This is a genomic window from Melghirimyces thermohalophilus (assembly GCF_900102685.1).
Classification (GTDB): domain Bacteria; phylum Bacillota; class Bacilli; order Thermoactinomycetales; family DSM-45169; genus Melghirimyces; species Melghirimyces thermohalophilus.
On sequence record NZ_FMZA01000002.1, the window covers coordinates 1 to 114,305 of the forward strand.

The 114,305-nt window shown below is 53.4% G+C and carries 113 protein-coding genes, 4 tRNA genes, 1 rRNA gene, 1 other RNA gene, 1 pseudogene and 1 riboswitch; of the genes and pseudogenes, 90 read left to right on the forward strand and 30 right to left on the reverse strand.

From position 1 onward, the window contains the following. Positions 1-279: transposase (locus BLP91_RS01290; protein ID WP_143003427.1), on the reverse strand; the 279-nt coding region annotated here is incomplete at its 3' end. 94 nt (positions 280-373) lie between these two features. Continuing rightward, the gene (locus BLP91_RS01295) at positions 374-1,156 is read right to left on the reverse strand and encodes an FGGY-family carbohydrate kinase (RefSeq protein ID WP_143003428.1); all 783 of its coding nucleotides are present in this window, start codon (positions 1,154-1,156) and stop codon (positions 374-376) included. Positions 1,157-1,314: 158 nt separating this feature from the next. Here BLP91_RS01295 and BLP91_RS01300 point away from each other — a divergent pair, with 158 nt between their 5' ends. The 11 genes from BLP91_RS01300 to BLP91_RS01350 all read left to right on the forward strand — a co-directional run bounded on the left by BLP91_RS01300 (position 1,315) and on the right by BLP91_RS01350 (position 13,023). Further along, complete coding sequence (locus BLP91_RS01300) at positions 1,315-1,662, forward strand: phage holin family protein (protein ID WP_091565823.1); 348 nt, start codon at positions 1,315-1,317, stop codon at positions 1,660-1,662. 142 nt (positions 1,663-1,804) lie between these two features. Next, complete coding sequence (locus BLP91_RS01305) at positions 1,805-2,779, forward strand: PucR family transcriptional regulator (RefSeq protein ID WP_091565826.1); 975 nt, start codon at positions 1,805-1,807, stop codon at positions 2,777-2,779. Positions 2,780-3,256: 477 nt separating this feature from the next. Then, positions 3,257-4,366 (forward strand): ABC transporter ATP-binding protein, encoded by a 1,110-nt coding sequence (locus BLP91_RS01310; protein ID WP_091565829.1) that lies wholly within the window; start codon positions 3,257-3,259, stop codon positions 4,364-4,366. A gap of 58 nt (positions 4,367-4,424) precedes the next feature. After that, positions 4,425-5,360, forward strand: coding sequence for an HPr(Ser) kinase/phosphatase (gene hprK, locus BLP91_RS01315; RefSeq protein ID WP_091565831.1), 936 nt, complete (start codon positions 4,425-4,427; stop codon positions 5,358-5,360). 175 nt (positions 5,361-5,535) lie between these two features. Continuing rightward, positions 5,536-6,441: a prolipoprotein diacylglyceryl transferase gene (lgt, locus tag BLP91_RS01320; RefSeq protein ID WP_091565834.1), complete on the forward strand. Its 906-nt coding sequence runs from the start codon at positions 5,536-5,538 to the stop codon at positions 6,439-6,441. Continuing rightward, a complete protein-coding gene (locus BLP91_RS01325; RefSeq protein ID WP_091565837.1) occupies positions 6,438-7,388 on the forward strand; it encodes a nucleoside recognition domain-containing protein in 951 nt (316 codons plus the stop codon). The genes lgt and BLP91_RS01325 overlap by 4 nt, the downstream gene beginning before the upstream one ends. Before the next feature lie 2 nt (positions 7,389-7,390). Beyond that, the gene (gene ppaX, locus BLP91_RS01330; protein WP_176757748.1) at positions 7,391-8,059 is read left to right on the forward strand and encodes a pyrophosphatase PpaX; all 669 of its coding nucleotides are present in this window, start codon (positions 7,391-7,393) and stop codon (positions 8,057-8,059) included. Continuing rightward, positions 8,056-8,550, forward strand: coding sequence for an acyltransferase (locus tag BLP91_RS01335; protein ID WP_091565842.1), 495 nt, complete (start codon positions 8,056-8,058; stop codon positions 8,548-8,550). Before ppaX ends, BLP91_RS01335 begins: the two co-directional genes overlap by 4 nt. Before the next feature lie 108 nt (positions 8,551-8,658). Further along, complete coding sequence (locus BLP91_RS01340) at positions 8,659-9,114, forward strand: CBO0543 family protein (protein WP_091565844.1); 456 nt, start codon at positions 8,659-8,661, stop codon at positions 9,112-9,114. A 157-nt stretch (positions 9,115-9,271) separates the two neighbouring features. Next, on the forward strand, positions 9,272-9,877 hold the full coding sequence (locus tag BLP91_RS01345; protein WP_091565847.1) for a TetR/AcrR family transcriptional regulator: 606 nt from the start codon (positions 9,272-9,274) through the stop codon (positions 9,875-9,877). A 77-nt stretch (positions 9,878-9,954) separates the two neighbouring features. After that, on the forward strand, positions 9,955-13,023 hold the full coding sequence (locus BLP91_RS01350; RefSeq protein WP_091565848.1) for an efflux RND transporter permease subunit: 3,069 nt from the start codon (positions 9,955-9,957) through the stop codon (positions 13,021-13,023). A 157-nt stretch (positions 13,024-13,180) separates the two neighbouring features. On the opposite strand, the gene BLP91_RS01355 is transcribed toward BLP91_RS01350, so the two are convergent. Next, positions 13,181-14,326: a metallophosphoesterase gene (locus tag BLP91_RS01355; protein ID WP_091565851.1), complete on the reverse strand. Its 1,146-nt coding sequence runs from the start codon at positions 14,324-14,326 to the stop codon at positions 13,181-13,183. Between the two features lie 116 nt (positions 14,327-14,442). On the opposite strand from BLP91_RS01355, the gene BLP91_RS01360 reads away from it, so the two are divergent. Beyond that, a complete protein-coding gene (locus BLP91_RS01360) occupies positions 14,443-16,128 on the forward strand; it encodes a CocE/NonD family hydrolase (RefSeq protein ID WP_091565853.1) in 1,686 nt (561 codons plus the stop codon). Positions 16,129-16,387: 259 nt separating this feature from the next. On the opposite strand, the gene BLP91_RS01365 is transcribed toward BLP91_RS01360, so the two are convergent. Both BLP91_RS01365 and BLP91_RS16525 read right to left on the reverse strand, forming a co-directional pair. Next, positions 16,388-17,494: a quinone-dependent dihydroorotate dehydrogenase gene (locus BLP91_RS01365; protein WP_342670258.1), complete on the reverse strand. Its 1,107-nt coding sequence runs from the start codon at positions 17,492-17,494 to the stop codon at positions 16,388-16,390. A 61-nt stretch (positions 17,495-17,555) separates the two neighbouring features. After that, on the reverse strand, positions 17,556-17,699 hold the full coding sequence (locus tag BLP91_RS16525; RefSeq protein ID WP_176757749.1) for a hypothetical protein: 144 nt from the start codon (positions 17,697-17,699) through the stop codon (positions 17,556-17,558). A gap of 141 nt (positions 17,700-17,840) precedes the next feature. On the opposite strand from BLP91_RS16525, the gene BLP91_RS01370 reads away from it, so the two are divergent. From BLP91_RS01370 to BLP91_RS01465, 19 genes are all read left to right on the forward strand, one after another. Next, positions 17,841-18,419, forward strand: a complete 579-nt coding sequence (locus BLP91_RS01370; protein WP_091565859.1) for a non-canonical purine NTP pyrophosphatase — start codon at positions 17,841-17,843, stop codon at positions 18,417-18,419. A gap of 163 nt (positions 18,420-18,582) precedes the next feature. Continuing rightward, positions 18,583-19,770 carry an ATP phosphoribosyltransferase regulatory subunit gene (gene hisZ / locus BLP91_RS01375; RefSeq protein WP_091565862.1) on the forward strand — a complete coding sequence of 396 codons (1,188 nt, stop codon included), beginning with the start codon at positions 18,583-18,585 and terminating at the stop codon, positions 19,768-19,770. Continuing rightward, positions 19,730-20,383 carry an ATP phosphoribosyltransferase gene (gene hisG / locus BLP91_RS01380; protein ID WP_091565865.1) on the forward strand — a complete coding sequence of 218 codons (654 nt, stop codon included), beginning with the start codon at positions 19,730-19,732 and terminating at the stop codon, positions 20,381-20,383. Before hisZ ends, hisG begins: the two co-directional genes overlap by 41 nt. Beyond that, entirely contained in the window at positions 20,380-21,660 is a 1,281-nt protein-coding gene (hisD, locus tag BLP91_RS01385; RefSeq protein ID WP_176757750.1) for a histidinol dehydrogenase, read from the forward strand. Before hisG ends, hisD begins: the two co-directional genes overlap by 4 nt. Continuing rightward, positions 21,657-22,247 (forward strand): imidazoleglycerol-phosphate dehydratase HisB, encoded by a 591-nt coding sequence (gene hisB / locus BLP91_RS01390; RefSeq protein WP_091565868.1) that lies wholly within the window; start codon positions 21,657-21,659, stop codon positions 22,245-22,247. Before hisD ends, hisB begins: the two co-directional genes overlap by 4 nt. A 1-nt stretch (position 22,248) precedes the next feature. Next, positions 22,249-22,872 carry an imidazole glycerol phosphate synthase subunit HisH gene (gene hisH / locus BLP91_RS01395; RefSeq protein WP_091565870.1) on the forward strand — a complete coding sequence of 208 codons (624 nt, stop codon included), beginning with the start codon at positions 22,249-22,251 and terminating at the stop codon, positions 22,870-22,872. Then, positions 22,869-23,612 carry a 1-(5-phosphoribosyl)-5-[(5-phosphoribosylamino)methylideneamino]imidazole-4-carboxamide isomerase gene (gene hisA / locus BLP91_RS01400; RefSeq protein WP_091565873.1) on the forward strand — a complete coding sequence of 248 codons (744 nt, stop codon included), beginning with the start codon at positions 22,869-22,871 and terminating at the stop codon, positions 23,610-23,612. Before hisH ends, hisA begins: the two co-directional genes overlap by 4 nt. Further along, on the forward strand, positions 23,609-24,367 hold the full coding sequence (gene hisF, locus BLP91_RS01405; RefSeq protein WP_091565877.1) for an imidazole glycerol phosphate synthase subunit HisF: 759 nt from the start codon (positions 23,609-23,611) through the stop codon (positions 24,365-24,367). Before hisA ends, hisF begins: the two co-directional genes overlap by 4 nt. Before the next feature lie 2 nt (positions 24,368-24,369). After that, the gene (gene hisIE / locus BLP91_RS01410) at positions 24,370-24,999 is read left to right on the forward strand and encodes a bifunctional phosphoribosyl-AMP cyclohydrolase/phosphoribosyl-ATP diphosphatase HisIE (protein ID WP_091566325.1); all 630 of its coding nucleotides are present in this window, start codon (positions 24,370-24,372) and stop codon (positions 24,997-24,999) included. A 432-nt stretch (positions 25,000-25,431) separates the two neighbouring features. Continuing rightward, positions 25,432-25,569: a hypothetical protein gene (locus BLP91_RS16530; protein WP_176757751.1), complete on the forward strand. Its 138-nt coding sequence runs from the start codon at positions 25,432-25,434 to the stop codon at positions 25,567-25,569. Between the two features lie 675 nt (positions 25,570-26,244). After that, positions 26,245-27,990, forward strand: a complete 1,746-nt coding sequence (locus BLP91_RS01425) for a tetratricopeptide repeat protein (RefSeq protein ID WP_176757752.1) — start codon at positions 26,245-26,247, stop codon at positions 27,988-27,990. Positions 27,991-28,003: 13 nt separating this feature from the next. Further along, complete coding sequence (locus tag BLP91_RS01430) at positions 28,004-28,333, forward strand: thioredoxin family protein (protein WP_176757753.1); 330 nt, start codon at positions 28,004-28,006, stop codon at positions 28,331-28,333. A gap of 186 nt (positions 28,334-28,519) precedes the next feature. Beyond that, entirely contained in the window at positions 28,520-28,999 is a 480-nt protein-coding gene (locus tag BLP91_RS01435; RefSeq protein WP_091565890.1) for a CBS domain-containing protein, read from the forward strand. A gap of 255 nt (positions 29,000-29,254) precedes the next feature. Further along, positions 29,255-30,217 carry an ROK family glucokinase gene (locus BLP91_RS01440; RefSeq protein WP_091565892.1) on the forward strand — a complete coding sequence of 321 codons (963 nt, stop codon included), beginning with the start codon at positions 29,255-29,257 and terminating at the stop codon, positions 30,215-30,217. Positions 30,218-30,259: 42 nt separating this feature from the next. Next, positions 30,260-31,141 carry an RNase adapter RapZ gene (gene rapZ / locus BLP91_RS01445; protein WP_091565895.1) on the forward strand — a complete coding sequence of 294 codons (882 nt, stop codon included), beginning with the start codon at positions 30,260-30,262 and terminating at the stop codon, positions 31,139-31,141. 19 nt (positions 31,142-31,160) lie between these two features. Next, positions 31,161-32,129: a gluconeogenesis factor YvcK family protein gene (locus BLP91_RS01450; protein WP_425412157.1), complete on the forward strand. Its 969-nt coding sequence runs from the start codon at positions 31,161-31,163 to the stop codon at positions 32,127-32,129. Between the two features lie 45 nt (positions 32,130-32,174). Further along, a complete protein-coding gene (gene whiA, locus BLP91_RS01455; RefSeq protein ID WP_091566329.1) occupies positions 32,175-33,113 on the forward strand; it encodes a DNA-binding protein WhiA in 939 nt (312 codons plus the stop codon). Between the two features lie 96 nt (positions 33,114-33,209). Continuing rightward, a complete protein-coding gene (locus BLP91_RS01460) occupies positions 33,210-33,470 on the forward strand; it encodes an HPr family phosphocarrier protein (RefSeq protein WP_091565898.1) in 261 nt (86 codons plus the stop codon). A 133-nt stretch (positions 33,471-33,603) separates the two neighbouring features. Beyond that, on the forward strand, positions 33,604-35,433 hold the full coding sequence (locus BLP91_RS01465; protein WP_091565900.1) for a monovalent cation:proton antiporter family protein: 1,830 nt from the start codon (positions 33,604-33,606) through the stop codon (positions 35,431-35,433). Between the two features lie 606 nt (positions 35,434-36,039). Here BLP91_RS01465 and BLP91_RS01470 read toward each other — a convergent pair. The 3 genes from BLP91_RS01470 to BLP91_RS01480 all read right to left on the reverse strand — a co-directional run bounded on the left by BLP91_RS01470 (position 36,040) and on the right by BLP91_RS01480 (position 37,732). Next, positions 36,040-36,729 carry a hypothetical protein gene (locus tag BLP91_RS01470; protein ID WP_091565903.1) on the reverse strand — a complete coding sequence of 230 codons (690 nt, stop codon included), beginning with the start codon at positions 36,727-36,729 and terminating at the stop codon, positions 36,040-36,042. Between the two features lie 203 nt (positions 36,730-36,932). Continuing rightward, positions 36,933-37,523 carry an ATP-dependent Clp endopeptidase proteolytic subunit ClpP gene (gene clpP / locus BLP91_RS01475; RefSeq protein ID WP_091565905.1) on the reverse strand — a complete coding sequence of 197 codons (591 nt, stop codon included), beginning with the start codon at positions 37,521-37,523 and terminating at the stop codon, positions 36,933-36,935. 134 nt (positions 37,524-37,657) lie between these two features. Next, positions 37,658-37,732: transfer RNA gene (locus BLP91_RS01480), tRNA-Arg, on the reverse strand. 321 nt (positions 37,733-38,053) lie between these two features. Between BLP91_RS01480 and rpoN the strand changes: the two genes are divergently transcribed. The 21 genes and pseudogenes from rpoN to BLP91_RS01585 all read left to right on the forward strand — a co-directional run bounded on the left by rpoN (position 38,054) and on the right by BLP91_RS01585 (position 58,523). After that, positions 38,054-39,448 carry an RNA polymerase factor sigma-54 gene (gene rpoN, locus BLP91_RS01485; protein ID WP_091565908.1) on the forward strand — a complete coding sequence of 465 codons (1,395 nt, stop codon included), beginning with the start codon at positions 38,054-38,056 and terminating at the stop codon, positions 39,446-39,448. 174 nt (positions 39,449-39,622) lie between these two features. Then, the gene (locus tag BLP91_RS01490) at positions 39,623-40,648 is read left to right on the forward strand and encodes a sugar-binding transcriptional regulator (protein WP_091565911.1); all 1,026 of its coding nucleotides are present in this window, start codon (positions 39,623-39,625) and stop codon (positions 40,646-40,648) included. Positions 40,649-40,692: 44 nt separating this feature from the next. Continuing rightward, on the forward strand, positions 40,693-41,700 hold the full coding sequence (gap, locus tag BLP91_RS01495; RefSeq protein ID WP_091565914.1) for a type I glyceraldehyde-3-phosphate dehydrogenase: 1,008 nt from the start codon (positions 40,693-40,695) through the stop codon (positions 41,698-41,700). Positions 41,701-41,777: 77 nt separating this feature from the next. Continuing rightward, entirely contained in the window at positions 41,778-42,965 is a 1,188-nt protein-coding gene (locus BLP91_RS01500) for a phosphoglycerate kinase (protein ID WP_091565918.1), read from the forward strand. Positions 42,966-42,977: 12 nt separating this feature from the next. Continuing rightward, positions 42,978-43,748 (forward strand): triose-phosphate isomerase, encoded by a 771-nt coding sequence (gene tpiA / locus BLP91_RS01505; RefSeq protein WP_091565921.1) that lies wholly within the window; start codon positions 42,978-42,980, stop codon positions 43,746-43,748. Further along, positions 43,745-45,283: a 2,3-bisphosphoglycerate-independent phosphoglycerate mutase gene (gpmI, locus tag BLP91_RS01510; protein WP_091565924.1), complete on the forward strand. Its 1,539-nt coding sequence runs from the start codon at positions 43,745-43,747 to the stop codon at positions 45,281-45,283. Before tpiA ends, gpmI begins: the two co-directional genes overlap by 4 nt. A gap of 53 nt (positions 45,284-45,336) precedes the next feature. After that, complete coding sequence (eno, locus tag BLP91_RS01515; RefSeq protein WP_091565926.1) at positions 45,337-46,623, forward strand: phosphopyruvate hydratase; 1,287 nt, start codon at positions 45,337-45,339, stop codon at positions 46,621-46,623. Positions 46,624-46,747: 124 nt separating this feature from the next. Beyond that, positions 46,748-46,981 carry a preprotein translocase subunit SecG gene (gene secG, locus BLP91_RS01520; RefSeq protein WP_091565929.1) on the forward strand — a complete coding sequence of 78 codons (234 nt, stop codon included), beginning with the start codon at positions 46,748-46,750 and terminating at the stop codon, positions 46,979-46,981. A 94-nt stretch (positions 46,982-47,075) separates the two neighbouring features. Then, the gene (locus BLP91_RS01525; protein WP_176757754.1) at positions 47,076-47,780 is read left to right on the forward strand and encodes an alpha/beta hydrolase; all 705 of its coding nucleotides are present in this window, start codon (positions 47,076-47,078) and stop codon (positions 47,778-47,780) included. 81 nt (positions 47,781-47,861) lie between these two features. Then, positions 47,862-47,978: ribosomal RNA gene (gene rrf / locus BLP91_RS01530) — 5S ribosomal RNA — on the forward strand. 239 nt (positions 47,979-48,217) lie between these two features. Beyond that, positions 48,218-49,012 (forward strand): alpha/beta hydrolase, encoded by a 795-nt coding sequence (locus BLP91_RS01535; protein WP_091565934.1) that lies wholly within the window; start codon positions 48,218-48,220, stop codon positions 49,010-49,012. After that, entirely contained in the window at positions 49,006-51,276 is a 2,271-nt protein-coding gene (gene rnr, locus BLP91_RS01540) for a ribonuclease R (RefSeq protein ID WP_176757755.1), read from the forward strand. Before BLP91_RS01535 ends, rnr begins: the two co-directional genes overlap by 7 nt. Before the next feature lie 86 nt (positions 51,277-51,362). Beyond that, the gene (smpB, locus tag BLP91_RS01545) at positions 51,363-51,833 is read left to right on the forward strand and encodes an SsrA-binding protein SmpB (RefSeq protein WP_091565938.1); all 471 of its coding nucleotides are present in this window, start codon (positions 51,363-51,365) and stop codon (positions 51,831-51,833) included. A 69-nt stretch (positions 51,834-51,902) separates the two neighbouring features. Beyond that, positions 51,903-52,271: a transfer-messenger RNA gene (gene ssrA, locus BLP91_RS01550) on the forward strand. A 21-nt stretch (positions 52,272-52,292) separates the two neighbouring features. Beyond that, positions 52,293-52,368, forward strand: a tRNA-Thr gene (locus tag BLP91_RS01555). A 205-nt stretch (positions 52,369-52,573) separates the two neighbouring features. Continuing rightward, positions 52,574-54,028, forward strand: coding sequence for an MDR family MFS transporter (locus tag BLP91_RS01560; RefSeq protein WP_091565940.1), 1,455 nt, complete (start codon positions 52,574-52,576; stop codon positions 54,026-54,028). 193 nt (positions 54,029-54,221) lie between these two features. Then, positions 54,222-54,653 (forward strand): DUF441 domain-containing protein, encoded by a 432-nt coding sequence (locus tag BLP91_RS01565; RefSeq protein WP_245661982.1) that lies wholly within the window; start codon positions 54,222-54,224, stop codon positions 54,651-54,653. A gap of 193 nt (positions 54,654-54,846) precedes the next feature. Further along, positions 54,847-56,313: an MFS transporter gene (locus BLP91_RS01570; protein ID WP_245661983.1), complete on the forward strand. Its 1,467-nt coding sequence runs from the start codon at positions 54,847-54,849 to the stop codon at positions 56,311-56,313. Positions 56,314-56,897: 584 nt separating this feature from the next. Beyond that, positions 56,898-57,470, forward strand: coding sequence for a hypothetical protein (locus BLP91_RS01575; protein ID WP_091565945.1), 573 nt, complete (start codon positions 56,898-56,900; stop codon positions 57,468-57,470). Positions 57,471-57,653: 183 nt separating this feature from the next. After that, a complete protein-coding gene (locus BLP91_RS01580) occupies positions 57,654-57,992 on the forward strand; it encodes an ArsR/SmtB family transcription factor (RefSeq protein WP_091565948.1) in 339 nt (112 codons plus the stop codon). Positions 57,993-58,017: 25 nt separating this feature from the next. Next, positions 58,018-58,523, forward strand: a pseudogene (locus BLP91_RS01585) (SRPBCC domain-containing protein). Between the two features lie 277 nt (positions 58,524-58,800). Here BLP91_RS01585 and BLP91_RS01590 read toward each other — a convergent pair. Further along, entirely contained in the window at positions 58,801-60,870 is a 2,070-nt protein-coding gene (locus tag BLP91_RS01590; protein WP_091565950.1) for a penicillin-binding transpeptidase domain-containing protein, read from the reverse strand. A gap of 206 nt (positions 60,871-61,076) precedes the next feature. Between BLP91_RS01590 and BLP91_RS01595 the strand changes: the two genes are divergently transcribed. Genes BLP91_RS01595 through BLP91_RS01610 form a run of 4 tightly spaced genes read left to right on the forward strand, consistent with a single transcriptional unit; the run spans position 61,077 to position 64,598 of the window. After that, the gene (locus BLP91_RS01595; protein WP_091565953.1) at positions 61,077-61,505 is read left to right on the forward strand and encodes an SCP2 sterol-binding domain-containing protein; all 429 of its coding nucleotides are present in this window, start codon (positions 61,077-61,079) and stop codon (positions 61,503-61,505) included. A 55-nt stretch (positions 61,506-61,560) separates the two neighbouring features. Beyond that, positions 61,561-62,451, forward strand: coding sequence for a R2-like ligand-binding oxidase (locus BLP91_RS01600; RefSeq protein WP_091565955.1), 891 nt, complete (start codon positions 61,561-61,563; stop codon positions 62,449-62,451). 40 nt (positions 62,452-62,491) lie between these two features. Next, positions 62,492-64,240, forward strand: coding sequence for an ABC1 kinase family protein (locus tag BLP91_RS01605; RefSeq protein WP_091565958.1), 1,749 nt, complete (start codon positions 62,492-62,494; stop codon positions 64,238-64,240). A 25-nt stretch (positions 64,241-64,265) separates the two neighbouring features. Then, positions 64,266-64,598 (forward strand): hypothetical protein, encoded by a 333-nt coding sequence (locus tag BLP91_RS01610; RefSeq protein ID WP_091565961.1) that lies wholly within the window; start codon positions 64,266-64,268, stop codon positions 64,596-64,598. Positions 64,599-64,888: 290 nt separating this feature from the next. On the opposite strand, the gene BLP91_RS01615 is transcribed toward BLP91_RS01610, so the two are convergent. Continuing rightward, positions 64,889-65,113 carry a hypothetical protein gene (locus BLP91_RS01615; RefSeq protein ID WP_091565963.1) on the reverse strand — a complete coding sequence of 75 codons (225 nt, stop codon included), beginning with the start codon at positions 65,111-65,113 and terminating at the stop codon, positions 64,889-64,891. 109 nt (positions 65,114-65,222) lie between these two features. Between BLP91_RS01615 and BLP91_RS01620 the strand changes: the two genes are divergently transcribed. Beyond that, entirely contained in the window at positions 65,223-65,417 is a 195-nt protein-coding gene (locus BLP91_RS01620) for a hypothetical protein (protein ID WP_091565966.1), read from the forward strand. A 37-nt stretch (positions 65,418-65,454) separates the two neighbouring features. On the opposite strand, the gene BLP91_RS01625 is transcribed toward BLP91_RS01620, so the two are convergent. After that, entirely contained in the window at positions 65,455-65,985 is a 531-nt protein-coding gene (locus BLP91_RS01625) for a hypothetical protein (RefSeq protein ID WP_091565969.1), read from the reverse strand. Positions 65,986-66,403: 418 nt separating this feature from the next. Between BLP91_RS01625 and BLP91_RS01630 the strand changes: the two genes are divergently transcribed. From BLP91_RS01630 to BLP91_RS01650, 5 genes are all read left to right on the forward strand, one after another. Continuing rightward, on the forward strand, positions 66,404-67,300 hold the full coding sequence (locus tag BLP91_RS01630) for an LCP family glycopolymer transferase (RefSeq protein ID WP_091565971.1): 897 nt from the start codon (positions 66,404-66,406) through the stop codon (positions 67,298-67,300). Between the two features lie 75 nt (positions 67,301-67,375). Beyond that, positions 67,376-67,957, forward strand: a complete 582-nt coding sequence (locus tag BLP91_RS01635; RefSeq protein ID WP_091565975.1) for a hypothetical protein — start codon at positions 67,376-67,378, stop codon at positions 67,955-67,957. A 163-nt stretch (positions 67,958-68,120) separates the two neighbouring features. Next, positions 68,121-68,960 (forward strand): hypothetical protein, encoded by an 840-nt coding sequence (locus tag BLP91_RS01640; RefSeq protein WP_091565978.1) that lies wholly within the window; start codon positions 68,121-68,123, stop codon positions 68,958-68,960. Between the two features lie 301 nt (positions 68,961-69,261). After that, positions 69,262-69,337: transfer RNA gene (locus tag BLP91_RS01645), tRNA-Met, on the forward strand. Between the two features lie 26 nt (positions 69,338-69,363). Continuing rightward, positions 69,364-69,439: transfer RNA gene (locus BLP91_RS01650), tRNA-Ala, on the forward strand. A 54-nt stretch (positions 69,440-69,493) separates the two neighbouring features. Here BLP91_RS01650 and BLP91_RS01655 read toward each other — a convergent pair. Together BLP91_RS01655 and BLP91_RS16535 are read right to left on the reverse strand one after the other, a co-directional pair. Beyond that, complete coding sequence (locus BLP91_RS01655; protein WP_091566335.1) at positions 69,494-70,291, reverse strand: EcsC family protein; 798 nt, start codon at positions 70,289-70,291, stop codon at positions 69,494-69,496. 236 nt (positions 70,292-70,527) lie between these two features. Then, the gene (locus BLP91_RS16535; RefSeq protein WP_176757756.1) at positions 70,528-70,674 is read right to left on the reverse strand and encodes a hypothetical protein; all 147 of its coding nucleotides are present in this window, start codon (positions 70,672-70,674) and stop codon (positions 70,528-70,530) included. 490 nt (positions 70,675-71,164) lie between these two features. Between BLP91_RS16535 and BLP91_RS01660 the strand changes: the two genes are divergently transcribed. Next, positions 71,165-71,656 (forward strand): PTS sugar transporter subunit IIA, encoded by a 492-nt coding sequence (locus BLP91_RS01660; RefSeq protein ID WP_176757757.1) that lies wholly within the window; start codon positions 71,165-71,167, stop codon positions 71,654-71,656. Between the two features lie 50 nt (positions 71,657-71,706). Here the strand turns inward: BLP91_RS01660 and BLP91_RS01665 are convergent, their stop codons facing one another. The 3 genes from BLP91_RS01665 to BLP91_RS01675 all read right to left on the reverse strand — a co-directional run bounded on the left by BLP91_RS01665 (position 71,707) and on the right by BLP91_RS01675 (position 75,237). Then, positions 71,707-73,434, reverse strand: a complete 1,728-nt coding sequence (locus BLP91_RS01665; protein ID WP_091565983.1) for a pyruvate oxidase — start codon at positions 73,432-73,434, stop codon at positions 71,707-71,709. Positions 73,435-73,558: 124 nt separating this feature from the next. Beyond that, positions 73,559-74,197: an SDR family oxidoreductase gene (locus BLP91_RS01670; protein WP_091565986.1), complete on the reverse strand. Its 639-nt coding sequence runs from the start codon at positions 74,195-74,197 to the stop codon at positions 73,559-73,561. Positions 74,198-74,232: 35 nt separating this feature from the next. Then, positions 74,233-75,237, reverse strand: a complete 1,005-nt coding sequence (locus BLP91_RS01675) for an LLM class flavin-dependent oxidoreductase (RefSeq protein WP_091565988.1) — start codon at positions 75,235-75,237, stop codon at positions 74,233-74,235. 221 nt (positions 75,238-75,458) lie between these two features. Between BLP91_RS01675 and BLP91_RS01680 the strand changes: the two genes are divergently transcribed. Beyond that, positions 75,459-75,833, forward strand: a complete 375-nt coding sequence (locus BLP91_RS01680; RefSeq protein ID WP_091565990.1) for a hypothetical protein — start codon at positions 75,459-75,461, stop codon at positions 75,831-75,833. A gap of 47 nt (positions 75,834-75,880) precedes the next feature. Here the strand turns inward: BLP91_RS01680 and BLP91_RS16540 are convergent, their stop codons facing one another. Beyond that, the gene (locus BLP91_RS16540) at positions 75,881-76,021 is read right to left on the reverse strand and encodes a hypothetical protein (protein ID WP_176757758.1); all 141 of its coding nucleotides are present in this window, start codon (positions 76,019-76,021) and stop codon (positions 75,881-75,883) included. A gap of 315 nt (positions 76,022-76,336) precedes the next feature. After that, positions 76,337-77,248 carry a CDP-alcohol phosphatidyltransferase family protein gene (locus tag BLP91_RS01685; RefSeq protein ID WP_091565992.1) on the reverse strand — a complete coding sequence of 304 codons (912 nt, stop codon included), beginning with the start codon at positions 77,246-77,248 and terminating at the stop codon, positions 76,337-76,339. A gap of 443 nt (positions 77,249-77,691) precedes the next feature. Then, positions 77,692-77,800: riboswitch (SAM riboswitch) on the forward strand. Between the two features lie 80 nt (positions 77,801-77,880). Between BLP91_RS01685 and metH the strand changes: the two genes are divergently transcribed. From metH to BLP91_RS16545, 3 genes are all read left to right on the forward strand, one after another. Continuing rightward, positions 77,881-81,360, forward strand: a complete 3,480-nt coding sequence (metH, locus tag BLP91_RS01690; protein WP_245661985.1) for a methionine synthase — start codon at positions 77,881-77,883, stop codon at positions 81,358-81,360. Between the two features lie 15 nt (positions 81,361-81,375). After that, on the forward strand, positions 81,376-83,244 hold the full coding sequence (locus BLP91_RS01695) for a bifunctional homocysteine S-methyltransferase/methylenetetrahydrofolate reductase (protein WP_091565994.1): 1,869 nt from the start codon (positions 81,376-81,378) through the stop codon (positions 83,242-83,244). A gap of 114 nt (positions 83,245-83,358) precedes the next feature. After that, on the forward strand, positions 83,359-83,532 hold the full coding sequence (locus tag BLP91_RS16545) for a hypothetical protein (RefSeq protein ID WP_176757759.1): 174 nt from the start codon (positions 83,359-83,361) through the stop codon (positions 83,530-83,532). Positions 83,533-83,553: 21 nt separating this feature from the next. Here BLP91_RS16545 and BLP91_RS16550 read toward each other — a convergent pair whose 3' ends face one another. Beyond that, positions 83,554-83,727: a hypothetical protein gene (locus BLP91_RS16550; protein WP_176757760.1), complete on the reverse strand. Its 174-nt coding sequence runs from the start codon at positions 83,725-83,727 to the stop codon at positions 83,554-83,556. 220 nt (positions 83,728-83,947) lie between these two features. Here BLP91_RS16550 and BLP91_RS01700 point away from each other — a divergent pair, with 220 nt between their 5' ends. After that, entirely contained in the window at positions 83,948-84,913 is a 966-nt protein-coding gene (locus tag BLP91_RS01700; RefSeq protein WP_091565996.1) for a 4-hydroxy-3-methylbut-2-enyl diphosphate reductase, read from the forward strand. Positions 84,914-84,971: 58 nt separating this feature from the next. On the opposite strand, the gene BLP91_RS01705 is transcribed toward BLP91_RS01700, so the two are convergent. The 3 genes from BLP91_RS01705 to BLP91_RS01715 all read right to left on the reverse strand — a co-directional run bounded on the left by BLP91_RS01705 (position 84,972) and on the right by BLP91_RS01715 (position 86,351). Then, a complete protein-coding gene (locus BLP91_RS01705) occupies positions 84,972-85,151 on the reverse strand; it encodes a hypothetical protein (protein ID WP_091565998.1) in 180 nt (59 codons plus the stop codon). Between the two features lie 104 nt (positions 85,152-85,255). Continuing rightward, a complete protein-coding gene (locus BLP91_RS01710) occupies positions 85,256-85,951 on the reverse strand; it encodes a tetratricopeptide repeat protein (protein WP_091566001.1) in 696 nt (231 codons plus the stop codon). Between the two features lie 55 nt (positions 85,952-86,006). Next, positions 86,007-86,351, reverse strand: a complete 345-nt coding sequence (locus tag BLP91_RS01715; RefSeq protein ID WP_091566003.1) for a winged helix-turn-helix transcriptional regulator — start codon at positions 86,349-86,351, stop codon at positions 86,007-86,009. A 134-nt stretch (positions 86,352-86,485) separates the two neighbouring features. Here BLP91_RS01715 and BLP91_RS01720 point away from each other — a divergent pair, with 134 nt between their 5' ends. Beyond that, entirely contained in the window at positions 86,486-86,872 is a 387-nt protein-coding gene (locus BLP91_RS01720; RefSeq protein ID WP_091566006.1) for a DoxX family protein, read from the forward strand. A 99-nt stretch (positions 86,873-86,971) separates the two neighbouring features. Beyond that, on the forward strand, positions 86,972-87,514 hold the full coding sequence (locus BLP91_RS01725) for a GNAT family N-acetyltransferase (protein ID WP_091566008.1): 543 nt from the start codon (positions 86,972-86,974) through the stop codon (positions 87,512-87,514). A 152-nt stretch (positions 87,515-87,666) separates the two neighbouring features. On the opposite strand, the gene BLP91_RS01730 is transcribed toward BLP91_RS01725, so the two are convergent. Next, the gene (locus tag BLP91_RS01730; RefSeq protein WP_091566011.1) at positions 87,667-87,981 is read right to left on the reverse strand and encodes a DUF1811 family protein; all 315 of its coding nucleotides are present in this window, start codon (positions 87,979-87,981) and stop codon (positions 87,667-87,669) included. 128 nt (positions 87,982-88,109) lie between these two features. On the opposite strand from BLP91_RS01730, the gene BLP91_RS01735 reads away from it, so the two are divergent. The 5 genes from BLP91_RS01735 (at position 88,110) to speD (ending at position 92,313) form a co-directional block, all read left to right on the forward strand. Beyond that, a complete protein-coding gene (locus tag BLP91_RS01735; RefSeq protein ID WP_176757761.1) occupies positions 88,110-89,051 on the forward strand; it encodes a hypothetical protein in 942 nt (313 codons plus the stop codon). Beyond that, positions 89,044-89,430, forward strand: coding sequence for a hypothetical protein (locus BLP91_RS01740; RefSeq protein WP_091566014.1), 387 nt, complete (start codon positions 89,044-89,046; stop codon positions 89,428-89,430). Before BLP91_RS01735 ends, BLP91_RS01740 begins: the two co-directional genes overlap by 8 nt. A gap of 783 nt (positions 89,431-90,213) precedes the next feature. After that, on the forward strand, positions 90,214-90,552 hold the full coding sequence (locus tag BLP91_RS01750; protein ID WP_091566018.1) for a DUF2512 family protein: 339 nt from the start codon (positions 90,214-90,216) through the stop codon (positions 90,550-90,552). Between the two features lie 404 nt (positions 90,553-90,956). After that, the gene (gene fabI / locus BLP91_RS01755) at positions 90,957-91,727 is read left to right on the forward strand and encodes an enoyl-ACP reductase FabI (RefSeq protein WP_091566019.1); all 771 of its coding nucleotides are present in this window, start codon (positions 90,957-90,959) and stop codon (positions 91,725-91,727) included. Between the two features lie 184 nt (positions 91,728-91,911). Then, the gene (gene speD / locus BLP91_RS01760; protein ID WP_091566022.1) at positions 91,912-92,313 is read left to right on the forward strand and encodes an adenosylmethionine decarboxylase; all 402 of its coding nucleotides are present in this window, start codon (positions 91,912-91,914) and stop codon (positions 92,311-92,313) included. Between the two features lie 97 nt (positions 92,314-92,410). Here the strand turns inward: speD and ptsP are convergent, their stop codons facing one another. Both ptsP and BLP91_RS01770 read right to left on the reverse strand, forming a co-directional pair. After that, positions 92,411-94,117 (reverse strand): phosphoenolpyruvate--protein phosphotransferase, encoded by a 1,707-nt coding sequence (gene ptsP / locus BLP91_RS01765; protein WP_176757762.1) that lies wholly within the window; start codon positions 94,115-94,117, stop codon positions 92,411-92,413. 20 nt (positions 94,118-94,137) lie between these two features. Next, positions 94,138-94,401, reverse strand: coding sequence for an HPr family phosphocarrier protein (locus BLP91_RS01770; protein WP_091566025.1), 264 nt, complete (start codon positions 94,399-94,401; stop codon positions 94,138-94,140). Positions 94,402-94,739: 338 nt separating this feature from the next. Here BLP91_RS01770 and BLP91_RS01775 point away from each other — a divergent pair, with 338 nt between their 5' ends. The 14 genes from BLP91_RS01775 to BLP91_RS01840 all read left to right on the forward strand — a co-directional run bounded on the left by BLP91_RS01775 (position 94,740) and on the right by BLP91_RS01840 (position 109,551). Beyond that, entirely contained in the window at positions 94,740-95,264 is a 525-nt protein-coding gene (locus BLP91_RS01775; RefSeq protein ID WP_245661986.1) for a C40 family peptidase, read from the forward strand. Positions 95,265-95,394: 130 nt separating this feature from the next. Then, positions 95,395-95,778, forward strand: coding sequence for an aspartate 1-decarboxylase (gene panD, locus BLP91_RS01780; protein ID WP_091566342.1), 384 nt, complete (start codon positions 95,395-95,397; stop codon positions 95,776-95,778). A 1-nt stretch (position 95,779) separates the two neighbouring features. Beyond that, positions 95,780-96,502 carry a YheC/YheD family protein gene (locus tag BLP91_RS01785; protein WP_091566027.1) on the forward strand — a complete coding sequence of 241 codons (723 nt, stop codon included), beginning with the start codon at positions 95,780-95,782 and terminating at the stop codon, positions 96,500-96,502. A gap of 189 nt (positions 96,503-96,691) precedes the next feature. Further along, the gene (gene modA / locus BLP91_RS01790) at positions 96,692-97,471 is read left to right on the forward strand and encodes a molybdate ABC transporter substrate-binding protein (RefSeq protein ID WP_091566030.1); all 780 of its coding nucleotides are present in this window, start codon (positions 96,692-96,694) and stop codon (positions 97,469-97,471) included. Next, positions 97,461-98,126, forward strand: coding sequence for a molybdate ABC transporter permease subunit (gene modB / locus BLP91_RS01795; protein ID WP_091566031.1), 666 nt, complete (start codon positions 97,461-97,463; stop codon positions 98,124-98,126). The genes modA and modB overlap by 11 nt, the downstream gene beginning before the upstream one ends. A gap of 323 nt (positions 98,127-98,449) precedes the next feature. Continuing rightward, a complete protein-coding gene (locus BLP91_RS01800) occupies positions 98,450-99,817 on the forward strand; it encodes a helix-turn-helix domain-containing protein (RefSeq protein ID WP_176757763.1) in 1,368 nt (455 codons plus the stop codon). 632 nt (positions 99,818-100,449) lie between these two features. Next, a complete protein-coding gene (locus tag BLP91_RS01805) occupies positions 100,450-101,370 on the forward strand; it encodes a DMT family transporter (protein ID WP_091566036.1) in 921 nt (306 codons plus the stop codon). A 106-nt stretch (positions 101,371-101,476) separates the two neighbouring features. After that, positions 101,477-101,710 carry a ferredoxin family protein gene (locus BLP91_RS01810; RefSeq protein ID WP_091566038.1) on the forward strand — a complete coding sequence of 78 codons (234 nt, stop codon included), beginning with the start codon at positions 101,477-101,479 and terminating at the stop codon, positions 101,708-101,710. Positions 101,711-101,964: 254 nt separating this feature from the next. Beyond that, on the forward strand, positions 101,965-104,424 hold the full coding sequence (locus BLP91_RS01815; protein ID WP_091566041.1) for a 3-hydroxyacyl-CoA dehydrogenase/enoyl-CoA hydratase family protein: 2,460 nt from the start codon (positions 101,965-101,967) through the stop codon (positions 104,422-104,424). Between the two features lie 30 nt (positions 104,425-104,454). Then, positions 104,455-105,636 carry an acetyl-CoA C-acetyltransferase gene (locus BLP91_RS01820; RefSeq protein ID WP_091566044.1) on the forward strand — a complete coding sequence of 394 codons (1,182 nt, stop codon included), beginning with the start codon at positions 104,455-104,457 and terminating at the stop codon, positions 105,634-105,636. Positions 105,637-105,670: 34 nt separating this feature from the next. Further along, positions 105,671-107,446: an acyl-CoA dehydrogenase family protein gene (locus tag BLP91_RS01825; protein WP_176757764.1), complete on the forward strand. Its 1,776-nt coding sequence runs from the start codon at positions 105,671-105,673 to the stop codon at positions 107,444-107,446. A gap of 116 nt (positions 107,447-107,562) precedes the next feature. Beyond that, complete coding sequence (locus BLP91_RS01830) at positions 107,563-107,856, forward strand: NINE protein (protein WP_091566049.1); 294 nt, start codon at positions 107,563-107,565, stop codon at positions 107,854-107,856. A 79-nt stretch (positions 107,857-107,935) separates the two neighbouring features. After that, positions 107,936-108,238, forward strand: a complete 303-nt coding sequence (locus BLP91_RS01835) for a DUF3817 domain-containing protein (RefSeq protein ID WP_091566052.1) — start codon at positions 107,936-107,938, stop codon at positions 108,236-108,238. 206 nt (positions 108,239-108,444) lie between these two features. Then, positions 108,445-109,551, forward strand: coding sequence for a hypothetical protein (locus BLP91_RS01840; RefSeq protein ID WP_091566055.1), 1,107 nt, complete (start codon positions 108,445-108,447; stop codon positions 109,549-109,551). Between the two features lie 103 nt (positions 109,552-109,654). Here the strand turns inward: BLP91_RS01840 and BLP91_RS01845 are convergent, their stop codons facing one another. Both BLP91_RS01845 and BLP91_RS01850 read right to left on the reverse strand, forming a co-directional pair. Continuing rightward, on the reverse strand, positions 109,655-110,407 hold the full coding sequence (locus BLP91_RS01845; RefSeq protein WP_176757765.1) for an SDR family NAD(P)-dependent oxidoreductase: 753 nt from the start codon (positions 110,405-110,407) through the stop codon (positions 109,655-109,657). A 116-nt stretch (positions 110,408-110,523) separates the two neighbouring features. Then, positions 110,524-110,751: a hypothetical protein gene (locus BLP91_RS01850; RefSeq protein WP_091566059.1), complete on the reverse strand. Its 228-nt coding sequence runs from the start codon at positions 110,749-110,751 to the stop codon at positions 110,524-110,526. 299 nt (positions 110,752-111,050) lie between these two features. Here BLP91_RS01850 and BLP91_RS01855 point away from each other — a divergent pair, with 299 nt between their 5' ends. Continuing rightward, the gene (locus BLP91_RS01855; RefSeq protein WP_091566063.1) at positions 111,051-111,323 is read left to right on the forward strand and encodes a WGxxGxxG family protein; all 273 of its coding nucleotides are present in this window, start codon (positions 111,051-111,053) and stop codon (positions 111,321-111,323) included. 78 nt (positions 111,324-111,401) lie between these two features. On the opposite strand, the gene BLP91_RS01860 is transcribed toward BLP91_RS01855, so the two are convergent. The 3 genes from BLP91_RS01860 to BLP91_RS01870 form a co-directional block, all read right to left on the reverse strand. Next, entirely contained in the window at positions 111,402-111,902 is a 501-nt protein-coding gene (locus tag BLP91_RS01860; protein WP_342670259.1) for a flavin reductase family protein, read from the reverse strand. 98 nt (positions 111,903-112,000) lie between these two features. Next, positions 112,001-113,077, reverse strand: coding sequence for a WD40/YVTN/BNR-like repeat-containing protein (locus tag BLP91_RS01865; protein ID WP_091566065.1), 1,077 nt, complete (start codon positions 113,075-113,077; stop codon positions 112,001-112,003). Between the two features lie 207 nt (positions 113,078-113,284). Then, complete coding sequence (locus BLP91_RS01870) at positions 113,285-114,205, reverse strand: proline dehydrogenase family protein (protein WP_091566068.1); 921 nt, start codon at positions 114,203-114,205, stop codon at positions 113,285-113,287. Positions 114,206-114,305: the final 100 nt, after the last annotated feature.

Consider the following 114,305-nt stretch of genomic DNA (forward strand, 5'->3'; position numbering starts at 1 on the left):
CCAGCGGTATGCCACATTAACTCGAATCTCTTTTTCCAATTGACGTTCAGAACGAATCCCGAACAAATACCCGATAAACATCATTTTAAAGAGAACGACCGGATCAATGGAGGGCCTTCCATTGTTCTCACAATACAAAGGCCGCACCTTGTCCGTGATAAAAGAAAAGTCGATATGCTTGTCCACTTTGCGGAGCAAGTGATCTTCCGGAACTAATTCTTCAATACAGACAAACTCCAGCTCATTTTGTTTCTCTTTATTGGAACGTAACACACCCATCCCTCCCATTCTTCTTCAACCTAATAAACGGTGGGAAGCAGTGAAAAGGATTCCCCCAAAAAATAGGCTGTCGAGACTTTCTCGACAGCCGGTATTATATACCGGCTGTTTTCGTGCTTATCAGTAGTCTCCGAATCCGATTGAAGAAGAGAAGGGCTTCATACTCTTCTTCCAACCGGGCATAAAGAAGTTCGTAAATCGGATACAACTGGCGGTAGGTCTCCCCCTTGGAGGGATCCGGCTGGAGACGTTGACGAATGCGGATGTGCTCTTGCACCTCTTGCAGCGACTTGACTTCCCCCAAAGCGAAAAGGGAGAGAAAAGCGGCGCCGAAAGCCGAGGCTTCTTCTGATTCAGGAATGCTCAGCGCCCGGCCCAACACATCGCACAAAATCTGCGGCCACAGGGGGAAACGGACAAAGCCGCCGGAGATCCGAATATCCCTCGCCGGCCCCGTCTGCTCCTCCAGTGCTTTTCCGACGGAGAGGATGCTGAAACCGACCCTTTCCAGCACGGCGCGGACAAAGTGTTCCTTCCGATGATGCAAGCCGACGCCGAAAGGTGCCCCGGGCATCAGGGTTCCACCAGGGGGCTCGTTCCCCGGAAAGGAAGGGTTGAAACAGCAATCCTTCCGCCCCGGCAGGGACGCTTTTCGCCTGGAACTGATGCCAACAGCGGTCACCTGTTCCGGCTGCACTTCTGCCTTATCCACAGCCTGTTTTATCGCTTGGCAGGCGGCTTCCAGGATTTCGTCGGGGTCCTGTTCTGCCCGGGAAGGGTGGGGGCGATGAGCGAGTAGCCGACGCTCTTGGCAGCCCGAACCTGGCCGTGGGGCCTGAATGCGACCGCGTTTGTGCTGGTGGTTCCGATATCCAATCCGATCACAACCTCCGTCTCATGTATGATTGTTTCCCCCTGTTAGCGCCATCAGCCATTATAATCGAAAGAAAGGTTCAGGGACATATGGATCACTTGTTTCATCCCCTACCCGGGTAAGATACAATAGTAAGGAATTCGCGGAAGGAGGAATAAGGATTGGGGATTATCGTCCGTCTGTTTCTCAATGCGCTGGCTGTTCTGATCGCCGCCCAGGTGATACCCCAAATCGAGGTGCAAGGTTTCGGGACTGCATTGATGGTGGCCTTGATTCTGGGGCTGGTCAACACCTTTATCAAGCCGGTACTGGTTTTTCTCACCTTGCCGATTTCTTTTCTCACCCTCGGTCTCTTTATCTTTGTCTTAAATGCCCTGTTGTTCTGGTTGACCGGGGCTTTAGTGGGAGGCTTTGAAGTAGAAGGCTTCTTTGGTGCGTTGTTCGGATCGATATTGGTCAGCATCATCTCCTGGCTGTTAAACAGTATCTGGAAAGGGCTTCGGAATTGAAGGTCTTATAAATAAGGTTCTCGGGTAGGTCAAAGGAGGAAAAAGAGCGACTTGGTCACCTGAGAGCACCACGAATCGATGGGCTGACCGTGGTCCGGTGGCTTTGGTTTAGGATAAGCAGACACAGAGGGAGTCGAGGGATGTGTCACAAGCGGAATGGGAGAAACGGATCCGTCGTCTGGAAGAGGCGCTGGGAAAAAAGCTTTTGATTACCCCCGGCTTGGGAGACGGATACCAAGTGAGCACTCCTTCAGGTGAGGGGCTGACTTCCGGTGAGGAAACGCTGATCCGGTTAATCTTGTCAGAGTGGGAGCGTTCGGAGAATTCGGACCGCCAGATGGAGTGTCAGCCCCCCCTGGCTGCAATGGCTCGCTGGCTGCAACAATCCGACTTTCACCAGGGATCATCTCCTCCACCACCCACAGTTGATCAATTAACCTGGGAGGAACGGGTTCCCTTTTCCGTCGTCCGCTCGGGGGTGTACGACGAGCCGGAAAGCGGACTGAAGCAGGTGCTCGCCACCTATTTTGATCAACAAGCGTGGCTGGTGCCGATTAATCGGGCCGAGCTTTTGGTGTTGGTACCCCTCTCCCTGATCGCCGGGGCGGCAGGAGCGATTGAGGGAAGCCAGAGCATGGAGGAGGCCGCTTGGGGACTGGCGGAGGTGGTGACCACCGAAGTGGGCGAGGATGTGACTGTGGTTGTTCATCCCCCTGTTCGCTCTGCTGAGGGATTGCCGAAGGTGCTGGAATCTCTGCGAGAAGCCTACTACCTGGGGGGTACCTATGATCCCGGTCAACCGGTTTATACCACCTGGCAGTTTACCTTAGAAAAATTGCTGGAGCCGGTGGATCAAAAGCGGCTGGACCGATTTCTGGCGGAATTGTCTCCGGTCCCTTTTTGGGAGGATGAGGAACTTTGCAGGACCTTGGCAGTATTTTTCCAACAAAATTTAAACATCAGTGAGACCGCCCGAAAATTGTTTATCCATCGCAATACTCTGATCTACCGCCTCGATCGGCTCAAACAGGATACGGGCCTGGATGCCCGCTGCTTCGAAGATGCCTTCCGGATCCGCCTGGCCCTGCTGTTGACCAAAGGGAGGGCGGAAGGGTGACCCATTAAAGAACGGACGGCAACCTCGAAGCGTTGTGATGAATGAGGGTGGATACGAGTGGAAGCGTTTATCCGAAAGAGCGTTTTTGCCCCCAAAGGTCCCTTCGAACTGATGGGCTGACGTTTACCCGGCGGGAATCAGCATGCAAAGGCGTTTAGGGGCCACTCACATCTTCGAATTTTTCCCAGGTTTAGCCCTTGCCTGCAGCTGGATGATGGGCAGGATAGCTCTTACATCTTTGCAGGCAGCATAGCGAGACCAAGAACGGTGTGAACTGGCGAGACTTGTGCCCTATGGGTGCAGTGGCAGGCTTCGGGTAAATGCGCCGCTCGTTTCCAGCTCTCCTTTTTTGGTGAATACTCCAAACTAGGCAAATTGCTCAACAGGGATCCGTCATTTTCAGTCGGTTTGGACATGGAGTCCATGCATCCCCCCGAGTTACAATAAATCCGACCAACAGATGAAAGGGGTTTCACCATGGCCGGAGTCAAGTTGAACCATATTGAAAAACGGTACAATGATGTGACAGCGGTGTCCGATTTCCATCTTGAGATCAAGGATCAGGAATTTTTGGTATTGGTCGGCCCCTCAGGTTGCGGAAAATCGACTACCCTCCGCATGATTGCCGGTCTGGAGGAGATCACCGACGGAGAGCTTTACATCGGGGATCGGTTAGTCAACGATGTGCCGCCGAAAGACCGGGATATCGCCATGGTTTTTCAAAGCTACGCCTTGTATCCTCATATGAATGTGTATCAAAATATGGCCTTTGGTCTGAAACTGCGCAAATTTAAAAAAGCGGAGATCGATCAAAGGGTGCGGGAAGCGGCTAAAATTCTGGATATTGAGCATCTCTTGGATCGCAAGCCGAAGGCGCTTTCCGGCGGACAGCGCCAGCGGGTGGCACTGGGCCGGGCCATTGTTCGGGAGCCGCAGGTGTTCTTGATGGATGAACCCTTGTCCAACCTGGACGCCAAACTCCGGGTGCAGATGCGCACGGAGATCAGCAAGCTTCACCAGCGGTTGAAAACCACTGTGATCTACGTGACCCATGATCAGACGGAAGCGATGACGATGGGTGATCGGATCGTTGTGATGAAAGACGGCGTCATTCAACAAGTTGACACACCGGACCGCATCTACCAACATCCGGCCAATATCTTTGTCGCCGGCTTTATCGGTTCTCCCTCGATGAACTTCATCCGTGGGCGCCTGGAGGAGGAAGGACAAGGGATCTACTTCCGGACTGCCGGACTCGATATCAAACTGCCTGAAGGCAAAGCCAAGCGGCTGCGGGAGTCGGGTTATCCTGGCAAGGAAGTGATTTTCGGCATCCGTCCGGAGGATATTCACGACGAACCTCTCTTCTTGGAATCCTCTCCAGACAGCCGCATCAAGGCCAAAGTGGAAGTCGCAGAAAATATGGGCTCGGAAATGTATCTTTATCTGTCGGGGATTACTGATCAATGGATCACAGCACGGGTGAATGCTCGGACGCAATTTGTGGCGGGTGTGGACGTGGAGCTGGCACTGGACATGAATAAAGTCCACATTTTTGACACAGAGACAGAAGAAGCGGTATCCTGATGTGTAACCGGGCGGCCGGCGGACGGCCGCTTTTTTCTGGACGGGAGGAAGGTTTGGAATGGCGAACATGGTGACGGTGAGAGAAGTGGCGGATCAGTTTGATTTGGAGATACTGGCCGGAGAAAAGGGGCTTTCCAGGGAGCTGATTACCAGCGATCTGTATCGTCCGGGGATGGAGTTGGCCGGTTTCTTCACCTATTACCCGGCAGAGCGGATGCAGATGCTGGGCCGTACGGAGTTAACCTTTATCTCCGGATTGACGGAGAAAATCCGGCGGGAGCGGCTCCGATTTCTTTGCAGTGAAGAGACCCCCTGCTTTTGCATCACCCGGGGGCAGGAGCCGCCGGAGGAACTGGTGGAGGAGGCAGGAAAGCGTCAGATTCCGATCCTGCGCTCCGGCACTTCCACCACCCGTTTGAGCAGCAAAGTGACCAATTATCTGGAGAAGCGGTTAGCTCCTACTACCACCATGCACGGGGTTTTAGTCGATATATATGGGGTCGGGGTGTTGATCACCGGCAGCAGCGGGATCGGCAAAAGTGAAACCGCTCTGGAACTGGTGAAACGAGGCCATCGCCTGGTGGCTGATGACGCCGTCGAGATCCGCCAGGCAGAGGAGAACTACCTGGTGGGACATGCCCCGGAGCTGATCCGATATCTGTTGGAAATTCGGGGCTTGGGGATCATCAATGTGATGACCTTGTTTGGTGCCGGGGCCGTGCGAGATTACAAACGGATCTCCATGGTGATCCAATTGGAGGCCTGGCAGGAAAACCGTCAATACGATCGCCTCGGTCTAGAGGAAGATCGGATCGAAATCATCAACACCAGTATTCCCCTGCTTACCATCCCGGTCCGCCCAGGGCGTAACCTGGCGGTGATCGTCGAAGTGGCCGCAATGAATTTTCGCCTGAAACGGATGGGGTATCACGCCGCCCAAACCTTTGCCCAAAAGCTGAATCAGAGTCTGGAAGACCCCGAGGATTTTGATTGATCAGGGAACATGCTCCGTCTATAGCGGGGCTTTCTTTGTCATCCTTGCCCGGATATTTTACCTGGGGATTCCTTTTTGCTCGCCTATCGTTCCGATTCGTTTCTTTTCCTCGTTAAGTAGGTTAAAATGGGTAGTGAATTTTGGCTACGCGAACGAATAAAGGAGGAGCCATTGGATGTTGTTTGCACAGGCAATCGATCCGATCGCCGTCTCGCTGGGTCCTGTCCATATCCACTGGTACGGGGTGATCATGGGGTCGGCGGTTCTGATCGGTCTGTGGATCGCCATTCTGGAAGGAAGGCGCCACGGATTGGACAGTGAACTGTTTCTCGACATGATGATCTGGGTTATCCCGGCAGCCATCGTCGGTGCCCGGCTATACTATGTCGCCTTTGAGTGGGAGTACTATATGCAACATCCCGCCGACATCATTGCGGTTTGGAAAGGCGGCCTGGCGATTCACGGAGGGTTGATCGGTGCTCTGGTTGCCGGTTCTTTCTTTGTAAAAAAGCGCGGTGTGCCCTTTTTGCAAATGGCGGATATCGTCGCTCCCAGCATCATCCTGGGACAAGCGATCGGCCGCTGGGGCAACTTTATCAACCAGGAAGCACATGGCGGCCCGGTCAGCCGTCAGTTCCTGGAGGATTTGCACCTGCCCGGCTGGATCATCGAGCAGATGAACATCGGCGGACTTTTTTACCATCCCACCTTTCTCTACGAATCCCTGTGGAACTTGGTCGGATTGCTGTTGTTGCTGGGGCTGCGGCGACTCAATCCGCGAAGAGGGGAAATCTTTTTCGCCTACCTTATCTGGTATTCCCTGGGCCGGTTTTTCATTGAGGGATTGCGGACAGACAGCCTTACCTTTGATGGCCCGACCTGGCTGTCCACGCTGTTAAACGGACTGTGGTCTCCGATGACGGTATTGTTCGAGCCGGGAATGATGGCTGACGGCAACATTCGAATCGCGCAACTGGTTAGTCTCTCCCTGGTGTTGTTGGGACTAGGTTTGTTCCTTTACCGCCGCATGAAGGGAGCCAAAGAACCTTACCTCCAGACGAAGGAGCGGGTGACAGGTTGAAGGGGATCCAATGGCGGCAGGGGATTCGGTCCGGGGGGATCACTACCTGGGAGCTGGGCAAAGTGATCTTTCCCGTCACCTTCCTGGTCAGCCTTTTGCAACATACTCCGGTGATTGATTGGTTTGTCAACATGTTGTCACCCGCCATGTCGTGGATCGGACTGCCTGGGCAAGCGGCGATTCCACTGGTGTTGGGAAATTTATTAAACCTGTATGCCGGGATCGGTGCCATCCTAACCCTGGAGCTGACCGTTAAACAGGTGTTTATCCTGGCGGTGATGCTCAGCTTTTCCCATAACCTGCTGGTGGAGTCGGCGGTTTGTCGCCGGGTCGGGGTTCGCCCCCTGGTGGTGATCGGTGCGCGGTTGGCCCTGGCCATCCTATCAGCTTGGATCATCCATTGGACGTGGCAGGCAGGAACGGAGACGGCGGTATACGGCATGATTCCTCCGGCTGAGGCGGCTCCGATCGGCTGGGGAGCGATCCTGTTAGAAGCGGTAAAAACGGCGGTTTTCGGTGTTATGCAGGTGGGGGGCATCGTCTTCCCGCTGATGATCGGCATTCAGATCTTAAAAGACCTGCGCTGGCTGGACCGGTTTGCACAATGGATGAAACCGTTGCTCCGTCCTATGGGGATCGATTCCCGGGGGTCGGTGATCATGGCCGGCGGCCTCCTGTTCGGGTTGGCGATGGGAGCGGGTGTGATCATGGACCAGGCACGGGAAAAACAGTTTACCCGCCGGGAAATGACCCTGATGGTGTTGTTCCTGGCCGCTTGTCACGCAGTGGTGGAGGATACCGTGATCTTCATCCCGCTGGGTATCGATGTGTTGCCGCTCTTATTGATCCGCCTGGGTGTGGCGGTTCTGTTGACGCTGTCCTTAGCCTGGTTGTGGCCCCGTCCGAAGCCGACTGTGGAGATTGCTCGACGACGGGAGGTGATCTGAAGGTGAAATACCGCACGATTCTCTTCGATTTGGACGGCACATTACTCAACACCACGGATCTGATCGTCGCCTCCTTTCTTCATACGCTGGACCGACACTGTCCGGGGCAGTACGAGGAACAAGATGTGCTCAGCTGTCTCGGTGAGCCCCTGCGGGATCAGATGATTCGTTTCGGAGGGGAAGAGCGGGCCGATGAGATGGTTCGTACTTACCGCGAGCACAATATCGCTCACCATGATCAATACGTCAAAACTTTTCCCGGCGTGAACAAGGTGATCCAGACACTCCATGACGCAGGTCTCTCGCTCGGTGTCGTTTCCAACAAGAGCCGGGTGACGGTGGAGATGGGCTTGAAGCTGTGCCGATTGGAGCCTTGGTTTTCCACCGTCGTCTGTGTCGAGGATGCGGAAAAACCGAAGCCGGACCCCGCACCGATCCGGTTAGCCCTCAATCGGCTGCAGGCGGAAGAAAAGACGGCCTTGATGGTGGGGGATTCCAAATACGATTTGATCGCTGCGGCTGAGGCAGGGGTCGATTCGGCAGGCGTGGCTTGGGCGACTCACGGCAAAGAATCCCTCCTTTCCTATCATCCAACGGTGATACTGGAGACTATGGAGAGCTTGTATGAAGTGGTTGGCCTAGAGAAGGCCGCGGAAGGTGGCCCTTCATGAGAAGGACGGAGCGCTTTCCGGTCAATGGTTCCAACTCCCTCTGGCAGATGTACCGCATCGTTCCCTTTCGCAAGGTTTTCCGGAACGTGATCGTAGCGGAAGTGGGACGCTTCATTCCTTTTTTTTCGTGGAAAAATGCCTTGTACCGACGTTTGCTGGGGATGCAGGTGGGAGAGCAGACCGCTTTTGCCTTTAAGGTGACCGTAGACCTTTTGTATCCAGAACGGATCAAGGTGGGACGAAATACGATCATCGGCTATAATACGACGCTTCTCACCCATGAGTATCTGGTTGACGAGTATCGCGTCGGCGATGTGGAGATCGGCGACTCCGTCATGATCGGGGCCAACTCCACCCTCCTGCCCGGAATCCGAATCGGAGACGGAGCGGTGGTAGGGGCCGCATCCTTGGTCAATCGGGATATCCCGCCAGGGGCCTTCGCCGCCGGCAATCCCGTCCGCATCATCCGGGAGCCTAAAAAAAATCGATAGACAAAACGTTACCCCCAAGACCCGTCCGATGATGGGTCTTTTGGCGTATAAGGGGGATCCCAGATTAAAATGCTAAGACGAAACATCTAACAGAAGAGGGATTGGGCCGTGATCTTTATCGTCTGGTTTTTATTGTGGTGGTGGGTCGGGTATCTGTATATCGACTGGAGCAAGTGGCAAAGGGGATTCCTGACGGCCATGATCGGCAGTCTGGGTTCCTTCGTTTTAGATACCTCCGGTGTCGGCAGCGGCTGGTTTTGGTATTATACCGATCCGCTGCTGCCCGGCTTGTGGCCCCATCTCCTGTTAAACCTGAGTCTATACCCGATCGGAGCCTGGATTTATATCCAGCGTTATCCGGAAAAACAAGGCTGGTGGAGTTCCATCCAGTGGATTCTGGTGGGGACGGCAATCCTGATGGTGGTGGAGTACAATTTGTCTTCCCTCCACCACATGGGATATGACCACGGCTGGAGCGGGTTGGTGTCCATCGGGGCCAATATCATTTTGCTCCTCTTATTGCGTCTGTTCCACCTTCACGTGGAAGACCGAGTTTGCGACTAAGGAACACTCCTTTTCAGAGGGGTGGTTTTTCATAGCGATTCATTTCACAATCTTGTTAACAAGAAAGAAGGTTATTGATCCCCCACAGCTCTCCAGATAAAATGTGAGTTGACTCACATGTCAATAGATATCATCATCACGGGTGTGAGGTGGGAATATGCCGCGTTCACCGGAACAAAACCGGGCCATACGCGAGAAAAGGATGCGACAAATCCTGGAGGCGACCCTCCATGTCTACCGCGAACGAGGTTATCACGGAACAGAGATGGGGGCGATCGCCCGCAGAGCAGGGTTGGGTCGTGGATTAATTTACTACTACTTCAAGGATAAACAGGACGTGTTTATCAGTCTGATTCGCTGGACCTTATCCGGATGGAAAGAATTGTTGGAAGAAGTGACCGAGACGGATCAACCTGTCGCCGCGCGATTGGGTGAGATCTTAAAAAAGACGTGCGCTCTTTCCCTGGAGTATTCCGATGTCAGTTACTTTCATCAAACCTTTTCTCGGGACATCGGAGTGCTGTTCCCTGATCGGGTGGATGAAGTGGTCCAATTGTACGAAGAAAACTTGTGGAGGCCGGTCCGCACGCTGATTCAGGAAGGCGTGGAAACAGGGGAAATCCAGGTGCCGCTCGAACTGGGAGAGCGTTTCTTTTTTAGTGTACTGTTTGGAGCGATCAACTACGAGCGCATGATTGAAGAGAGCGATCTGGACCAATGGGTATCAACCGCCCTGTACGGTCTGGTTGGCCGTCGGGAATAACGATTGGAGAAGACAAAGGCAGTGCCGGTAGTAGAAACGAGACGGAACAACAATGAAGATATTGGGAGGAATCAGGTATGTGGCTTTCCCGATCGGCCATTCGAAGGCCGGTTCTAACTACGGTGGCAGTGATCATCGTGCTGGTGATGGGGGCAGTCTCCCTGTTCAACCTACAAATGGACCTGCTTCCGAATATTCAACCGCCGGTGGGTGCGGTGGTAGCCTCTTATCCTGGCGCCGATCCCGATGAGGTGCTGGAGAAGGTAACCAAACCTCTGGAGAATGAGTTGGGCACACTGGCGGGATTAAAGACGATCCGAAGCCAGACGCAGGAAGGAACGGCCCTCATTTTATTGGAGTTTGAATGGTCTCGAAGCATCGACCAGGTTCAAAATGACGTCATTTCCCGCATCAATCAAACCTCCCTTCCCGATGAAGTGGATCAACCCAACTTCCTCAAATTTGATCCCTCCACATTTCCGATCCTGCAATTATCGGTCGTGAAAAACGGGTCAGGCGATGAGCAAATGAGGGAGGATGTGGAACGGATCACACAATCCCTATCCCAGTTACCGGGAGTAGCCAGTGCCAATGAATCCGGCCTGATGGACCAACAGGTACTCATCTCTCTCGACGGAGACCAGATGGAGAAATACGGCTTATCCCAGTCGGATATTAAGGACCGTATTCAAGCGGCAAACGTCAGCCAGCCCGGAGGAATTGTGAAGCAGGGGGATGACGATCTGACCGCACGGGTAATTTCGGAGATGACCTCTCTGAAGGATTTCCGTAATCTGCAAGTGGCCGTCGATCCCCGAACTCGGGAAGAGGTTACTTTGGATGATGTGGCTGAGGTCCAATTGGGTAAAGAAGAGCAGACCGCGATCACCCGGACCAATGAAAAGCCCAGTGTCGGCATCAATGTGTTTAAGCAATCCGGAGCCAATACGGCCCAGGTGTCGAAGGATGTCCGGGCGGAGCTGGATCGGTTGAATCATTCCTTAGAATCGGATACCCTCCTGATCTTCGACCAGGGGAAATATGTGGACCGCTCGGTGAAAAATGTGGGCAACACGATGATCAGCGGCGGGATTTTGGCGATGCTGGTGCTGTTTTTGTTCCTCCGCTCCTTCCGCAGCCCTTTGATCATCGGGGTGGCGATCCCGGTGTCGGTGATCACCGCCTTTGTGCTGATGTACTTGGCTGATTTCAGCCTCAATATCATGACCCTAGGCGGTCTGGCCCTGGGTATAGGGATGCTGGTGGATAACTCCATCGTGGTGATTGAGAACATCTACCGCCACCTGCAGACCGGGAAAAATCCGAAGGAAGCGGCGGCTGAGGGAGCCGGTGAAGTGGCGTCTGCGGTGACCGCCTCCACGTTGACGACGATTTTTGTGTTTGTGCCGGTGGTGTTTGTCAGCGGGATGGTAGGGCAACTGTTTAAGGAATTTGCCTTTACCGTCAGCTTCAGCCTATTGGCTTCCCTCTTGGTCTCTCTCACCCTGGTACCGGTGATGGCCGCCAAGATCATGAAAAAGCCCAAGACCGGTTGGCGAAATGAACAGGAAGAAGGCTTGCTATATCGCTTTTTCCGGAGGATGTTGAAATGGTCCTTGGCCCATCGCTTGTCTGTTGTGCTGATCGCTCTGGTGTTTCTGTTCGCTGGCTTGGTCGGCGTTCGCAGTGTGGGAACGGAATTTCTGCCTGCAGCGGACGAAGGCATCTTTATCGTAGAGGCGAAGTTGCCGGAGGGCACCGGTCTGGATAAAACCCGTCAGGTGTCGGCAGAGATCGAAAAGATCCTAAACGAAGAAGAGGATATTCAAAACTTCCAGGCCAGTATGGGCAGCGGTAACGGTGAAAATGCCATGTTTGGCGAAAGCGGACGAAACATCGCCCAGATTTATGTCAACACGGTTGACCCCAGCGAGCGGGAGCAGTCTACCCGCGAAATTATGAACGAACTGCGGCCCAAGCTGAACGCCGTCGATCCCAAGGCGGAGGTGGACCTTACGGAACAATCCTCCTTTGAGGCCACCGGGGCGCCCAACACACTGGAATTTATGGTGAACGGCGACAAGGACGTGCTGGAGGAACATAAGGAGCAAATCACCACTGCTCTCCAGGAGCTGGATTTTGTGGAGCAGGTTTCTGATTCCGAAAAAGAGACCAAACCGGAACTTCAGGTCTCTGTAGATCGGGAAAAGGCGGCGGAACAGGGTCTCGCTCCCGCCCAGGTGGTCGCCGCCGTCTCGAATGCGACCCGTGGACAGGTGGTGAGCCAGGCCGATCTGTCCAAGGGAGGCAATTACGATGTCTTTCTCCGCTTTGAGGAGACCTACACCCAGTCTCCGAAACAGTTGGAAAAACTCCCTATTCCGGTGGGAGGAACCCAGGGAGAAACCGTTCCCCTGTCCGATGTAGCGGAGGTGAAAGTGGGAGAGGGACCGATTACGATTAACCGGAATGATCTCCAGGACAGCATCGAATTCCAGGTGCAATACAGCGGGACCGACCTGGGTACTGTGGAACAGGAGGTACAGCAGAAGCTGGAAAAGGTCTTGCCTCAGAAGCTGGAAGTGCAGCTTTCCGGCAGTGCCGAGTTATTCCGCGATTCCATCGACGATCTGATGCTGGCCGCCGGTTTGGCGGTGATGTTTGTTTTCTTGGTGCTGTCGGCTCAGTTTGAGTCCTTTAAATATCCCTTTGTGATCATGCTGACGATGCCATTGATGGTGATCGGGGTGGCGATCGCTCTCTATCTCACAGATACCCCAGTCGGGGTGACGGCGATGATCGGCCTGATCGTCTTGGCAGGGATCGTGGTCAATAACGCCATCGTCTTGGTGGACTATGTCAACCAGCTCAAAGCGAGGGGGATGCCTTCCTATGAAGCGCTGGTTGAGGGAAGTATCACCCGGCTGCGGCCGATTTTGATGACAGCGACCACCACCATTCTCGGTCTGATCCCTCTTTCCCTCGGTATCGGCGAAGGGACAGAGATTCAGCAGCCGATGGGGATCGCCGTCATCGGGGGTCTTCTTTCCAGCACGCTGTTGACGCTGGTGGTGATTCCGGTGTTTTACAGTTGGTTTGACCCTGAGACGCGCTGGATGAACCGCAAAAAGAAAAAGGAAGTGTAACCTAAGTGGTGGTTCACTTCCCTTTCAGCCCGGCCTCTGTCCGGGCTTTTTTGATGGGTTTAGGTAACGAAAGAGTGAGGCGGTCCTGCCCTTTCACAAGGGATACACAACTTTCCTAGATACCGTATAGATAAGCGAGCAAGGTTACCAGAAGGGACTAGTTAAAGGTGATCGTCGCTAAAACCACCTCCGGGTGATTGCCAATCCTTAAGGGCGGCCCCCACGTTCCATACCCGGATGAGACGATCAGGTGATAATCTCCTTCTTGAAGCAGCCCCCAGTCCTCCTCGTAGATGCTGTCGGTGATCAGGTTGGCGGGAAAGATCTGTCCCCGATGGGTGTGGCCCGACAGTTGCAAATCGACTCCCTGGGCTTGAGCTTGTTTCAAATCGATTGGTTGGTGATCCAATAGGATGAGGGGTTTGGAGCGTTCCAAATCCGAGGTCAAATCCTTCAGCTCCGCGCGTGCCGGTTGCCTGTTCCGGTCAGGGTCATCTCTGCCGATGAGGTAAAAACGGTCATGGATCAGGGTTGCTTCGTCCTTTAACACCTGGATTCCGGCGTCTTCCAGGGATGTCATCAACTGACTTTCATCATCGCGCAGATCGCGGTCATGGTTGCCGGGGACTGCATACACGCCATAGGGGGCTTGAATACGTTCCAAACCGGCGGCCAACCGATCCGCTTCCCCCGGGGGCAGGCTTCCGTCTGTTATATCGCCGGCTAGTAACACGATGTCTGCTTGCAGTTGATTAACCATTTCGGCTAAACGTTTCACTCTTTCCACATCGATCACCGGGCCATAGTGGATGTCGGAGACCATGGCGATTTTCAGTTGTTCGAGAGAAGCGGCGTCTTTTTCCACTGACAGCTGGTAGGGAGTGACGACGGGGTGGCGGGCGTTCCAACCGCCATATCCCACAGCCGTCATCACAATGAGAATCAAACCTATCCCGATTGCCAGCGGTGTCTTTTGATGCTCCTTGATCCGGGCGGGAACAAAGGGGAGGCGCTGATCAATCATCCTCAAAAGGTCGATCATCAACAACAGCAGAAATCCGTACAACAGCCCCACCAGGGAAAATCCGCCCCACACGGTCAACCAGGGTGCGATGGAAGCGGGCAAAAGATCTTCAAACACTTCCGAGACGGGGAAGGGCAAAACAAACAGAGAGAGAATCAATAGATAAAGCACCTTTTTTAATGGGGTCGGCCTGCCGAGAAGGTACCAGCCCCGCTTGCCGATGTAGTAACAGATGATGCCGTATAACAGGAAAAACAGTGTTAAGATCAGTCCCCACATGTGGTCTAACCCTCCAGGTGATATTTTGGCGATGAGGAAAAAAGGTTGGGAATATAGCTAAGATAACCTCTATTTTACCACGGTCTACCTAGCGGTGAAGCGAAGGAGGAGAACCCATGCCGGTTGTCCGTTTGAAAACCTATGATGTCATCCTGCATCGGGGCGTGGACGTGCCGATGCAAGACGGGGTGTTTCTGTCCGCTGATGTGTACCTGCCCAAGACAAACCACGAAGTGCCCGCGATTTTGGTCCGGACTCCTTACGGTAAGACAACAAAGGAAGCTGATGGCACCGGCCGCTATTTCGCTTGCCGGGGCTATGGCGTGGTTTATATAGATGTGCGGGGGCGAGGGGACTCTGACGGAAAATTTGTTCCATATGTCCATGAAGGAAAAGACGGGGCGGACGCCATCGGATGGATCGCTGACCAGCCCTGGTGCAACGGGGTTGTTGGCACGATGGGGGGATCTTATTCGGCCCGGATTCAATGGTTGGCCGCCTTGGAACAGCCGCCAGCGTTGAAGGCAATGATTTCTGTGGTTCCTCCCTCAGATCCTTTTGTGGAGACGCCGACCGGTGTGCCCGCCCCTCAACACCTGTGCTGGCTTTATATGACCAGCGGCCGTGTGATGCAGGATGTGGAGCTGGTCGACTGGGAGAGGGTTTACCGCCACCTCCCCCTGATGACCATGGATGAACAGACGGGACGATCGATCCCCCGCTGGCGGGAGGAGGTGGAGCACCCCGTCCTGGACGCGTGGTGGCGGAGAATCGCGTACCAGGAGCGCTTTCATGAGTTGGATCTGCCGGTGCTCCACATCTCAGGGTGGTATGACGATGAACAAGTGGGCACGCCGCTCAACTATATCGGCATGTCGACAAGAGCGAAAGGTGTGCGAGGAAGGGACAATCAGAAGCTAGTAATGGGCCCTTGGCCTCATCAACTCAACTGTTCCACCCGGCTGGGTGAGCTGGATTTCGGACCCCAATCCCTGATCGATTTAAACGGTCTTCAACTTCGTTGGTTTGATCATTGGTTAAGAGGAGAAAAAAATGGCATCGCGGAGGAATCTCCGGTTCGGCTGTTCGTTATGGGAAAGAACCAGTGGCGGGAGGAGGCGGACTGGCCTCTTCCCGGAACCCGGCGAACCCCCTTTTATCTCCACAGTGGAGGGAGGGCCAACAGTCGGTTTGGGGATGGTCGACTCTCTATGATGCAGCCGGCAGCGGAGGGGGAGACAAAAGCGGACCGGTATCGCTACGATCCCGAGGACCCCGTTCCTTTTATCACGGAGATGACTTCCGCTCAGATCGGGGGCCCCGACGATTACGCCGCTATCGAGCGCCGGGATGATGTACTGGTCTACACGACGGAACCCCTGGAGGAGGAGCTGGAGGTGACGGGTCCCGTTCTGATGCAGCTTTTCGCCTCCAGCAGCGCCCGGGACACCGATTTTATGGTGAAACTGTTGGATGTGTGGCCGAGCGGTTTTGCCCAGCGGTTAACGGACGGCATGGTGCGGGCCCGGTTTCGATACGGCATGCACCGCCAAGTACTGCTGGAACCGGGCGAAGTGGTCCGGTACGATATCGATTGCTGGAACACGGCCCACGTTTTTTTAAAGGGGCACCGGATCCGGGTAGAGGTGGCCTCCAGCGCTTTTCCCAAATATGATCGCAACCTGAACACTGGCGGCCCACTAGGCCGTGAGAGAAAGGGAGTGGTGGCAGAGCAGACCGTTTACCACGATCAAGCCCGCCCTTCGGCCATCATCCTGCCGGTCATTCCGCCTAAGGGTTAAACGCATGGTGATGCATGGGAGGGGTTTCATATGAGGGGAGGCGTTTATCCGAAAGAGCGATTTTGTACCTGTGGGCACCACGAACAGAAGGGGTGAGCCGGAAGGTGAGGCTGAGGTCCTACCCGGCTTAAGAATCAGCATGGAAGGGCGTTGGGGGGTTACCCAGAATCGAAGTGGCTTCGAGTAAATGCTGCCGCTCGCTTGTAAAAGCCCTGCGATAAAATAAGCCCCCTGTGCCTAGCACAAGGGGTGCGATCACTCAGGCATCCAATCCCACAGCTTCCTGGATGGAATCGAGTCCGTCCCGTTCCAGCAAGGAGAGCAGTTTCTGGTTGATCGAGCGGACGATGGAAGGTCCTTGATAGATCAAGCCTGTGTAGATTTGAACCAGGGAGGCGCCGGCCCTGATTTTTTGGTAAGCGTCCTTTCCGTCAAAAATGCCGCCTACCCCGATGATCGGGATTTGACCTTCGGTCACCCGGTAGATCAGGCGGATCGCTTCTGTGGATGACGAGGAGAGGGGACGGCCGCTTAAGCCGCCCTCCTCTGTCCGGTGCGGGCTGACCAGGTCCTTCCGGGATCGCGTGGTATTGACAGCGATAAAACCGTCGATCCCCAGTTTGACGCCAATTTGCACTGTTTCCGTCATCATGTCGGCGTTCAGATCAGGGGCTAATTTGACGAAGATCGGGCGGACCTCTCCGGTTTCCCGGCGCAATTCCTCTCGCTCCTCCAGGATATCGCTTAAGAGAAATTGGAGGGAGTCGGCGTGCTGCAGGTCCCTTAGCCCCTGGGTGTTGGGCGAGCTGATATTGATGACAAAATAATCCCCATGGCGATAGAGCGCCCGCAAGCCGGTGCGATAATCACCAGCTGCCTCCTCCTGGGGCGTTTTTTTATTTTTGCCCAGATTGATCCCGATCGGTACCGACGGTCGATGCAGGGTGGAAAAAGAATGGGCCGCCTGAATGATCCCCTTGTTGTTGAAGCCCATCCGATTGATCACCGCATCGTCTTCCTCCAGCCGGTACAGGCGGGGACGGGAGTTGCCCGGCTGCGGCTTCGGGGTGAGCGTCCCCACTTCCACAAATCCGAAGCCGAGAGCAGCCAAGGCAGGATAGATGGTGGCGTTCTTATCAAAACCTGCGGCCATCCCTACCGGATTAGGAAAATGAAGCTGTCCGGATTGGACGGCCAGCCGTGGATCCCGGACCGCTTGTTTTCGCTCCAGCGCCCAGAGAAGAACAGGGGTCTGCTGAGCCGCCTGTAGCGCGTTGACCGCCCATTGGTGGGCCCGTTCAGGTTCCATCCGAAATAAACATTTTTTAATGACAGAATACACGGTGTGTAGGTCCTTTCTGATCATTCTTCACCGTAGCATATCATATTTCCCAATGGTTTTGTCGATGGTTTGAAAAGTGGTCCATTTATGCCAACCAACCGACTAAAAGACTCAGCCCGCCTAAAATGATCAGTTCGGGTCCGATGCTTTTGCCGCGTAAGGTGAAAAATCCCCCGAAGAGGCAGGCCAGTAAACCGATAAACGTAAACCAACCGCTGAAGGCTTCCATATGGAACCCTCCTTGTGTCGTTGTATACTCCTATCCATTTTACTGATTGATTTCGGACAAGGCCTGGAAATGATATCCTTCTCCGCTGCTGTTGTCTTGGGGATAGGCGTATAATAATAGAAGAAGAATGGAGGGAATCATGTGATCATACCCTTTGCAACCCAGAATCAAGCAAAACTGACGGAAGCGAAACAGGTGCTTCAACCCTGGGGGATGGATGTGGAAGCTTTGTCCTTGGAACTGGTGGAGCCGGACTTTGGTACGATCGAAGCGGTTGCTCGGGATAAGTTGCGCCAGGTTCGGAAACGAGGCTATCGACGGGCTATGGTGGACGATGCGGGCATTTTTTTTAAAGCCTATGACCATTTCCCAGGGATTCTGACCAAGCGAATCTTTGAACGGCTCGGTTATAAAGGGGTGATGAAACTGCTGGCGGGGGAGAGCCGGGAAGCCTGGTTTGAGGGAGTCGTCGCTGTGTTGTGGGATGGTGAGACCGCTGTCTTCTCCGCGAAAACTCCCGGCCGGATCTTGGACGTAGCCCCTGCTCAGGTGCGTCCGGAACCCGGCTTTCCCTTTAACCCCATTTTTGTACCAGAAGGGGAGCACCGTACGATGGGGGAAATGTCAGCGGAAGAGAGGGAAACGTACTCCTATCGGGGAAAAGTGTTAAGGCAAGTCGCCGTTTGGCTCAACCGACAACATCAGGCGGATGGAACGTAAGAATGGATTCTTTCATTGACGGTGATCCCGGCCGGTGGTAAACTAATTAGAAATTGTCCCTTCCCTTTAATTCATTAGCACACTAAAGTAAAAGTTGAGGGAGCGTTGGAACACGGGCTCCCCTAACCGTGCTGACAAAACATCGTTCGGGAGTGGAGATAGGATGGCGAAGCCGCGCGAATTTGAAAAACCGACGGGTGTCCGCGACTTTCCTCCGGCGCTCGTTGCCAAAAAGAAATGGGTGGAACAGCGTGTGGGTGAGCGATTTCGCGCTTGGGGATACCGGGAGGTGATCACTCCCGCTCTAGAATATTTTGAGACGGTGGGCAAAGCGAGTGCGATCGAGGAGCATAAACTGTTTAAGCTGTTAGACTCCCAGGGTCGTACATTGGTGCTGCGGCCGGACCAGACCGCCCCTATCGCCCGTGTCGTTGCGACGATGATGAGGAAAGAAAGCTTGCCGCTGCGCCTTTGCTACCACGGTAACGTCTTTCGCGCTCAGGAACGGGAAGCGGGTCGGAATGCCGAGCGATTCCAGTCCGGTGTGGAGTTGGTCGGGGATGATTCTCCTGAAGCGGATGCCGAGGTGGTGGCTCTGGCGGTGGAGGCCTTAACCGCATGCGGTGTGGAAAATATCCGGGTTTCCATCGGCCATATCGGTCTGTTAGACGCCCTATTGAAGGAATATTTACCGGATCCCGAAGTGGCCCGTCTGAAGGACAGCCTGGGACGCCGCAATCTGGTCGAGTTTCGGGAGCGGGTGCAGGCTCTGGAGCTGACGGAGTCGAATCGGGAGCGCCTCCTCTCTCTCTTGACCATCCGCGGCGGAAGGGAGGCTTTGGATCGGCTCGGCCGACATTCCCATACGGAGGCGGTGACGGCGGCGATCTTCCACCTGCAGGCGATGTGGGATGCGTTGCAGGATTGGGATGTGGCCGACGCCGTTGATCTGGACTTAACCCTGGTCGGCAGCCTGGAATACTATACCGGAATGTACTTTGAAGGATACGGAGCGAAAGGCTCTTACCTCTTGTCCGGGGGGCGGTACGATCAGCTGCTGGAACAGTTTGACCGGCCCAGTCCTGCCCGGGGATTTGCCTTAAAGACAGATCAATTGCTGATGGCCAGTTCTGGTGGAGAAGACCGCCCTGAGCGGGTCGCCTTAGTCTATCCCCGGCGATGGCGGCGTCAAGCTTGCCGGACAGCCTCTCAGATGCGTCGTGAGGGGAAGAATGTCGCCATGTTTGTCGCCGAAACAGGGGTTTATCCAGCGGAGGATGCGTTTGACCGGGTGGAGGAGGTGAGCGGGCATGACGAAAACCGATCAGCACCTGACGGTGGCGATGCCTAAGGGGCGAATCTTTACCGAGGCCCTTCACTTGCTGAAAGAAGCCGGTTTTGCTATGCCGGAAGAGATGGCCGAGAATTCCCGGAAATTGACGGTGGAAGTACCGGAAGAAGGGTTTACTTTTCTGATGGTGAAACCGGTGGATGTTCCCACCTATGTGGAACACGGCGTGGCCGATCTCGGCGTTGTCGGCAAAGATATCCTGATGGAGGAGAATCGGGATGTGTATGAGTTGCTGGATCTCAACATCAGTCCCTGTCGGGTTTGTGTTGCCGGGATGCCGGGCCGAGGGCCTTCCCTCAACCCCAAGGTGGCGACCAAGTACCCCCGGATCGCGGACCGCTACTTCCGGGAACAAGGTCAGCAGGTGGAAGTGGTTCGGCTGAACGGTTCCGTGGAATTGGCCCCTTTGATCGGCCTCTCGGACCGGATTGTCGATATCGTGTCTACAGGACGCACGTTGCGGGAGAACGGGTTGGTGGAAATGGAGGAGATCGCTCATGTCACCTCCCGCTTGATCGCCAATCGAGCCAGTTACCGTCTAAAACGCACCCGCATCGACCAAATGCATCAACAATTGACCGTCGCAGTCCATGGGGAAGGAGTTTTCAAATGATCTCCATTGTCAAGCCGGCACAGCTGTCCACTCGCCGCAAAACCGAAACGGGAACTCCTCGTCAGGAGATGGCGGTGCGGGAAATCCTATCCGCCGTTCGCGAACAGGGTGATGCTGCTTTACTCCGTTACACGCTCCAGTTTGACCAGGCTGCTCTCAAGGCCTTGGAAGTGTCTGAGGCAGAATTTGAGGAAGCGCACCAACAGGTGTCCGACACCTTCATCGCCTCCCTGGAGAAGGCAGCGGAACGGATTCGCCGCTATCATCAGCGTCAGCAGCACTCCTCCTGGATAGAGACGGAGATGGACGGGACGGTGCTGGGTCAGTTGTACCGTCCCTTGGAGCGAGTGGGGATTTATGTTCCGGGAGGCCGTGCCGCCTATCCCTCCTCTGTGCTGATGAACGCGATCCCTGCGGCCGTGGCTGGCGTGGAAGAATTGGTGATGGTGACTCCCCCTTTGCCTGATGGCCGTGTTTACGCACCTACCTTGGTGGCAGCCCGAAAGGCGGGTGTGACCCGTGTGCTAAAAGTGGGAGGCGCTCAGGCGGTGGCCGCTCTCGCCTACGGGACGGAGTCGGTCCCTGCTGTGGATAAGATCGTCGGGCCGGGGAACCTGTATGTGGCTTTGGCCAAGCGAATGGTGTACGGCCAGGTGGATATCGATATGGTTGCCGGGCCCAGTGAAATCGTGGTGGTGGCTGATCACAGCGCCGATCCCGCCCATGTGGCAGCCGATCTTCTTTCCCAGGCGGAGCACGATCCCATGGCTTCCTCCGTGTTGATCACCCCCTCTACCCCCTTGGCGGAGACGGTGGTGAAGGAGCTGGAGCGACAATGTGATCGTCTGGAGCGAAAAGAGATTGCCGCGGAATCGATTCGGGAGAATGGAGCGATCTGTCTCACGGAGAATCTGAAGCAAGCGGTAGACATCGCCAACCGGCTGGCGCCGGAACATTTGCAATTGATGGTGGAGGATCCCTGGAGCTGGGTGGGTCGGGTGAAACACGCCGGGGCCCTCTTCTTAGGCCCGCACAGCCCAGAGCCCGTGGGGGATTATGTGGCGGGACCCAGCCATGTGCTGCCCACCAACGGCACCGCCCGCTTTTTCTCTCCCCTTGGGGTGGACGATTTTATCAAGCGGACCAGCCTTATTTCCTACAGCCGGGAAGCGTTGGCGCGGGACGGAGAAACGGTCGTCAACTTGGCAGAGGCGGAAGGGTTGACCGCGCACGCGGAATCGATACGTGTCCGCCAGGAAAAGGAGGGAGAAGAATGAGTAAGCGAATGGCCCAAATCAGACGGGAGACCGGCGAGACCCGGATCCAGGTGCAACTCGATCTGGATGGTTCGGGAAAGTCGGAGCTTCAGACGGGTGTTCCTTTCTTGGAACATATGTTGGACCTGTTTGCCAAACACGGCTTATTTGATCTGAGAGTGGAGGCTGACGGCGATATCGAGGTCGACGATCATCACACGGTGGAAGATATCGCGATCTGTCTGGGACAAGCTTTGCGGGAAGCTCTTGGAGAAAAAATAGGGATACGCCGTTACGGTCAGGCTTGGGTGCCCATGGATGAGACCCTGGGACAAGTGGTGTTGGATCTGTCCAACCGCCCCCATTTGGAATTTCGCGCCCAGTTTCCCGCCCAGCGGGTGGGGCGTTTCGATACGGAACTGGTGCATGAATTTTTCTGGAAATTAGCCTTGGAAGCCCGGATGAATCTGCACGTGATCCTGCATTACGGGCGAAACACCCATCATATGATCGAAGCCCTGTTTAAAGCCCTGGGACGGGCGCTGGATGAAGCCGTCCAGAGCGATTCCCGTGTTACCTCTGTTCCCTCTTCCAAGGGGGTGCTATAAGATGATCGCGATCATCGATTACGGGATGGGGAATCTCTACAGTGTCAGCCGCGCCCTGGAACGGATGGGCTATTCCTCCCAGATTACTTCGGATCCCGATGACATCCGTCGGGCCGATGGTGTCATCCTTCCCGGGGTTGGCGCCTTCAGGGATGCGATGATCGAATTGCAACAGCTGGGATTAGTCGATGTGATCCGGGCGGTGGCCTGGGAAGAGAAGAAGCCATTATTGGGCATCTGCCTTGGGATGCAACTGTTGTTTACCGGCAGTGAGGAACACGGTTACCATCAGGGACTCAACCTCTTGCCTGGCTATGCAGTCCGATTGGAGGGGGATTTCAACGTTCCCCACATGGGCTGGAATGAGCTTCGTTTTCGCGGCCCCCACCCATTGTTGAAAGGCGTGGAGGAGGGGTACGCTTATTTTGTCCACTCCTACCATGTCCGAGCCGACAATCCTGAGGACGTGGTGGCGGTGACCGATTACCATGGGACGGTGACGGCCATCGTCGGACGAAACCACGTGTTCGGGATGCAGTTTCATCCGGAAAAAAGCGGGGAAACGGGCCGCAAATTGCTGGAGCGATTTGCAGCTCTCTGTCAGGAAAGGGTGAGTAAGCCGTGACCTTTACGATTTATCCGGCTATTGATCTCTTAGGTGGCCGCTGTGTCCGTCTGTTCCAAGGAAACTACGATATGGAAACAGTGTATGACGAGGATCCAGCCTCCGTAGCCCGCCGTTGGGAGAGCCTGGGAGCCCGTTGGCTCCACGTGGTCGATCTCGATGCCGCCAAGAGCGGCGAACCGGTCAATCTCTCCGTGATTCGCGATATCGTCCGTAAGGTCCACGTTCCCGTGCAAGTAGGAGGCGGGGTGCGGGACAGAAAGCGGTTGGAGACACTTCTCGAAGCAGGTGTTTCTCGCGTGGTGATCGGCTCAGCCGCCATCGACGACCCTGAGTTTGTAAAAAGCGCCCTCGGCCAGGCGGGGGATCGGGTGGCTCTCGGTCTGGATGCCCGGGATGGACGCGTCGCCACTCATGGCTGGTTAGAAGTCTCCAAAGTGCTGGCGGAGGATCTGGGGAAAGAGATGGCCGCTCTCGGGGCGGAAACCTTCATCTTCACCGACATTTCCCGTGACGGAACCCTGACAGGACCCAATATTCCCGCCGTCCGTTCCCTGGCTCTGGCTACGGGGAAACAGGTGATCGCCTCCGGCGGGGTGAAAAACACACATAACCTGGTGGAGCTCTCCCGGCACCGGGAGGAAGGGGTTAGTGGGGCCATCGTCGGCAAAGCGCTCTACACCGGGGACATCGACTTGAATCAGGCCTTGAAGGCCATCGAGGAGGAGGGAGCGAAATGATCACCAAACGGATCATCCCCTGTCTCGATGTGAAGGATGGACGCGTGGTAAAGGGCGTCTCCTTTGTCAATTTGCGGGATGCCGGCGACCCGGTGGAGTTGGCCTCCCTTTATGATCGGACCGGAGCGGACGAACTGGTCTTTCTGGACATCTCCGCCTCCCATGAAGGACGGAAAACGATGGTGGAGGTGGTTCGCCAGGCGGCGGGCACCCTCACCATCCCCTTCACCGTTGGCGGTGGAATCAGCTCCACAGACGATATGTTCCGCATTTTACGGGCCGGGGCTGACAAGGTGTCCATCAACACAGCGGCGATACAGCGGCCGGAGTTGATCGAAGAGGGAGCCCGTCGCTTTGGCACTCAGTGTATCGTGGTCGCTATCGATGCCCGCTATGATGAAGAGGAAAAAGATTGGTGGGTGTACACCCACGGAGGCCGCAACCGAACCGACCTGAAAGCGGTGGAATGGGCCCAGGAAGCGGCGGCACGGGGAGCCGGGGAGATTCTGCTCACCAGCATGGATCAGGATGGACAGAAGAACGGCTATGATTTGTCATTGACCGGTGCCGTCTCCGCAGCGGTTCGCGTTCCGGTGATCGCATCAGGTGGAGCCGGGACCTTAGACCACTTCTATGACGTCTTTACCCGCACTCAAGCAGAGGCCGCTTTGGCTGCGTCTATCTTTCACTATCGGGAGGTTCCCTTGGAAGACGTGAAATCCTATCTGAAAGAAAAGGGGGTGCATGTCCGGTGAATGTGGAATTTGATGCAGCCCAGCTTCGTTTTGACGCAGATGGACTGATTCCGGCTGTCGTTCAGGATGCGGTCAGCCAGGAAGTGCTGACTGTCGCGTACATGAATGAGGAATCCCTCAAAAAGACACTGGAAACTGGGGAAACCTGGTTTTGGAGCCGCTCTCGTCAGGAGTTGTGGCACAAGGGGGCGACTTCCGGCAACACGCAGCAGGTGGTAGAGATCCGAAGCGATTGTGACCAAGATGCGCTGTTGGTGCGGGTTCATCCCCAGGGACCAGCTTGCCATACCGGTGACTCCTCCTGTTTTGGGCAAGTGGCGGTTGCCGGATCCGATCGGTATGCGATCCTAAACACTCTGGAGCGGGTGATTGCGGAACGGGAGGCCCATCGGCCGGAAAACTCCTATACCACGTATCTTTTCGAAGAAGGTGTGGACAAGATTCTGAAAAAGGTGGGAGAAGAAGCGGGGGAAGTGATCATCGCCGCCAAAAATCGCTCCCACGAGGAGCTGTCCTGGGAAGCGGCCGATCTGATCTTCCATCTGCTCGTCCTCCTGCGGGAACAACAACTTCCCCTGGACCGGGTATTATACGAGTTGGAACAGCGACACGGGAACAAGGGCGCTGAGTAAACTTGGTGCCGGGTTTTTTTAAGCAAGGGTTCCTTCCCCTTCACGGTGACATGGAGCCAAGCGCCTCCTATGATTTCATGCCATCTTTTCCCCCATGCCCGGCCGGTTTTTTTGTCATACGGGGGCAGGAAAACCTTGCTCTTTCCCCGCCGTTATGATATATGAAAAGAACCAGTTGCAAGCGCTTTCTTAATAAGGTTGACGTCGATCCTTCCCCTTCCGTACAATAAAGGAAATCAGAGGAATACCCATTTGGAAAACAGGTGCATCCGGGAGGGATCTCATGAATTCCAGGGGGCGATGGCTACTACCGGTACGTCCAACCCTGCTCTGGTGGAAAAGACGGCGAATTTTCCGGGCTAAAAGTCAGGTGGATTTGCATCGCTGTCAAAGCGGCGAGATCGCGCGTGCACTGCGAGGAGAGCGTTCGCAATGCCGCCCCGATCTGGTGCAGTCTCTATCTTATCCGGTCAACCATTGTTGATGGTGGATGGGGCCCACAGGGTTTCCGCCCCTAGGGTCGATGCGGTCATCCCACCCTCCGGTTATGCCCGTCGGGAAAAGGGATAATCCGCGAGAACCGATATCCGCCAAGGTGGTGGCTGATTTCCTACATACAGTCGGGGTGAACGGGATGATCACTCTGGACCTACAAGCCCCCGCCAACGAAGTAGTCGACCATTTGACCGCCTTGCATCGAATGACCGAATATCTGAAGGCGAAAAATTGAAAACCCTGTGGTGGTATCCTCCGATACCGGCTGGAAAAGCTGACCACCTACCCGGACGCCCCCCTTCGCGTCATGATGAAACAATGGGTCCAAATATAACGAGGCCACCACCACACATATCATCGGGGAGGTCCAGGCCACCCCGATCAAACCGAGGACATGATCGATGCCGGCGGAACCATTGTGAGCGTGGTTGAAGGCTTGCGAGAAAAGGGGGCCAGCCCTGGGACGATTTGTGCCACCTCCCGGAGATGCTTAGCTGCGGCGGGATCATCCGGGAATCTGAGAAGCGGTGATGACCGATTGGATTCCAATCCGGATGGAGTCTCTTCCCAGATCCTTTTCGGATCTTTTCGGTGGCCACGCTATTGCCCAAAGCGGTTTAGCGGATCGAAGGGGTCATTCTATCCGCACACCCTTTCGGATGGGATGTCATCCTTTCCCGAATTATGGTATACTCTTTTCTCGATGTGAATTCGATCACCTCAATACCCTATTGTTGGGTGGGGAATGCGATGAAAAAGCAACATGCCGACTTGAATAAGGAGTCGAATAGACATAAAGTTGTTCGTTTACGATTGGATGCCAGCTTTTTTTTCGAGCGGGCGGTCCGCTCCTTGGATCGCCATCGTTACGATAAAGCGTTGAAGTACTTTCGGCTGGCGGTGGAAAAAGAACCGGGCAACCCGGTCAACCAGTGCAATCTGGCTGGCATATTGTCGGAAATGGGCCGGTTTGAGGAATCCAATCAAGTGTTGCAGTCAATCCTATCGGAAGTGGATACGGAACTTCACGAATGCTGGTTCTATATGGCCAATAACGCGGCCAATATGGAAGACTTCGAACAGGCCGAAGACTATTTAATCCAATATCTGGAGAGAGATCCCGAAGGAGAGTTTGCTTCCGAGGCTGCCGAGATGCTGGATATGCTCGCATTTGAGTTGGGACGGCAAACGCGGCGGCCGGAAGTGAAACCGAAACAGGACTGGCAGCAAAAACACGAGAATGCCAGACAACATCTGGAGGCGGGGCAGTTTTTGCAAGCGATGGAAATCCTGGAGGAATTGGTGGCCGAACACCCTGATTTCCATGCAGCAAAAAACAATCTCGCCTTGGCTCACTATTATACCGGGAATGTAGACCAAGCGATGGAGATCGTCCATTCTGTTTTGGAGGGCGACCCCAATAACCTTCATGCCCTCTGCAACCTGACGGTCTTTCTTCAGCACAGGGGCGAACGGGAGCACCGGGATCAACTGGTCAGCATCCTGAAAAAGTGGGTTCCTTTCCACCCTGAGCATATGTATAAACTGGCCACCACCTTGGGGATTTTGGGAGAACACCAGACGGCGCTGGCTCTCTTTCGTCAGCTGCTGAAACGGGAGGAGCGGCCGGAAGCAAGTCTCTATCATTACGCCGCGGTCGCAGCTTTCAATACCAAGCGCTTTAAACAAGCGCGCAGTTACTGGCGCATCGCCAGGGAGGCGGATCCAGAATCGGAAATCCCCAGTTTTTATCTCAACCATATAGAAGAATGGGCGGGAATGCCTCCGGAACAGGTGCCGACAATTAGTTATCACTATCAACTGCCCTTCGAAGAACAACTGATTCAGCTGGACCGGCAACAACAGACGATCCCAGAGCAGGTTCGGGAAAACCCCTTAATCCGTTCCTCTTTCTTTTGGGCGCTCAACCATGGTGATAAAGAGACCAAGCTCCAAGTGTTGCAGGTGTTTGAGTGGATCGCCGACCGCGAGGTGGAACAGGTGCTTCGCAAATTCCTGTTGCGTCGGGATGAGGATGACGAGCTGAAACGAGTCGCCCTGTATGTACTGCGCCAGATGGGGACGACGGAACCCTGCCAGGTGGTTCTCGGCGACCGGGAGGTGACGATCCACCCGCGGGATTTGACGGGAGAGCTTCCGGAATGGCTCAAAAAATGGGAAAAAGTGCTGGAGTGTTGTCTGGATCGAATGAAGGGGCGTTACGATATCTGTCAGTTGAATGACGCTCAGATCATCTGGGCTGAGTTTCTCCGGCAAAATCACGTTAATCTGCCGGGAATTCGTAAAGTGGAAGGGTGGGCGGCTGCATTAGAATACCTTGTCGCCCGTCTCCACGGGATCAGCCTGACCCAAGAAAATGTTGCCCGCAGACACGATGTTTCTTCTTCGACGGTGGGACGACATGTACGGGTTCTGGAAAAAATCTGCCGTGTACAGAGAAACGAATCCCCATTCTCTTGGCGTTCCCAATCATGAGGGGGAAGTTATTGTGGAGAAGCTAAACCGTCACACCTTCTATTCCTTTATTTCTGCCGGGGATCGAGTGGTGGAATTTAGCGCCCAGTGGTGCTTTGATTGCAAACGTCTACGTCTGTCTCTTCCCGAATTAGAAAACCGTTACGCCAGTGCTTTTCGGTTTGGTGAGCTGGATGTGGACGAAGCGCGTGAAATTGCAGAGTCCCTGGGGGTAAAGGGTGTACCCACCTTTATCGTTTTTCGCGATGGTAGGGAGTGGGGGCGCCTGCCGGCAAAAGATGCCCGGAAGGAAAAAAATTTGACCCCGTTTTTTGATCGGATGAGCTACAAATCCCCCGCTTAACGGGGGATTTTCAAATCAGCGTTTAAAACCTTGCAAACGGTCATCACATTTTGGTTCGTAAAAAATCTTGACTCGGTCGAGCGTCAGCAGGTATGATGGACGCTGGAAATGACACCCATTTTTCAGTAACCTTTGTGATCCGGTTTTTCATGACCGACAGATCTTACCAGCAAAGGTTGTGTATCCATGCCAAAAAAAGTGCCCAATCTATTTGATCGGGAGATTGGTCCCCTGGTCATCCCCCGGGAGGAAGTGATTACAGTCCATCCGAAGTGGACGCTGGAGAGAGCTTTGCTGGTCCTGACCCGTAAAGGATTCTCTTCCGTCCCGGTTATCGATGATGAAGGAAAAGTGGACGGGGTGATCAGTAAGACGGATATTCTGGATTTCATGTTGAACCGCAATGATTTTGACCTTAGCCGGTTGTCGGAGTTTCATGTTCATCACGCGATGAACCAAAACCACTCCGGGATTCTCTCCAATTCCATTTTTTCCTTTGCTTTTGATGTATTGTTGGATCGTTCCTACATTCCCATTATCGACTTGAATAACCGCTTTATCGGAATATTGACGCGGCGAGTTCTGATGGAAAAGATGATCGCCTTTTTCCAGCTGGAATTCCTTGAATATATGGCGGAAAGAAAAAAAGAAAGCCGCATTCCCTAACTTTCCATCGTTTAGAAATCGTCACACCACCACAGATGTCAAATATGCCCTTTTCCATCTCACTTTTGTATAATGTGGGAAGGGCCCGAGCACACTTTGACATCGGCTGCGGGTACCATCAAACCCGCTTTTTTTGTGCCAGGGGATACGGATCAAAATCGGGTTGACCCGTTTTGGGCCAATCGAGTATATTCGTAGCAAGTTTACACCGAACAGATCGGCTCAGGAATTCACATAAGGAAGGAACGGGCGGATATGGAGAAGACATTTGTCGGGATCGATGTAGGTGGAACCACTGTAAAACTGGGGATCGTAGACTCAAACGGCGAACTTCTCCGCAAGACCGAAATCCCCTCTCCCGCCGATGAGGGAGGGGAAGAGGGAATCCGTTTGATGGGAAAGGCGGCTCGCCGGTTGGCGGAAGCATCAGGAACCCCTTGGGAGCAAGTGGCCGGTGTCGGTTTGGGACTGCCAGGGTTTTTGGACATCCCCTCTGGAAAGATCCTCCGTTTAACCAATATCCCTTGGGAGAATGTGCCGGTTAAAGAGGTTTTGGAAGAGGAGCTCAATGTTCCGGTTGCGATTGATAATGATGCCAATGCGGCGGCCTTAGGTGAAGCCTGGAGCGGAGCCGGTCGGGGATTGACCGATTTGATCTGCATCACCCTGGGCACTGGCGTCGGAGGCGGCGTGATCACTGGCGGTCGTCTCGTTCACGGTCTGTCCGGAGCAGCCGGTGAAATCGGCCATATTCAAGTGGAAGAAGGCGGTGCACTGTGTGGCTGCGGAAAGCGAGGTTGTGTGGAGACCGTCGCATCGGCCACAGGCATGGTTCGTTTGGCGAAGGAGGCAGTCGCTTCCGATAGCGAGAGCCAGCTAGCTCCTAAAGCAAAGGATGGATCGTTGTCGGCGAGGGATATCTTTGCGGCTTCCGAGGCGGGAGACGAGACCGCCCGGGAAGTGATCGAGACAGCGATGGACGCATTGGGCCGGATGATGTCCGTACTGTCTGTGATCACGAACCCAGCCGCTTTCATTGTGGGCGGTGGCGTCTCCCGGGCGGGAGAGCTCCTGTTTGCCCCTCTTCGCCGGGCCTATGAGAAATACACCCTCTCTTTTGCCGCCGACGGGGTCCAGATCTTACCCGCTCGCCTAGGTAATGATGCCGGGGTGATCGGAGCTGCCGGGTTGACAGCAGAACGGGAAATTTTACGTTAAAATTATTATATAATATAAACGTACGAAAGCAGGTGACGGGTTATGGCTGCCGAGCAAAATAAAGAGATCAATCTGGTGGTGATCACCGGAATGTCCGGGGCGGGCAAATCCGTCGCGATGCAGAGTTTAGAAGACCTCGGTTTTTTCTGCATCGACAACCTGCCGCCTGTGTTGCTGTCTAAATTGGCGGAACTGCTGGAGAGTACAGGTGGCCAGCTGCAAAAGGCAGCGCTGGTGATCGACCTGCGTGGTCGAGAGTTTTTCTCCGCGCTCTTTTCATCTCTGGATACACTGGAGACCCATCACGGCATCCATTATCAGATCCTCTTTCTTGATGCCAGCGACCAGGTTCTGGTGCGCCGGTACAAAGAGACCCGACGTCGTCACCCTCTCTCGCCGGAAGGGACTCCGATGGATGGCATCCGACTGGAGCGGCAGCTTTTGGAAGAGATTAAAGGGCGTGCCCACCAGATCATCGATACAAGTCAATTGAAGCCGGCACAGTTGAAGGAGAAGATTGTGAATCGGTTCCATCAGACCGATCAGAATCGCCTGTCCGTCACCTTTCAGAGCTTCGGCTTTAAATATGGGGTTCCCATCGATGCCGATCTGGTGTTTGATGTCCGCTTTTTGCCCAATCCCCATTATGTGGATTCCCTAAAACCGCGAACCGGCACGGACCAGGACGTTTACAACTATGTGATGAAATGGGAAGAGACTCGAAAATTTCTCGACAAACTGACCGACATGCTTTCCTTCCTCATCCCTCATTATCAACGGGAAGGGAAGGCGAGCTTGGTGGTAGGAATCGGTTGCACCGGAGGGAAACATCGCTCCGTCGCTATCGCTGAATATCTGCACCGACTTTTTCGAGAAACGGAGCAGACCCGTGCGGCACACCGAGATGTCGGAAAGAGCGGTTGACAGCAAAGAGGTGTCCAACATGCAAAGGATGCAGCCAGGCAGGAAACCGCGGATCGTCGTTGTGGGAGGAGGAACCGGTTTGTCTGTGATGCTGCGGGGATTGAAGGAGCTTCCTGTGGAGATCACAGCCATTGTGACGGTGGCCGATGACGGCGGTAGCTCGGGACGGATTCGCACAGATTTGCAAATGCCTCCCCCGGGGGACATCCGCAATGTAATGGTGGCCCTGGCCGATGTGGAGCCTTTACTGGAACAGGTTCTTCAATACCGCTTTCAAAACGGAAACGGGCTGGCAGGGCACAATCTTGGCAATCTGATGATTGCAGCTTTGAAGGAGATCACTGGAGACTTTAATCACGCCATTCAATATCTGAGCCGAGTGTTGGCGGTTCGGGGAAGGGTGTTACCCTCCACGGGACAAGAAGTGGTGCTTTGCGCGGAAATGGACGACGGTAGCCTGGTTAAAGGGGAGTCCCAGATACCCAAGGCAGGTAAAAAGATTGCTCGAGTCTTTCTGGAACCGGAGCAAGTACAGCCGCTGCCGGAAGCGTTACGAGCAATCGAAGAGGCGGATGGGATCATTTTGGGCCCCGGAAGTCTGTATACCAGTATTCTGCCCAATCTTCTGGTTAAAGGCCTCCCCGAAGCGATCCGTCGATCCCATGCAAAGAAAATCTATATCTGCAATGTCATGACCCAAGCGGGGGAAACCGACCATTTTACCGCTTCCGATCATGTGGCTGCCATCACCCGCCATGTAGGGGAAGGGTTTTTCGACGTCGCGATTGTCAATCGTCAAACCCCGCCGCCGTCGATCATGAAACGGTATGCCAGCGAAGGGGCCATGGTCGTCGAAGCGGATGTGAAACGTTTGGAAAGTTTTGGTTGCAAAGTGATTGCAGATGATCTCATGCAGATCGAAACCGTCATCCGCCATGATGCCGCCAAGTTAAACCGTTGGATCGTCGATCTGGTTCACGCTACTTAAAGCGTTTGGGTGATGACGGTGGGATAGTTGAAGGAAGTGTTGGAGATGTCTTACGCATCCCTTACCAAGCAGGAACTGACTCGGATCGACTCCACTTCTTCCTGCTGTCGTCGGGCAGAACTGTCTGCTCTGGTGCGAATGAACGGCACTATTCAGTTAGGCAACGGTCGATTCAGCCTGGAAGTGAGCACAGAGAACAATTCCATCGCCCGGCGAACGTATAGCTTGATGAAACAGCTTTACGCTCTGCAGCCGGAGGTGTTTGTGCGCAAAAAGGCCCGGCTGAAGAAAAACAATACCTATTCCGTTCGCGTCTTCCCCGGGGCGGAAAAAATTCTGCAGGATTTGTGCATACTGGGAGAAGGCATGAAACGGATTTCCGGAATCGCTTCTGAATTGGTGAAGAATGAGTGTTGCCGACGTGCTTATCTTCGGGGGGCATTTTTAGCGGGTGGATCGGTCAATAATCCGGACAGCGGCTCCTACCACTTGGAGATCGTATCCACTTATCAGGATCACAGTGAAGATCTGTGCCAACTGATGAACCGATATCGCCTGCACGCCAAATGGATCGAACGGAAAAAAGGCTTTGTGGTCTATATTAAAGAAGGGGACAAGATCGGAGAATTCCTCAATATCATCGGAGCTCACAGCACCCTGTTTCAGTTTGAAGACGTTCGCATCATGAAAGATATGCGAAACTCCGTCAATCGCCTTGTTAACTGTGAAACCGCCAACCTGAACAAAACGATTCAGGCTGCCATGCGTCAAGTGGAAAACATCCGGACGATTGATCGGGAGATGGGTCTTGACCAGTTGCCGGAGCGGCTGCGGGAAGTGGCGGAAGCCCGTCTCCGTCATCCGGAGGTCTCCCTGACCGAGTTGGGACAGATGTTGCCCCGTAAGGTGAGCAAATCAGCCATTAATCATCGGCTACGAAAATTGGACCAGATTGCCGAAAATCTCGTCTCTTCTTCGCAATAGGGATAGAGATTGGGCAAATAGATGACGTGATATGAATGACCGATTTAAACGATTGGATCTAAGTACAAATATTATTTTTACCCTGGAGGGATCCCCATGGTAGAAAAAACGACTACCGTCAACCTGAAGACCGGGTTGCACGCTCGTCCTGCTGCGTTGTTCGTCCAAAAGGCGAATCAATTTTCGTCGGAGATTTTTGTTGCCAAGGGCGACAAGAAGGTGAATGCCAAAAGCATCATGGGAATTATGAGCTTGGCGGTGGCCAACGGAGCCGAGATCAGCATTTCGGCAGAGGGTTCTGACGCTGAAGATGCAGTCGAAGCGCTTGTGGAGATTGTCAGCAAGGAAGAACTTTGAGGAAACCATCGGTATGTTAGGAGCCGTTGCCTCTGGTGACGGTTCCATTTTTGTCTGCACATAAAAAAAGCATTTTAAGGTTACTTTTGTGATATGGATGCGTGTTTTGTAGAAGTTGAAAGGAGGAGGAATCGTGGAAGGAAACTCCATTACTTCACTCATGATCGTTGTGATTGCTGCATTTTTGATTCCTATCCTGCTTCACCGCCTTCGCTGGACGGCGATCCCGGTGGTTGTGGCCGAGATCGCTGTGGGCGTGGTTCTGGGAGAAAGCGGGCTGAAAATTATCGAAGAAACCGAGATGTTGGAGCTCCTCTCTAACCTGGGGATTATCTACCTGATGTTTTTGACCGGGCTGGAGGTGGACTTCGATCTGATTCAGAAGACGCGGAAGAATAAACAGAAAGGCTCCGTCAACCCGCTGTTTATCTCTTTAGCCGGTTTTGGTGCCATTTTTATCGCCTCTCTGCTCTTCGCATGGGGGCTCAGTCTGCTCGGATATGTGAAGGATGTCTTCTTTATGACATTGATCATTTCCACGATCTCCGTCAGTGTGACCATGCCGGTACTGAAGGATAAAGGGCTGTTGCAAAACCCCTTAGGCCAGTCCATTCTGTTGACAGCGGTGGTTGCCGACTTTTTCACCATGATGATGTTGGCGGTTCATGTCTCCATTCGCCGTGCCGGCCAAGGATCTGATGGTTTTTCCAGTATTTTACTTCTATTTTTGCTGTTTGTCGTCTTCTTTGTTGTTTACCGGCTGCTGGTGGCGGCTAAGCCCCGACGGTTAATGAAAAAGATCCAACGTGAAACCATCTCTATCGGTACCCGGGGAGTGTTTGCGCTGATCCTGTTCTTTGTCGCCCTCTCGGAAGGGGTCGGTGCGGAGAACATTTTGGGCGCCTTTTTGGCCGGGGTGATCCTCTCCTTGCTGTCGCCGGAAAAAGGGTTTGTCAAACAGCTGAACGCTTTTGGCTTTGGATTTCTCATTCCCATTTTCTTTGTGATGGTCGGGGTCAGGCTGGACTTGTTGGGAATGGTTCAAGATCCCAAGGCGTTGGCGATGTTCCCTTTGTTGTTGATCGCCTTTTATCTGTCCAAACTTGTTATGACTCTCTTTTTTCGTCGGTATTTTTCCTGGAAAAAATCCATCGCCTCCTCTTTGCTCCTCGGCTCTACTTTGAGCTTGGTAATTGCTGCGGCTGCCGTCGGAATGAGTATGGGAATCATCGATAATACCATGAATACCGCCCTCATTTTGGCTGCGGTGGTGACGGTGGTGACGTCACCGATCGTGTTTCAGCGGCTGGTGCCCGATGCGGAAAATGAACAGGCGACCCAGGTGGGACTGGTCGGGTTTAACGCGATCACCATGAAACTGGCTCAGGAGCTTCATGGTGATGGATACAACATCACTATGTACGGTTCCAACAAAAACAATCTCGAACCCCTTAACCGACATCCCTATCGGGTGGTGGAGGTGGATTCCGGCTCTGTGGAAAGGCTGGAGCAAGCCGAGGTGTTTGACAAAGATATTGTTGTCTTCTTTACCAATGATGACGAGCGAAATTTCCGTCTGGCCCAAGAAGCGGCAGATCGGGGGATCAAGCAGGTGATCGCCCGGGTGGAGGGGAAGGAAACCCCGGAAGACAGCAACATTGATTTCGTTTCCAGCTTCTTCTCCAACATGACGGTGGTTAAAGCGCTGATTGAATTCCCGTCCGTTATCAATCTGGTGACCGACGAAGAGAACTTGCATGAAATTGTGATGCTGAATGAGCGGTACCATATGATGCCGATCCGGGATTTAGCGATTTTGGGGAATTCACTGGTTTTACGTATTCTGCGGGGGAATGAAGTGATCATTCCCCATGGGGATACGGTCTTGCAGTTGGGTGACCGACTGATTATCAGTGACAATCCGGAGCATGCACAATATCTTCGCATGCTGTTAAGTGACTAAAGCGTGAATCAGAAAAAAGCCGTGTCCACAGCGGGCACGGCTTTTTTCTGGTCTGGTCATTTTTATATATTGGGTTGGTCTTGGACTTCCAATTTTATGATACGGATTGCGCTCATCGGTTTCAATAGACGAAAAGTTGTTTTCTGGTAGGGTGTAAACTAGTTATTTTGACAGAGCGAAAGGTGTACCGATACAAAATCTCGCCGGGTTAAGCAGCATTCTTAAAAGCCTTGTTGGACATACATGGACTAGATCGGATCCTGATCTGTGGCGCTCTTGTCTTCATTAAAAAAGAGACCGGAAGAGATCGTTAGCTCGAGGTGGACTGACTGGGCTTGTCTCGGGTGCTGCTGGAAAACGTAAGCCCCAGGGCCCATTTTGATCATGTCGCAATCCTGGTCCCGCATCGTTCTTTGCCACAGGAAGTAAAAGACAGGCAAGCCGTAGCCTGCCTGTAGGGTGGATGGGCGTAGTAAATGTGATCATCGGTTCCGGAAAAGTAATACGAGATCTCTATCGATACGCTTTACCATGGGGTTTCTATAAAAAATCATCCGGTCCGAAACACGGGTCTATAGCCTTGGCTGAAATCTTCCCCTGCTCATTTTAGTTTCGGCGGAAACCGAGAAGGGCACAACCCAACAGCAACAATTGTGAGCCGATCATCGACAGGGAATAAGGAAAGGAGGTGTCCGGCATGGGACCTCCATCTGCTTTATTCCCACTGTTCCGATGAAACAGGGTGCTGGACTCCTCTTCTTGTTGCGGGGCTTCCTGTTTATTTTCGCTGTCGGAAGCCTTTTCTTCATTGGACGGGTTGACGGAATCGGTTACCTCGTCCTCCTTATCAACCGTATCCGAGTTTTTCAGCTTTTCCACCGTTTCTTGGAAGCCGCAATCTTTTAATTCCACCTTTTCGCCGGTGGACTGCTGAGGATCTTTGGCATTCAGCTGGTAGCAACGGTTGACATCAACAGGTTGCGAACCGTCCTTTCCGTAGAAAACAGCGATCAGCTGATAACTTTTTCCGACTTGAAGGTCATCATATTTCGCCGTAAAGGTTTCCGTCTGCACCCCTTCAGGAGAAGTGATTTCATTGCTTCCGTTTAGGGTGATGATCCAATTTCCCTGCGGCTTTTCCGCTCCCTCCAGGGTGACGTCCACAAAATGTTTACCGTCTTTTACATAATAAACAGCGTTTAGTGAAGATGCGTCCTGGGAAGATTCAGCAAAGGCTGCCGGCGCGACTGAAAAAGCCAATAAAAGAAAGGTCAACGTGAGAGCGGCAGTTCTCAATGCTTGTCCTCCTCAGCATCGCCCATCGCTACCCAAAAAAAGCGTACCATAGGGGGTGGGGAAAGGCAATGTAAAAAATGGTGAAGAGATGATTAAAATCCAGATCAGGCGCGGAGTTTCGCCGTAGACGGAATAAAAGGAAAAATGGGATAACAGGGAACGGAAAAAAGCGGATCTCATCAGAGATCCGCCGCCCCATTCTTTTATTTATCCGCCTGATGTTCGATGATCCGGTCGACCAATCCGTATTCCTGTGCTTCCTCGGCGGTCATGAAATGATCCCGATCTGTGTCTTGCTGGATTTTTTTCAGGGGCTGGCCGGTTTGCTCCGATAGCAACTTGTTCAGCTTATCCCGCATACGCAGGATGCGCTTGGCGCTGATCTCGATATCGGAGGCCTGACCCTGGGCGCCACCGAGGGGTTGGTGAATCATCACTTCGCTGTTGGGCAAGGCGAGCCGTTTTCCTTTGGTTCCGGAAGAGAGCAGAAAGGCCCCCATGGAAGCGGCCATTCCGATACAGATCGTTTGGATGTCGCATTTAACATGCTGCATGGTATCATAGATGGCGAACCCTGCGGAAATGGAACCGCCCGGCGAGTTGATGTACAGCTGAATGTCTTTATTGGGATCTTCGGTCTGCAGGAACAGCAGCTGGGCGACTACGGTGTTGGCCACCGCGTCGTTAAGCTCGCTGCCCAAAAAGATAATGCGGTCCTTTAACAGACGAGAGTAGATATCGTAGGAGCGTTCACCGCGATTGGTCTGTTCCACAACATAGGGTATCAGGTTCATGTGGGTTCCTCCTCTTCAGGATCACTCTAGTGCCATCATAACCCAGTCGGGAAAGATGGTCAAGATAGGTCAAACCTACAGGTCGGCATCTATAAAAAAACAGCAGCCGATACTCCATCGACTGCCGTTTTCACTGGTGCGCCCACCAGGATTCGAACCTGGGCACCTGGTTCCGGAGACCAGTGCTCTATCCCCTGAGCTATAGGCGCAAACATCTTGCTGATCAACGACAAAAATCATTATACTGAATCCCTGCTTAAAATGCAAGGGGAAATCCGGTATTGAGATTTATGCCAATTGTCAGCAGTCAGCAGCAGGCAGTCGATACGGCCGGTATTTGCGGATGATATCAAGCGATAGACGGGGGAAAGGAATACGTCAAGAGCGGGTCTTTATGTTAAAATGATAAGAAATACACTCACTCCTATCGTTCCCGGTACGATCCGATTCAAACCTCCTCACAGAAAGGTCTCTTTTGGCATGAGGCGCAGAAGAAGCCCATATACTGGAACACGCGGAGGTGACTAGAAATGGCTCTTTCCATGGGCTACGGCTTAGTTCAGGAACAACGGATGAAGCTGGCGATGACACCGGAGTTGCGTCAGGCGATTCAAGTTTTGCAATTTTCGTCGATGGACCTTATTCAGTATATACAAGAACAAGCCGTCGAAAACCCCGTCTTGGAAATGGATGCTCCAATCCGGGAGGCAGAAATCGGCAGCCCATCATCGATGACCAGTGAACAGCTGGCAGACTGGGGTTCCTATATAAGGGGCAGCGGATCCCCCCGTCTGGCCGCCGTAACCCGAGATGAGGACGACAGCCATCCAGTAGATCGGATCGCCGATTCAGATCCCGGTTTGGTGGGGATGCTGGAGGAACAGCTACGGTATTTATCTTTAAACCGGAAAACCAAGGAAATTTGTCGATATATTATCGGTAATCTGGAGGAAGACGGCTATCTCCGAATCGACCTTTCGGAATTATGTAAGCGCTTTAATATAACGGAAGATGTCTGTGAAAGGGCACTCAAGATTGTTCAGACACTGGATCCCGCCGGTGTTGGAGCCAGGAACTTAGAGGAATGCCTCACCCTTCAACTATCGCGGAGCGGAGTTTCCGATCCGGTGATTTATCGTATCGTTCAATTCTATCTGAAGGATCTGGCGGAGGGTCGCTATAAAAAAGTGGCCAAGGTGTTGGATTGTTCGGTTGAAGAAGTACAGGCTGCTGCCGATCGCATTCGCCGTCTCAACCCGCGACCGGGACAAACCTGTCACGGTGGAAGCCCCCGCTATGTCTACCCCGATGTGACTGTCCGAGAGCGAAGCGGGGAGTACGAGGTCCTGGTGAATGAAAGCTATATGCCGCGTTTAGGAATCAGCACCCATTATGAGCGGTTGTTGCGGGATCAGGAGACCGGGAGAGGAGCGGCCGCCTATATTAAGGACCGGATTCAATCCGCTATGTGGCTATTAAAAAGCATCGAACAGCGCAGGCAAACTTTGTACCGGGTGACCCGGGCCATCGTGGATCACCAAAGGGACTTTTTCCAGCATGGTGTTTCTCAGTTAAAACCGTTAACCTTAAAAGCCATTTCCGAAGAATTGGATCTTCATGAATCCACTGTCAGCCGGGCAACCCGAGATAAATATTTGCAGACGCCTCGCGGGCTGTTTCCCTTTCGCTTTTTCTTTCCTTCGGGAGTATCCAGTTTTTATGGTGGGGATACGTCTGCACGTAGTGTAAAAGATCAGCTCGCACGGATCATTGAAAAGGAGGATAAATGTAAGCCGCTTTCCGATCAAAAAATCGCCGACCAATTAAAGGAAGACGGCATTCGCATCTCCCGCCGCACGGTGGCCAAGTATCGGGAAGAGATGGGGATTGCTTCCTCTCAGGTACGACGCCGCTTTGACGGATAAGTTTAAAGAAGGGGCTATGCGGGAAGTTTATCAATGAGCTTCCCGCGCCTTTTGCTTGTCAATCAGAACACAATCGTATAAAATTCAAACTGTAAACTGTAAAAGATCTCTTTTTTTACCCGGAACGGGACACATTTCGCTACACGGGACGTATTATGTCCCGGGAGGTACTTTATGAAATCGATGTTGGAATTGCAGACCCGTCTGGTGCCCGATTTGCTGGATGTGATGAGAAAACGGTATGAAGTACTCCGCTATCTGCAATTGATGCAGCCAGTGGGACGCCGAAATCTGGCCACAGCTTTAGGGATGACCGAGCGGGTACTGCGCAGTGAGGTTAACTTTCTCAAGGATCGGGGGTTGGTGCGTGTCGAGTCCGTCGGTATGCAAGTGACCCCGACCGGTCAGGATCTCCTCTCCGACTTGGAACCTTTCATTAATGAAATGATGGGTATCACCGAATTGGAGCGGGGGCTGGCTCGGGTGCTGGATCTGCAGCAAGCGGTGGTGATACCGGGTGACTCCGACCATTCCGACTCGGTTAAAAAGGAGATGGGACGGGCGGGGGCACGCCTGTTGAAACAGACGGCCCAACCGGATCAGGTGGTGGCTGTAGGCGGAGGGACCACGGTCGCTGCTGTCGCCCGAATGATGACCGCTTCCACGGTGTTGAAGGATACGACTTTCGTTCCGGCGAGAGGAGGACTGGGAGAAGCCGTGGAACTGGAGGCCAACTATCTCGCCTCCCTGATGGCTCAGAAAGCGGGTGGCCGCTATCGCCTGATGCATGTTCCGGAACAGTTGAGTGCGGAAGCTCACGATACATTGGTGCGGGAGCCGCATATTCAGGAAGTGCTGCGATTACTCCGATCGGCCCGCATTGTCGTTCACGGGATCGGGGATGCTACAACCATGGCTGCACGGCGGAAGTCTCCCCCCGCTCTGCTGGCGGAGTTGGAAAGAAAGGGAGCGGTCGGTGAGGCCTTCGGTTTCTATTTTGACCGAGCGGGGTCCATCGTCCACCGGGGGCGGAGCATCGGGCTCAGCTTTGAAGACCTCAAAAACGTCGATACCGCTATCGCTATAGCTGGCGGGGCGGGAAAAGCGGAAGCGGTGGCCGCGGTTTGTTCCGTCTCCCGGTGTGACATACTGATTACCGATGAAGCGGCTGCCCGCGCGATTCTGAAAAAAGTTGGTTGATCTCATGTAATCACATAAATCAGCTCACACGGAGGGATTTTTGTATGGCTACCAAGATTGGTATTAACGGGTTTGGTCGAATTGGCCGCGCGGTTTTCCGTGTCGCCATGAAACATCCGGACCTGGAAGTTGTAGCGATTAACGATTTGACGGATGCAGGTACCTTGGCCCACCTGCTCAAGTATGACTCGGTTCATGGCCGTTATGATGGCACGGTGGAAGTATCCAACGGCAACCTGGTGGTGGACGGCAAGGAGATCCGGGTGATTGCGGAACGAGATCCGTCCCAACTTCCCTGGGGAGACTTGGGTGTAAAGATTGTCTCCGAATCGACCGGTCGCTTCACCAAAAAAGAAGATGCGGAAAAACATCTGCAAGCCGGTGCTAAAAAAGTGGTGATCTCCGCTCCGGGTAAAAATGAAGACCTGACCGTGGTGATGGGCGTCAACCACGAACAATATGATCCCGCCAGCCATGATGTCCTTTCCAACGCTTCCTGCACCACCAACTGCCTTTCGCCGGTGGTAAAAGTGATGCACGATCAGTTCGGCATCCGCCGTGGGCTGATGACTACCGTTCACTCCTATACCAATGACCAACAAATCCTGGACCTGCCTCACAAAGATATGCGTCGGGCCCGGGCTGCCGGAATGTCCATTATTCCCACCACGACCGGTGCCGCTAAAGCGGTTGGAAAAGTGCTTCCCGAGCTGGATGGCAAGCTGAACGGGTTTGCCATGCGGGTGCCCACCCCCAATGTCTCCGTCGTCGACTTCGTAGCAGAACTGGAGAAAGAGGTGGACGTGGACGAAGTGAACAACGCCTTGCGTCAGGCGGCGGAAGGGGAATTGAAGGGGATTCTCGCCTACTCCGATGAGCCGCTGGTTTCCAAGGACTACAACGGGGATGAGCACTCCTCTATCGTTGACGGTCTGTCCACGATGATTCAAGACGGAAACATGGTCAAAGTGGTCGCCTGGTACGATAACGAATGGGGCTTCTCCAACCGCATGGTTGACCTGATGGTCTACGTTGCCAAGAAGGGGCTGTAAGAATAGAATAGAGGGGAAGAATTTGAGGAGAGAGGAGTGCTCTCCTCTTTCTCATGCTTGCCGAGGAGGACATCTCGATGAACAAAATGTCGATTGAGGATGTAGATGTTAAAGGAAAACGCCTATTTTGCCGCGTCGATTTCAACGTTCCCTTGGAAGAAGGGCAGATCACCGACGATAATCGAATTCGGGCAGCGCTGCCGACGATTCGCTATCTGGTGGAACAGGGAGCAAGCCTGATCCTGGCCAGCCACCTGGGCCGGCCCAAGGGACAGGCGGTCGATGAGCTTCGTCTCGATCCCGTGGCTGAGCGATTGGCCGACTTATTGGGACGGTCGGTCTTTAAGGCCGATGAAGTGATCGGTAAGGAAGTGGAGGAGAAGGCGGATGAATTGAAGGAAGGAGAGATTCTCCTATTGGAAAATGTCCGCTTCCACCCCGGCGAAGAGAAAAACGATCCGGAACTGGCCCGGGCTTTTTCCGGGTTGGCTGATCTCTACGTCAATGATGCCTTCGGGGCGGCCCACCGGGCCCACGCCTCCACCGCCGGCATCGCTGAATACCTGCCTGCTGTGGCCGGGTTCCTGATGAAAAAGGAACTGGACACCCTGGGGCAGGCGCTGGAAGACCCGGAACGCCCCTTTACGGCCATTATCGGCGGAGCCAAGGTGAAAGATAAGATCGGCGTGATCGACAACTTGTTGGATAAAGTGGACAACCTCCTGGTCGGAGGAGGCCTCTCCTATACTTTCCTCAAGGCAAAGGGATTGGAGATTGGAAAGTCCCTGCTGGAAGAAGAAAAGCTCGATCAAGCCCAAGCCTTTATGAAAAAAGCGGAAGAGCAAGGGGTGAACCTGGTTTTACCCGCAGACGTGGTCGTTTCCGGTGAATTTTCCCCTGACGCACCGGCGGAAACGGTGGATGTCGAGTCCATCCCTGCCGATAAGGAAGGGTTGGATATCGGTCCGAAAACGAGGGAGAAATTTGCGGAGATCATCGGTTCCTCCCAGTTGGTCATCTGGAACGGCCCTTTGGGTGTGTTTGAATTTGACCGGTTTGCCGAAGGCACCTTTGCCGTTGCTCAGGCCGTGGCGGAGTCCGATGCCGCCAGCATTATCGGGGGCGGTGATTCCGCAGCAGCCATCCAGAAATCCGGCCTAGCGAACCGGGTGGATCATATTTCTACCGGCGGCGGCGCATCCCTGGAACTGATGGAAGGCAAAGTGCTTCCCGGTGTGGACGTGCTGAAGGATCAAGAAGCATGAGGTGGTGACAACATGCGTACTCCAGTGATAGCAGGCAACTGGAAGATGTATAAAAACGTAAACGAAGCCCTGGACTTCCTGTCCGCCTTTCGGGAGCGAGGTGAGCGGGACGGAGTGGAGTCCGTCATCTGTGCCCCTTTCGTATCTCTGCCGGCGCTGACGGAAGCGGCCGAAGGAACCCGAATCGGTATTGGGGCGCAAAATATGCACTGGGAAGAAGAAGGCGCCTTCACCGGTGAGGTTAGCTCAACGATGTTGAATGCATTGGGTGTAGGTTATGTCGTGTTGGGTCACTCGGAACGACGGACCCATTTTGCCGAGAAAGATGAAACCGTCCGCCTCAAAACTCGCTCTGCCTTGGATCACGACCTGGTTCCGATCGTTTGCGTCGGTGAAACCCTAGAGGAAAAAGAGGCGGATCGCACACGGGAAGTGGTGCGCCAGCAAGTGGTGGAAGCGGTCCGAGGATTGAGCTCCGACGAGATGACCCGGGTGATCCTGGCTTACGAGCCGGTTTGGGCCATCGGGACCGGGAAGTCCGCCACGGCGGAAGATGCCGGTGACGTGATCCGATTTATCCGCAAAACGGTGGCTGACCAATACGATCAGCAGGTGGCCAATGAAGTGCGGATCCTATACGGGGGTAGTGTGAAACCGGCCAATATCGACTCCTTTCTCGCCATCGGTGACATCGACGGCGCCTTGGTGGGCGGAGCCAGTCTCGACCCGGATTCCTTGTCTCAACTGGTAGAGGCAGCTGCCGAACGGAGGGGTCAGCGTTGAGTCAGAAAAAGCCCGTTGCCCTAATCATTCTCGACGGTTACGCTTTGCGGGAAAACAGCCATGGCAACGCCGTCGCCCAGGCAGATACGCCGGTTTTTGACCGCCTTTGGTCCCAATATCCCCATACCACGCTGCGGGCTTCCGGCAATGCCGTCGGCCTGCCGGAGGGTCAGATGGGCAACTCCGAAGTGGGCCATCTCAACATCGGAGCCGGTCGGGTGGTTTATCAGGACTTGACCCGCGTCAGCAAGGCGATTGAAAAAGGGTCCTTTTATGAAAACAAAACCTTTCTCAACGCCGTCCGCCATGTGAAAGAAAATAACAGCAAGCTGCACCTCTACGGGCTGTTGTCCGACGGAGGGGTTCATAGCCACATCGATCATCTCTACGCCCTGCTGGAACTAGCCGCCAAGGAGGAGCTGCAAGATGTGTATGTGCATGCCTTCTTGGACGGACGGGATGTAGCCCCCGACTCCGGCATCGATTACATTCGGCAGTTGCAGGAGAAGATGGACCAGCTGGGTGTTGGTCGGATTGCCACGGTTCAGGGGCGGTACTATGCGATGGACCGGGACCAACGTTGGGAACGGACGGAAAAAGCCTACCGGGCCATAGTTTACGGCGAAGGGCCGCATTATTCCGATCCGATCCAGGCAGTCAAGGAATCCTACGAAAAAAGCATCTACGATGAATTTGTGATGCCGACAGTGATCACCGAAGAGGACGGTCAGCCGGTGGCCCGGGTCCGGTCCAATGATGCGGTCATCTTTTACAACTTCCGGCCCGACCGGGCGATCCAGATTTCCCTCGCTTTCACCAACAAAGACTTCCGGGGTTTCGACCGCGGAGAGGGCCATCCGCAAAATTTGTATTACGTCTGTCTGACCAATTTTAGTGAGTCGGTGGACGGGTATGTCGCCTACAAGCCGACCGACCTGGATAACACCTTCGGAGAAGTCGTGTCCCAACAAGGGTTGAAACAGTTGCGAATTGCCGAGACGGAAAAATATCCCCATGTCACCTTTTTCTTCAGCGGCGGTCGGGAGGATCCTTTCCCCGGTGAGGAGCGAATTTTGATCAATTCGCCCAAGGTGGCCACCTATGATCTGAAACCGGAAATGAGCGCCTATGAAGTGACAGAAGCTCTGGTCAAGGAGATCGAGGCGGAAAAACACGATGCGATCATCCTTAACTTTGCCAACCCGGACATGGTGGGGCATTCCGGCAAGCTGAAACCGACGATTGAAGCGGTGGAAGCGGTGGACGAATGCCTGGGTCGGGTGACGGATGCGCTTTTCGCCAAAGGTGGAACCGCCGTGATCATCGCTGATCACGGAAATGCCGACATGGTGATCAACGAACAGGGCGAGCCGGTTACCTCCCACACCACCTTTCCGGTGCCGTGCATTGTGACCGAGGAAACGGTATCCTTGAGAGATGGCGGGATTTTGGCTGATGTGTCGCCTACGCTCCTGACGCTGTTGGGCCTGCCCCAACCGGAAGAAATGACCGGACGCTCCCTGATACAGGAATAGTGTGGGAGATCCACCCATCCATCCTCGGAAAAACGCAAGGAGGAGAACAAAGCATGACGATGATCTACAATATGATAGCCCGGGAAGTGTTGGATTCCCGGGGAAACCCCACAGTGGAAGTGGAAGTGGTGTTGGAATCAGGTGCCCTCGGACGGGCAATCGTGCCCTCCGGCGCCTCTACCGGCGCTTATGAAGCGGTGGAGCTTCGCGATGGCGACTCCGATCGCTACCTGGGAAAAGGTGTGCTCCAGGCCGTCCGGAACGTAAATGAGGTGATTGCGCCGGAATTGAAAGGGATGGACGCTTTGGATCAGGTGGACATCGATCGGGCGATGATCCAATTAGACGGAACGGAAAACAAAGGGAAACTGGGCGCCAACGCGATTCTAGGTGTCTCCCTCGCTGTGGCCCGGGCTGCTGCGGAAGCCCTGGGCGTGCCCCTTTACCGGTATCTCGGCGGGATAAATGCCAAGACGCTCCCTGTTCCGATGATGAACATTCTTAACGGGGGCGAGCATGCCGATAATAATGTGGATATCCAAGAGTTTATGGTGATGCCCGTCGGTGCCGACAGCTTCCGGGAAGGACTTCGCATGGGGGCAGAAGTTTTTCATAGTCTGAAGGCGGTGCTGAAGGAGAAAGGATTGTCCACGTCCGTCGGTGATGAAGGCGGCTTTGCCCCCAACCTCTCCTCCAACGAAGAAGCTCTCGCCACCATCGTCAGCGCGATCGAGCGGGCGGGCTACAAGCCGGCGAGTGACGTGGTACTGGCACTCGATGTCGCCTCCACCGAGTTTTATCAAGAGGGTAGCTACCATCTGAAAGGGGAAGGGGTAACCAAATCCCCTGCGGAAATGATCTCTTTCCTGGAAGAGTTGGTGGACAAATATCCGATCATCTCCATTGAAGACGGTCTTTCTGAAGATGATTGGGACGGTTGGAAGCAGCTGACCGACCGGCTCGGTAATCGGGTGCAATTGGTAGGAGACGACCTGTTTGTCACCAATACGGAACGGTTAAGTGCCGGTATCGAGAAAGGTGTCGGCAACTCCATCCTGGTCAAAGTGAATCAGATCGGAACCTTGACCGAAACCTTTGATGCGGTGGAGATGGCCAAGCAAGCCGGTTACACAGCGGTCATCTCCCACCGTTCCGGTGAGACCGAAGACACCACCATCGCGGATATTGCGGTGGCCACCGGTGCCGGTCAGATTAAGACCGGTGCTCCGTCCCGAACAGATCGAGTAGCTAAGTATAACCAGCTTCTGCGAATTGAAGAAGAGTTGGTGAACAGTGCGCAATACCTGGGAAGGAAGGCCTTTTACAACTTGAAGGGGTAAAAGGAAGATCAAGCCGGACCCTGAGGAGTCCGGCTTTTTGTTGATTTGTTGAAAACAGCCGGTGGTTGTGGTAAAGTACACCTGTAAAAATAGACGGGAAACCTTGACGGGAGGTGTACCAACAATGAAAGTCGCCGTAGATATTTTGTTGGCGATTGTCAGCATCGCACTGATCCTCGTCGTACTCTTGCAATCGGGTAAAAGCGCTGGCCTTTCCGGTGCGATCGGTGGCGCCTCCGAAAACTTGATCGGAAAAACCAAAGCCCGCGGAATTGATGCTCTGCTGGGCAAGATAACGGTCGTCTTGGCTGTCATTTTTATGATTTTGACGCTGTTGGCGGGCTATTTCATCAAATAAATCGACAGCCAGGCATGTGGATGGAAAGAAACAGCAGGGTGAACCCGGCTGTTTTTTTGTGTCTTACTTGATAAAAAAGGGGAGAGAGAAAACATTGGAGGGTTATCTGTTACTCCACGGATTTGCCGGGTCTCCCGCTGATCTACAACCGGTGGCGCAGATGTTGAAGCAGGAAGGGCGCCTCCTTCGTTGTCCGGTTTTGGCTGGGCACGGATCAGGGCGGGACCGGATGCGGACGGTTTCCTGGGAAGACTGGGTGGACAGTGCGGAAGGGAGTCTGATCCAACTAAAAGATGTAACGCCCAGGGTGAATGTGATCGGCTTTTCACTGGGTGCGCTGATCGGGGTCATGCTGTCCCAACGTCAACGGATCCACCGATTGATTCTGCTTAGTCCCCCTGCTCTACCTACGGCGCAAGAACTGATACAGGGAGCGACAGAAGTCGCCCGAGGTCCTCTGGCCATTCACCGAAGGATGGGCTCCGGTGCTTCCATCAAAGAGTATTTCCGCCGTTTGACCCGGTCTCCGGTTCAGGCAATCCATGAGCTTTATCAATTGATGAAGGCGGTGGAGCCGGTCTATGGTGAGCTGGATATGCCTGTCTTGATTATCCATGGAGCCAAGGATGAATTGGCCCACCCCCGAGGGGCGCGCCGAGTATACGAGCAAATTCCGTCGGAGGAGAAGAGGTTGGTGATACTGCCCCATTCCCGACACCTGATTCTGAAAGATGACGAAGTGGAACAGGTATTGAAGGAGGTCCGTTCCTTTCTCACCCCCGCCCCCTCTTTGGTTTAGTTCGTTACACATCATCCCTTATCGAAAAAAATTGTGGATCCCCCTTGTCAGATAGAGATCGCCATGCTATTATAATAGATGTCTGGCGGCGATAGCGAAGGGGATCCACCCGTTCCCATCCCGAACACGGAAGTTAAGCCCTTCAGCGCCGATGGTACTTGGGGCGAGAGCCCCTGGGAGAGTAGGACGTTGCCAGGCACAAAAAAGGCAGCTCATAAGAGCTGCCTTTTTTGTGTTGGCTCCTTTTTCATAAATGTGTAGTATGATGAAATGGAATGCGCTACGGGTTTTTACCGCTCGGTTTAGTGTGATATGTTGGATTACGTAAATGTTCCAATGATTCGACCCGTACAGACCGATTGAAACGAGATCAGTTGGGGTAACACTGAAAGATGAAGCATCATCTGTGGAAAAATATCTGGGGGGAGGCACCCGTTATGAAGATGATGCGACGATCCCCGGACCCTTTTTTTTACGCGGGTGGGGAGACGGGGATCTTGTTGATCCACGGCTTCACAGGGACACCTTCTGAAATGCGGCCGATGGGTCGTTACCTGAACGGCCGAGGTTACACGGTGTGCGCACCGCTGCTGGCAGGACACGGCACAAGGCCAGAAGAGATGGAACGCACCGATTGGACAGACTGGTGGCAAAGTGTACGGGATGGTTACGACCGACTAAAGAGAGAGGTGCAGGTTCGCCAGGTGATTGCGATGGGTCTCTCCATGGGGGGAGTTCTAGCTCTGTATCTGGCCAGTCAGCGGGAGTTAGCAGGTGTCGTCTCCCTTAACGCCCCCGTCTATCTCCGAGATAAACGGCATCACTTAGCAGGTGCAATCTGGCGGATCATGCCCTACCTGAAACGAAACGGCTCGAAACCTCGCCATATCGAAGAACATTTAGTTCCTTATGACCGGACGCCGGTGAAATGTGTGGCCAGCCTCAACCGCCTCATCGCTCTCGTTCGGCGCCGTTTGCCGGAAGTTTCGGTTCCAGCTTTGGTAGTACAAGGGAAAAAAGACGAAACCGTGGTACCGAAAAGCGCTCTTTACATATACCATCATCTTTCCTCCGGTGACAAACAGCTATCCTGGTATGAAACATCAGGCCATATCATCACACTGGACAAAGATCGGGAACGCCTTTTTGCCGAGGTGGATGCCTTTGTCCGACGCGTCACCGGCGGCGGCTCCCGGATGTCTCCGGGGGGAAAGGAGAATGAGTTTTGGTGAAAGATCGGGAAATCATCGAGTACATGAGAACCAACGCATATAAACCGATGACCGCTGATGAACTGAAAGATTGCTTCCAAGTTGAAGAGGCAGATGCTTTTATGAGCATATTGGATCGGTTGGAAGAAGAGGGGTTGATCGTCCGTACACGGACCAACCGTTACGGTGTCCCCGAACGTCTCAATTTAGTGCGGGGGCGGTTACAGGGCAATGCCAAGGGGTTTGGTTTTGTAATCCCTGATGCGGATACCCCCTTTGAACAAGATGTGTTTATTCATGGAAACGAGATGAACGGGGCCATGGATGGAGATATGGTATTGGCCCGGATTCACAGCATGAAAAAGGAAGGGCTTCGCCCGGAGGGGGAAGTGATTCGCGTTCTCCGCCGGGGGCGGACCGAAGTGGTGGGTACCTATACCGATTCCAAACACTTCGGTTTTGTGATCGCTGACGACAAACGCCTCTCCTCGGATATTTTTATCCCTAAAGAAGGCAAAAACAAAGCGAAGGAAGGGGATAAAGTCGTCGTCCAATTGACCGATTATCCTAAAGGCCGCCGCAGTGCGGAAGGACGGGTGAAAGAGATTCTGGGGCACAAAAACGACCCTGGCGTCGATATTCTGTCGGTGATCCGCAAATACCAGTTGCCCGAGGCCTTTCCCGAAGAGGTGCTGGCGGAGGCGGAGAAGGTACCCGATACCATTTCCGAAGAAGACCTTACCGGCCGGCGGGACTTGCGTGAGCGCCGCATGGTTACCATCGACGGCGAAGATGCCAAGGATTTGGACGATGCGGTTTCCATCGAGCGTTTGGATAATGGAAATATCCGATTGGGGGTCCATATCGCCGATGTGAGTTACTATGTGCGGGAAGGAAGTCCGCTGGATCGGGAGGCTTACGATCGGGGAACAAGTGTCTACTTGGTGGACCGGGTAATTCCCATGTTGCCTCAGCGTCTGTCTAACGGCATCTGCAGTCTCAACCCCCGAGTGGATCGTCTGGCCATGACTTGTGACATGGAGCTGGATGGAAAGGGCAACGTTATTCACCATGATATCTACCCCAGTGTGATTCGTACCGATGAGCGGATGACCTACCAAGCGGTAAAGCAGATTCTGGTGGATGAAGATCCGGAACTGATCGAACGGTACGCGCCCCTGGTGGAAGATTTTCGGCTGATGGGCCACCTCGCGGAAGTTTTGCAGCAGCGTCGCTTCGCCCGTGGAGCGATCGACTTTGACTTTCCCGAGGCTAAAATCATCATCGGAGATGGGGGCAAGCCGGTCGATATCGTGAGAAGACCCCGTACTATCGCGGAACAGATGATCGAAGAGTTTATGCTGGTCGCCAACGAAACCGTGTCGGAGCATTTTTATAAGAAGAAGGTGCCGTTTATGTACCGGATCCACGAACATCCGGATACAGACAAATTGGAATCCTTCTTTGAGTTTATCACACACTTTGGTCACCAGGCCCGAGGAAAGGCGGATAAAATCAAGCCCCGGGTACTGCAGCAGCTCCTGGAGGAGATTAAAGGACGTCCGGAAGAACCGGTGATCAGCACCGTGATGCTGCGCTCCATGCAACAGGCCAAGTATTCTTCGGAGTGTCTCGGCCATTTCGGGCTGGCAGCCCAGTTTTATTCCCACTTCACCTCCCCGATCCGGCGTTACCCTGATCTGGTGATTCACCGGATTATGCGGGAAGTGTTGGAAGGGGGTGGAAAGCTATCTGATAAACGGAGGGCGGAATTGAAGGAGTGGTTGCCTGGAACCGCTCAGCACACATCGGAGCGAGAGCGGATCGCCATCGACGCGGAGCGGGAGACGGACGATCTGAAGAAAGCCGAGTTTATGATGGACAAGGTCGGGGAGACCTTTGACGGCATCATCAGCAGTGTCACATCCTTCGGTGTCTTTGTGGAACTGGACAACACCGTGGAGGGTTTGATTCACGTCAGCTTTATGACCGATGACTACTACCATTTCAATGAAAGTTCCATGTCTCTGGTGGGCGAACGGACCGGGAAAGTGTACAACATCGGTGACAAGGTTACGGTGAAAGTGGCTGGAGTCAACCTGGAAGAGCACAAGGTTGACTTTGAGTTCGTCGATATGGATAAACCAGAACAACCTCAATCGGAGTCCCAGTGGATCCATTCAAAGCAGAAGAAGGAGAAAGTCCGGTTACAGGGAAAAGACAACGGTCATAAGGACCGCGGAAAAAGAAAAAGGAAGAACAAAGGGGGACGCCGGACCGACTGACGGTCCCCTTTTTTGCAGTTTGACGGCCGTCTCTTCTTGTTGTTATACTAAAAGATGCAGTTTTTTCACAAAGGGGTGTGAGTACGATGCCGAAAAAAGGTGGGGCCAAAGTGGTGGCGCGGAATAAGAAGGCTTTCCATGACTATCACATCGAAGATACCTATGAAGCGGGTATCGTGCTCACCGGGACGGAGATCAAATCGATCCGCCAGGGGCGGGTAAATCTGAAGGATAGTTACGCTCTGATCGATAAGGGAGAGATCTACCTCCTCAATATGCATATCAGCCCCTTTGAGCAGGGAAATCGGTTTAATCCGGATCCTACTCGAACTCGGAAGCTGCTTTTGCACAAGGAACAAATCAGCAAGCTGATCGGTTTGACCCAACAGAAAGGACTGACGCTGGTGCCGCTGGATCTGCACCTTCGCAATGGATTTGCCAAGGTTCAGCTGGCCCTGGCTAAAGGGAAAAAGCTGCACGACAAGCGGCAAGCCATCGCTAAGCGGGATGCGGATCGGGAAATACGCCGCGAACTGAAGCATAAAATGATGCGTTAGCTCTTTACATTTGTCACTATACCATGGTATAATGCCATTCGTTAACGATTGCTAGTCCTGTTGATCCTTGGGGGCGTTTTTAGGATTCGACGGGGGCAGATCGAGCGTCGGTAGCGAGCCGAGGGGCTGCGTCCTTCGTTAAAAACGCGGATCGCCAAATGTAACTGGCAAACAACAACCTCAAGCTCTGGCTGCTTAATACAAGTCAGTCAGGATCCGTCTCTCCATCGCCCGTGTGGAGTGTTCGGGTCTCATAACTGAAGCGGGCTAGCTGACCGGAGGTGCTGCCGCCCGGGAAGCGAAAGATAGGCAGCTGGCTCGTCGAAGCGCCTGTCGTCGGGCAGTTCGATGAGTGAGATCTTAATACGGCGACTGCGCTCGGAGAATCCGACGTGGCGATGTCTCCGGACAGCGGTTCGACTCCGCTCGCCTCCACCACATATTCACAAGCATCACTGTGCTGATGTAGCTCAGCTGGCAGAGCACTTCACTCGTAATGAAGGGGTCGGGGGTTCGAATCCCTCCATCAGCACCAAACAACATCGCCTTTCTCTCAAGAAAGGCGATTTTTGTTGGCAGATTTATTATAACTGGACCAAACGGGCATAGTGGTGATATCTTTGTAAAGATGTTTGATCGGCTAGAGAAACATGCGGGCGGGGCCTTCGATGTGAAAAAGGCCACATATCACGGATAAAGCAGTTGGATCGAGGATACAAAAGTGAAAAAGGAGGCCGCAGATGAATCAAGCAAGTACCGCCAGCCATTTACCACCCAAGGAAAAGGCGGCGATGATTGCCGCGTTATTAACGGGTGCTTTCATGGGGATTATCAATGAAACACTGTTAGCAACTGCCCTTCCGACTATTCAGCATGCCTTTTCCATTTCCCAAAGCGAAGTACAGTGGCTGACCACTGCCTTTTTGATGACCAACGGGATTATGATTCCGATTTCGGCGTTTTTGATCGAACGATTTACCACCCGGGGATTATTTCTGACTGCAATCGGCTTATTTGGGACCGGAACGGTGATCGCAGCGGTCGCTCCCACTTTTTACGTGCTTTTGATCGGTCGCATTGTGCAGGCGGCCGGTTCAGGGGTGATGTTGCCCCTATTGATGACGGTCTTATTGGCCGTAATCTCCGTAGAGAAACGTGGGACGACCATGGGAATGATCGGGATCGTGATCGCTTTTGGGCCGGCGATCGGACCCACCCTGTCCGGTTGGCTTCTCCAACATTTCTCCTGGCGTGCTCTCTTTCTCACTGTTATCCCCATTGTGGCGATCACCATGATCGTCGCTGCCCTTTTTTTGCGGAATGTGACGGAGCTCTCGAAGCCGAGAATCGATCTCTTATCGATTCTCCTCTCCACTTTTGGGTTTGGTTCCTTTCTGTACGGGTTCAGCATTGTATCGGAGAGGGGTTGGGGCAATCCGGTCGTTCTCACGGCGATCCTTTTCGGAACTCTTGTCATTGGACTTTTCGTCTGGAGACAACTCTGTTTGAAAACCCCGATGTTGGATTTCCGTGTGTTTCGATTTCCGATCTTTACCCTGGCAATCATGATCACGATGGCCGTCCTGATTTCCTTGATCGGTGCGGAAACCCTGCTCCCGCTGTTTATGCAAAATGTGTTGGGTTACACGCCGCTGGAATCGGGACTGATGCTCCTTCCAGGCGCGGTGGTCATTGGCATTATGTCCCCGATCACCGGTCGTCTGTTTGATCAATATGGCGCCAAATGGCTGGCTTTGATCGGCCTAGCCACTGTAACGGTGACTACTTTTCTGTTTACCGACTTATCCCTTGAAACTTCCTTCACCTATTTAACCCTGATTTACGCTGTGCGCATGCTAGGGCTCTCCCTGTCCTTGATGCCCGTGATGACCTCCGCCCTCAACCAGCTGCCTCCGAAGTGGTATTCCCATGGATCGGCCCTGGCCAACACCCTGCAGCAGATTTCCGCCTCCATCGGAACCGCCGTCCTGGTGACACTGGTGGCTACAGGAACACAATCTTATCAGCCGGATGCTTCCGTTCCACCGGACCTCATCCCGCAGCTGGCCCAGATAACAGGATTTCAATGGGCATTCATGGGGAGTACCGCCCTCGCGGTGATCGCCTTTTTGTTGTCTCTGTTTCTTCCCTCCCCGCAAAAAGAAAAAGCGATCGTTGCTAAAAACCATGGATAAATGATAAAAGAGGACCACGCCATATGTAGGGGCGTGGTTTATTCAATCCTTGCACTACATTTGTTCCTATAGCTCAGTAGGAAATTCGTTCATAGCAAAGGCAGAGTTGAAGGAACCTTAGCGAAGAATACAGCGGAAACGTTGTTTTTATCACAAGTTGGACGAGTGGTGAGTGAAGATGGATGTCGTTTTGATGTTGCTAGTGATTACGATCTTAGGTGTGATCTCTAAAAACGCCACGGTTTGGATTGCAGGTGTGGGACTGTTGGCCCTCCGCCTGTGGCCGGGAAACCAGCCCTTGGCATGGACGGAGCAGTATGGATTGAAGATCGGGGTCATCATTTTGACGATGGGGGTGCTGGCACCGATCGCCTTAGGGAAGATTCCCTGGTCCCTGCTGGTCAATACGATGAAGAGCGCGGCCGGTTTGGCTGCAATTGTCGTCGGGGTTCTTGTGGCTTATCTCGGGGGAAGAGGAGCCACCTTGTTGACCAATCAACCGACGATCGTGACGGGGTTGATGATCGGGACGATCCTGGGGGTTGCCCTGTTTCGCGGCGTACCGGTTGGCCCTTTGATTGCGGCGGGGATTTTGTCCTTGTTTACTCAATTTTTGCGTGGCTGATCCAGCTGGCCTCATTCATCAATAATAGAAGCTGCATTTCAGGTCCTTTCCCTCCTGAGATGCAGCTTGTTTTTTTAATCGCTTCTCAACAGGCATATGTGGAGGTTCTGTGCATGGAACACCAGCCTGCCGCCCATACTAATCTCGGGCAACCCCCCCGCTCATGATGGATGGGGAAGGAGGGATCATTGGGGTGGCTGATCAAGAGGATAAGCAAAAAAGGCGATTTTCCATACGAAGAAAGTTAAGACCTCGGTTGGATAAAGAGGATGTCACCGTTGTCGATACCGATGTGGCGAGAAGAGCGGTTTTAGCTACCGCTATCGGCAATGCTATGGAATGGTTTGATTTCGGTATTTATTCTTACCTGGCTGTGACCATCGGCAAAGTCTTTTTTCCGGAACTGACCGGCGGAGTGCAATTGATCTACACCTTTGCCACCTTTGCCGTCGCCTTTCTCGTCCGTCCCTTGGGCGGCCTGTTTTTCGGGATGTTGGGAGATCGCATCGGCCGGAAAAAGGTGTTGGCCATCACCTTGATCTTGATGGCACTAGCTACTTTAAGTATCGGATTGATTCCCAGTTATGCTTCGATCGGCGCCACGGCGACGATCTTGTTGCTGATTGCCCGCTTGGTGCAAGGATTTTCAACCGGGGGAGAGTATGCCGGGGCGATGACTTTTATCGCCGAATCGACACCGGATAAAAAGCGGGGCGTGATGGCGAGCGGGTTGGAAGTGGGCACACTGGCCGGCTATATCGCCGGAGCCGGTTTGGTCACTTTGCTCACGTTTATGTTGGGAGAAAAAGCCATGGTGGAGTGGGGATGGCGCATCCCCTTTATAATCGCCGCTCCGCTAGGCTTTATCGGTTATTACCTGCGGAACCACCTGGAAGAGACGCCTGCTTTTGAAGCTTTGGAAGAGGCGAGGGAAGAGGAAAGCGACTACGTGTCGATGAAAGAGATCGTTGTCTCTTATTGGAAAACGCTTTTGATCGGCATGATCGTAGTCTTTTTTTACAACGTCGTCAACTACATGGTCTTGTCCTACATGCCTTCCCACTTATCTGCTGTGCTCGGTTATGGAGAGACGAAAGGACTGCTGTTGATCGTCATCGTCATGGTGATCATGATCCCGATCGTTATCCTGATGGGATATTTCGGCGATCGAGTGGGCGCTAAACGGATTGTACAGGCTGGACTGATCGGGTTGATCTTTTTATCAGCTCCTGCCTTCTGGCTGATTGGAAGTGGCGATATTTGGCGCGTCTTTTTAGGGCTGATGTTGCTGGCCGTCTTCTCCTCCACCTTCCAGGGAACCATGCCGTCGTTGTTGCCATCACTCTTTTATACCGAAGTGAGATACGGGGCGCTGGCGATCACCTACAACGTATCAGCTTCCCTGTTTGGCGGCACCACCCCTTTGCTGGTCTCTTGGTTGATCAATGCGACTGACAACCGGAACATGCCGGCCTATTATATGATCTTTGCAGCCGTTGTCGGCATGATTGTGGTCACTTATTTTGTCAAAGATACCTCCGGCAAATCACTGCGTGGTTCGCCGCCAGCGGTGGAGGAGAAGCAGGAAATCAAGGAAGTGTTGGAGGAGCCGGAAGAAGCCCTGTGGTGGCGGGAGGAAAAAGATAAAGGAAATTCATAAACAACTTGTGGTTTGGTCCCGTTTTCTTGCCGAATAGGCGAATGCGGGATCCTTTTTTTTATGGAATCCTTGGGTTGACCGCTTCTAACGAGGAAGATACCCCCTCGACACGCACTCCCTGCAGTCCGGACTGTTTGATCATCCATCACAGAATCGTTGCCAGGAGGGAGTGAGCCGATCTTGAATCCGGCAGAGCACTGAATAACTCCCAAGTCGGCAGCCGCCGGATTTCCCCAAGTTCTTGATCCGGAGCGGAAATGGTACAGAAAACCAGGGTTCCGACCACCGAATCGAAGGTGTGAGCCGGGTAGGGGGAGATTCTCGGCGTCAGCCGCGAGGGTTTGGATGAGGACAGAGGTTTGTTGCGCCTGCTTGCGGACGGGTAGCTTCCCTGGTCCTGGCTTGATAATAAGGGAAATGGATTCCCGTCCCTGAACCGATCTTTAGCACGTCTCTTTTCCAGCTTTTTGCACGTTCCAGGGACAGATAGTTTTTGTCTTAAACTCTTTCTCAAGCCAATATCCTGTGGCTTATTTACGGGGTGCTCTTCATATACATGGGACAAGATGAAGGGGGTGGCTATGATGTCCATCACTATGTGGGCATGGTGGGGAATCGGATTGGGGTTGGTGTTGTGGTTGATCGCTTTATCCTTGACCCGTTCTCCCCGGACACCCAGTGATGGGATGGTATGTTCCATGTCTACGGGAACCGCGACAGGGACCGGAGTGGGCGTCTACCTGCCAGTCGTCTGGCACCACTCTTTTTTCTCGTCGGCGTTGTTTGGTTTTGCCGCGGGGGCGGTGGTTGGATGGTTAATCGGATGGAAAAGCGGGGTGCGAGGCGTACTAGAAGGGACCGTAGCCGGGTGGATGGGAGGGCTCATGGGTGCGATGACGGCAGTGATGGTTCCTGCCCAATCGGGGGTTCTCTTGTTTCGCTTAACCAGTGTACTGGTGGCCGGCGTCCTCTTTATGGTCTTTTTACTCCTGTCCGCCCACAGATCCTCCACAGAAAAAGGGAGCTCTTTATTCAGTCCTCTTTTGTTTTTCGTGGTGATTCTCGGCTTTCTGATGGTCTCCCACTTTCATTCGCCGGCGTCATGGGATCACGGTCCGATGCATGAACAACATGGGGCTGGAGGTTGGTGGGTATAACCCCTCTCAAGCTTGCCTTAAAAGATGCTTGCATCGTGCCTGACCCGGGCGTTTTTCGTTTCCATCTCCATCATTTCGCTTGTCTATGGGATATCAAAGCGGTTCCTTTACCATGCGAACGGAGAATTCCCTTTATGGTATATTACATATAAAGGATTCAATTGAAGGAAGTTATATGGGGAAATGAAGACAACCATGTTGCGAACGCTTGCCGAACCTAACCGATTACAGATGGTCGAGCTCTTGCGTGACGGCCCCCTCTCGGTAGGGGAGATCGCCGAAGAGCTGGGGATCCGCCAACCGCAAGCCTCCAAGCATCTCCGTATACTTAGTGATGCCGGGATTGTGGAAGTCGATGTGGTCGCCAATCGGCGCATTTACAAGTTGCGGTATCTGGCGTTCCAAGAGTTGGACGCATGGTTGGCCTCTTTCCGCCGTCTCTGGGAAGGGAGACTGGACCGCTTGGATGATTATTTGAAGGAACTGCAAAGTAAGGATGGGAAACGTGAAGGCAAGCCGTAAACCAGAGACCAGGGGGGATATGGACATGTTAAATAAAGAAGATTCCAAAATGATTTCTAAAGTAGTGGGCCGTGAGCTAATTTTGGAACGGGTATTCAATGCCCCCCGTGAACTCGTCTTTCAAGCCTTCTCCAAGGCTGAACACCTGAAGCGGTGGTGGTCAACGAAGGGTTGGTCCACCCCCGTATGTGAGGTCGACTTTCGTCCGGGAGGCGTCTGGTTTTACTGCATGAAATGTTCAGATGAAAGCCAGGAAGAATACGGAATGGAATCTTGGGGCAAAGCCGTCTATGAGGATATCAAAGAGCCGGAACGGATTGTTTTTATCGATTCGTTTGCCGATGCAGAGGGGAATATCGTGGAGGAAATGCCCTTGACAAAAATGACGATCACGTTCATCGAGCAAGGCGGGAAACTGAATATGCTTCGAAGGAAGATGTCCAATCAGTGCTGGATATGGGCGTGCTACAGGGTGTGAGCGAAACCTGGGACAAACTGGCCTACCTGTTGGAAAAACTGCAAAACGAGTGATAAATATCCTTTCGTAGCAATAACCACACATCATCAATCATCATGAATGGCAGGGGATACAACGACTTTGCGGGTGGGGTCAGCTTCGTTGATCTTGCCCCTTTTGTCTTTATCCACATATCGGTACGAAGTGGGCTGTAGATCGCTACATGAAGTAGAAACATGAATAGACGTCGCTGAGTGAGACCGCCCCAGCTGCTGTTTTACAAGGTGCCGAACTTCTTGTATATAGCGAGACCCAAAAAATACCCACACCATTCGGTGTGGGTGAAGGCGTTTAATAACGTTCCTTTAACATCTTTTTGATCTGAGGATACAGGTAATGGCTGCCGTTTCGGTCGTGTACATCATTCACCATGGAGATGGTTAAAAGGTCGGGCTCCGATCCTTTTTTACCGGAAATGGTGGCCAGCCAACCCAGCTCCATGGGATCGGGATCGTCATAGCTCTTTTTCAGCTCGGCGGTGCCGGTCTTCATCGCCAGCTCCACCCCGGAGGTTTTCAGATCGTTGCCGGAGCCCCCGGGCGTGGTGACAACCCCTTTCATGATCTCATAGGTTTTGCGGGCGTTTTTTGGGGAGACCACGTTTTCCCGCCATACTTTGGGTTTGACAGAGTCCTGATTTTCTGGCAGCAAGAGCTGGGGTTGCAACATATCTCCATCGTTGGTAAACACGGTAAATACGGAGGACCAGAAGAGGGGGCTGACCTGAAGCTGCCCCTGTCCGTAGGCCGTGTCCGCCAATAAGATTTCACTGTCAAATTTGCCACTGTTGGAGAAGGTGGCGTTTTTTACAGGGAGGGCAAATGGCAGTTTGTCCTCAAACCCGAATTTCTGCAACTGTTTTTTAAAAGTTTCAGGACCGATGTTCAGCCCCACACGGGCGAAGTAGATGTTATCTGACCAGGCCATCGCCTTTTGTAGATCCACCGGCACATCGGGGTGATCTACCCGCCTTACGTAATAACCGCCCCAGGAGGAATCCTTTTGCCATTTACCGGAACGGGTGTCATATGTGGTGCTGGGTTTCAGTTTTCCCGTTTCCAAGCCGATGGCTGCAGTTAACGGCTTCATGGTGGAGCCGGGGGTGTATGTGTGTACGAACCGGTTGGTGATACTGCCTATGTTTTGCTTGTATTCCTTCTCCGAGATCCCCTTGACAAAAGTGTTGGGGTCGTAGGAAGGCATACTGACCGCTCCCAAAACTGCTCCGGTTTTGGGGTGGAGAGCGACGAAGGCGCCCACATCTCCACGGAGGGAGTTATACAGCCGACGTTGCATAGAAAGGTCGATCGTGACCCGGATATCCTTTCCATTTTGGGGAGAGCGGGTGCCGATGACACGTTTCTCTTTCCCATCGGCTCCCGTGATCACGATTCGGATGCCCGGTTTTCCACCGAGGGTTTCCTGCTGATATTTCTCCAGACCAGCTCGGCCCACCACATCTCCTTTTTGGTACCCTTGATCCTTCCATTCCTTCACTTGCTCAGAGGTGAGCGGGTTGACAAAGCCGGTGATGTGGGCGGTCAGACTTCCCTGGGGGTAGTGGCGCTCAGTTTCGTTTCGTATAGAGACGCCCTCAATTTTCAGGGCTTGGTTGATCGCGTCCCTTTTTTCTACCGGCAAGGAGCCTAACTGAACATATTCAAAGGGTTTCGCCTTCTTCATCTTGGCCCGGATTTCTTGGGGTTTGATGTTTAACAGAGAGGAAACCTGTTTCAGGAATGCCTGCCGGTCTTTGATTTCTGCAGGGACGGTGCCGATGATGATCTTTCCCTTATTGACCGCAAGGCCTTTTCCGTCTTTGGTCCGAATCTCTCCACGCAGCCCGGATACGGTTTCAACTTTCACCTGATCGTTTTCCGTCAATCCCGGCAGGATCATGGAGGGCGTCCAATCGACCAGCCATTTTCCTTCTTCGTTTTCGGCCAGTTTTCCTCGGCTGTTAAATTGTATGGGACCGACGGATTTAGAATCGATCGTCGTTTGGTATCGGATCGTAGGAGATTCTTCTTCTCCAGAGTGCATCTTGAACCGGATCTTTTCTTGCTCCAATTTTTTAGCGATATCCTGGTGCTGTTGGATAAACGCTTTTTTGGAGACTTCTTTCCGGTCATTGGGATGCAACAGCTGATACATCTTTTCGTAGTTTCCAGATTCCCAGTGATCCAGATAAGCTTGCATGGTCACTTTAGGGGACTTCTGACCGTAAATGCTTTGGGCGGCCCACAATGTGGTGCCGATGATGGCAGCCAACCCCACGATCGCTGTCGTTCGTCGGGGCAACTTTTCCTTAACGATTTTCTTCGCTGTGCTGATGGTATCCGTCAACAGTTTTTTGCTCATGTTTGCACCTCATATCGAGAGAACCTGATGGGCTGATTTAGTTGTAACATATCCCTTCTCTCAAGACTATTAAACTTTGGTTTTAAATGTGAGAAGAAAAAAATTCCTTCCTGAATTAATATAAAGACTATTTTAAAATAATTGACAAGTGTGACGGGTTTCGATATCATACCAGTACGTATCCGTATCAAAGGAGGGGATTCGACTTGCCCTTTGAACCTTTTACTGCAGAGTGGGCACAGGTGTACAAGGAGAAGTTGAATCAGAATCCGCAGTATCGGCAAGCGGCTAAAACTTGGGAAGGGCCGGTGGTGTTCCAAGTAGAGAAGGATCCCGCTATCGGATTGGAGGAGGATCGCGCCGTCTTTTTGGACCTGTCACAGGGAGAATGTCGTGATGCCCGTGTAGCGACGGAAGAAGATTTACAGGCGGCCGAAGTGATCATCAGCGGAGATACGCAGACGTGGAAGCAAGTGTTTGACCGAAAGCTGGAACCGATCTCCACACTGATGCGCGGCAGGCTGAAATTGGTCAAGGGAAACATGTCGGTATTGTCTGCCTATGTCATGGCTTCGAAGCAATTGTTGGCCTCCGCCTTAGAAGTGGATACGGAGATTCCTGAAGGGCTGGATTGAAAGCGGTTTCCGCAGCTGGATTCTTCAAAGATATATACGAAACGGGGGAAAAATCATGCGCGTCATGCAAACCGTCAGCGAACAGGGTCTGGACCACTCCATGCTTCCCATGCGTCTTTACCACAAGGCGAAGAAGCTGGGAGTGTGGGATCCCAGGGAGATCGACCTGAGTCAGGATCGTGCTGACTGGAATCGGTTTAATGATGTGGAAAAGGAAATGTCCATGCGTTTAAACTCCCTCTTTCTCGGTGGGGAAGAGGCAGTGACCCGAGATTTGCTGCCGCTGATCCAGGTGATCTCCAAGGAGGGCCGTCTGGAAGAGGAGATGTTCTTAACGACCTTTCTTTGGGAAGAAGCCAAGCATGTGGAGATTTTCCGGAGGATGGTGGACGAACTCGGCGTCACTGGAGATTTGTCCGTCTACCACAGTGACAACTACAAGCGAATTTTTTACGAATATTTGCCGGAAGCGATGGATCGCCTGAACCGGGACCCCTCGCCTGAGGCTCAGGCGGAGGCATCCGTGACCTACAACATGATCGTGGAAGGAATGTTGGCGGAGACGGGTTACTATTCCACCTTTATGAGTTTTAAACGGCTCGGGATCATGCCGGGGACCGTTCAAGCCTTTGAGTACCTGAAACGGGATGAGTCCCGCCACATTTGCTACGGGGTCTACCTTTTGTCCCGTTTGATCGCTGAACACGATCATATCTGGGACGTGGTTAATAAACGGATGGAGCTTTTGCTGGAACCGGCGATCGGGGTGGTGCAGGATATCATCGGTGAAGTGGATGAACTGCCCTTCGGGCTGGATAAAGATGAAATGATTCAATACTCCATGAAACAGTTTGGCGCTCGGATGAACGCCTTGGAGCGGGCCCGCAACCTGTCCGTGGAAAAGATCCAGCAAGCGACCGAGGAAGAGCTGGGGGAAGCTCAGTAAAAGTGTCTGCTTACAATCGGTCCGCGGGGGGAGGGAGAATATGGGCGCCATGCCGGCGGAACGGTTAAGCCCTGAAGAGGAAAGGGTTTTTGAGGGGGATAAAGAACACCGGCGGCAGGAGATTGAAATGATGCGTGCCCGCATCACCCGAAGCCGACGATTTCGTGCCATGGTTCGGGTATTTACCAAACATGGCCTCATGCATCTGTTGGACCCGAAAACAGGCCAGTTATTTGGAGGCGTTCGGGGGCGGGAGGATGAAGAACGATTGCGTAATATCGGCCGCCGCCTTCGATTGGCCTTCGAGGAGCTGGGTCCCACCTTTATCAAGTTGGGTCAGGTGCTGGTTACCAGGCAAGAACTTCTTCCAGACCCGGTAACGGCGGAGCTGGCTCAGTTGATGGATGAGGTGCCCCCTGAGCCCTTCTCCCGCATGGCGGTGGTGTTGGATGATGACGGGCCGGAGAGTTTGCAGGCCTTCGAATGGATCGATCCGGAGCCGATCGGCTCCGCATCCTTGGCCCAGGTGTATCGTGCTCGGCTGCAGGATGGGCGGGAGTGTGCGGTGAAAGTGGTCCGGCCGACAGTGGATAAGCTGTTTCAAACAGATATCGCCATCATCCGAAAGATGGCTGGGCGCCTTCACAAACGGTTGCCCCCTCAAGTGGCCCTTTCCGTCGATCTGCCGGGGTTGATCGATGATTACTACAGCAGCTCCGTCGATGAGCTGGATATGCGTTCGGAAGCGAGGAATATGAAGGAACACGCTCGGCTGGGCGAGGAGTTTGAAACGATCGGCGTCCCGGACGTTTATTACGCGTCGAGCCGAGTGTTGGTCATGGAGTTTATCGATGGGTGGAATCTAAAGGAATTTCCTGTGGATTTTTTCACCTTTGAAGAGCGCTTTGAGCGGATGGTAGATTTGGCCCACTATTATGTAAAAACCTTTTCCGAAGGGTATTATCACGCCGATCCCCACGGATCTAATCTGATGGTGGATAAACGAACCAAGAAGATCATCGGGATTGACTGGGGGATGGTCGGTCGGATGGATACCTTGCATACCGAGGCTATCTTTCGCTCTCTGCTTCACATCCGCCTGAATCAGGCGGAGGATGCAGCGGAGTCCGCTCTCGATTTGATCCAACCGACGGCCTACACCGATCCGGTCCGGTTAAAAGATGAGCTTCGCTCCATGTGTATTCATTATGTCAATAGCGAGCAGGGAAGCCGGTTCAACTGGGGACATCTGCTGCTGCAATTGATCCAGATTGGCATGCGTAACCATTGCCGGATACCGACTGGGTTGGCCTTGTGGTCCAAAGGATTTACCGCGGCTGAAGGTACGGCCCGCTGGCTCTGTCCGGAAATCAGTTACCATACGGTGGTGGAGTCGGCAGATGTGCAAATTTTGCGCCGCTGGCTTTCCCGACGGTTTAATTTCCGGGCCAATGCCAGTCTGATTGCCGAAATGGGTAAGTTGGCCGGCACCTTGCCTCGCCGTTTAAACAAGATATTGGAAAAGCTAGCCTGGAACGATCTCAAGGTACCAGTGGAGCATCGGATCCCCGACGAGTCTGCCCGCTTGCTCAATCGTACGGTTAATCGGTTAACCTTGGGTATTTTGGCTGGCGCCTTGTTTGCCGGTTCGGCGATGCTCGTCACTTTTGGCGCGAATGGGATAGACGAAATGCCTTTGATCCGTTGGTTAGGCGAAGGAATGCTGTGGGGATCGGCGGTACTGTCAGTCTATGTCATCTGGCGGGTGATTCGATCCAAGCGGGGCTGATCCAAATAAACAGGGAGAGATGCGGATGGAGCCGAAAAGGATGTCGATGGAGGAAAGGATACAAGCTTTTTATCGGCAGAGCGGGGGTCCTAACAATCCTCAGATCCCTGAGTTGTTGGAGAAACATCTGTTATACGGGAAAGATCACGGGATGGATGGTTACAAGGAAACCTTCGAAGATGCGGTGATGGATACCGTACTCCAGGACCCCAGCCTGCTGCTGTTGTATGAACGGTTCCAAAGATGGAGGCTGAATCGGGATCAAGAGCGTAATCAAAGCCAACAGCTGGAGGAAACCATCAAAGGCTTAGAACGGGAGGTTCGAGAACTAAAAGAGAAGTTGAACCAGAGGGCTTGAAAAATTAGGCTGTAACCTCCTGTCGGAAGCCTATCCACCCGTACTCCTTACTGAATAGGATGACGTTGAACGCTGGGAAAAGGAGGGGTTAAAAATGAGCGGTGGTTATGGATATGGTTTCGGCCTGAGGCGCCTGCTGTTGTATCTGCTGGTGATTGCCACCATCTTTGGACTGGTGGGTGCCATTGGAGGATATTAAAAAAGCGCCTATCGATTGAACGGCAGCGGGTCATAACAAAACTCCATTTTTCCAAAGACCAAGCCGGGGATCCGGCTTGGTCTTTTGCCTTTCAGTCACCTATATCGTTCCGTTTTTGCTGCAGCTTGGCTCGGGCTAACTCATCCTCCAGCTTTCCGATTCCCCGGCTCAGGGCCATCACGGTCAGTTGAGCGAGAGATGCCGCTTCCAGCTCCGGCGTTTTTAATTGTTGAGTTTCCTTCAACAGCTTCCGCAAGCGTTTCAACTCATCGTCGGGGATAACCACTTCGCCTTCCCCCGGTACCTTTACTTTCATTTTCCCTCTCCTTTCCAGAATCTTATCCACCATTATGGATGGTCGCCGGATCATTTTAAACCGTATTTTCTCGTGGAAAAGGGAATAATTGAAAAGAGGAGGAATTGATATGAGGATTCGACATCATATGCCCGTCAATGAAATCTCACGAAACTGGCCGGAAACGAAACCTGTATTGGAAGAGTATGGCATACCCCAGGACACGGATGCCTCTCTGCATGAGGTGTGTTTTGGCATCACATTGAAACGACTGGTAGAAGGTTTAAATGATGCCGTTGATTCCCATGACGGAGAGGATAGATAATCCACGGGGACTGCAAGACATTGGGACAATCACCGGTTCATCTGGCAAGATCCTCGGAAAGATCTTTTTTCCTGATACCGGTTGGTTGTTGCTGGGAATCCCGGAGCAAAGAGCCATCGGTTTCCACCCGCTTGATGAGAGGGCTTTGTACATAACCCTTGATCCGATTCGAGTTTAAGCGGACCTGCACAATATCTGGAAAAATATGATCCACAATTTGAGCGTCCTGTTTTCGATGGAGCGATTTTTTTTGTTCGGCCTTCACCTCTTTGTGAAATTGTACCGTCAGGATCACTTCTTTATTGGAGGAGGGATCAGCACCTTTTTCCCCCCTGGCGAAAGATCTGGCGGCAGGTGTGGAACCATCGGCTTCATCCCTTTGCTGCTCCGCTTTTTTACCTCCGGAGGATCGTGGTTGGTAAGCGGAATAAATCCGATCCGGCGACGGGCCGGGTCGAAACGTTTGCTTGATTTTCTGTTCACGAGCATCCATCGCAAAGGTGACAGTCATCGGCAATCCGAAACTGACGCCGCAAATCATGAGCCCGGTCAGAAATTTTTTTACCATCGTATTACCTCCGCAATTTGATTCCAATGCATACCAAGCCAAGTCCGATTGGTCTCATCGTACGGGATATCGCTTTCATTGCTCAATATCCCGTCAGTACAAAATGGGATGAGACCCTGGATATAGATTCCAAAGAGGGATTCTTCTCAAAAAGAGACGGCGAAAAGGCGGGGCTCCCCGTCCATTAAGGCATCTGTGATATAGGTCATTTTTCGGAAGGCTAAATATCACCCCTTTTTAAAATGGTGTAATTTTCCGGACGGAAAAAGGGGTTTGATTTCGAATAATAGAAATAAGTGAAATATCGCTGGAAGCGTTGTGATGAAATGGAAAATTGGTTGCGAAGGAAGTGGTTTCTGCAAGGCTGTCCTCGCAAGTCTCCTGTCATGACGCTTCGGGAATGAAAGGGTCAGATTCGATGAAATGGTTGAAAATGTTCCTCTTGCTAGTGCTCATCGCGGGGTGCGGGGTGGCAGGATACGGGTTGTATCTGTATGATGCCGCCTTTGACACGGCCAAAGAGATGTATCAACCCGGGCGAGAAAAATCGGATCTCCGCCGGAAGGATGTTTCCGTTGAGGCTGGGGATCCCATCTCCATCTTGGTGATGGGAGTGGATGAACGGCAGGGGGACCGTGGGCGAACCGATGCTATGATGGTGCTGGGGGTCAACCCCCGGAGGGATTCGGTCTTGATGTTTAGCATCCCGCGGGACACCCGGACCCAAATTCCAGGCCATGGACCGGATAAGATTAATCATGCTTACGCATATGGCGGTGTGCCTCTGGCGACGAAGACGGTGGAACAATTTCTCGATGTACCGGTGGACTATTATGTCGAGGTGAATATGAAAGGGTTTGAAAGGGTCGTTAATCAGTTGGGCGGAGTAAACGTACACAATGAATTCGCCTTTCAGTTAGAAGGGTATCAATTTCCCGAGGGGAACTTGCACTTGAATGGAGCTGAGGCGCTCAAATATGCCCGGATGCGCAAAGATGACCCCCGAGGGGATATCGGACGGGGGGAGCGTCAGCAGGAGGTGTTGGCTCAGGTGATGACCCGGGCGAAAAATCCCGTCAACGTGACCCGAATGTCGGACATTTTGCGTAGTCTCGGTGATAATGTAAAAACCAACCTCTCTCCGGATGAGCTGCAGACGATGACCCGGGATTACCGTTCCGCTATTGACCAGATTGAGCACCTGAAGGTGCAGGGGTCCGGGGAGCGTCTCGACGGCGTCTGGTATTACATCGTTTCAGATGAGGAGCGTCAGCGGATTACCCGGGAACTAAATCAGCAACTGGGACTTTTCTAATGAAATGTTTTTATTTTTAAGAAGGCAGAACCCCATATTTGCACCGGGAAGCGAATACAATAGGAGCAGGTGAAGATGGATCCTCATGGGGTGCTAAAGGAGGAAACCGATGTGAATATCCCCATGGTCCCGATGATCATTCTGTGGTGTGCGGCTCTGATGCTAGGTTTCATCCCCACTGAAACCCATGTCCCCCCCTTGGAGAAACCCCTCGCACCGATGGCCGAAGAAAAGTCTCCTGGGAAGTCTACAACCAAAAATCCTGTGGATAAGGACTGGTTTGACCGGAGTGACGCTCATCTGGCGCGCGTTGACGAGGTCCTCCGCCGCTTTCAATACACCTTTCCGGAGTACTCGGAGTATGATCCCGAAGAGGGCCGGCAATTGTTGCGGGACTTGGACGCCCTGCAGGCGGCCATCGAAGGAACGAAACCACCTGATGGACCGGCGGAGCTTACCACCTTTGCCGCGGGTCTCCATGAAGTTCTGTCCGAACGCCTGAACAAGGTCCGGTATATGATTCAACACTACATGTCCGGTGACTGGAGAGCGGCGCAAAAGGCTCGAGAGGAATGGAAAAGGGATCATCGCTTGGAGCGTTGGGTAAAAGATTATCATCAGATGAGAGACCGATACCTCAGTAAAGGAAGCCTGTAATGCAGAGAGCTCCCAGGGGCTCTTTTTTTATGGAGGTTCAAGGGAATCAACACCGGCGAAGGTCTCTTATTGAAAAGGCGACGTTCAAAACGGACCCAAAATGGATTCTGATCCCGAATAATGGTGTAGAAAAGGAAACTTTTTTTAATAAGGAGGAAGACGGTTGAGAAAGATGCCAGTTCGTTTCGTATCTTTGGCTTGGGTGCTGATGTTCGCCCTGACGATGGTCATTCCCCCTTTTCAAGTGGCCGCCGATGACAAAAGGGAGGATCCAGCAAAAGGTCAATATCTAGATGCAGCTGCTAAAAAAGGGGAGGGTGGGAAATACTTGGACGTTGTTGGTGAGCGGCAATACGATCTTGAGGCGGACCATCATTTTATCACCCAGGGAAACATCGAAGATATCGCAGCCCGCATCAAAGCCGGGTTGGTGGGTGAGAAGCTCGAAAACATCGAGGGAAACTGGACCTTCCAGGTGGAGGGGGCAGAGGGGGATGAGGCTATAAAGATCGTTCCCGATCGAGGCGGAAAAGCCAGGGCCGACTTTTCCATCCTCCATGGCCCTTTGACCACCGGCAAGGCTTTTAACATCCACGTGATCTTCGAAGGCAGGGTCAATGGTGAGCGGCAAACCGTACAGGAGACGTACGAATTGAAGGTTCCCGGCACCAAAGCAACCTATGACTTCAATGGCGGCAAAAACACTGTCACCGGCCATTTGAAACAGGCGAAAAAAGCCCATGGGAATTGGGTCATCGGTCTCTATGACCAGGATGGAGACGAAATCACTGACAGGGAATTTACCGATGTCGATGGCCTCAGCCAATCCGCCAACTTTAAAAGCCTGAAACCTGGTGAATATCAGGGAGAAGTTATTTTTGAGGGCACTGTTGACGGCAAAAAATTGACTGTCTGGGACTATGTTCGCTTTACAGTGACGAAAGACGGTGGATACCTCATCTCCGATGGGAAGGATGGGGATCCTGATCACGGATCCCGATAACACCCGATGACAGGATCGAGGATATTATAGGCGGTTCGATGCCCCAGACCGCTGTCTAAGAGACAACCGCCATGTCTACAGCTGCATAAGGAAAGAAGAAGCCACTCTATAAAATGATGCCGTCTCAGCCTGGACTGAGACGGTTTAATCGTATGGGTCATCTTCGACGGTCGCAACGGTGGACTCATTAACGGTCTTAAATGAGATCATATCGCCTCAGGGGTTTTCTTTTATAAAATACTTGCCATTCACCCTTGACTTCTTAGCCTCTATCCTATAAAATAAAAATTGTCGTCATTGGCGCGGGGTGGAGCAGTCGGTAGCTCGTCGGGCTCATAACCCGGAGGTCGCAGGTTCGAGTCCTGCCCCCGCAACCATACATACTCTTTATACTTTTGCTCATGGGGCATTAGCTCAGCTGGGAGAGCGCTACACTGGCAGTGTAGAGGTCAGCGGTTCGAGCCCGCTATGCTCCACCAAAGTACCCCGTCGCATTTGCGACGGGGTTTTCCTTTGGCTAAATGGACGTCGATTTATGAGGGTTCCGATTGATAAAATTTGTCCAGTTTCTCCAGGACGCGGCGCTTACGGTAGAGCATCTGGCCGGCTTCGGCCACTTCTTCGATGGTGGATTTATTGATCCAGGCACCGAAGAGGAGGCCGGCTACGGGAACCAGTTGGAAAAGTTTCTTCCATCCGAAATTGTCCCGGTAGGTAGCGAGCACTTCGCGCCAGCCCTGAATTTGGGAGATCGCTTCCCGTTCCGTTTCACCTTGGGGGCCGACGGACAAGTTTTTTAAGATGGATTGTTTGCCTACATAATCAGCCGAGGCGAATTGCAGGCATTGGACGATGAAGATCCGTTCCTGTTTTTCCCGAGGGTTATAGCCGTAGGCCAGTGCCATCTCTTGGATTGTTTTGAGGGAGAGGCCCAGTAGGACGGGAATGTCGATGGCTAGGGTGAACACACCGCCGATACCGGTAGTGGCGCCCTGGTATTTGGCGATTTCTATCCGTGATTCTTTCAACTGGTCTGATGTTCGGTTTAAGATGGCCAAAGGGAGATCTTGGATTCGGGAGAAGGCGAGGGAACCGGGGGCGAGTCCCGCTTCCCGGGCCAGTTGATCCAGTACTCGTTGTTCGTTGATCAAATATTGACCGCCGGTTTGGATGTAGGCGCCCAGTTCGTCAAGCGCTTGGCCGATTTTGTCTTGCACCAGCTTCGGTGTGATCCGGTCCAGCAGGGCGAAGGGATAGCGGCCAATCTTTTCCCAAAACCACAAGTCCTTCTGTTCTTCTTCCCACCGTTCAATCATGCGCAGTTCGATCATGAGCTGTTCTTTGGAATGCTCTGTGTATGGCGTCTGCAGAGGGACCACCTCATTTGTGGGTTATTCGTTGCCCCCGACAGGAGAACGGGTCGCCCGCCACCTGAAAAGGTTGGCGCTTGTAACCAGTATAGCTTGTTCCCGGTGGGTTGGACAAAGGTTTTCGACTCCCTTTCACCGCGGCAGGGCGAATACAAACTTTTGGTGGAACATTCGGAAAAATAGGTGCAAAGAAAAATTCATGCCAAACCTTCCCGGGGGTGTTTTTTCGTTTTGGAGGCGGGGCGGTATTTGGGCAGCTCCGCCTCCTCTTTCAGATACCAGATCCCGGTCAGGGCCAAAGTTCCGACAACAAAAACAAGAATACCTACATCCAATGCGGTCACGGGGATCAACACCTTTCGGCCTTTTGTCTTAAAGGTAACACATCCTTTAGGGTGGTTTTTTAAGGCAATGTTAAACCCTGCTTTATTTATTGTTTCAAACAAAATTGTGACAAAATCGACAGCGTATTTCCCGGGTAATGGATGCAACAAAAAACGTTCCGGCGATGCTGGTGGGGGAAGCGGGTCTATACATTCACTCGGTTGCGGCTGGGTGGAGCTATAATCCAAAATGGTGTCGATTGATCTCGGTCTCCGTCGGGCAGGTTGCAGCTGTCGATTTCCGCCAGCACGTCGGTTTTTGCAGATTCACGAATCGCCTCCATAGGTTCCGGCGTCTTGCCCTCCATAAGCACTCCAGTTAAGATGGGGAGGGTGACCACGAGACTTTCGAGGTTAAAATGGAAGGTTCCGAAAGGCTGCGATTTCCGTGGGTATGATAAACAACTGAAGAAGCAAGATAGAAACGGGAGCCAAAGGAGGTTGCATGGACGTGTTTAAGAAATGGTTTGGAAAAAAGGATCCCAACGTAGTTATCGCGGCGCCTATTAAAGGGAAAGTCGTTTCGTTGAATGAGGTGCCTGATCCGGTTTTTTCCGATAAGATGATGGGAGACGGCGTCGCGATCCAGCCGGAGGAGGGCATGGTTTACGCTCCGGTCGACGGTGAGATCGCCCAGATGTTTCACACTGGACATGCCGTCGGGATTCGTACCAAGGAAGGGGTAGAAGTGTTGATCCATATCGGTCTGGAAACCGTTTCCTTGGAAGGGGAAGGCTTTACCACCAAAGTGGAGCAGGGGGACCGTGTCAAAACCGGCCAACCCTTGATCCAGTTCTCTTTGGATACAGTCAAGGAAAAGGCGAAAAGTACGATTACGCCGGTTGTAGTTACCAATATGGATCTGGTGGACAGCCTGGCTCCGAAACTTTCCGAGCAAGTAGATGTTGAGGAGCCGGTGATGGAAGTGAAACTGAAAAAATAAGTTGACAAAAAGGGATGGCCCCGATTGGGGCCATTTGTCGTTCTGGGATTTTAGGATTGGACTGGTTCTTGTTTTCCGCTGTCCTCCGTCTCTTCATCGGATTTTCTCCGCTCGGCCAGCCATTCTTTCACCAGGTGGATGGCGTAATTTTTCGCTTGGGCTAAGGTGATGCGTGCGGGCAAAGGCGCTTCGTTGGGATCGACCAGCACATCGACGATCACCGGTTTTTTCACCTGGAAGGCGCGATCCAAGGCATCTTTCAGCTCGTCGCGGTTTTCCACCCGGATGCCGACCCCGCCGCAGTCCTCGGCGTAACGGGCAAAGTTCGGGTTGGTCAGGTTGGTTCCAAATTCGGCGTTACCCATGGACTCCTGTTCAAACTTGATCATGGCGATCTTATCGTTATTAAGTACGATCACCACGATGGGGAGGTCGTACTTCACAGCTGTCACGAAGTCAGACATCATCATGGCAAAACCGCCGTCTCCCACTACAGCAACCACTTGTCGGTCCGGATAGGCCAATTGGCCCGCAATCGCACCAGGAAGGCCACAGCCCAGTGTGGCCAACCAACTGGAGACGATAAATTTTTGATCCCGCAGGATGAAGTTGCGCGCCATCCAGACGGTGACGTTGCCCACGTCACAGGAGATGATGGCGTTGTTGTCCAATACGTCCTGCAGGCAGACGGGAACGGTTTGTGGCCGCAACGGGGTTCCCTCTTCCTCCCCCTGTTCCTTCATCAACGTTAGCCAGTTCTTCATTTCCCTCTGATACTTGGTCAAATAGTGGTCATCTTGCTTTTCGGAAAGACGCTTGTTCATCATTTGCAAGGTGTGAGCAGCGTCTCCTGCCACACCCACGTCCACCGGGGTGCGTTTTCCGATCTGGGCCGGGTTGGCGTCGATATGGATCGTGCGGGCTTCCCGAGGGAGGAAGTCGATAAAGGGAAAAGAGGTGCCGATCATCACTAGGGTTTCCGCTTCTCGCATGGCGTAGAAAGCCGGTTTGGTCCCCAAAAGGCCGAGGCCCCCGAGACAATATGGATGGTCGTCGGGAACCACTCCCTTACCCGGCAGGGTGACCACGATCGGCGCTTTTAACTTTTGGGCGAAGGTTAACAGTTCTTCCCGGGCATCACGGGCTCCCTGTCCCGCCAAGATGATCGTCTTCCGTGGTTCGGACAGCAGGGATACAGCTTTATCCACGTCGGATTCCCGGGGAGTCGGTTTAGATGGCGTGAAGAGGGTGCTATTCATCCGAGCGTGACGTTCCACCTCAAACCGGGGGATATCATCGGGAATACTTATATGGGCCACCCTCCGGTGGGTTTGTGCCATCCGAATCGCCTGATTGGTGATGACCGGCAGCTGCTCGGCAGACATGGCTCGCTCATTGTAGATGGCCACATCATCAAAGAGACGGTCCAGGTCTACCTCTTGGAAAAAATTTGTGCCGATCATATCGCTTTCTACCTGTCCAGTGATAGCCAATACCGGTGCGCTGTCCATCTTGGCATCGTAGAGACCGTTCAAGAGATGGATGGCACCCGGGCCGGCGATGGCCATGCAGACGCCCAATTTGCCGGTCAGTTTGGCATAAGCGGCGGCGGCCAAAGCGCCAGCCTCCTCATGTCGGACTTGGATAAACTTGATCTTAGGATGATTGCGAAGGGACTCGATCAGAGAGTTGATGGAATCCCCGGGCATGCCGAAGATGTACTCCACGCCCTCTTCGACTAGAATGTCCATCAGCGCATCTCCCGCTTTTTTGCTCATATATGGACCTCCTCATGATGTCTTTATGGGCAGTGTTTCCTCTTCGCGGCGGAATATGTGATGCTCTCACTTTTCAGTAGATGGAAGATAAAAGGCTGCCGAATGGATCGGCAGCCTGAGGTTTTTATAAGGATTTCAATGCTTCGGTGATAGGGGTGGTCCCGGTTAAAAGATCGAAGGAGCGTCGGAACGACTGCGCTGCTTCCAGGGAGGCGACAATGGTGGCGGCTACATCGGCCCGGGGGATGTCCCCGAAGGTATCCTGATTGCTCGAGATCAACACCGTTCCTTTCCCCGCTTCGTCTGTCAAACGTCCGGGGCGGATGATGGTGTAATTGAGGCCGCTGTTCCGCAGCCGTTCGTCGGCCCGCCCCTTGGCTACTAAGTAGTGTCGGATTTTATCCGGTCCCTGTTCCGGCCGGTCGGCCATCATCGAGCTCACCATGATGAAACGGTTGACGCCTTGGGCCACACCGGCATCGATCGTTTTAAAGGCCCCGTCTAAATCGATCAAAAGGGTTTTGTCCGCCCCGGTATGACCGCCAGAACCTGCGGTGAAGACGATCGCGTTGCATCCGGTCACCGCGTCGTCGATGCTTCGCTCCAAGTCACCCAGCACCACTTCATCGGCGCCCAATTTTACCATGTCCGGCCGCTGCTGTTCATCACGGATCACCGCCCGAACCTGGTGGTCGCTTTTCCCTAACAATTGAACGACCTGTCTTCCGATTTTTCCATTTGCACCGATCACAGCAACATGCATTTGAAACACCCCTTATCCATTGGTCGATCATTCCATCATGACCCACTTTGAAAGATTTCAGACACCAGCTCAAAGGAGCGAAGACGGGCTTGATGGTCGAATATCTGGGCGTTGACGATGATTTCATCCGCATGGGTCTCTTTTACCAAACGATGTAATCCCTCATATACGGTATCGGGAGCTCCGATGACAGAGGTGGATAGCTGCCTCATGACCGCAGCTTTCTCGTACTCATTCCACACCTCGTCCATATTATTCACCGGGGGTTGCAAGGGACCAGGTTGGTTGCGAACGAGACTGACAAATTGCTGTTGCATAGATGTGGCCAACCGGTGAGCTTCCTCCTCGCGATCGGCGGCCACGACGTTGACCCCGATCATGGTATGGGGCTGGTCCAACACGTCCGACGGCTGGAAATGTTCCCGGTAGAGGCGAAGAGCCGGCACCGTATATTCTGGTGAGAAATGGCTGGCAAAGGCGAAGGGCAGGCCGAGCTCGGCGGCTAGTCGCGCGCTAAAGTCGCTGGAACCCAGCAACCAGATGGGAATATTTAATCCTTCACCAGGGATGGCCCGCACACGGCTTTCCCCTGCGAAGTAGCTGCGCAGTTCCGCTAGCAGTTCGGGGAAAAATTGGCCGCTGCTCCTGCCGTCCCGCCGCAGGGCTCGTGCCGTCAATTGATCCGTTCCAGGGGCGCGGCCGAGGCCCAGGTCAACCCGCCCCGGAAACAGCGACTCCAGGGTTCCAAACTGCTCAGCGATGAGCAGAGGAGCGTGATTGGGCAGCATGATGCCGCCGGAACCGACTCGGATCGTTGATGTTTCCGCCGCCACTCGGCCGATCACGACCGAAGTGGCTGCACTGGCGATCCCCGGCATGTTGTGATGTTCCGCTAGCCAGTAGCGGTGATAGCCCCAGCGTTCGGCATGACGGGCCAGATCCAGTGTATTCTGCAAAGATTGAGCCGGTGTGCTCCCTTCAGTGATCGGGGATAGATCGAGAACCGAATAGGGGATTTCCCTGAGAGTTTTGGCGGTCAATTGTCTCCACTTCTTTCTTCATATGTGATCAGCCTTGTGAATCTCGGGATGACAGGGGAAGCGCTTCCCCCCTGCGTTTCCTTTTCACAAGCTTACAAGTCATATTATGAAACATCGAGCCTCGAAATAAAAGGTGAAGCTTTCTCTTCTCTTTTTTTTACCGACATAGAATAGAAGCCCCTCTCATAGGTTCATAATAATACCGAAGGAGGGGATCGGTTATGGAATGGATGAAAGGCTACGTGATCGTCCCATGGAATACAATCCGTGGACTCAGCAAACCTCCGCTCAAGAAAAGGTTTCTCCGATATACCCGCCGTTACGCCCTGGTAGAGCGTCATCATAAAGGCTTGGTAGGAAATTACCGTTCTTGCACAGCAGCTGCTCGGGAGGCGGCTATCCGCTATGCCCGGGAGATGCACAATTACCACGTTGATCCAAAGAAATGGCGTCCCTCGGCGATTGAACTGGCGTCCCGCTTCTACCCAGCGGAAGAGCTGGCTTGCATGTCCGACAAAGCCTTGGGTGAGTTGATCCACAACACGGACTGGCACCAAAAATGGCGGGAACAAAGATCGTCCGTAAAAACGACCTGAACCAGGTCGTTTTTTGCTGTCCTCAGATGTCAGGGTCACGAACAGAATCAGAAAGAGACAGCCCAATCCTCAGCTGCCGCGTACAGCTCCTGCCGGCTGACTCGAGCCAGCTCCTCCTCATCCACTTCATCCTCTTTGTTCTGCTCTTCCGGGGATGGTTTGGGAAGGGCCGTTTGCACGGGGGACAAAAGGGCGTTAAGAGGCTCCTCCTTGAGCCATCCTGCAAGGTAATTTAGAATTTCTTCGGGTTTGTACCAAAATCCGGATGAGTTGGGTATCGTGGTCGATGGTTGTGACTCAATAGGAGATGTGATCGTATGTTTTCAGGTCGCTGTCAATCCAAGAAAAATGTTTGTTGGGATAATAGATTTCAACCCATTGTAGTTCCATCAGGTGACGACCCGTCACTGTTTGGTTCGTGTGGCCGAAGCGGAGGAAATCAAAAACGAAAAAGCCCCTGTCAGCACCCGGGAAGGGGAAGACAGGGGTTGGCGCAGGACGGATCAGGCCAATCGTTGGAGTGGGGTCTCCGACTTCGCGCTTTCTTCTATTTCTTTCAAGTGGTGGTGAAGGTCGCGGGTGCTCAGCCACATTTTATAGATGAGCGCCGCTTCAAAGAGAAACAGGAGTAAGGAGGCGGCTAGGGTGATCTGGGGGATCCAACCGGTGATGGGAGCGATGATAAAGATAAACATCTGGTACTCGATGCCGCTGAACAGATGGGGGCGGATTCGTGCCCGCTCTAATCGGTCCCTGATTTTCAAGTACCAGCCGAACCGCTTTTTAAAAGCTGCATTCAGATCCATGTTGATCACAGGGGTTGCCGAGGGTGGCGTTTTTACTGTGTCATCATCTTCTTCGTCGAATGGTTGCTGGTAAGCTTGACGAGCATTCCGTTTCGCTTGGCGAATCTTTTTTTTCATCTCCTGGCGAAGTTTATAAAATTGCAGCGCATCCATGTAACGCAGCATATCGAGAAAGATGATGAGGATGGCCAATCCCAGATAGAAAAGTTGGCCCGTAAGGACGAACTGGCCTCCCATCAACGCGAGGGCGCAGGTGACCACTCGAAAGCGGTCTAACATATAGTCGAGCCACATCCCAAACACCGACCCGGTCCCCTTGAGGCGGGCTATTTTCCCATCCATACAGTCCAACAGGAAGCTGAGGTGGTACAGGAAGGCCCCGGCCAGGAGGGAAACAGGGTCCCCGAGAAAAAAGAACCCGGCCGCAACACCGCCAAGCAAAAATGCGGCCAAGGAGATCTGATTCGGTGTGATGCCGGTGTGGTTAGCGACCGGCACCACCAATCGAGAGGCGACGGGGTCCACCAGCAGGACGGTCCACCAGGCATCCCGTCGTTTGTAAGTTTTCTGTTGAACTTCCTTCACTGTAAAACGGTTTTTTTCTTCCATATAAAACAACCTCCGAAAGTTTTTTGCTCATGGTTGCAGGAGCTCTCCCCCTCCCCTTTCTGCAGTTATTGAGCAGAAGATGACAGGGATCTGGCAGGGCTGACGATTGTGGTGAGTTCGAAGCCATCCTCCAATAACTGAAAATATAGGTGGCTGGTCCAGCTTTCTCGCGAGCGGGCCGGACGGATCAGCCGATTTCGCGTCAGCCCTCGTGTTGGATGTCTAGCGCATGGTGTAAGAGAGTAGATATTCACTGTCTCACCCACGGAAACCTTCTATTTAATAATTCGTATGCAAATGACTGTTTCGGTCCATTTTCTAAAAAAATCATCGACGGATCCGATGCGACGAGGGCAGCAGTTGACAACGGCAGGGGAATTTCATATAGTGAAGACAAATTGTTGCTCCTTTTTGGAAAACCACAACGAAACATGCGAATCATTCTCTTATCACGAGAGGTGGAGGGACTGGCCCGATGAAGCCCGGCAACCTACCGTCCGTCTGGCGGTGTGGTGCCAATTCCTGCAGAGTGCAATCTCTGGCAGATGAGAGACTACCGCGAGACTGAACGGGACCTTTCATCCACAGAGATGGAGGTCTTTTTTATTTCCGAACCAAAGGGATGATGAACCATGACGATGGAGCGTAAACCACCGATACAAAAACGATTACGGGAAAAGATTCTCATTCTGGATGGAGCGATGGGTACCCAGTTGCAGGAGGCGAATCTCTCTCCAGAGGATTTTGGCGGAGAGGCTTATGACGGGTGCAATGAGTTTCTCAATATCACCCGCCCCGATGTGGTGGATCGGATTCACGATCAGTTTCTGGAAGCCGGTGCCGATGTGATTGAGACCAACACCTTCGGGGCCACTTCCGTGGTGTTGACCGAATACGGCCTTGAAGACCGGGCGGAAGAGATCAACCGAATCGCGGCAGGATTGGCAGTGGAGGCGACTCGTCGGCATACCACCCTTGATAAACCCCGGTATGTAGCGGGGGCGCTGGGTCCCACCACCAAAACGCTCTCGGTTACCGGTGGGGTGAACTTCGATGAGTTAGTGGAAGCGTACCGGGAACAGACCCGGGGGTTGATCGACGGAGGCGTGGACCTGCTCCTGTTGGAGACCTCCCAGGATACATTAAATGTGAAAGCGGCGGGGATCGGTATCCAGCAGGCTTTTCAGGACCGGGGCCGGAAGCTTCCTCTGATGATCTCCGGCACCATTGAACCGATGGGTACCATGCTGGCGGGGCAAAATGTGGAAGCCTTCTATCTCTCGATCCAGCACCTGGAGCCGATGACGGTCGGTCTTAACTGCGCCACCGGGCCGGAGTTTATGCGTGACCATCTTCGCACCCTCTCATCTCTTGCTCAGTGCGGGATCAGTTGCTATCCCAACGCCGGTCTTCCTGATGAAGACGGTCACTACCATGAGACGCCGCAGGGGCTGGCGGAAAAAATGGCCGCCTTTGCCGATCGGGGTTGGCTCAATGTGGCCGGAGGTTGCTGCGGCACGACGCCGGAACATATTCGGGCGATTGCGAAGGCCTTGGAGGGCAAGAAGCCCCGATCCCCTCGAAGCGAACCAGTTGCCGGAGTGGCCGGAATCGAACCGCTTTATCCAGAAGAGGATAATCGACCGATTCTGGTCGGGGAACGGACCAATGTGATCGGCTCTCGCAAGTTTAAAGGGCTGATCCGAAAGGGGAAGTATGAGGAAGCGTCGGAGATCGCTCGGCGTCAGGTAAAAGGGGGCGCTCAAGTAATTGATGTCTGCCTGGCTGATCCGGACCGGGAAGAAGGGGAAGATATGGAGCGGTTTCTCCGCTATGCCGTCCATAAGGTAAAAGTGCCGTTGATGATCGATTCGACGGATAGAGAGGTGATCGAGAGGGCTTTGAAATTTTCCCAAGGGAAAGCCTTGATCAACTCTATCAATTTAGAAGATGGGGAGGAACGCTTCCGGGAGGTGGCTCCGCTTCTTCGCCGTTTTGGTGCCGCGGTGGTGGTGGGGACAATCGATGAAGAGGGCATGGCGGTGACCGCAGACAGGAAGCTGGAGGTGGCGAAACGATCCTATGAACTGTTGGTCCACCGCTACGGGATTCCGCCGGAGGATTTGATCTTCGATCCCCTTGTCTTTCCTGTCGGCACGGGAGATACCGCCTACATCGGCTCCGCTCGCGAGACGGTGGAAGGGATTCGACGGATCAAGGAGGCGTTGCCAGCCTGTCGCACGATTCTCGGTGTTTCCAATGTCTCTTTCGGCCTTCCCCTCGCCGGACGGGAGGTGTTGAATGCCGTCTATCTCTATCATTGCACCCGGGCCGGGCTGGATTATGCCATTGTCAATACGGAAAAGTTGGAGCGCTACGCTTCCATTCCCGAAGAGGAACGAGAAATGGCGGAACACTTCCTGTTCGGGACCGATTCCGATAACTACGACGATTGCTTAACGGAGTTTGCCAACTTTTACCGCGGAAAAGAGAGCACGGTGAAGGAGCCGGTGAAAAATCTGCCCTTGGAGGAACGGCTGGCTCGATATGTGGTGGAGGGCAGCAAAGATGGTTTGTTCCCTGATCTGGAGGAAGCGCTTAAAAAGAACGACCCCTTGGATATCATCAATGGTCCCTTGATGAAGGGGATGGACGAAGTGGGACGCCTCTTTAACGATAACCAATTGATCGTGGCGGAGGTGTTGCAGAGTGCTGAGGTGATGAAAGCTTCTGTCGCCTTCCTAAAGCCTTATATGGAGCAAAAGAGCACCGAGACCAAGGGAAAGATCCTGTTGGCCACGGTGAAGGGAGATGTCCACGATATCGGAAAAAACCTGGTGGAGATTATTCTGTCCAACAACGGTTATGAAGTGATCAACCTGGGAATCAAAGTGCCGCCGGAACAGTTGATCGAAGCTTGTCGGCGGGAGCGGCCGCATATGGTGGGGCTGTCGGGCTTGTTGGTCAAATCGGCGCAGCAGATGGTGCTGACCGCCCAGGATATGAAAGAAGCCGATCTGGATCTGCCGATTCTGGTGGGGGGAGCGGCCTTGACGCGAAAGTTTACTCACAACCGGATCGCCTCCCAATACGACGGACCCGTGGTTTACGCCAAAGATGCGATGAACGGTCTCGAACTGGCCAACCGTCTTCAGAATGCGGAAGAGCGGGAACGGTTGGTGGCCGAGCTGCGCCAGAGCAAGGAGCAGGCCTTGAAGCAGGAGGAGGCAGCCCGTGGGCGGGAAGAGAAGGGAAAGGGAGCGGCCACCGCTGTCGTCGCCCCTACCTCGAACGTAGACCGGGAAGCGAAGGTGTACACCCCGCCGGATCTGAAGCTCCACGTGTTGCGGGATTATCCCATCAGTTACTTGGAGCCTTATATGAACAAACAGATGTTGTATGGCAAGCACATGGGGATCAAGGGGAACGTGGAGCGAATGTTGGCGGAGCAAGATCCGAAGGCGGTTCAATTGAAAGAGCAGATGGATGATATGGTCGCCGAACTGCGGGAGAGAGGAGAGCTCCGGGCTGACGGCATGTACCGCTTCTTCCCGGCTCAGTCGGAGGGGAATTCCATCTATGTTTATGATCCAGATCAACCTGGAGAAAAGGTGCTGGAGACGTTCACTTTTCCCCGGCAGACCCGGGATCCCTACCTCTGTCTGGCCGATTTCCTGCGCCCCCGGGAATCCGGAGTGATGGACTATGTCGGCTTCCTGGTGGTGAGCGCCGGTTACGGAGTTCGGGAACGGGCAGAAGCTTGGAAAGAGTCAGGGGATTATCTGCGCTCTCATATGGTGCAGGCCTTCGCTCTGGAGTTGGCCGAATCCTTCGCCGAACGGCTCCACCACATGCTCAGGGATGCTTGGGGCTTTCCCGATCCGCCGGAGATGACTATGCAACGTCGCTTCTCCGCTCGTTACCAGGGCGTGCGGGTCTCTTTCGGTTATCCGGCGTGTCCCGACCTGGAAGATCAGGCAAAGCTGTTTCGCTTAATGCAACCGGAGAAGATCGGGGTGCGGCTGACGGAAGGATTTATGATGGAGCCGGAAGCATCGGTGTCCGCCATGGTCTTTTCCCACCCTGAAGCCAGATACTTCAACGCGGTTTGAGAGAGGAGAAAAAGCATGACAACCCAACCGGATTTGCGGACTGCGCTGACTCACTCCCTGCTGGTGGGGGACGGCGCCATGTCCACGTATTTTTATCAGCAGGGCATTCCAGTAGGGATGACGGTGGAAGAGCTCTCCCTCTCCCAACCGGAATGGGTGGAAGAGGTGCACCGTCACTATCGCCGGGCTGGTGCCGAAGTGTTGGAAACCAACACCTACGGCGCCAATCGTGAGCGACTGGCCCGTTACGGCCTGGAAGGCAAAGTTAGCCGCATCAACCGGGAGGCGGCGTTGTTGGCGCGACGGGCGGCTGAAGAGGCGGCTTATGTCGTCGGGACCGTGGGTTCGATCAGCGCCGGCCGGGTTCCCAACTGGTCGCAAGCGGAATATCGGGATCTGTACGAAGAGCAGGCGACGGCTCTTCTGTACGCGGGGGTGGACGGGATCATCCTGGAAACCTTTCTCGACCTGGAGGAACTGGTGTTGGCCTTGGAGGCGATCCGTCCGCTGACGGATCTGCCGATCTTGTGTCATGTGGCCATGATCGAAGTGGGCCGAATGCGGGACGGCCACAGACTGACAGAAGCTTTTGCTGAGCTGAAGCGAAAAGGAGCCGACGGTGTGGGGCTCAACTGCCGCTTAGGACCCTTGGAATTGCAACGAGCCCTGGAGAAGACGGTGGTCCCTCCAGGTCTGCTCCTGTCTGCTTTTCCCAACGCGGGCCGATTGGGTTTGACTGAGGGAGCGTACCAGTACAAATCGACGCCGAAGTATTTTGGCGAACGGGCTTTAGCCTTGCGCCAACAAGGGGTGGGATTGATCGGGGGCTGTTGCGGAACCACGCCGGAACACATTCGGGAAGTGTCCAAAGCCTTGCAAGGATTGGCGCCGGTTCCTCGAGTCAACCCGGATCCTGGGGAAGAGAAGGAAGAGGTGCGTCCCCGTGTGGATGTCCGCACCCGCCCGACGGTGGTAGAAAAAGTACGCCGGGAGACGACGGTGATCGTAGAGTTTGATTCTCCCAAGGATCTGGATGTAACGGACTATATCACAGGAGCGAAAGCGCTCCATCAAGCCGGGGTGGATGCGATCACCTTAGCGGATAATTCGATGGCCACCACTCGCATGAGCAACATGGCTCTCGGTTCGATTATCAAAGAGCGGGTGGGAGTGGAACCGCTGGTTCACATCACTTGCCGGGACCGAAATCTGATCGGGCAGCAGTCCCACCTGATGGGGTTGGATGCTCTGGGAATCGATCAGATCCTGGTGGTGACCGGTGACCCGACGCGGATTGGGGATTTGCCTGGAGCCAGCTCCATCTATGATGTGAATTCCTTTGACCTGATCCGCATGGTGAAGCAGCTGAACGACGGCATCTCCTTTTCCGGAAAACCGTTGAAACAGCGGGCCCGGTTTACTGTGGGGGCCGCCTTCAACCCCAACGTATCCCGGATGGAAGTGGCAATTCGGCGGCTGGAGAAAAAAGTGGCGGCAGGAGCGGATTTTATCATGACCCAACCGGTTTACGATGGAGAGGGAATGGAAAAGGTTTATGAAGCGACTCGGGACCTCTCCATTCCCGTTTTCATCGGTGTCATGCCCTTAACCAGCCACCGGAACGCCTTGTTTCTTCACAATGAACTGCCGGGGGTAAAGATCCCCGATGCAGTCATGAGTCGAATGGATGGACTGACAGGGAGCGATGGGCGTCGGGTCGGGGTGGAACTGGCCCAAGAACTGCTGGATGAGGCCTTGCGGTATTTTTCCGGGATCTATCTGATCACACCCTTTCATTATTGGGAAATGACCGCCGAGCTGACCCGATTTATCCGGAAATGGCAAGAACGGAGTCCATCGATTGCTGCCGGCAGGTCACAATAGAAAAGACCCCTTCCTCAATCTGTATGAGGAAGGGGTTTTTACCTGTACAAAGGATCCGTTTTTGTAGTATATCTTGGATGGACTGAAAACTTGATCGCAGAGGGGAGGGCCCCAATGTCTTACGCCGGTTTGCTCAATGTCAATGTGTTGCTATTTTTTATGATGGTGATTTGTGTCATTCTGATGGTTCTGTACATCCGTGAGCGGGGAAAAAACAAATTGTTACACGGTTCTCCGAGCGAGGGGGATGCAAAAAAAGGATCCGACCACCGGGAGAATACCGGGTGATCGGGTTTTCACCTGTGATGCTCAGCAGGGTGCCCAATGTTTGGGTGGCATGTGATGGTGGTGATGGGGATAGATCGGTACCGGCACCATAATCACCATCTGTTGCATGGACGGTTGCATCGGGTGCGGTGACGGCGGCATCATAGGTGGTTGCATGGGAGGCATCGGCATTTGAGGGGGGCGATGTTCAGCCATGATACATTCACTCCTTTGCCTGTTTTGACTGGACACACTGCATCCTATGTCCGGCCGGAGGCAGTCGTACCGGATTAAGCCGCCTATATTTTTTCTTTTTGCACAAAGTGCTTCGGGGAAAGGGAAGATTGTCCTTGGTCACAACCTCCGAAATGCGATACAATATAAGAAGATGTTTATTTGATACGGCCCCCCTAAGGGTTTGGAGGGATAAATACCTATGGATGTGTTGCGAATTACCCCCCGGGGTTATTGTTACGGCGTTGTAGATGCCATGGTGCTGGCCCGTCAAGCGGCCAAAAACTTGGATCTGCCCCGCCCGATCTATATTTTGGGAATGATCGTCCACAACCAGCATGTGGTGGAAGCCTTTGAGGAGGAAGGCATCATCACATTGGATGGAAAGAACCGGCTGGACTTGTTGGAAAATATAGATGAGGGAACGGTGATTTTCACCGCCCACGGTGTCTCCCCTGAAGTGCGGAGGAAGGCCCGGGAGAAAGGGCTGACGGTGGTGGATGCAACCTGTCCCGATGTGACCCGGACCCATGATTTGATTCGGGAAAAAGTGGCTGAAGGGTATGAGGTGGTCTATATCGGTAAAAAAGGCCACCCCGAACCGGAAGGGGCGGTGGGCGTCGCACCGGAGCATGTTCATCTGGTGGAGACGGAGGCCGATGTGGACGCCCTCGATATCCAATCGGATCAAGTGATCGTCACCAACCAGACCACCATGAGTCAATGGGATACCCGCAACCTGATGAACCGGGTCAAAGAGAAAATTCCCCAGGTGGAGATCGTCAACGAGATCTGCCTCGCCACCCAAGAGCGGCAGGAAGCGGTGGCCGAGCAGGCCAAAAAGACGGAAATGGTGATTGTTGTCGGGGATCCCCGGAGTAACAACTCCCGTCGCCTCGCCCAGGTTTCGGAAGAAGTCGCCGGAGTGGAAGCCCATCGGGTGAGCGATGTGACGGAAATCGATAAGGAATGGTTAAAAGGGAAAAGTTACGTCGGAGTGACAGCAGGGGCGTCGACTCCGACGCCGATCACGCGGGAAGTGATCAAGTTTCTCGAGCAGTTTGATGAGAATGATCCATCAACCTGGAATCCGGAACGGACGGTCAAAAAAGACAAGTTGCTTCCTCCGTTGCGTAAAAAACGTACGGTGAAGCGTCGGGTCAACTGATAAAACCGCGGCATGTGCCGCGGTTTTTTTCATACGAGTCTGCTTCGGCAATTTTCTGTCAAATGATCGGGGGTTGTTGTCTCCGTTCTCGGCGGGAAATGTAGGAATAACACTGGTTCATCGATCCCCTAAATTCCACACGATGGTCTTTTTTCAGCGGGTTGTACCACTGAAAATACTGATCCTCGTGCAGAATCGAAAGGGGATACTTTTCTGAATCTTGGATGACATAATACATCCGCACAGCACCTCCTACTCGTAGTATGGTCGAAATCTTTTACATATAATCATTCTTTACCGCTTACTAAAAAAGCACCGTTCCTCGATTGGAGCGGTGCTAGTTTATTTTGGTTTTTTCGGGGAAGGGAGCAGACCGAGACGGAAGCTGGAACGGAGCGCCCAGGCTCGCTCGGAGCGTTTTTTGTATTTGGGGAGGGAGCGGTAGATCTCGATCGCTTCCTGAAAGGCTTCCCGACTTTTTTCTGTTTGGCCCAACGCCTGATACACCCGGCCGAGCTGATAGTAAGCTTCACTGGAGGAAGAATTGATCCCGCCGAATTGCTCCAGGTAAGCGAGCGCCTTTTTCCGGTCCCGGTCGCTGAAGGCTTCCCCCAGTCGGAGGTAGGGATCGCCGTAATGCACACGGGGATCCGTTTGCAACGCCTCCCGCAACAGCTTTTCCCCTTCTTCCAAGTGGCCCAACTTCAGATGACAAAGGCCCATATCTGCCTTCACATCAGCAGACTCCGGCATCGATTCCCGAACCTGGTCAAAATGGGCGAGCGCCTTCCGGTACTGCTTTTTCTCCATGTACAGGTGGGCTAACTCCCGTCTGTCCGAGGTATGGTGGGGGTTCAGGTGGAGGGACTGTTTCAGCTTGCGGATCTGTCGATTTCGTTGAATGGGACGTGTGAGGCTGGGAAAGATGCCGACAAAACGGCGATCCAAGATATAAAAAAGGACCAAAAGGATGAGCAATGCGATCAGCGGATTCCCTAACACGTACCACAACAAGGAAAAAATAAAAATTTTACCCAACCCATTCCCTCCTTACAACGTAAAAGAGCTCGCAAGTGATCGAAGGGCGGGCTGGTTATCCATCCTCTTCCTGAGGGCGCTCCAACCAAGCTTCCGCCCAATTTTGCACTTCGTCCATGGCCGGCTTTAACGCCTTCCCTTTTTCGGTCAGTGCATATTCGATCCGGACGGGCGTCTCCGGGTAAATCTTCCGAGTTACAATACCGGTCGCTTCCAGTTCTTTGAATCGTTCGGCTAGCATTTTATCACTCATGGCTGGGATGTACGTGGAAATCTCTTTAAAACGCTTCGGCCCCTCCAACAGAACGCGGATAATCAGGCCGGTCCAACGTTTTCCCAGCAGTTCAAAGGCAAATTCGAATTTGGGGCACAGCTTTTGATTCGGTTCATGATTCGCCATTTGCGACCCCTCCTAATCCCTATTTTACCATATGTACTTGACAAAAGTAAGTGAGTGTTTTACATTACAAACCAAAAGTAAGTAAGTGATTTATGTTTAGTTACATTTTAATTGATAGTAGAAGGAGTGTCATCATGGCCGATTTGGGTTTATTGATAATTCGTCTGATGTTTGGCCTGACCATGGCCGGACACGGTGCACAGAAATTGTTTGGTTGGTTTGGAGGTCACGGATTGAAAGGAACTGCGGGTTTCTTTGAATCCATCGGCATCCGCCCCGGCAAGATGATGGCTCTGCTGGCGGGGTTGGCGGAGTTGGTCGGCGGTTTGCTATTTGCTGTCGGCGCCTGGATTCCCGTCGCCTCGTTCCTGTTTATCGTTACCATGTTGGTGGCGATCGTCAAGGTCCACGGTAAAAACGGGTACTGGGCAACCGAAGGCGGAATCGAGTACAACGTCGCTTACATCGCTGTTGCCATCGGCCTCACCCTGACTGGACCGGGAGCATACAGTCTGTTTTAAGCAAATACCACGAACCGTGGCCAATTGAGGGCCGCGGTTTTTTTGTCGCAGGAAACGATTCGGTTTTCGGCGAAGAAAGAGCGGGAAGGAGGGGGAGCAATGCCTGCTACCGGTACAGATATCCGCAAATTGGGTCCAGCGGACGCCTTCGCTTTCCGGCGATTGATGTTGGAAGGATGTAGGGAGACGCCGGCCGATGTGGGCATGTATGAAGATGAATGGTCGGCAGGAAACCCTTTGGAGCTCCTGTTCAACCGTTTTAGCGAAGAGTGGAGCCGGCAGGATCAATTTGTTCTGGGAGCCTTTGATGCCGGCGATACGTTGGTGGCTACTTTGGTACTGAGCCGCTCGCCTCTTAAAATGTACCGGCATACCGTGTGGATCTCAGGTGTTTATGTGGATCCTGGCTGGAGAAAACGAGGGGTGGCCCGCCATTTATTGGATGCCGTTTTGACTGAAGTGGCTGTTCTTGATGGAGTGGAACAGGTGATGCTCAAGGTTCGCAGCACCAACCACCGGGCTCGACAGCTCTACCGGGCGGCCGGGTTTCGCAGTGTCGGTATGGAGCCACGTGCCCTAAAATTTCAGGGAGAGCACTTGCATCTGGAATGGATGGTGTTCCCTCTCAGTCGTGACGGGTAAAAAGCGAGAGGTTAGATTGACGACAGAGGTATCCCCCAAGAACCGAATTTAGGGCTGTGCAGGAGGCATGTACATAAAGGGTACACCTGTTCTGTCATATGCTATAGCAGAAGCCCCTCTCAAGCTTTCCCCTGCGGTGGGAAGCTTTTTTCTTAAGAATCTTGGACCGGCTTCAGGATGCCGATGGGAACAGCGGATTCGATCCGTTCTCCTTCCCAATATCCCCAAGCCATCACACCGTTGAGCCGTTGAACGTGGAACAGGCGCTTTTCCTCTTCCACCTCATACCATCGGTTTGTCTGGATGGTATCCGGGTCGGTCAGGTAGGATTTGGCAAAACGAATTTTTTGCCGGATGACGGCTTCCTCGCCGGGCATGGTAGAACGACGGGCTTTTGTTTCCGCTTTCTCCAGCTGTCGAATCTCTTCTTGCAATTGTTCGGGTGTCATTTGACTGTATCGAAGCATGGCGATCGCCTCTCTCGTCCTGTGGATACGCCTATTATAACAGATGAGCGCCGAGGATGAAGCGGACACCCTATCTTCCTCTCTGTGATACAATGAGGAATGCGATTGGTGGGAGGGGAGGCGGACATATGACGGTTTATCTGTTATTCATCGATGGAGTGGGTTTGGGCGAACAGGCTCCCCACAACCCCTGGTTTACCCAACCCACGCCTCATATTCGACAATTGCTCGGTGGCCCTTTGGTTGCAGGTGCCGAGGAGCGTCCCTCAGAGGAAGTCTTGCTTCTCGCCACCGATGCATCTCTGGGGGTGAAAGGGCTGCCTCAGAGCGCGACGGGGCAAGCAACCATTTTTACCGGGCGTAACGCACCTCTGGCGATGGGGGAGCATCAGAGTGGTCTTCCCTTTCGGCGCCTCCGGAATTGGGTGGAGCAGGATAATCTCTACCTGCAGGCGGAGGCATCCGGTTGGCGAGCCACTTTTGCCAACGGCTATACCGAGGAATTTTTTGAACTTCCCACCACCCGCAGGGGCTGGATTTCGGTGTCGACAGCCACCATATTGAGTACAGGGCAGCCCTTGCGCATGCTGAAGGAGCTGACAGCAGGGCAGGCGGTCTTTCACGATTTGACTCGGCAGACCCTGGCCCAAAAACGGCCCGATGTGGCGATCGTGGAACCGGAGGAAGCAGCTCGCCATCTGTTGGCCATCGGGAGCGAGCAGGATCTGGTCGTCCACGAATTTTTCCTGACGGACCTGGCGGGACACCGGCAGGATGAGGAGTTGGTGACCAGGGTGATCGGGGATTATGACCGTTTCTTCGGCGAAGTGATCCGCAGGCGTCATCCGGGGGATACCGTGGTGTTGGTGAGTGACCATGGCAACAGCGAGGATTTTCGTATCAAGACCCACACCGAAAACCACGTCCCCACCCTGGTGGTAGGCGCGGCTGCGGACGCTTTCCGGTTTTATTCCCGCCGCAAAAAATGGGATCTCACAGGAATCACACCGCTCCTGCTCCACCTGTTGGCCGAGGGAGAAAGGAAGAAGAGAGGAGAGAACCATGGGTGAACGGTATGTACCCCAAGTGACAGAAGCGGCGGTTCCCGAGGATGGGAGCTGGGCCAAACTAGGCGGCAAAGATGTGCTGATGCTTCGCATCCCTGGCTGGGAAGAGGTGGCTCGACGTCCATCCCGTCAAGCCGCTAGGGTTTGGATGTATGACAAACGAGAAGATGCTTACATTTTCTGCTTCCGACTACAAGATGGAACGGAACGTGCGGTCGCTTTTGCCAAGGATCATGCCGGGCGGCTGTTGACTGATGAGCGGGCCTACGGGTTTTTCTCCATTCTGATTACGCCGGCCGAATTGGGAGAATTGAGCCCAACCACCCCGATGATTCTTTTCCAGGATCTGTTTTTGAAACGCCATCCCAAAGCGGGCTGGTAAGATCGATGACGGTCGGATGATCACCTGATTCCTGATCGATACACATCGGGCGAGGTCTTCCGCGTCCGCATGGTGCGTGCGGATATATCCTCGTGAAACCCGCTGCCGATGGAGGCGGGATGTTGGTGCCGTTGATGCCGTATCCGCGCCGGAATTATCCCGACCAAAAAGGTACTGTGGAGTGTGAGCCAACCGCCGGGATGGGTATAGGGATAAGGAGCCTTATTGATGATGGTGTAAATCCCGATCGGGGTGCAGTCAGAACCCTCCCGACCCCGATAGGATAGACCCGCTTGCCCACCAGGTACAGGACACGTCAGACAAATCCACAATCATATACGAGCATAACAGGACCCTCCTCCCCCTTTATCCTATGGGCCAAGGAGGGTTTTCGTTTACCCGGATTGCCTTGTTGTCGTCGCGGGTCGTCCGCCTAGTGCCCTACAGGTAACCTTGTTCTACTTATCTGCGCTGTCTGAGGGAGGTGGTGTATTCCCACGTTCCGTTACCGTCCTGTGTATACTGTCCGCTCCGAATCATCTTGCTGCAAGCAGGGACAAAGCCGAGACGGAAGTAAATTTGAGATGTATGTTGCCTCTGAGCGCCATTGCCTGCTGACTCTCCGCTGGGTCGGATGGCATAAGGTCTCTTTTGGGGGCATGACTACTTCCTTTCAATATAAGTAAGATGAACGTTTCTGGAAGAGGTACTAGGTGTTCGATCGAATTCGCCGGGTTTGCCATATCTGACGAAGGCTATACTAGGGTTGGGAGGATGGATGGAATGAACTTTCTCCTCAAATTGGTGATCTACAGCACGGTGATCCACGGTGTGCATCTGTTGGTGGGCGGATTGAACTATACAACGATGCTGGCCCCGATGGGATTGGTGCTGCTCTTTGCGGTCACTGGCCATTTTGCCGATCGGTGGATTCTGCCTAAATGGGGCAACTTCCCGGCCACCGCCGCGGGGACGGCGTATATGATCGCCTGGCTCTGGGCCACACAATTTTTATTTCCCGGGTCCGAGGTTCGTTTTCCCGTCGCCTTTGTCACCGGGTTGGTTCTCGGCATCGTGGAATTTCGCATGCATGTGGATCTTCTACGGGTGCAACGGGGTTAAGTCCCTTTCTAGGGAGGTGTCAAACGCCGTTTTCGGCCCCCTGTTCGTCAACCTCCTGAAGGATGGGCCTGAGAGGAACACCATACTATCCCGCGGGACGTAGGGCAGCGGTTCGGTTAATATAGAAATATCCGTTTGAAGGTTATACTGGACTTCTGTTTGCAAATCAGCCAGCAGTTCGTCCTGCAGATCTAGAAAGGTGCGCTCCCTGATCAATGGACCAACGCTGATCAGTTTCTTTCCGTTGGGAAATGGGGCTGGTGACCATAGACGAGATTGACAGGACCATCGTTTTCCGATACTCTGAAAGGGATTTAGTAGCTGGTACTAATTTTGGTGATCAAGCATCTGAGAAAGGAACATGCGGTACCAATCCTCACCATATACGGAAGGGAGCAAACAATATGCAGCTGATGGAAGGGAAACGGGTCGTCATTATGGGTGTAGCCAACCAGCGGAGCATCGCTTGGGCGATTGCCAAGTCGCTTCATAAAGCAGGTGCCGAGCTGGCGTTTACTTATCAGGGGGAACGCCTGGAGAAAAAGGTGAAGAGTTTGGTGGAAAAGGAGATGCCGGGTTCTCTCTGTGTCCCCTGTGATGTCACATCGGACGAGGATATTCAGAAAGCCTTTGATACGATCGGGGAAAAGTGGGATCGGATCGATGGGTTGGTCCACGCCATCGCCTTTGCCAAAAAGGAAGACCTGGAAGTTCCCTTTGTGGAAACCTCCCGGGACGGCTATGGAATGGCCCAGGATATCAGCTCCTACTCCCTGGTGGCTACAGCTAAAACGGCTCGAAAGCTGATGAAAGACGGGGGCAGCATCATCACCATGACCTATTTGGGGGCGGAGCGGGTGATCCCCAATTACAATGTGATGGGTGTTGCCAAAGCGGCTCTCGAATCCAGTGTGAAGTACCTGGCTTACGATCTGGGTCCGGACCATATTCGTGTCAACGCTATTTCCGCCGGTCCCCTGCGCACCTTGGCCGCGAAGGGGGTCAAAGATTTCAACTCCGTGCTCCACGTGGTGGAGGAGCGCTCCCCGATGCGCCGGGGTATCGACGCTTCTGAAGTGGGGGACACCGCTCTCTACCTGGCAAGCAACATGTCCCGCGGCGTAACTGGTGAAGTGATCCATGTGGACGCCGGCTTCAATATCGTCGGGATGTAACCGGAAAAAAACCAGCGGTTATGAAATGTGGGGCAAGCTTCTTGTTGTAAAGAATGCCAGAAGGATCCAGGATTCGTTGAAAGGGTTGGACCTCTGTGGACTCACCTCCCCCCCTAGGTGAACGAGCAGAACCTAGCGGAATATGGGCTGAGCACCTACTATCCTAGGGAGGGGGGCGAAAGGGATGGAATTTTCCACTTTCGGACGTCATGTAGTCTTGGATACATGGGGTGTCGATTTTGATCGGCTCAACAATACTGCGCAGTTGGAGACACAGATGCGGTTAGCGGCCGAGAAGTGCGGAGCGACGGTATTATCTACCCAGTGTAAAAACTTTGCCCCCCAGGGCGTGACGGTGTTGGTGCTCCTGTCGGAAAGCCACCTGTCGATTCACACCTATCCGGAGAAAGGATTTGCTGCACTGGATTGCTTTACTTGCGGCCAGGACGTGGATCCCATGATCGCAATTCGCTACTTGTTGGATGTGCTGGAGCCCAAGCAAACTTTTGTGAAAGTGATGCGACGCGGTGACGGCCCCATCGAGTGGATCCAACCCGAATGGACCGCGGTGAAAACAGTCATCTGAGCTTAATGCTATAAACGCCTCCAAAGGCTGGAGGCGTTTTTGATGGGTAAAAAAACCACCCGGAGGACTACCGGGTGGTTAGTTGGTGTGCGTCGATTTATTTTCCGGACAAGGAACGAATTTCCACCGGATCGGATTTGGTCAGCGCCTCGTCAGCAAGGGTGCGGGCCGGGGCGGTTTCGATGCGACGCACGTTTTCCTTCACTTCGGGAATGGTTCCGGCGCTCATGGAGAGCTCATCGAGACCGAGCCCCACCAGCACTTCTGTCATTTTGGGATCTCCGGCCAACTCGCCGCACATCCCGGTGATGATTCCTTCCTGGCGGGCCGCATCACAGGTTTGACGGACAAGGCGAAGAACGGCGGGGTGGGCGGCATCGTACAAGGGCGCTACCCGCTCATTACCCCGATCGGCGGCCAGGGTGTACTGGGTGAGATCATTGGTTCCGATGCTCATAAAGTCGACTTCCTTGGCCAACACATCGGCAGTAACCGCTGCTGCCGGCACTTCGATCATGATGCCCACCTTCGGTTGCTGGGCGACAGCATGGCCCTCTTTTTCCAATTCGCTGCGGGCCTCTTCCAAGAGGGATTTGGCTTCCCGGATTTCGGAGACGTTTTCCACCATGGGGAACATGATCCAGAGATCCCCGTGCACTCCGGCACGAAGCAGGGCACGAAGTTGAGTTTTAAAGATTTCAGGATTGCTGAGGCAGAATCGGATGGCCCGGTGCCCCAGAAAAGGATTTTCTTCCGTCGGCAGATCGGCGTAGGGGAGATCCTTGTCCCCGCCGATGTCCAGTGTGCGGATAACAACGGGTTTGCCCTCAAACGCTTTCAGCACTTTGGCGTATGCGTCCGCTTGCTCCTCTTCTGTGGGCCAGTGGTCGTTTTCCAGATAGAGAAATTCCGTGCGGAAAAGGCCGATTCCTTCGGCCCCGTTTTGCAGGGCTGTTTCCAGATCGGCAGGTCGTCCGATATTAGCAAAAACCTGGATCCGCTTGCCATCGGCAGTGACAGCGTCGGAGCCCGCTTTTTCCAGGGCCGCTCTTCTAAGTTCCTGTTGTCGCTCCATCTCTGCTCGGGCTTTTTGTTGCGAATCGGCGTCGGGGTTGATGGTGACGTTACCCTCATCTCCGTCGACGATCAGTGTATCATCTTCCTGGATTTGATCCAGATTGTCCCCGATGCCGAGGACGGCGGGGATTCCCAGAGTGCGCGCCATAATTGCCGCGTGGGCGGTTTTGCTGCCGCGGGAGGTGACCATGGCTGCAACCCCCGGCGGGAATTGGGCGGTATCCGAGGGAGCTAAATCATCGGCGATCACGATGCTTCCCGACTGCAGGAGGGACGGGTCGAAGGGTTCGATTCCCGAGAGAAGAAGAAGGATTCGGTTCCCTACATCCCGGATATCGTCCGCCCGGGCTTGCATATACTCATCGGGCAGTGAGGCCAGCATGGAAGCCATCTCCTCCGTCACTTCCTCACTGATCGCCTCCGCATTCTCTTTTTTATCGCGGATGCGGTTTTTAATTTCCCCGATGTAAGCAGGGTCGTCCAGAAACGAGAGATGAGCATCAAAGATTCCCGCTTCATCGTCACCCATTCTCTCCCGGGTCGTTTCCCGGAGGCGGGTCAGTTGTTCCTTTGCTCGATCGACGATTTTCTCCAGACGAAGCACTTCCTGGTCCGCGTCATCCACCTGGCGTTTCTCCACTTTGGGTCGATCCTTGCGCCAGCGGACGGCTTGTCCGATAGCAAGGCCGGGGGCCGCAGCTACCCCTTTGATGTGATCCGCAGTCATTAACCTCATCCTCCTTTGGATTATTCCCCAAGACCGGATTCGATCAATTGACGGAGCGTTTTGACCGCTTGTTCGGCGTCATCGCCTTCCGCCCGCAGAGTGATTTCCTCCCCTTGACGGACCGAGAGGGACATGACCCCCAACAGGCTTTTGGCGTCTACTTCTTTACCTTCTTTCACCAGTTTTATGCTGCATTCAAATTTTCCGGCCTCTTTGACCAACAATGCCGCAGGTCGGGCGTGTAAACCAGTTTCATTAGAAATGGTCAGGGTTTCTTCATACATCACGATCATTCCTTTTGCTATGTTCTCAGACGGTGTCGACCGTTTAGGGTCACGTGCCTGGCCGCTAACGATCTTTTTTATAGTATCCTGCCCACGGTGAAACTCATGCGAGTGGATACATGAAACCTCTCAGAACTATATAGCAAATTACATACCAATGCAACACTGCATGAAACACTTCAAGAAAGCCAGTGGATCGGTTCCCGCCTATCAAATGGGAGGGTGGCCAAAGAAGATATCCTCTCCGCATCGATTGTTTATATTTTACATTACACAAAATCTCATCCTATGTTAGTATAACCCTTGGTTATCAGAATGTGTAAAAAAAGGAGGATATCATGCAAAAAATGAACAAACTGATAAAAGCGAGTCTCTTGACTGCTGCTTTTGCACTGGTAGGGACGACTGCACCGCTGGCGGGACAAGCTGATGCCGCTCCGGCCGCACAAGTTGCCGATCAGGAGCAATCGGCTGCTGAGAGTTTTGGCGACAAAATTATTGAAACCGGTGAAAAGTACATGGGTGTTCCCTATAAGTTGGGGGCGGAATATCCCGAGAGCGGAAAATTTGACTGCTCTTCCTTCACTCAATATGTGTTCGCCAAAAATGGAGTAAAGCTTCCGCGCACGGCAGAACCCCAGTCCAAAGTCGGAAAGGAAGTTCCCCGCAGCCAGCTGCAAAAAGGGGATCTGGTCTTCTTTAAACTGAAAGGGAAAGAACACCTGGGTATTGAACACGTGGGGATCTATGCCGGAGACGGCAAGCTTCTTCACACCTGGGGCCCTGGCGGTGTCCGCTATGACGAGATGAGCGATCGCTGGTTGGATTGGGGCTTTGTTAAGGCGACTCGGGTACAACCGTAAACGGTTTTCTTCCTTCCCCTTGTTCCATGTTGGAACAAGGGCTTTTTATTTGGCTTGTGGATTCGTCCATACCAAATGGCGGGTCGTCTCATAGCATATGGAGATAGAACCGGAAGGGGAGGAAGAGATTTTGGAGCGCCTTATGTGCAAAGGAAAAATCCATCGAGCTCGTGTGACAACAGCGGACCTGGAGTACGAAGGCAGCATCAGCATTGATACCCGGCTGATGCGGGCCGCTGATATTTGGCCCTTCGAGATGGTGCAGGTTACCAGCCTCCAAAACTCAATCCGGTGGAAAACCTACGCCATTCCCTCGGAGAAGGAAGGGGAGATTGGGTTGAACGGTCCGCCGGCAAGATTGTTCCGTCCCGGCGACCAGGTAGTGATCCTCAGCTTGGCCATGGTGGAGGAAGAGGAGTTGAAGGAGTTGGAGCCGCGAGTGGTGTTGGTGGATGGTGATAACCGGATTGTCGAAGTTATTCGGAAAAACCAAATGATTAAAGGATGGGAATGAGATGGCGAAAAAAGGGTACAAGTACCGGGTGCACCAGAAATTGATGAAGGATCCGGTGTTGGCGAAGAGCTTACCGGAGACGTGGTGGCTGGATAAGGAAAATCTGTTGACCATGTTGGATCGGCATGGAGGAGTGATTGTCAAACCCTCAGGCGGGACTGGCGGATACGGAATCATTCAGGTGAAACAGGTGGGGATGAACACCTATGAGATCCACCGGGGGACTCGGAGGCAATCGGCCAGCCGCAAAGCGGTATATGATCGGGTACGGTCGATGACTGGTCACCGTACGCTTTACATGGTGCAACAACGCATTCCTTTGATGGCTGTAGGGGGGCGACCGGTCGACGTCCGGGTGATGGTGCAACGGCGTCGGCAAACGCCATGGAGGGTGACGGGTCATTTGGCCAAAGTGGCCGGCAAAGGACATGTGGTGACCAATGTGGCCCGCAGCAAAGGGTATGTGTTAACCGTTGCCCAGGCGGTTCGACACTCCGATATCCACAGTGCATCTGCGGAAGAAGTGATCCGAAAGTTGAATGACTTTTGCCTTCGGGCGGCCTGGCAGCTGGGCGGGGTGATTGTCGGTTTTGATATGGGAGTGGATAAATCCGGAAATGTCTGGATGATCGAGGCCAATCCTAAGCCGGCTTTATCCTTGTTTAAAAGGTTAAAAGACCCTTCGATGTATCGACAGATCGTCAGCTATCCCCGTCCTTATTGATCCGGCTTTAAGTATATGTAGTTTAGGCTGTATATTCCTTCACCCAGTGGTAAGAGCATAGTCTATTTGGACAGTTCTGCTTGATCGGTGTGTTTTGTTGTTTCTAAAGTGGTAAGATGGTATTGATCTGTTAAGAAGGCCGATAAACACCACAACAGGTTTGAAGCGGACGGGAGGAGGCCTGGGACGTTGAAGCGAGGTTGGATGATCTTCCTGTCGGTCACCCTCTTTTTGTCCGGGTGTTTCCCGAACGAAAAGCAACAGGAGATCGTGGTGTTGGCGGCATCCAGTCTGTCCGGTGCCCTGGCCGAATTGGAACGGGTATATGAAGAGGAATATCCGGAACAGGAGCTGTCGATTAGTTACGCCGCATCCGGAAAACTCCGGCAACAGATTGAGCGAGGGGCCCCGGCCGATCTCTTCCTATCTGCGGGGGATCGGGAGATGGACAAGCTGGAGGAAAAAGGGCAGATATTGGCGGAGACCCGCACCCAATTGCTGACGAACCAGTTGATGTTGATCGTGCCGAAGGGGGACAGCCCGATTGAGGGGTTGGCGGACTTGCGTCCAGAGGCGGTAAACAGGCTGGCGATGGGAGATCCTCAGACTGTACCTGCCGGCCGCTATGCCCGGGAGTTTTTAACGGAGACTCGCCGGTGGCAGGGGTTGAAATCAAAAATGGTGTTTGCTACCCATGTGCGGCAGGTTGTTGCCTACGTGGAGTCGGGTAACGCTGACGCCGGGTTGGTATACCGAAGCGACCTCAAGAAATCGGAAGGGGTAAAGGCGGTGGCAATCATTCCCTCTCACCTCCATACTCCTATTGTATACACGGGTGCGGTGACCGAGGGGGCCAACCGTTCGAAACAAGCGGAGCATTTTTTGCGTTGGCTGAAGGGGAAACAGGCAATCTCCATCTTTCAACGCTACGGTTTTGAAGAGGTGGCTGACACCAGCGATGATCGTTAACGATTTTTGGTCCCCAGTGCTTCTCAGTCTCCGGGTGACGGTGGTGGCTACGCTCCTCTCGTTCCCTGTCGCCGTCAGTGTGGCCTGGATGATGACGGGCCGACGTTTCAAAGGCAAAGCAGTACTGGAAACTGCCTTGATGTTGCCTTTGGTGCTTCCGCCTTCTGTGATCGGGTTTGGGCTTTTGGCGCTGTTGGGAAGACGCGGTTGGCTGGGACAGCTCGTGGAGAGTTTATGGGGTCAGCAATTGGTGTTTACCTGGTGGGCGGCTGTGTTCGCTGCAGCTGTTGTCGCTTTCCCGCTGATGTATCAGACGGTGCGAACCGGACTGGAACAGGTGGATCGTGAACTGTTGGAGGCAGCTCAGGTGATGGGGGCCGGGCCGTGGCAATTGGCGCAGAGGGTGATGTTTCCCCTCGCCTGGCGGTCCCTGCTGACGGGATATACCCTGGGCTTTGCCCGGGGGTTGGGGGAATTTGGAGCCACCTTGATGGTAGCTGGAAACATCCCGGGTAAAACCCAAACGGTACCGACGGCGATTTACCTCGCGGTGGACGCCGGCGATTGGAGTCAAGCGGGAGCTTGGGTGGCCACTGTGGTTTGGGTCTCCTTCTGCTTGCTGGCCGTGAGCCAGTGGCTCCGTTCCCGTGATTGAGGGAAGAGCGGATACACAAAAGGAGAGGCTGCCGCCTCTCCAATCATTGCTCAGCCGAACACCTTAAGCCCTCCCAAGAGCAGGAGCAATAAAGCCAAACCCAGCAAAATGATCAAATAGATATTGGCCCCCAGTTGCTTCAACCAGTTCAAGCAGGACTCCCCCTTATGTTACGGATTGCAACTTGAATTTCCATCCGGGTCTATTTTATACTAGCTTACCAGTCCCCACTGGAACCTTCCAGTGTGGAAAAATGACCAAAAAAGATAATGAAATGATTGATAGATTCCACATCACCTAAGATCTAAACGGAGGTGATCCGTGTGTGGGTGGAGATCGGAAACCAGCTGCGGCAAGCCCGGAAAGAGGCGGGGTTGTCACTGGAGGATCTGAGGGATCAGACCCAGATCGATTCAGTCACCCTGAAAAGGTTGGAAAGCGGCGAATTCGACAAGATTTCCAGTCCTTTCTACGTTCGTTCTCATATTCGAACCTATGCCAAACAGGTGGGACTGGAGCCGACGTATCTGCTGAAAAAATACCGTCCGATACCTGATAGTGCTGGACAGGAGTCCACGGATTCCGGAGCAGGTGCCGTTAGTCAACAGACATCCACCTACCGGCCCACGCCGCCCCATACGGAGGTTCAGCAGACATCGTCCCGGGAGTCGAGGCCGGAGTCGACGGGTCCACTGCCACCAACATATGAAGGCGGAGTGAACGGGAGTTATGATCCGTATCGGACAGCCTATTCGGAACCTAACGAGGAGACCGCTGTTGCCAGTGAAACGGATCCAGCAGAGGAGGCGCTCCCTTCCCGATCTCGGTCCCAGAAAAAACGCCTGTCGCTGACCCAAACGCTGAAATTGCCGGCTCTTAAGAAGAAAGGGGATCAAAGGGGGCGAATGGAGGCGGATCCTGGGGTGGAAGCTCAAGAAGGTGCCTTTTCGCCAGGGGAGGAGATGCCCGTTCCGGAAGCCGGCCTTCCATCCCGCTTGAGCTCCGGGAAGCCCCGAAATCATCAGGGACAAGCCTCAGAAGTTTTTTCCGACTACGGCGGACACGAGTCGTTTCAGGCGGAAGGGTCGCGGTCTCTATTTCCAGAAGAAAATGGAGAACCGGTGGAGGGTGCCGGTGAGGGTGGCCTGTCTCGGATGAAACGGCGCACCCGTACCAGCGGTACCCGTCGCAAAAAAGGCTGGTCTTTTCCTAATAAATGGGTGGTCCGTGTTTCTGTCATCGCAGCCATTCTGTTGATCCCAATGACGGTTTGGGCCTACAGCAATATCGTGGGAAATCCCTCGGAAGCTGAACAAAACGCAGCGGGAAAAGGCACTGACGAAGTGCAGGCCACCACAGCCGACGGCTCTGCGCAGGTGGATCTCATTCCGGTCAATCAAGAGGGCAACATCGGGGAATACAAGTTGAGCGAGCCGAGTGCTGTCCACCTTCAGTTTAAAGGGAAGGGGACCAGTTGGATCCAAATTCGTGAAACCAAGGAGCAGAACGGTGGATACGTAAAAGACGTGACGCTCAAATCAGGGGAGAGTTTCCCTTTTAAGCAGCCGAAAAGCGTCAACACGGACCTTTGGATCAGCATTGGCTCACCGGATCAGGTGGAAGTGACCGTCAACGGAGAACCGATAGATCCCAAAAAGACGATTCACATCATCAAAAACAACAATAATTAAACCGGCAGGAGACAAGCACCCCGATCATGACACCGGTGGGGTGTATTTTTTTTGGTCGGTTTATCTGTTTACTCTCTCATAACAAAAACCTTCTCAGCGTAATGCTACAAATTGAAGGCAGATTGAACAGTTTTGAAAGATAACGATCTCAACTCCCATCAACTTGCCCATGGTGCGGGGTATCAAAAATAAGATAGAGGGCAGGTCAAATCGGTCCGGGCTTGGCGTCCCAGGAGCTTTTCGATACAATAACTGAAAATACGATTTTCTATATGTTTTAATATCCGCTATGCGCATCGGCGAAGAGGATATATGGATCGGGATATCGAAGTGATTTGTGGGCTCACTGACGGAAAAACCTGTTTTTTTCTCGCCAAATCCGGCGTCATTTTGGTACAATTTAAGCGGCCCCATGGGAAAAATCTAAGTCTTCGGCGGTGCAAACCGTGAGCTGGTTTGCTGTGTGTTCCTTCCCCATGCTGGTCTCGGGCCTCTCAAAAAGGAGGTGATCGCGAATCGCCAGGAAACGTCCTTTCCCCGCCTGCCCCTTTCCCGGCAGGTCTCACATATAAACGGGTGGGGGTACGGGAGCGTTCTCATCCCGCCTCACCTCTAGAACAGGAGGGAACGGGATGCGAACTGGAACCTTGTGGGTGGGTTTGGGTGCGTTTCTTTGGGGAACGGCCGGATTGGCTGGCAAAGTGTTGACCCTTCGCCATGGGATGGATCCTCTGGTGATCGGTGCATGGCGGCTTGCCGTCAGTGTGCCCTTCCTGATCGCGGCGGCGATGTGGGAAGCGAAGCAGACAGCTTCCCCGCCGCCAGGAAGGAGGGTCCGTTGGCACCTCCTTTTCGGGCTGGCCGTGGCCGGATACCAAGCGAGCTATTTTACCGCTGTCGATCGGACCCAGGTGGCTACGGCTACTATGCTGGCGGTTTGTACGGCACCGCTATTGGTAGCTGTTTTTGCTCGCGCTTTTCTGAGGGAACGGATTGGTCCCCATACGGGTGCAGCACTGGCTTCAGGGGTACTAGGTACCGTGCTTCTGATCGGAGTCGGGAGCTTTCAAGGACTAGCCCAAGTGCAGTATCTGTCAGGCAACCTGCTGGCGCTTTTTGCCGCCTGCTGTTACGCCGGTTACACTCTGGTCGGAAAGCACTTGTTGTCTGGTCTTCCCCCCTTTCGGGTGTTGGCGATTACGTTCACCCTCGGGGCGATCTTCCTTTCCCCCTTTCTCCAGTTACCGGAGCCTTCGCTTGAAGCCGGGTTATTGCTCCTCTACGTGGGGTTGGTTCCGACCGCTCTCGCCTATCTGTTTTACATGTACGGATTGAAGCGGATCCCGGCGTCACGGGCTTCCGTTATCGCTTTGATGGAACCGCTCACCGCGGCTATCCTGGCAGTCTTTCTGTTGGGAGAAGGGTTGACGCCAGTGGGTTGGCTGGGAGCGGCACTCCTTTTGGCCTCCTTCGTTCTGGTTTCCGTCGGAGCCGAAAGAGGAGCCGGAGCCCATCAAAGCCGGGGTTTTGAAAGCGGGGTGGACGGGGAATAATACCGGTATCACCAAACCTGTCAAAGAGTTGGCTCGAGGAAAAGGATACAGGAGCTCCCGCCTGATAAAATGACAAAATGGATCAATATAAAAGGAGGCATTTCGTTTGGCCTTTGTTATCACATCTCCCTGTAAAGATGAAAAAGCGGCAGAATGTGTAGAAGTATGTCCGGTGGATTGCATCCACGGCGACGACGTCATGTACTATATCGATCCGGATACCTGCATCGAGTGTGGCGCCTGTGAACCGGTCTGCCCGGTGGAGGCGATCTACGAAGAAGAGATGGTGCCGGAAGAAGAGAAGGAGTACATCGAAATCAATGCCAATTTCTTTAAATGAACAGAATGTAGCGGGTACATAAGTTGTGCCCGCTTTTATTTTGGCGTGATTTCTGGCAAATCCAAAAAGTAGATAGAAACCCCTTGACGGATGCCCCGAGACAGATCAATAATATTATTTGCAAGGTTCTTACCGGACTCCTGAGGAGGCCGATAAACAAAACCATGAAAGTAGTGCAAGGGATCTGAATTCGGCGAGTCCGGACTTACCTGTCCACATAATTATGGGGAGGTTTTTTTTACCCGGACAAATGAATGACCGTTCATTCAACGAGATGTGAAGGGAAAGCCGTCCAACTGAGAGGAGGAGTACTTTTGGCGAGAATCAAGCAAGCGGCTGTGATCGGAGCCGGTGTTATGGGGGCTGCCATTGCCGGCCATCTGGCGAACGCCGGGATCCGCACAATTCTTCTGGACATCGTGCCTAAAGAGTTGACGGAGAAAGAGAAGGCGAAGGGACTTACCCTGGAAGACAAAGCGGTCCGCAACCGAATCGCCCAGACGGGTAAAGAGCGGCTCCTGAAGGAGAAGCCCAGCCCGGTTTTCCACAAGAACATTGTTGATCGCATCGAAGTCGGCAACCTGGAAGACGACCTGGTAAAGCTGAGTGAAGTGGACTGGGTAATTGAAGCCGTCATCGAAAACCTGAGCATCAAGCAGAGCTTGTTTGCCAACCTGGAGGAAGTTTGGAAGCCGGGGACCATTGTCAGCTCCAACACCTCCGGAATCTCCATCCACGACATGGTAAAGGATCGGTCGCCGGAATTCCGCTCCCATTTCCTCGGCACCCACTTCTTCAACCCGCCACGGTATATGAAGTTGTTGGAGATCATTCCGACGGAAGATACATCTGAATCTATCATTTCAGACATGAAAGCGTTTGCCGAGTCCGTTCTGGGCAAAGGGGTGGTCATGGCCAAGGATACGCCCAACTTTATTGCCAATCGGATCGGGGTTTATGGGCTGCAGGTCACCTTCCAGAAGATGCTGGAAGATGGTCTCGGACCCGATGAAGTGGACTCCGTGACCGGTCGGGCCATGGGTCGTCCGAAGAGTGCCACCTTCCGCACACTGGACTTGGTCGGCTTGGACACCTTTGTCCACGTTTCCGATAACGTCCGTGAAAACGTGGACGACGCAGAAGAGAAGAAAGCCTTTGAAGTCCCGGCTCTCCTGCGGGAGATGGTGGAGAAGGGCTGGCTCGGAGCAAAAAGCGGCCAGGGCTTTTTCAAGAAGGTGAAATCGGAAAAAGGAAAAGAGATCCTGGTCCTGGATCCGGAGACGAAGGAGTACCGTCCGCGGAAAAAGCTGAAAGCGCAATCCCTGGAGATGGCCAAGCGGGCCAAGTCGCTGAAGGAGCAGCTTCGCACCCTGCTCTATGCCGATGACACCGCTGGCCGCTTCGCCTGGCATATCACCAAGAAGGTGCTTCTCTACTCCGCTGCCCGGATCCCGGAAATCGCCGACGATATTGTCAGCATCGACCGGGCCATGCGCTGGGGCTTTAACTGGGATCTCGGTCCCTTCGAAGTGTGGGACGCGATCGGTGTGGAAAAATCCGTGGCCCGCATGAAAGAAGAAGGGGAGACGATTCCGCCGTTGGTTGAGGAGCTGTTGGCTTCTGGTGCGAAATCTTTCTATGAACAAAGTTCTGAAGGGTCGAAAGCCTTCCACCTCGGCGGCCGGTTCCAGCAGGTGGAAGAGCATCCCAAAACCATCGACCTGGCCCGCCTGAAAGAACAGGGGAAAGTGATCAAGGCCAACAAAGGGGCCAGCCTGATCGACATTGGGGATGATGTGGCTTGTCTCGAATTCCACTCCCCGAAAAACGCCATCGCAGCGGATATTATCCAGATGATCAATTACTCCGTAAAAGAAGTCTCCGCCAATTATCGCGGTCTGGTGATCGGCAACCAGGGAGACAACTTCTGTGTCGGGGCCAACCTGATGCTGATCCTGATGGAGGCCCAGGATCAGAACTGGCCGGAGTTGGACCTGGTGGTTCGCCAGTTCCAGAATGCGATGGGCTCGCTCCGGTATGTGGATAAACCTGTAGTGACCGCTCCCTTTAACATGACGCTAGGCGGCGGGGTGGAGGTTTCTTTGCCGGCGGATCGACTTCAAGCTTCCTCTGAGTTGTATATGGGTCTGGTGGAGCCTGGAGTGGGTCTCATCCCCGGCGGAGGTGGAAACAAGGAATTGTTGCTCCGCTATATGGACGGAGTCGATCCGAAGGACCGTCTCAGCCTGCAATCGCGGGTGAACAAGGTGTTTGAAACCATTGCCATGGCTAAGGTGTCCACCAGTGCTGTGGAAGCACGGGAATATGGCTTCCTGCGCCGAGAAGACGGGATCACCATGAATCAGGACCACTTGATTTACGATGCCAAACAGCAGGTTCTGGCACTGGATGCCGTCGGTTACCAAGCACCCCAGCGGAAGCAGATTCCGGTGGTGGGCGAAACCGGGTACAACACCTTGCGCCTAGGCGCTTACGGGTTGCTGCAGTCCGGCTACATCAGTGAACACGACTACAAAATCGCCGACAAGCTGGCCTACGTTCTGGCGGGCGGAACTGTGCCGGAAGGAACTTTGGTGGACGAACAGTACCTCTTGGACATCGAACGGGAAGCGTTCCTCAGTCTGGCGGGTGAACCCAAGTCCCAGCAGCGGATGCAGCACATGCTGACCAAAAACAAGCCGCTTAGAAACTGACGAACAACCCCTGCGAAGGAGGAGAGGAGTATGCGCGAAGCAGTTATCGTGGCCGCGGCACGAACCGCTGTAGGTAAAGCGAACCGCGGCTCGCTGAAGGATACACGGCCGGACGATTTGGGTGCCTTGGTCGTCCAGGACCTGATGAAACGGGTTCCGCAACTGGACCCGAAAGAAGTGGAAGATGTGGTGTTGGGTTGCTCCTTCCCCGAAGGGGAGCAGGGGATGAACCTGGCCCGGGTGGTAGCCACCCGGGCGGGATTGCCCAACACAGCAGCAGGGCTGACCATCAACCGGTTCTGCTCTTCGGGATTGCAATCCATCGCTATCGCCGCCAACCACATTATGGCCGGTTTTGCCGATACGATCATCGCCGGTGGCGTGGAGAGCATGAGCATGGTGCCCATGGGAGGATATAAGCCGGCCCCTAACCCGTACCTGATGGATCATGCGCCGGAGATCTACATGTCCATGGGACACACCGCTGAAGAGGTGGCCAAACGCTACGGGGTTTCCCGGGAGGACCAGGACGAGTTTGCTCTGCGCAGTCATCGGAATGCGGTGAAAGCCATCGATGAGGGTAAGTTCAAGGATGAGATTGTACCGGTACCGGTGAAAAGGCGGTTTGTGGATGACAATCACAAGCTGCAGGAGGAAGAGTTCATCTTTGATACCGATGAAGGCCCCCGCCGGGATACGTCTCTAGAGGCGCTGGCCAAGTTGCGTCCGGCCTTCCGCGTCGGAGGCTCGGTCACTGCCGGGAACTCCTCCCAGACCAGTGACGGTGCAGCCGGGGTGGTCGTCATGTCCCGGGAGAAGGCAGAATCCCTCGGCATCCAACCGATCGCCGTCTTCCGCTCCTTCTGCGTCGGTGGCGTCGATCCCGATGTGATGGGGATCGGGCCGATCGTGGCCGTGCCGAAGGCCTTGGAGCGGGCGGGTCTCACCCTGGATCAGATCGATCTGATCGAGTTGAACGAAGCTTTCGCTTCCCAGTCCCTCCAAGTGATGCGTCACCTGGAAATGAACCCGGATATCGTCAACGTCAACGGTGGCGCCATCGCCCTCGGCCACCCGCTGGGTTGTTCGGGTGCCAAGCTGACAGTCAGCATTCTGAATGAATTGAAACGGCGCAACGGCAAATACGGTTTGGTCACCATGTGTATCGGTGGCGGTATGGGAGCAGCCGGCGTCTTTGAAATGGTGAACTGATCAGGAACCCTGAAAAATAAGGAGGATTCGAAAGATGGCTGAAAACACCATCACCAAAGGGGGCAGCTACCTCCTCGAAGAGCACAGCCTCGAGGACGTATTCACCCCGGAAGATTTTACGGAAGAACACAAGATGATCGGCAAGACCACGGAAGACTTCGCCTTCGATCAGGTCCAACCGGTTCTGGAAGAAATCGAAAATCACAACTTTGACCACACAGTGAAACTGTTGAAGCAAGCCGGTGAACTGGGCCTGTTAGGTGCCGATGTACCGGAAGCATACGGCGGTCTAGGGCTGGACAAAATCAGCTCCACATTGATCACCGAAAAGATCGCCGTGGCCCGCTCCTTCGCTCTGAGCCACGGGGCCCACGTAGGGATCGGGAGCTTGCCCATCGTCTTCTTCGGCAACAAAGAGCAGAAGGAGAAATATTTGCCGGGATTGGCAAGCGGGGAAAAATTGGCCGCCTACGCCCTGACCGAGCCGGGTTCCGGCTCCGACGCCCTCGGGGCTAAGACGGTAGCCAAACTTTCCGACGATGGTAAGTACTATCTCCTGAGCGGGGAAAAACAGTGGATTACCAACTCCGCTTTTGCTGATGTGTTTGTCGTTTATGCCAAAGTGGACGGTGAGAAATTTACCGCCTTTATCGTGGAAAAGGACTTCCCGGGAGTCTCCACCGGTCCGGAAGAGAAAAAGATGGGGATCAAAGGCTCCTCGACCCGGACGTTGATCCTGGACGAAGCAAAAGTTCCGGTGGAAAACGTCCTCGGCGAAGTGGGCAAAGGTCACAAGATCGCCTTCAACATCCTGAATATCGGCCGTTACAAATTGGGGGTCGGCTGTGTCGGTTCTTCCAAACGAGCCATCGAAATTTCTGCCAAATACGCCAATGAGCGGAATCAGTTTAAAACTCCGATCGCCAAGTTCCCCTTGATCCAGGAAAAGCTGGCCACCATGGCTGCCAAGACCTACGCCTTGGAAAGCGCCATTTACCGCACCGGCGGATTTTTCGAAAAAGGTTTGTCTCACCTGGACGATGCCGAGGGAGCGGAAGCGGCCAATGCCATCGCCGAATACGCCTTGGAGTGCTCCATTACCAAGGTGTTTGGCTCCGAAGTATTGAGCCACGTCGTGGACGAGGGAGTGCAGATCCACGGCGGTTACGGATTTATGCAGGAGTACGAAATTGAAAACATGTATCGTGACGCCCGTATCAACCGCATCTTCGAAGGGACCAACGAGATCAACCGTCTCTTGATCCCCGCCACCCTGATGCGGAAAACGATGAAAGGCGAGTTGCCCTTCATGGAGAAAGCCTCCGGCCTCCAGGAAGAGCTGCTGATGATGATGCCCACCCTCTCCGATGAAGAGCCGGCACCGCTGGAAAAAGAAGCGGAATTGATCGACCACGCGAAGAAGATTTTCTTGATGACCGCGGGGCTGGCCGTGGAGAAATATCAGATGGAGCTGGAGAAACAGCAGGAAATCCTGCGCGATCTGGCTGATATCGCCATCGAGATTTTCGCTATGGAAAGCGCCTATCTCCGTACGAAGAAAGCGATGGAGAAAGATGGACAGGAGAAGGCACAAGCCAAGATTGACCTGACGACGGCCTATGTATATGAAGCCTTCCCGCGCATTGAGAAGGCGGCCAAACACACCCTCAGCTCCATGGAAGAAGGGGATACCCTGCGTACCCAACTGTCCATCCTGAAGAAGCTGACCCGTTTCGATCCTATCAACGAAGTCAGTCTGAAACGAGCCATTGCCAAACGAGTCCTGGAAGCGGAACGTTTCGTGGTCTAAGGGATGGAAGGACCCTCACCTTATGGTGAGGGTTTTTCTCTTTAGTATGGATCGTCTTTTAAGAGTTTTTGCGGTACTATAAGGAGAGCAATGGAAAAAAGGCAGGTTGTGTACCGATGAATGGAACGGATCGTCGAAAACAAAAAGCTGGGGCCCGGCCCGCAGAGGCTTATCTATTGTGGCTATTCCTCGGGACTTTTGGCGCCCATCGGTTTTACCTGGGCAAAAGGCATTCGGCTTTGTTGATGGCGATCGTCGTGCCGTTGATCCTTTCTTTCGGGTTGTTTTTCTATTTGTTGCCCGGTCTGGGGGTGTCACCGCTGTTGGTCATCTCCCCCTTCTTGATTTGGTGGGGCGTGGATGCCTTATTGATCCCCCGCTGGCTTACACAAGTGAAGGAAGATCAATAACGATTGCCCATTATGATTCATGGAACTGTCAAGCCCGTCAAAGGGGCCTCGTGGTATATTCCTTTCGGAGGTGTTTGTCATGAATACGCCTTTTGGCCGCTTTCGCGTCATCGGTCTCGTGGAAGGGATTTCCTATCTCGTATTGCTCGGTGTGGCCATGCCGTTGAAGTATGGACTCGACTGGCCGATGGCGGTCACGGTGACCGGTTGGATTCACGGTCTGTTGTTTGTGATTTACTTTGCAGCTTTGGTCCATGTCTGGTTCGCCGAAAAATGGCCCTTGGGACGGGTGTTTGGAGCGGCGGTTGCCTCCGTGCTACCCTTTGGTCCTTTCGTTTTTGATGTCCGTATGAAGCGACATCAAACTGGCACGTCGATCTGACCTCGGATAAGTAACATGGAAAACCCCGATCGGGCCCTGGTGTTACCGGGTCCGATTTTTTATTCGTCTTCATTTGCTATATAAAATTTTCATTCGACAAAACATTTAATAGGGAAAATGGGAGTTTATCATCTAAAGTATTTAAATAATTAAAAAAGTATAATAAAATAGATTTAAATAAAGGTAAATGTTGGGAGAGGGTTAAGATGCGCCGTTGGGTCGGTTACTGGCTGACACTCTGTTTAGGGGTACCGGTACTGTTGGCGTTGATCTATGTGATCGTCTACCAGCGGTTGTTGGACTCTCCGCGCTATTACCCCTTTTGGTTGATTGAATCCTACTTCTATCTTGGGCTTCCGGCGGTGGCCTTGATCACTTGGAAAGTGCACTGGGGGAAGAAACATCCTTTGCCGTACCTCGTCCTGATTCTCGTGCTGATCAGCGGCGTGCTGGTGTTGGGTACCTACAATATAAAGAAATATGTGGGCGATCAGGAGACCAAACGACTGCACCCAGTGGGGGTGGTGGATCAACGGCTGGTCGCTCGGGAAGGGAACTATCACATTCCTTATTATCCCGTGGATGACAAGGCGTTGATCGAGGTGATCAAGAAGGGGGAAGGGGTGGATGTGACCGTTGTTCCGGAAAAAAAGCTGCTCCTCTCTTTTAAGGATCCTGCCTTTAAAAGTTATTCCCTCTTGCAACGAGTGATCGATCTTGCTCTCGGGATCCTGGCTATGGCGGTGTTCGCAGTTTTCTTCTATGTCGTGATGTCGATCTGGTGGAGGGACTTCCGAATGGAGGGGGATGCCCTCTTGGTGCAAAATTGGGGAAGGGTGAAAAGAATTCCCCTGTTTACAATCATCCAGATGGAATTGGATCCTCTCCATGAGGAAATCCGGTTTGAAACAGAGGAACTCTTTCTCAGTTACCCTTATGATTCGGATCGGGCGAAGGAACTGGCCAAGGCCGCCCGAGAAGCGGGTCTCAAAGAGATCAGGAGGGGGAAGAGGTGGGTTCGAAGCCTCCAGTATCGGGAAGTGCGTCTGGAGGAACGACGGATCGTACTCGATGGTCAGGAGCAACTCTTCGTTCCCTTTGATTGGGTGGTCAGTCTTCGATGGGATCCCGTCGTGCAAATCACATTAATGGATGAAACCCATTACACCATTACTGATTCTCGGTATATGGATCGAGCTTGGTTTGAGGAATTGACCAAAAAGGTGAAGGGGGTTTGGAAGCAAGATGGATACGGATATGTGGTCGATCACGATCTGCAGGAAAGCGCAGTCACCCTGACGCTGATGGACTGAAGAGAAAGTGTCCCAAGCCCTTGCGTAGTAGAATCCGTCTACCGTGAGGGCTTTCGGTGATGAAATGGATGAAAAACGACAAAGCCAGTTCCTTCCAACTCGTCTAGGTCCGATCCCGGAAGACGCGGGCGACGAGGCGGGCGGTCCAGGAGCGGGGGAGAATTCGTGGCAATCCGGTGATCCATCGGTTGATCGTGCCGGTCACCACGACGGGCCGTCCTCGATACCAGGCGGAAAAGCCAAGGCTTGCCACCTGTGCCGCCGACATCTGCCGGGTTTGTCGAAAACCGGCCCGTGTAGCAAATTCACTGTTCGTACTGCCTGGACAAAGGGTGGTCACCGTAACCCCGGTCCCTTTTAATTCCGCATGCAGGGCTTCCCCATACCGGAGGATAAACGCTTTCGCCGCGCCGTAGGCAGTCATATAGGGAGTTGGTAGGAAGGAAGAGGTGGAGCCGACGAGGATGATTCCGCCGCTGCGCCGACGGGTCATTTGCGGCAGGACCGCCCGGTTGAGCCGGACCGGGGTGTTGACAAGGAGTCGGATCATCTCCTGTTCACGGCTGATTGAGGTTTCCATCACCGGACCGTACAGACCGAATCCGGCGTTGTTGACCAAAAGGTCAATTCGGCGATTGTTGATCGCTCGGCAAAGGGAGTCGATTCCTTCCTCCGATGTTAAGTCGGTGGGAAGGACCTCGGCTGAACCGCCGGCTGTCTCCAGTTCCCGGGCCAGGTGCCGGAGACGATCCTCCCGACGGGCCACCAGGAGCAAGTGATATCCCCGTCGGGACAGCAGCCGGGCAAAAGCTTCCCCGATTCCCGAGGAAGCGCCGGTTACCAACGCGATGGACAAAACGATCGCTCCTTTCCTAAAGGGTATTGTCTCGATTGTAACAGCTTGTCCCAGTTGTAGGGAGAAACATCAAAAATCCCGACCTTGCGGAAAAGGTCGGGAAAGATGATCCCGTTTTAGCACCATCGATCGGTGGTTTTTACAGAGGATATTTCCAGTCGTTGGATGTCCTCCAAGAGGGAAGCGACTTTGTTTTTACGTACTTTCACTTTTTGCCGCAGCTCTTCTTGATTCTCTACGGGCAAATCGCGAAGCAATGCGTTCTTCACTTGTTGTTGCAACTGGTTCAGTTTGTACACTTCGGCATCCAATTCCTTTTGTAGCGATTGACGAGGATTCGTCATAATAAGCCCCCTTGTCAATTTGGGCGAAGGACAGCAAGATGATGATCCACAGGCGGACAGATTCATAAAAAGATGCCTATCACATTTTATTTATTATCTCATAGTTTGCAATAGATTGAAATACGCCATCGAGAGTTCAGGTTCCATCACAACCCTGATATCGAAGGGTAACACCTCAGATCCTATTTATTTTTCACATGTGTATGCCGATTCGCGCGCAATCAATTTCAAGATGTATAAAAATATCGTTTCGGAGCAAACCATACACAACGCAGGTTAAATTGAAGGAGGGAGCAGGAATGAAGAAATGGATCACTTCGCTTTGTGTCATGTTGGCTCTTGCCATCGGGATCCAAATGGTTACTGTCGTTCCTGACGTCGATGCTCAAGCGGCCACAGTGATGGTCAACGATAATAACAATAACAACACGACCAACAATACGGACTACAATACCCGTAACGTTGGTACCAATGATATGGCCAACAACGATACCCCGTCTTGGGCTTGGCTGGGACTCCTTGGACTGCTCGGTCTGTTCGGCCTTCGCAGGCGGGAGCAAGGGGAGCGTTAACGTTTTTCTTGTTTCTTCAAACAGGAACCCACCTCAAGTGCTGAGGTGGGTTCTTTTGGTTGATGATTGATGATTCGTTCAGGCCTTCCAATCCGGAGGAATGGCACCGACATTCCGGCGGTAATACAACATGGGATCTTTTTTTTCGTCCCGGTCCAAATCGACCACTTCTCCGATAAAAATCGTATGATCACCGGCTTCCACCTTTTGTACCGTTTTACATTGCAAAAGACCGAAGGATCCGGAAATAATTGGTAGTTGGTGTTCTGACCATCGCCAGTCGATCTTGGAAAACCGGTCTGTCTCTTTGCCGGCGAAGGCCCAGCAAGCGGCCTCCTGCTCCGCCGCCAATACATGGACGGCAAATCCCTGGCTCCTCTGGAAAGCCTGAAAGGACCCGGAGCGGTGGTCCAGGCACCACAGCACCAGCAAGGGATCGATGGATACGGAGGTGAAGGAATTGACCGTCAAACCTACCGGCTCCCCTTGCGGATCTGCCGTAGTCACAATGGTGACGCCTGTCGGGTAGCTCCCCATAATTTCCTTGTATAATTGGATTGTGTCTCCCGTCGATTTCACAGGACACCCTCCTCTACCATTCAGTTTCAGTGTGGCCTCAATCGATCATCCACATTTTTTGCATTCTATCCATATAGAAGGGAAATGGTTCCGGTTGTTCAGTCAGTCACCACCAGGTCTTGCTGGTGTTGTTGTCGATATTCCTCCTTCCAATCCACATTCAAACGCTCCCAGGTGTGACCGCTATCAGCGGAACGATATAAACCGTGGTTAGTCAAGGCGTAAAAAGTTCCCGGTTCCGTCTCGTTGGTGCTCAGGATGGGAATCACCATCCCTTCTGTCGACGGCAGTCCCTCGCTCACTTCCTGCCAAGGTTGGTCGCCCTCTTTGCGGTACAAGGTGGATGCCGGGGAGACCTGGGTCAGGTGATGGGCATAGGTGGCATGTTTCGCCGCGGAGACGAGGATCACGTCGGGGTTGCCGGGGTCGACCGCCATTCCGTAAAGGTAATGGTGTTTCAACCCCTCCCCTTTATTCTGCCATGTCTGTCCACCGTCCCAGCTCTCTGCGTATTCACGTCCAGCTTCAAACAAGCCGTCTCCCGCCGCCGCATACAACCGGCCGGGTGCCTGCGGATGAGCCAACAAAGTGTGGGTGTCCAAGGGACTTCGAAAGGTCCGATCCTTCCATGTTTTTCCGCCGTCCTCACTGCGGATCAAAGCTCCGGCTTCGACGGAGACATAAATCTTCCCGCTTTCCGCAGGGTCTGGTGTGATCCAACGGATGTGGCTAGTGTGGGGGCGAGGGGGGAAACTCCAGGTAGGCGCCGAGGGTAACAGCCGCACCTTCTCTAACTCGGTCCAGCTCTCTCCACCGTCCTCTGAACGGTACAAGGCTGTCGGCTCTGTCCCTGCATAGACAACGCCGTAACCCGCCCCTTTTTCCGTCGGGCTGACCGCTACCGCCGTCACCATGGAGTGGGGAATGCCGCCCTGATCCGGGACGGGTTCGGTGTATCGGCCCGGGGAAGCGATCGGCTCCCACGTTTTCCCGGCATCATCGCTTCGCCACAACCCTCTGCCAAAGGTACCGCAGTAGACCCGCTCCTTTCGATGGGGATCGACCGCGACACATAGGGGTTGCATGCCAACTAGCTTCTCTTTTGTGGTCCACCGGTCACCCTCACGCTCCACGACAAGCAGTTCCTGTTCCATGGCCAAGTACATCTTGGTCATGTATCTCCCTCCTCTTCATTGAAGCGATACGTTTCCCTCTATGTTCCGCCCACAGGAGTAAAAATAACGGCCATCCATGATCTTCTGCATATCGGGAGGATGTCCCAGCAGAAGGTGTAAATCCACTGTAAAACACCCGTCGCATCCGGTCAAACAGGTGGAGACACGAAAAAAGGCCACACAGGGCCTTGTTGGAACAGAAATGGATTATTGCCGGAAAAGGCTTTTTAAAACAAATAGGGCATTGGCAGGGCGCTCGGCGAGACGGCGGGTGAAATAGGGGTACCAGTCTTTTCCGTATGGGGTGTAGACACGGACTTTGTATCCTTCTTGGACCAGTTCCCGTTGTAGGGCGTCCCGGATTCCAAATAACATCTGAAATTCAAACTGACTTCGGGGGATCTTCTGTTGCTCGGTATATTCTTTTGTCCATTGAATGATGGATTCATCGTGGGTGGCGACGGCCGTGTAAGATCCGCTGTTCAGGTGCATTTTGACCAATTGCCGAAAGTTTTTGTCCACATCCTGTTTATCGGGGTAAGCCACCTCCCGGGGCTCTTTGTAGGCTCCTTTTACCATTCGCAAGTTGGCCCCCTGTTGACTCAGCTCCTTTACATCCTGCTCCGAACGGTACAGGTAGGATTGGATCACCAATCCGATGTGATCTTTTCCATATCGCTTGAGAAGCCGCTTAAAAATGTCGATGGTGGCCTCGACGCGGGGGGAGTCTTCCATGTCGATGCGGACAAAATTTCCCGTCTCTTTCGCTTTGGCCGTGATGCGGTCCATGTTTTCCAGACAGAAGTCAACATCGATATCCAATCCCAATTGGGTCAATTTGACGGACACGTTGGAATCGATACCTTCTTCGCTGATTTTGGTGAAGGTGTCGACGGCGGCCTGGGCGGCGTGAGCCGCTTCTTCACGGGTGGTGACGCTCTCGCCGAGCAAATCCAGGGTTACGGCAAGCCCCTCTTGATTTAATTCTTTTACTTTGAGCAGGGTATCAGCCATGTTTTCACCGGCGACAAAACGGGAAGCGCCCAGTTTCATTCCGTATTTGGATACTAGCCGATTGACCAGAGGATTAGCGGCGACTGTTAAAACAGCTTTTCTGGTTAATGACATGCGGATCCCTCGCAACTGTTTTAGATTCTGGATGAGGATAAAACCGGGGTCCTGGGTGAGGAGTGATTTCCCGGTCTCCTCCTCGTTGCTGTCTGAAGAG

Excerpts from the sequence above, each read along its gene's own strand:
- BLP91_RS01600 (WP_091565955.1), top strand. The coding sequence starts at position 61,561 with ATGCGCGTCATGCAAACCGTCAGCGAACAGGGTCTGGACCACTCCATG.
- modB (WP_091566031.1), top strand. The coding sequence starts at position 97,461 with ATGATCGTTAACGATTTTTGGTCCCCAGTGCTTCTCAGTCTCCGGGTG.
- BLP91_RS01835 (WP_091566052.1), top strand. The coding sequence starts at position 107,936 with ATGAATACGCCTTTTGGCCGCTTTCGCGTCATCGGTCTCGTGGAAGGG.
- BLP91_RS01460 (WP_091565898.1), top strand. The coding sequence starts at position 33,210 with ATGGTAGAAAAAACGACTACCGTCAACCTGAAGACCGGGTTGCACGCT.
- BLP91_RS01500 (WP_091565918.1), top strand. The coding sequence starts at position 41,778 with ATGAACAAAATGTCGATTGAGGATGTAGATGTTAAAGGAAAACGCCTA.
- BLP91_RS01440 (WP_091565892.1), top strand. The coding sequence starts at position 29,255 with ATGGAGAAGACATTTGTCGGGATCGATGTAGGTGGAACCACTGTAAAA.
- BLP91_RS01615 (WP_091565963.1), bottom strand. The coding sequence starts at position 65,113 with ATGAAAGTAAAGGTACCGGGGGAAGGCGAAGTGGTTATCCCCGACGAT.
- eno (WP_091565926.1), top strand. The coding sequence starts at position 45,337 with ATGACGATGATCTACAATATGATAGCCCGGGAAGTGTTGGATTCCCGG.
- BLP91_RS01580 (WP_091565948.1), top strand. The coding sequence starts at position 57,654 with ATGAAGACAACCATGTTGCGAACGCTTGCCGAACCTAACCGATTACAG.
- BLP91_RS16545 (WP_176757759.1), top strand. The coding sequence starts at position 83,359 with ATGTCTTACGCCGGTTTGCTCAATGTCAATGTGTTGCTATTTTTTATG.
- BLP91_RS01785 (WP_091566027.1), top strand. The coding sequence starts at position 95,780 with ATGGCGAAAAAAGGGTACAAGTACCGGGTGCACCAGAAATTGATGAAG.
- BLP91_RS01665 (WP_091565983.1), bottom strand. The coding sequence starts at position 73,434 with ATGAGCAAAAAAGCGGGAGATGCGCTGATGGACATTCTAGTCGAAGAG.
- BLP91_RS01700 (WP_091565996.1), top strand. The coding sequence starts at position 83,948 with ATGGATGTGTTGCGAATTACCCCCCGGGGTTATTGTTACGGCGTTGTA.
- BLP91_RS01715 (WP_091566003.1), bottom strand. The coding sequence starts at position 86,351 with ATGGCGAATCATGAACCGAATCAAAAGCTGTGCCCCAAATTCGAATTT.
- BLP91_RS01535 (WP_091565934.1), top strand. The coding sequence starts at position 48,218 with ATGAAGATGATGCGACGATCCCCGGACCCTTTTTTTTACGCGGGTGGG.
- BLP91_RS01625 (WP_091565969.1), bottom strand. The coding sequence starts at position 65,985 with ATGGTAAAAAAATTTCTGACCGGGCTCATGATTTGCGGCGTCAGTTTC.
- smpB (WP_091565938.1), top strand. The coding sequence starts at position 51,363 with ATGCCGAAAAAAGGTGGGGCCAAAGTGGTGGCGCGGAATAAGAAGGCT.
- BLP91_RS01705 (WP_091565998.1), bottom strand. The coding sequence starts at position 85,151 with ATGTATTATGTCATCCAAGATTCAGAAAAGTATCCCCTTTCGATTCTG.
- BLP91_RS01350 (WP_091565848.1), top strand. The coding sequence starts at position 9,955 with ATGTGGCTTTCCCGATCGGCCATTCGAAGGCCGGTTCTAACTACGGTG.
- hisD (WP_176757750.1), top strand. The coding sequence starts at position 20,380 with ATGATCTCCATTGTCAAGCCGGCACAGCTGTCCACTCGCCGCAAAACC.
- gap (WP_091565914.1), top strand. The coding sequence starts at position 40,693 with ATGGCTACCAAGATTGGTATTAACGGGTTTGGTCGAATTGGCCGCGCG.
- tpiA (WP_091565921.1), top strand. The coding sequence starts at position 42,978 with ATGCGTACTCCAGTGATAGCAGGCAACTGGAAGATGTATAAAAACGTA.
- secG (WP_091565929.1), top strand. The coding sequence starts at position 46,748 with ATGAAAGTCGCCGTAGATATTTTGTTGGCGATTGTCAGCATCGCACTG.
- BLP91_RS01365 (WP_342670258.1), bottom strand. The coding sequence starts at position 17,494 with ATGATCAGAAAGGACCTACACACCGTGTATTCTGTCATTAAAAAATGT.
- BLP91_RS01820 (WP_091566044.1), top strand. The coding sequence starts at position 104,455 with ATGCGCGAAGCAGTTATCGTGGCCGCGGCACGAACCGCTGTAGGTAAA.
- BLP91_RS01870 (WP_091566068.1), bottom strand. The coding sequence starts at position 114,205 with ATGTCATTAACCAGAAAAGCTGTTTTAACAGTCGCCGCTAATCCTCTG.
- BLP91_RS16525 (WP_176757749.1), bottom strand. The coding sequence starts at position 17,699 with ATGGAAGCCTTCAGCGGTTGGTTTACGTTTATCGGTTTACTGGCCTGC.
- BLP91_RS01490 (WP_091565911.1), top strand. The coding sequence starts at position 39,623 with ATGAAATCGATGTTGGAATTGCAGACCCGTCTGGTGCCCGATTTGCTG.
- BLP91_RS01720 (WP_091566006.1), top strand. The coding sequence starts at position 86,486 with ATGGCCGATTTGGGTTTATTGATAATTCGTCTGATGTTTGGCCTGACC.
- BLP91_RS16550 (WP_176757760.1), bottom strand. The coding sequence starts at position 83,727 with ATGGCTGAACATCGCCCCCCTCAAATGCCGATGCCTCCCATGCAACCA.
- BLP91_RS01605 (WP_091565958.1), top strand. The coding sequence starts at position 62,492 with ATGGGCGCCATGCCGGCGGAACGGTTAAGCCCTGAAGAGGAAAGGGTT.
- BLP91_RS01310 (WP_091565829.1), top strand. The coding sequence starts at position 3,257 with ATGGCCGGAGTCAAGTTGAACCATATTGAAAAACGGTACAATGATGTG.
- BLP91_RS01360 (WP_091565853.1), top strand. The coding sequence starts at position 14,443 with ATGCCGGTTGTCCGTTTGAAAACCTATGATGTCATCCTGCATCGGGGC.
- fabI (WP_091566019.1), top strand. The coding sequence starts at position 90,957 with ATGCAGCTGATGGAAGGGAAACGGGTCGTCATTATGGGTGTAGCCAAC.
- hisZ (WP_091565862.1), top strand. The coding sequence starts at position 18,583 with ATGGCGAAGCCGCGCGAATTTGAAAAACCGACGGGTGTCCGCGACTTT.
- BLP91_RS01655 (WP_091566335.1), bottom strand. The coding sequence starts at position 70,291 with ATGATCGAACTGCGCATGATTGAACGGTGGGAAGAAGAACAGAAGGAC.
- BLP91_RS01670 (WP_091565986.1), bottom strand. The coding sequence starts at position 74,197 with ATGCATGTTGCTGTGATCGGTGCAAATGGAAAAATCGGAAGACAGGTC.
- speD (WP_091566022.1), top strand. The coding sequence starts at position 91,912 with ATGGAATTTTCCACTTTCGGACGTCATGTAGTCTTGGATACATGGGGT.
- BLP91_RS01815 (WP_091566041.1), top strand. The coding sequence starts at position 101,965 with ATGACCGTTCATTCAACGAGATGTGAAGGGAAAGCCGTCCAACTGAGA.
- BLP91_RS01635 (WP_091565975.1), top strand. The coding sequence starts at position 67,376 with ATGGATCCTCATGGGGTGCTAAAGGAGGAAACCGATGTGAATATCCCC.
- hisH (WP_091565870.1), top strand. The coding sequence starts at position 22,249 with ATGATCGCGATCATCGATTACGGGATGGGGAATCTCTACAGTGTCAGC.
- hprK (WP_091565831.1), top strand. The coding sequence starts at position 4,425 with ATGGCGAACATGGTGACGGTGAGAGAAGTGGCGGATCAGTTTGATTTG.
- BLP91_RS01725 (WP_091566008.1), top strand. The coding sequence starts at position 86,972 with ATGCCTGCTACCGGTACAGATATCCGCAAATTGGGTCCAGCGGACGCC.
- rpoN (WP_091565908.1), top strand. The coding sequence starts at position 38,054 with ATGGCTCTTTCCATGGGCTACGGCTTAGTTCAGGAACAACGGATGAAG.
- BLP91_RS01840 (WP_091566055.1), top strand. The coding sequence starts at position 108,445 with ATGCGCCGTTGGGTCGGTTACTGGCTGACACTCTGTTTAGGGGTACCG.
- BLP91_RS01335 (WP_091565842.1), top strand. The coding sequence starts at position 8,056 with ATGAGAAGGACGGAGCGCTTTCCGGTCAATGGTTCCAACTCCCTCTGG.
- BLP91_RS01695 (WP_091565994.1), top strand. The coding sequence starts at position 81,376 with ATGACAACCCAACCGGATTTGCGGACTGCGCTGACTCACTCCCTGCTG.
- BLP91_RS01770 (WP_091566025.1), bottom strand. The coding sequence starts at position 94,401 with ATGTATGAAGAAACCCTGACCATTTCTAATGAAACTGGTTTACACGCC.
- BLP91_RS01450 (WP_425412157.1), top strand. The coding sequence starts at position 31,161 with ATGCAAAGGATGCAGCCAGGCAGGAAACCGCGGATCGTCGTTGTGGGA.
- BLP91_RS01850 (WP_091566059.1), bottom strand. The coding sequence starts at position 110,751 with ATGACGAATCCTCGTCAATCGCTACAAAAGGAATTGGATGCCGAAGTG.
- BLP91_RS01805 (WP_091566036.1), top strand. The coding sequence starts at position 100,450 with ATGCGAACTGGAACCTTGTGGGTGGGTTTGGGTGCGTTTCTTTGGGGA.
- BLP91_RS01750 (WP_091566018.1), top strand. The coding sequence starts at position 90,214 with ATGAACTTTCTCCTCAAATTGGTGATCTACAGCACGGTGATCCACGGT.
- lgt (WP_091565834.1), top strand. The coding sequence starts at position 5,536 with ATGTTGTTTGCACAGGCAATCGATCCGATCGCCGTCTCGCTGGGTCCT.
- BLP91_RS01775 (WP_245661986.1), top strand. The coding sequence starts at position 94,740 with ATGCAAAAAATGAACAAACTGATAAAAGCGAGTCTCTTGACTGCTGCT.
- BLP91_RS01425 (WP_176757752.1), top strand. The coding sequence starts at position 26,245 with ATGAAAAAGCAACATGCCGACTTGAATAAGGAGTCGAATAGACATAAA.
- BLP91_RS01680 (WP_091565990.1), top strand. The coding sequence starts at position 75,459 with ATGGAATGGATGAAAGGCTACGTGATCGTCCCATGGAATACAATCCGT.
- BLP91_RS16530 (WP_176757751.1), top strand. The coding sequence starts at position 25,432 with ATGCCGCCCCGATCTGGTGCAGTCTCTATCTTATCCGGTCAACCATTG.
- BLP91_RS01825 (WP_176757764.1), top strand. The coding sequence starts at position 105,671 with ATGGCTGAAAACACCATCACCAAAGGGGGCAGCTACCTCCTCGAAGAG.
- hisF (WP_091565877.1), top strand. The coding sequence starts at position 23,609 with ATGATCACCAAACGGATCATCCCCTGTCTCGATGTGAAGGATGGACGC.
- BLP91_RS01830 (WP_091566049.1), top strand. The coding sequence starts at position 107,563 with ATGAATGGAACGGATCGTCGAAAACAAAAAGCTGGGGCCCGGCCCGCA.
- whiA (WP_091566329.1), top strand. The coding sequence starts at position 32,175 with ATGTCTTACGCATCCCTTACCAAGCAGGAACTGACTCGGATCGACTCC.
- BLP91_RS01685 (WP_091565992.1), bottom strand. The coding sequence starts at position 77,248 with ATGGAAGAAAAAAACCGTTTTACAGTGAAGGAAGTTCAACAGAAAACT.
- BLP91_RS01435 (WP_091565890.1), top strand. The coding sequence starts at position 28,520 with ATGCCAAAAAAAGTGCCCAATCTATTTGATCGGGAGATTGGTCCCCTG.
- BLP91_RS01740 (WP_091566014.1), top strand. The coding sequence starts at position 89,044 with ATGGGTGAACGGTATGTACCCCAAGTGACAGAAGCGGCGGTTCCCGAG.
- BLP91_RS01355 (WP_091565851.1), bottom strand. The coding sequence starts at position 14,326 with ATGTGGGGACTGATCTTAACACTGTTTTTCCTGTTATACGGCATCATC.
- rapZ (WP_091565895.1), top strand. The coding sequence starts at position 30,260 with ATGGCTGCCGAGCAAAATAAAGAGATCAATCTGGTGGTGATCACCGGA.
- clpP (WP_091565905.1), bottom strand. The coding sequence starts at position 37,523 with ATGAACCTGATACCCTATGTTGTGGAACAGACCAATCGCGGTGAACGC.
- BLP91_RS01590 (WP_091565950.1), bottom strand. The coding sequence starts at position 60,870 with ATGAGCAAAAAACTGTTGACGGATACCATCAGCACAGCGAAGAAAATC.
- ptsP (WP_176757762.1), bottom strand. The coding sequence starts at position 94,117 with ATGACTGCGGATCACATCAAAGGGGTAGCTGCGGCCCCCGGCCTTGCT.
- BLP91_RS01620 (WP_091565966.1), top strand. The coding sequence starts at position 65,223 with ATGAGGATTCGACATCATATGCCCGTCAATGAAATCTCACGAAACTGG.
- BLP91_RS01610 (WP_091565961.1), top strand. The coding sequence starts at position 64,266 with ATGGAGCCGAAAAGGATGTCGATGGAGGAAAGGATACAAGCTTTTTAT.
- BLP91_RS01730 (WP_091566011.1), bottom strand. The coding sequence starts at position 87,981 with ATGCTTCGATACAGTCAAATGACACCCGAACAATTGCAAGAAGAGATT.
- hisG (WP_091565865.1), top strand. The coding sequence starts at position 19,730 with ATGACGAAAACCGATCAGCACCTGACGGTGGCGATGCCTAAGGGGCGA.
- BLP91_RS01865 (WP_091566065.1), bottom strand. The coding sequence starts at position 113,077 with ATGACCAAGATGTACTTGGCCATGGAACAGGAACTGCTTGTCGTGGAG.
- BLP91_RS01345 (WP_091565847.1), top strand. The coding sequence starts at position 9,272 with ATGCCGCGTTCACCGGAACAAAACCGGGCCATACGCGAGAAAAGGATG.
- BLP91_RS01630 (WP_091565971.1), top strand. The coding sequence starts at position 66,404 with ATGAAATGGTTGAAAATGTTCCTCTTGCTAGTGCTCATCGCGGGGTGC.
- metH (WP_245661985.1), top strand. The coding sequence starts at position 77,881 with ATGACGATGGAGCGTAAACCACCGATACAAAAACGATTACGGGAAAAG.
- BLP91_RS01735 (WP_176757761.1), top strand. The coding sequence starts at position 88,110 with ATGACGGTTTATCTGTTATTCATCGATGGAGTGGGTTTGGGCGAACAG.
- BLP91_RS01855 (WP_091566063.1), top strand. The coding sequence starts at position 111,051 with ATGAAGAAATGGATCACTTCGCTTTGTGTCATGTTGGCTCTTGCCATC.
- BLP91_RS01575 (WP_091565945.1), top strand. The coding sequence starts at position 56,898 with ATGTCCATCACTATGTGGGCATGGTGGGGAATCGGATTGGGGTTGGTG.
- BLP91_RS01565 (WP_245661982.1), top strand. The coding sequence starts at position 54,222 with ATGTTGCTAGTGATTACGATCTTAGGTGTGATCTCTAAAAACGCCACG.
- BLP91_RS01560 (WP_091565940.1), top strand. The coding sequence starts at position 52,574 with ATGAATCAAGCAAGTACCGCCAGCCATTTACCACCCAAGGAAAAGGCG.
- hisB (WP_091565868.1), top strand. The coding sequence starts at position 21,657 with ATGAGTAAGCGAATGGCCCAAATCAGACGGGAGACCGGCGAGACCCGG.